The sequence below is a fragment of the Streptomyces sp. NPDC051963 genome (genome assembly GCF_044593495.1).
Lineage (GTDB): Bacteria > Actinomycetota > Actinomycetes > Streptomycetales > Streptomycetaceae > Streptomyces.
On sequence record NZ_JBIUCC010000002.1, the window covers coordinates 179,096 to 294,438 of the forward strand.

At 69.5% G+C, this 115,343-nt stretch carries 98 protein-coding genes and 2 tRNA genes (2 of these 100 running past the window's edge); 69 read left to right on the forward strand and 31 right to left on the reverse strand.

The window, feature by feature from the left end:
- The 5 genes from ACIHFB_RS07325 to ACIHFB_RS07345 all read left to right on the forward strand — a co-directional run.
- A protein-coding gene (locus ACIHFB_RS07325) for a CYTH and CHAD domain-containing protein (protein ID WP_365279190.1) crosses the window boundary here: on the forward strand, positions 1-799 show its 3' portion. 701 nt of this gene lie to the left of the window's left edge; 799 of the gene's 1,500 nt are visible here — the last part of the coding sequence; the start codon falls outside the window, past its left edge; it ends in the stop codon at positions 797-799.
- A gap of 80 nt (positions 800-879) precedes the next feature.
- A complete protein-coding gene (locus tag ACIHFB_RS07330) occupies positions 880-2,850 on the forward strand; it encodes a TIGR03960 family B12-binding radical SAM protein (RefSeq protein ID WP_400125776.1) in 1,971 nt (656 codons plus the stop codon).
- Between the two features lie 641 nt (positions 2,851-3,491).
- Positions 3,492-4,019 (forward strand): hypothetical protein, encoded by a 528-nt coding sequence (locus tag ACIHFB_RS07335; protein ID WP_400125778.1) that lies wholly within the window; start codon positions 3,492-3,494, stop codon positions 4,017-4,019.
- A gap of 151 nt (positions 4,020-4,170) precedes the next feature.
- Positions 4,171-6,021, forward strand: a complete 1,851-nt coding sequence (locus ACIHFB_RS07340) for an NACHT domain-containing protein (protein WP_400125780.1) — start codon at positions 4,171-4,173, stop codon at positions 6,019-6,021.
- A 616-nt stretch (positions 6,022-6,637) separates the two neighbouring features.
- Positions 6,638-7,552 carry a phosphotransferase enzyme family protein gene (locus ACIHFB_RS07345; protein WP_400125782.1) on the forward strand — a complete coding sequence of 305 codons (915 nt, stop codon included), beginning with the start codon at positions 6,638-6,640 and terminating at the stop codon, positions 7,550-7,552.
- 3 nt (positions 7,553-7,555) lie between these two features.
- Here the strand turns inward: ACIHFB_RS07345 and ACIHFB_RS07350 are convergent, their stop codons facing one another.
- Positions 7,556-8,929 carry a sporulation protein gene (locus tag ACIHFB_RS07350; RefSeq protein ID WP_400125783.1) on the reverse strand — a complete coding sequence of 458 codons (1,374 nt, stop codon included), beginning with the start codon at positions 8,927-8,929 and terminating at the stop codon, positions 7,556-7,558.
- A 207-nt stretch (positions 8,930-9,136) separates the two neighbouring features.
- Here ACIHFB_RS07350 and ACIHFB_RS07355 point away from each other — a divergent pair, with 207 nt between their 5' ends.
- Both ACIHFB_RS07355 and ACIHFB_RS07360 read left to right on the forward strand, forming a co-directional pair.
- The gene (locus ACIHFB_RS07355) at positions 9,137-9,691 is read left to right on the forward strand and encodes an ATP-binding protein (RefSeq protein ID WP_400125785.1); all 555 of its coding nucleotides are present in this window, start codon (positions 9,137-9,139) and stop codon (positions 9,689-9,691) included.
- A gap of 330 nt (positions 9,692-10,021) precedes the next feature.
- The gene (locus tag ACIHFB_RS07360; protein WP_400125787.1) at positions 10,022-10,318 is read left to right on the forward strand and encodes a hypothetical protein; all 297 of its coding nucleotides are present in this window, start codon (positions 10,022-10,024) and stop codon (positions 10,316-10,318) included.
- Positions 10,319-10,725: 407 nt separating this feature from the next.
- On the opposite strand, the gene ACIHFB_RS07365 is transcribed toward ACIHFB_RS07360, so the two are convergent.
- Positions 10,726-11,505 carry a GntR family transcriptional regulator gene (locus ACIHFB_RS07365; RefSeq protein ID WP_400125788.1) on the reverse strand — a complete coding sequence of 260 codons (780 nt, stop codon included), beginning with the start codon at positions 11,503-11,505 and terminating at the stop codon, positions 10,726-10,728.
- Positions 11,506-11,669: 164 nt separating this feature from the next.
- Between ACIHFB_RS07365 and ACIHFB_RS07370 the strand changes: the two genes are divergently transcribed.
- The 4 genes from ACIHFB_RS07370 to ACIHFB_RS07385 all read left to right on the forward strand — a co-directional run bounded on the left by ACIHFB_RS07370 (position 11,670) and on the right by ACIHFB_RS07385 (position 15,171).
- The gene (locus ACIHFB_RS07370; protein ID WP_400125790.1) at positions 11,670-12,017 is read left to right on the forward strand and encodes a hypothetical protein; all 348 of its coding nucleotides are present in this window, start codon (positions 11,670-11,672) and stop codon (positions 12,015-12,017) included.
- On the forward strand, positions 12,017-13,321 hold the full coding sequence (locus tag ACIHFB_RS07375; protein WP_400125792.1) for an FtsK/SpoIIIE domain-containing protein: 1,305 nt from the start codon (positions 12,017-12,019) through the stop codon (positions 13,319-13,321). The genes ACIHFB_RS07370 and ACIHFB_RS07375 overlap by 1 nt, the downstream gene beginning before the upstream one ends.
- A complete protein-coding gene (locus ACIHFB_RS07380) occupies positions 13,318-13,515 on the forward strand; it encodes a hypothetical protein (RefSeq protein ID WP_143638908.1) in 198 nt (65 codons plus the stop codon). The genes ACIHFB_RS07375 and ACIHFB_RS07380 overlap by 4 nt, the downstream gene beginning before the upstream one ends.
- Positions 13,516-13,755: 240 nt before the next feature.
- A complete protein-coding gene (locus ACIHFB_RS07385; RefSeq protein WP_400126740.1) occupies positions 13,756-15,171 on the forward strand; it encodes a replication initiator in 1,416 nt (471 codons plus the stop codon).
- 312 nt (positions 15,172-15,483) lie between these two features.
- Here ACIHFB_RS07385 and ACIHFB_RS07390 read toward each other — a convergent pair whose 3' ends face one another.
- Entirely contained in the window at positions 15,484-16,176 is a 693-nt protein-coding gene (locus ACIHFB_RS07390) for a hypothetical protein (protein ID WP_400125794.1), read from the reverse strand.
- A 224-nt stretch (positions 16,177-16,400) separates the two neighbouring features.
- On the reverse strand, positions 16,401-18,014 hold the full coding sequence (locus tag ACIHFB_RS07395; RefSeq protein WP_400125796.1) for a recombinase family protein: 1,614 nt from the start codon (positions 18,012-18,014) through the stop codon (positions 16,401-16,403).
- A 176-nt stretch (positions 18,015-18,190) separates the two neighbouring features.
- Between ACIHFB_RS07395 and ACIHFB_RS07400 the strand changes: the two genes are divergently transcribed.
- From ACIHFB_RS07400 to ACIHFB_RS07450, 11 genes are all read left to right on the forward strand, one after another.
- Positions 18,191-19,252, forward strand: a complete 1,062-nt coding sequence (locus tag ACIHFB_RS07400; protein WP_365279184.1) for a hypothetical protein — start codon at positions 18,191-18,193, stop codon at positions 19,250-19,252.
- Between the two features lie 48 nt (positions 19,253-19,300).
- Entirely contained in the window at positions 19,301-20,065 is a 765-nt protein-coding gene (locus tag ACIHFB_RS07405) for a TIGR03936 family radical SAM-associated protein (RefSeq protein WP_400125797.1), read from the forward strand.
- Between the two features lie 263 nt (positions 20,066-20,328).
- Positions 20,329-24,153 carry a ribonuclease E/G gene (locus ACIHFB_RS07410; protein WP_400125798.1) on the forward strand — a complete coding sequence of 1,275 codons (3,825 nt, stop codon included), beginning with the start codon at positions 20,329-20,331 and terminating at the stop codon, positions 24,151-24,153.
- A 227-nt stretch (positions 24,154-24,380) separates the two neighbouring features.
- Entirely contained in the window at positions 24,381-24,701 is a 321-nt protein-coding gene (gene rplU, locus ACIHFB_RS07415; protein WP_030601628.1) for a 50S ribosomal protein L21, read from the forward strand.
- A 14-nt stretch (positions 24,702-24,715) separates the two neighbouring features.
- On the forward strand, positions 24,716-24,970 hold the full coding sequence (gene rpmA / locus ACIHFB_RS07420) for a 50S ribosomal protein L27 (protein WP_030051735.1): 255 nt from the start codon (positions 24,716-24,718) through the stop codon (positions 24,968-24,970).
- Between the two features lie 106 nt (positions 24,971-25,076).
- Positions 25,077-26,513 carry a GTPase ObgE gene (gene obgE, locus ACIHFB_RS07425; protein WP_365279174.1) on the forward strand — a complete coding sequence of 479 codons (1,437 nt, stop codon included), beginning with the start codon at positions 25,077-25,079 and terminating at the stop codon, positions 26,511-26,513.
- 441 nt (positions 26,514-26,954) lie between these two features.
- Complete coding sequence (locus ACIHFB_RS07430; RefSeq protein WP_400125801.1) at positions 26,955-28,505, forward strand: alkaline phosphatase D family protein; 1,551 nt, start codon at positions 26,955-26,957, stop codon at positions 28,503-28,505.
- Positions 28,506-28,625: 120 nt separating this feature from the next.
- A complete protein-coding gene (locus ACIHFB_RS07435; RefSeq protein ID WP_400125803.1) occupies positions 28,626-29,825 on the forward strand; it encodes a hypothetical protein in 1,200 nt (399 codons plus the stop codon).
- Between the two features lie 214 nt (positions 29,826-30,039).
- A complete protein-coding gene (locus tag ACIHFB_RS07440; protein WP_365279165.1) occupies positions 30,040-31,536 on the forward strand; it encodes a bifunctional cytidylyltransferase/SDR family oxidoreductase in 1,497 nt (498 codons plus the stop codon).
- 125 nt (positions 31,537-31,661) lie between these two features.
- Positions 31,662-33,689, forward strand: coding sequence for a hypothetical protein (locus ACIHFB_RS07445; RefSeq protein ID WP_400125805.1), 2,028 nt, complete (start codon positions 31,662-31,664; stop codon positions 33,687-33,689).
- 202 nt (positions 33,690-33,891) lie between these two features.
- On the forward strand, positions 33,892-35,100 hold the full coding sequence (locus ACIHFB_RS07450) for a glycosyltransferase family 2 protein (protein WP_400125807.1): 1,209 nt from the start codon (positions 33,892-33,894) through the stop codon (positions 35,098-35,100).
- Between the two features lie 63 nt (positions 35,101-35,163).
- Here ACIHFB_RS07450 and ACIHFB_RS07455 read toward each other — a convergent pair whose 3' ends face one another.
- The gene (locus ACIHFB_RS07455) at positions 35,164-36,570 is read right to left on the reverse strand and encodes a polysaccharide pyruvyl transferase family protein (RefSeq protein ID WP_400125809.1); all 1,407 of its coding nucleotides are present in this window, start codon (positions 36,568-36,570) and stop codon (positions 35,164-35,166) included.
- Positions 36,571-36,775: 205 nt separating this feature from the next.
- Between ACIHFB_RS07455 and proB the strand changes: the two genes are divergently transcribed.
- From proB to ACIHFB_RS07480, 5 genes are all read left to right on the forward strand, one after another.
- A complete protein-coding gene (gene proB, locus ACIHFB_RS07460) occupies positions 36,776-37,882 on the forward strand; it encodes a glutamate 5-kinase (protein ID WP_365279580.1) in 1,107 nt (368 codons plus the stop codon).
- A gap of 138 nt (positions 37,883-38,020) precedes the next feature.
- Positions 38,021-38,473 carry a hypothetical protein gene (locus ACIHFB_RS07465; RefSeq protein WP_210590103.1) on the forward strand — a complete coding sequence of 151 codons (453 nt, stop codon included), beginning with the start codon at positions 38,021-38,023 and terminating at the stop codon, positions 38,471-38,473.
- 86 nt (positions 38,474-38,559) lie between these two features.
- Positions 38,560-39,846, forward strand: a complete 1,287-nt coding sequence (locus ACIHFB_RS07470) for a glutamate-5-semialdehyde dehydrogenase (RefSeq protein WP_365279156.1) — start codon at positions 38,560-38,562, stop codon at positions 39,844-39,846.
- A 117-nt stretch (positions 39,847-39,963) separates the two neighbouring features.
- The gene (locus ACIHFB_RS07475; protein WP_400125811.1) at positions 39,964-40,566 is read left to right on the forward strand and encodes a hypothetical protein; all 603 of its coding nucleotides are present in this window, start codon (positions 39,964-39,966) and stop codon (positions 40,564-40,566) included.
- A gap of 102 nt (positions 40,567-40,668) precedes the next feature.
- On the forward strand, positions 40,669-41,739 hold the full coding sequence (locus tag ACIHFB_RS07480; protein WP_365279150.1) for a hypothetical protein: 1,071 nt from the start codon (positions 40,669-40,671) through the stop codon (positions 41,737-41,739).
- Between the two features lie 18 nt (positions 41,740-41,757).
- Here ACIHFB_RS07480 and ACIHFB_RS07485 read toward each other — a convergent pair whose 3' ends face one another.
- The gene (locus ACIHFB_RS07485) at positions 41,758-42,897 is read right to left on the reverse strand and encodes a M48 family metallopeptidase (RefSeq protein ID WP_400125813.1); all 1,140 of its coding nucleotides are present in this window, start codon (positions 42,895-42,897) and stop codon (positions 41,758-41,760) included.
- 113 nt (positions 42,898-43,010) lie between these two features.
- On the opposite strand from ACIHFB_RS07485, the gene ACIHFB_RS07490 reads away from it, so the two are divergent.
- The 10 genes from ACIHFB_RS07490 (at position 43,011) to ACIHFB_RS07535 (ending at position 48,205) form a co-directional block, all read left to right on the forward strand.
- Positions 43,011-43,172 (forward strand): hypothetical protein, encoded by a 162-nt coding sequence (locus ACIHFB_RS07490; RefSeq protein ID WP_365279147.1) that lies wholly within the window; start codon positions 43,011-43,013, stop codon positions 43,170-43,172.
- Between the two features lie 168 nt (positions 43,173-43,340).
- The gene (locus ACIHFB_RS07495) at positions 43,341-43,505 is read left to right on the forward strand and encodes a hypothetical protein (RefSeq protein ID WP_210590039.1); all 165 of its coding nucleotides are present in this window, start codon (positions 43,341-43,343) and stop codon (positions 43,503-43,505) included.
- A gap of 46 nt (positions 43,506-43,551) precedes the next feature.
- On the forward strand, positions 43,552-44,178 hold the full coding sequence (gene nadD, locus ACIHFB_RS07500) for a nicotinate-nucleotide adenylyltransferase (protein ID WP_365279144.1): 627 nt from the start codon (positions 43,552-43,554) through the stop codon (positions 44,176-44,178).
- A gap of 16 nt (positions 44,179-44,194) precedes the next feature.
- Entirely contained in the window at positions 44,195-45,985 is a 1,791-nt protein-coding gene (locus tag ACIHFB_RS07505; protein WP_365279141.1) for an LCP family protein, read from the forward strand.
- Positions 45,986-46,097: 112 nt separating this feature from the next.
- Positions 46,098-46,541: a ribosome silencing factor gene (gene rsfS, locus ACIHFB_RS07510; RefSeq protein WP_365279138.1), complete on the forward strand. Its 444-nt coding sequence runs from the start codon at positions 46,098-46,100 to the stop codon at positions 46,539-46,541.
- Complete coding sequence (locus ACIHFB_RS07515) at positions 46,538-47,200, forward strand: histidine phosphatase family protein (RefSeq protein ID WP_365279135.1); 663 nt, start codon at positions 46,538-46,540, stop codon at positions 47,198-47,200. Before rsfS ends, ACIHFB_RS07515 begins: the two co-directional genes overlap by 4 nt.
- 93 nt (positions 47,201-47,293) lie before the next feature.
- A tRNA-Ala gene (locus tag ACIHFB_RS07520) sits at positions 47,294-47,366 on the forward strand.
- Positions 47,367-47,614: 248 nt separating this feature from the next.
- Positions 47,615-47,788: a hypothetical protein gene (locus ACIHFB_RS07525; RefSeq protein ID WP_365279132.1), complete on the forward strand. Its 174-nt coding sequence runs from the start codon at positions 47,615-47,617 to the stop codon at positions 47,786-47,788.
- Between the two features lie 3 nt (positions 47,789-47,791).
- The gene (locus ACIHFB_RS07530; protein WP_003976229.1) at positions 47,792-48,025 is read left to right on the forward strand and encodes a hypothetical protein; all 234 of its coding nucleotides are present in this window, start codon (positions 47,792-47,794) and stop codon (positions 48,023-48,025) included.
- Positions 48,026-48,132: 107 nt separating this feature from the next.
- Positions 48,133-48,205 (forward strand) — tRNA-Ala (locus ACIHFB_RS07535).
- Positions 48,206-48,271: 66 nt separating this feature from the next.
- Here ACIHFB_RS07535 and ACIHFB_RS07540 read toward each other — a convergent pair.
- Positions 48,272-49,885 carry an NADH-ubiquinone oxidoreductase-F iron-sulfur binding region domain-containing protein gene (locus ACIHFB_RS07540; protein ID WP_365279129.1) on the reverse strand — a complete coding sequence of 538 codons (1,614 nt, stop codon included), beginning with the start codon at positions 49,883-49,885 and terminating at the stop codon, positions 48,272-48,274.
- Positions 49,882-51,165 carry a cytochrome b/b6 domain-containing protein gene (locus ACIHFB_RS07545; RefSeq protein ID WP_365279126.1) on the reverse strand — a complete coding sequence of 428 codons (1,284 nt, stop codon included), beginning with the start codon at positions 51,163-51,165 and terminating at the stop codon, positions 49,882-49,884. The genes ACIHFB_RS07540 and ACIHFB_RS07545 overlap by 4 nt, the downstream gene beginning before the upstream one ends.
- A gap of 424 nt (positions 51,166-51,589) precedes the next feature.
- On the opposite strand from ACIHFB_RS07545, the gene leuS reads away from it, so the two are divergent.
- The 9 genes from leuS (at position 51,590) to ACIHFB_RS07590 (ending at position 63,006) form a co-directional block, all read left to right on the forward strand.
- Complete coding sequence (gene leuS / locus ACIHFB_RS07550; RefSeq protein WP_400125818.1) at positions 51,590-54,460, forward strand: leucine--tRNA ligase; 2,871 nt, start codon at positions 51,590-51,592, stop codon at positions 54,458-54,460.
- A gap of 146 nt (positions 54,461-54,606) precedes the next feature.
- Positions 54,607-55,335 (forward strand): hypothetical protein, encoded by a 729-nt coding sequence (locus ACIHFB_RS07555; RefSeq protein WP_400125820.1) that lies wholly within the window; start codon positions 54,607-54,609, stop codon positions 55,333-55,335.
- A gap of 72 nt (positions 55,336-55,407) precedes the next feature.
- The gene (locus ACIHFB_RS07560; protein ID WP_365279117.1) at positions 55,408-56,253 is read left to right on the forward strand and encodes a DegV family protein; all 846 of its coding nucleotides are present in this window, start codon (positions 55,408-55,410) and stop codon (positions 56,251-56,253) included.
- A 110-nt stretch (positions 56,254-56,363) separates the two neighbouring features.
- Positions 56,364-57,476, forward strand: a complete 1,113-nt coding sequence (locus ACIHFB_RS07565; protein ID WP_400125822.1) for a helix-hairpin-helix domain-containing protein — start codon at positions 56,364-56,366, stop codon at positions 57,474-57,476.
- A gap of 113 nt (positions 57,477-57,589) precedes the next feature.
- Positions 57,590-60,052, forward strand: coding sequence for a ComEC/Rec2 family competence protein (locus ACIHFB_RS07570; RefSeq protein WP_400126743.1), 2,463 nt, complete (start codon positions 57,590-57,592; stop codon positions 60,050-60,052).
- 4 nt (positions 60,053-60,056) lie between these two features.
- A complete protein-coding gene (locus tag ACIHFB_RS07575; protein WP_400125824.1) occupies positions 60,057-60,890 on the forward strand; it encodes an arylamine N-acetyltransferase in 834 nt (277 codons plus the stop codon).
- A 96-nt stretch (positions 60,891-60,986) separates the two neighbouring features.
- Positions 60,987-61,232 carry a hypothetical protein gene (locus ACIHFB_RS07580; protein WP_400125826.1) on the forward strand — a complete coding sequence of 82 codons (246 nt, stop codon included), beginning with the start codon at positions 60,987-60,989 and terminating at the stop codon, positions 61,230-61,232.
- Positions 61,233-61,553: 321 nt separating this feature from the next.
- Positions 61,554-62,543: a DNA polymerase III subunit delta gene (gene holA / locus ACIHFB_RS07585; RefSeq protein WP_400125827.1), complete on the forward strand. Its 990-nt coding sequence runs from the start codon at positions 61,554-61,556 to the stop codon at positions 62,541-62,543.
- A 67-nt stretch (positions 62,544-62,610) separates the two neighbouring features.
- Positions 62,611-63,006, forward strand: a complete 396-nt coding sequence (locus ACIHFB_RS07590) for a nuclear transport factor 2 family protein (protein ID WP_365279102.1) — start codon at positions 62,611-62,613, stop codon at positions 63,004-63,006.
- Positions 63,007-63,202: 196 nt separating this feature from the next.
- Here ACIHFB_RS07590 and rpsT read toward each other — a convergent pair whose 3' ends face one another.
- Positions 63,203-63,469 carry a 30S ribosomal protein S20 gene (gene rpsT / locus ACIHFB_RS07595; protein ID WP_365279099.1) on the reverse strand — a complete coding sequence of 89 codons (267 nt, stop codon included), beginning with the start codon at positions 63,467-63,469 and terminating at the stop codon, positions 63,203-63,205.
- A 221-nt stretch (positions 63,470-63,690) separates the two neighbouring features.
- On the opposite strand from rpsT, the gene lepA reads away from it, so the two are divergent.
- Together lepA and ACIHFB_RS07605 are read left to right on the forward strand one after the other, a co-directional pair.
- Positions 63,691-65,559, forward strand: a complete 1,869-nt coding sequence (lepA, locus tag ACIHFB_RS07600) for a translation elongation factor 4 (RefSeq protein WP_365279096.1) — start codon at positions 63,691-63,693, stop codon at positions 65,557-65,559.
- 244 nt (positions 65,560-65,803) lie between these two features.
- Positions 65,804-67,678, forward strand: coding sequence for an AMP-dependent synthetase/ligase (locus tag ACIHFB_RS07605; RefSeq protein ID WP_365279093.1), 1,875 nt, complete (start codon positions 65,804-65,806; stop codon positions 67,676-67,678).
- 107 nt (positions 67,679-67,785) lie between these two features.
- On the opposite strand, the gene ACIHFB_RS07610 is transcribed toward ACIHFB_RS07605, so the two are convergent.
- Both ACIHFB_RS07610 and ACIHFB_RS07615 read right to left on the reverse strand, forming a co-directional pair.
- Positions 67,786-68,340 (reverse strand): response regulator, encoded by a 555-nt coding sequence (locus tag ACIHFB_RS07610; RefSeq protein ID WP_365279090.1) that lies wholly within the window; start codon positions 68,338-68,340, stop codon positions 67,786-67,788.
- Positions 68,341-68,352: 12 nt separating this feature from the next.
- Positions 68,353-72,423, reverse strand: coding sequence for a HAMP domain-containing protein (locus ACIHFB_RS07615; RefSeq protein WP_365279087.1), 4,071 nt, complete (start codon positions 72,421-72,423; stop codon positions 68,353-68,355).
- 180 nt (positions 72,424-72,603) lie between these two features.
- On the opposite strand from ACIHFB_RS07615, the gene ACIHFB_RS07620 reads away from it, so the two are divergent.
- Both ACIHFB_RS07620 and hemW read left to right on the forward strand, forming a co-directional pair.
- On the forward strand, positions 72,604-74,490 hold the full coding sequence (locus ACIHFB_RS07620; RefSeq protein WP_400125831.1) for a SpoIIE family protein phosphatase: 1,887 nt from the start codon (positions 72,604-72,606) through the stop codon (positions 74,488-74,490).
- A 27-nt stretch (positions 74,491-74,517) separates the two neighbouring features.
- A complete protein-coding gene (gene hemW, locus ACIHFB_RS07625) occupies positions 74,518-75,750 on the forward strand; it encodes a radical SAM family heme chaperone HemW (RefSeq protein WP_400125832.1) in 1,233 nt (410 codons plus the stop codon).
- A gap of 38 nt (positions 75,751-75,788) precedes the next feature.
- Here the strand turns inward: hemW and ACIHFB_RS07630 are convergent, their stop codons facing one another.
- Together ACIHFB_RS07630 and ACIHFB_RS07635 are read right to left on the reverse strand one after the other, a co-directional pair.
- Positions 75,789-76,595, reverse strand: coding sequence for a DUF3097 domain-containing protein (locus ACIHFB_RS07630; protein ID WP_365279078.1), 807 nt, complete (start codon positions 76,593-76,595; stop codon positions 75,789-75,791).
- Between the two features lie 34 nt (positions 76,596-76,629).
- Positions 76,630-77,355 (reverse strand): MBL fold metallo-hydrolase, encoded by a 726-nt coding sequence (locus tag ACIHFB_RS07635; protein WP_400125835.1) that lies wholly within the window; start codon positions 77,353-77,355, stop codon positions 76,630-76,632.
- Between the two features lie 162 nt (positions 77,356-77,517).
- Here ACIHFB_RS07635 and hrcA point away from each other — a divergent pair, with 162 nt between their 5' ends.
- From hrcA to ACIHFB_RS07685, 10 genes are all read left to right on the forward strand, one after another.
- Positions 77,518-78,534 (forward strand): heat-inducible transcriptional repressor HrcA, encoded by a 1,017-nt coding sequence (hrcA, locus tag ACIHFB_RS07640; RefSeq protein ID WP_365279072.1) that lies wholly within the window; start codon positions 77,518-77,520, stop codon positions 78,532-78,534.
- Complete coding sequence (gene dnaJ / locus ACIHFB_RS07645; protein WP_365279070.1) at positions 78,535-79,674, forward strand: molecular chaperone DnaJ; 1,140 nt, start codon at positions 78,535-78,537, stop codon at positions 79,672-79,674.
- Positions 79,675-79,921: 247 nt separating this feature from the next.
- A complete protein-coding gene (locus ACIHFB_RS07650) occupies positions 79,922-81,010 on the forward strand; it encodes a nitronate monooxygenase (protein WP_365279067.1) in 1,089 nt (362 codons plus the stop codon).
- A complete protein-coding gene (locus ACIHFB_RS07655) occupies positions 81,007-81,744 on the forward strand; it encodes a 16S rRNA (uracil(1498)-N(3))-methyltransferase (RefSeq protein ID WP_400125838.1) in 738 nt (245 codons plus the stop codon). Before ACIHFB_RS07650 ends, ACIHFB_RS07655 begins: the two co-directional genes overlap by 4 nt.
- Before the next feature lie 17 nt (positions 81,745-81,761).
- On the forward strand, positions 81,762-82,154 hold the full coding sequence (locus ACIHFB_RS07660; protein ID WP_365279061.1) for a VOC family protein: 393 nt from the start codon (positions 81,762-81,764) through the stop codon (positions 82,152-82,154).
- A 125-nt stretch (positions 82,155-82,279) separates the two neighbouring features.
- A complete protein-coding gene (locus tag ACIHFB_RS07665; protein WP_365279058.1) occupies positions 82,280-82,789 on the forward strand; it encodes a hypothetical protein in 510 nt (169 codons plus the stop codon).
- Positions 82,790-82,967: 178 nt separating this feature from the next.
- Positions 82,968-86,180, forward strand: a complete 3,213-nt coding sequence (locus ACIHFB_RS07670) for a S41 family peptidase (RefSeq protein ID WP_400125840.1) — start codon at positions 82,968-82,970, stop codon at positions 86,178-86,180.
- Between the two features lie 82 nt (positions 86,181-86,262).
- Complete coding sequence (locus ACIHFB_RS07675) at positions 86,263-86,616, forward strand: histidine triad nucleotide-binding protein (RefSeq protein WP_365279052.1); 354 nt, start codon at positions 86,263-86,265, stop codon at positions 86,614-86,616.
- Between the two features lie 6 nt (positions 86,617-86,622).
- Positions 86,623-87,528, forward strand: coding sequence for a ribonuclease Z (locus tag ACIHFB_RS07680; RefSeq protein WP_365279049.1), 906 nt, complete (start codon positions 86,623-86,625; stop codon positions 87,526-87,528).
- A gap of 20 nt (positions 87,529-87,548) precedes the next feature.
- Entirely contained in the window at positions 87,549-88,541 is a 993-nt protein-coding gene (locus tag ACIHFB_RS07685) for an adenosine deaminase (RefSeq protein ID WP_365279046.1), read from the forward strand.
- Here the strand turns inward: ACIHFB_RS07685 and ACIHFB_RS07690 are convergent.
- Both ACIHFB_RS07690 and ACIHFB_RS07695 read right to left on the reverse strand, forming a co-directional pair.
- Complete coding sequence (locus tag ACIHFB_RS07690) at positions 88,470-89,843, reverse strand: MFS transporter (RefSeq protein ID WP_400125843.1); 1,374 nt, start codon at positions 89,841-89,843, stop codon at positions 88,470-88,472. The genes ACIHFB_RS07685 and ACIHFB_RS07690 overlap by 72 nt on opposite strands.
- Before the next feature lie 234 nt (positions 89,844-90,077).
- Positions 90,078-90,860, reverse strand: coding sequence for an IclR family transcriptional regulator (locus ACIHFB_RS07695; protein WP_365279040.1), 783 nt, complete (start codon positions 90,858-90,860; stop codon positions 90,078-90,080).
- Between the two features lie 104 nt (positions 90,861-90,964).
- On the opposite strand from ACIHFB_RS07695, the gene ACIHFB_RS07700 reads away from it, so the two are divergent.
- From ACIHFB_RS07700 to ACIHFB_RS07710, 3 genes are all read left to right on the forward strand, one after another.
- On the forward strand, positions 90,965-91,912 hold the full coding sequence (locus tag ACIHFB_RS07700; protein ID WP_400125845.1) for a 5-dehydro-4-deoxyglucarate dehydratase: 948 nt from the start codon (positions 90,965-90,967) through the stop codon (positions 91,910-91,912).
- Positions 91,909-93,198: a glucarate dehydratase family protein gene (locus ACIHFB_RS07705; protein ID WP_400125847.1), complete on the forward strand. Its 1,290-nt coding sequence runs from the start codon at positions 91,909-91,911 to the stop codon at positions 93,196-93,198. The genes ACIHFB_RS07700 and ACIHFB_RS07705 overlap by 4 nt, the downstream gene beginning before the upstream one ends.
- Before the next feature lie 63 nt (positions 93,199-93,261).
- Positions 93,262-94,374, forward strand: a complete 1,113-nt coding sequence (locus tag ACIHFB_RS07710; RefSeq protein WP_365279031.1) for a PfkB family carbohydrate kinase — start codon at positions 93,262-93,264, stop codon at positions 94,372-94,374.
- A 371-nt stretch (positions 94,375-94,745) separates the two neighbouring features.
- Here ACIHFB_RS07710 and era read toward each other — a convergent pair whose 3' ends face one another.
- Positions 94,746-95,696, reverse strand: coding sequence for a GTPase Era (era, locus tag ACIHFB_RS07715; protein ID WP_400125849.1), 951 nt, complete (start codon positions 95,694-95,696; stop codon positions 94,746-94,748).
- A 159-nt stretch (positions 95,697-95,855) separates the two neighbouring features.
- On the opposite strand from era, the gene ACIHFB_RS07720 reads away from it, so the two are divergent.
- Complete coding sequence (locus tag ACIHFB_RS07720) at positions 95,856-96,194, forward strand: P-II family nitrogen regulator (RefSeq protein WP_400125851.1); 339 nt, start codon at positions 95,856-95,858, stop codon at positions 96,192-96,194.
- Here ACIHFB_RS07720 and ACIHFB_RS07725 read toward each other — a convergent pair.
- The 5 genes from ACIHFB_RS07725 to ACIHFB_RS07745 form a co-directional block, all read right to left on the reverse strand.
- On the reverse strand, positions 96,088-97,098 hold the full coding sequence (locus tag ACIHFB_RS07725; protein WP_365279022.1) for a WxL protein peptidoglycan domain-containing protein: 1,011 nt from the start codon (positions 97,096-97,098) through the stop codon (positions 96,088-96,090). The genes ACIHFB_RS07720 and ACIHFB_RS07725 overlap by 107 nt on opposite strands.
- 55 nt (positions 97,099-97,153) lie before the next feature.
- The gene (locus ACIHFB_RS07730) at positions 97,154-98,473 is read right to left on the reverse strand and encodes a beta-xylosidase (RefSeq protein ID WP_400125854.1); all 1,320 of its coding nucleotides are present in this window, start codon (positions 98,471-98,473) and stop codon (positions 97,154-97,156) included.
- Positions 98,474-98,660: 187 nt separating this feature from the next.
- Positions 98,661-99,131, reverse strand: coding sequence for a hypothetical protein (locus ACIHFB_RS07735; RefSeq protein WP_400125856.1), 471 nt, complete (start codon positions 99,129-99,131; stop codon positions 98,661-98,663).
- A gap of 211 nt (positions 99,132-99,342) precedes the next feature.
- A complete protein-coding gene (locus ACIHFB_RS07740; RefSeq protein ID WP_365279014.1) occupies positions 99,343-99,696 on the reverse strand; it encodes a cytidine deaminase in 354 nt (117 codons plus the stop codon).
- Between the two features lie 28 nt (positions 99,697-99,724).
- On the reverse strand, positions 99,725-100,546 hold the full coding sequence (locus ACIHFB_RS07745) for a helix-turn-helix transcriptional regulator (protein ID WP_365279569.1): 822 nt from the start codon (positions 100,544-100,546) through the stop codon (positions 99,725-99,727).
- Between the two features lie 158 nt (positions 100,547-100,704).
- Here ACIHFB_RS07745 and ACIHFB_RS07750 point away from each other — a divergent pair, with 158 nt between their 5' ends.
- Positions 100,705-102,135: an MFS transporter gene (locus ACIHFB_RS07750; RefSeq protein ID WP_400125858.1), complete on the forward strand. Its 1,431-nt coding sequence runs from the start codon at positions 100,705-100,707 to the stop codon at positions 102,133-102,135.
- Here ACIHFB_RS07750 and ACIHFB_RS07755 read toward each other — a convergent pair.
- The 5 genes from ACIHFB_RS07755 to ACIHFB_RS07775 all read right to left on the reverse strand — a co-directional run bounded on the left by ACIHFB_RS07755 (position 102,097) and on the right by ACIHFB_RS07775 (position 106,145).
- Positions 102,097-102,456 (reverse strand): MmcQ/YjbR family DNA-binding protein, encoded by a 360-nt coding sequence (locus ACIHFB_RS07755; RefSeq protein ID WP_365279008.1) that lies wholly within the window; start codon positions 102,454-102,456, stop codon positions 102,097-102,099. The two genes, ACIHFB_RS07750 and ACIHFB_RS07755, sit on opposite strands and share 39 nt — an antisense overlap.
- Positions 102,453-103,760: a hemolysin family protein gene (locus ACIHFB_RS07760; protein WP_365279005.1), complete on the reverse strand. Its 1,308-nt coding sequence runs from the start codon at positions 103,758-103,760 to the stop codon at positions 102,453-102,455. The genes ACIHFB_RS07755 and ACIHFB_RS07760 overlap by 4 nt, the downstream gene beginning before the upstream one ends.
- Positions 103,757-104,254: an rRNA maturation RNase YbeY gene (ybeY, locus tag ACIHFB_RS07765; RefSeq protein ID WP_365279002.1), complete on the reverse strand. Its 498-nt coding sequence runs from the start codon at positions 104,252-104,254 to the stop codon at positions 103,757-103,759. The genes ACIHFB_RS07760 and ybeY overlap by 4 nt, the downstream gene beginning before the upstream one ends.
- Before the next feature lie 13 nt (positions 104,255-104,267).
- Positions 104,268-105,326 (reverse strand): PhoH family protein, encoded by a 1,059-nt coding sequence (locus tag ACIHFB_RS07770; protein ID WP_365278999.1) that lies wholly within the window; start codon positions 105,324-105,326, stop codon positions 104,268-104,270.
- 69 nt (positions 105,327-105,395) lie between these two features.
- Positions 105,396-106,145 carry an SGNH/GDSL hydrolase family protein gene (locus ACIHFB_RS07775; protein WP_365278996.1) on the reverse strand — a complete coding sequence of 250 codons (750 nt, stop codon included), beginning with the start codon at positions 106,143-106,145 and terminating at the stop codon, positions 105,396-105,398.
- 73 nt (positions 106,146-106,218) lie between these two features.
- On the opposite strand from ACIHFB_RS07775, the gene ACIHFB_RS07780 reads away from it, so the two are divergent.
- A complete protein-coding gene (locus ACIHFB_RS07780) occupies positions 106,219-106,884 on the forward strand; it encodes a TetR/AcrR family transcriptional regulator (protein ID WP_400125862.1) in 666 nt (221 codons plus the stop codon).
- On the opposite strand, the gene ACIHFB_RS07785 is transcribed toward ACIHFB_RS07780, so the two are convergent.
- Positions 106,867-107,715, reverse strand: a complete 849-nt coding sequence (locus ACIHFB_RS07785) for a helix-turn-helix transcriptional regulator (protein WP_365278990.1) — start codon at positions 107,713-107,715, stop codon at positions 106,867-106,869. The two genes, ACIHFB_RS07780 and ACIHFB_RS07785, sit on opposite strands and share 18 nt — an antisense overlap.
- Positions 107,716-107,853: 138 nt before the next feature.
- Between ACIHFB_RS07785 and ACIHFB_RS07790 the strand changes: the two genes are divergently transcribed.
- Positions 107,854-108,708, forward strand: a complete 855-nt coding sequence (locus tag ACIHFB_RS07790) for an NAD-dependent epimerase/dehydratase family protein (protein ID WP_365278987.1) — start codon at positions 107,854-107,856, stop codon at positions 108,706-108,708.
- A gap of 219 nt (positions 108,709-108,927) precedes the next feature.
- Here the strand turns inward: ACIHFB_RS07790 and ACIHFB_RS07795 are convergent, their stop codons facing one another.
- The 4 genes from ACIHFB_RS07795 to ACIHFB_RS07810 form a co-directional block, all read right to left on the reverse strand.
- Entirely contained in the window at positions 108,928-110,166 is a 1,239-nt protein-coding gene (locus ACIHFB_RS07795) for an MFS transporter (RefSeq protein ID WP_400125864.1), read from the reverse strand.
- On the reverse strand, positions 110,163-111,479 hold the full coding sequence (locus tag ACIHFB_RS07800; protein ID WP_400125866.1) for a GH1 family beta-glucosidase: 1,317 nt from the start codon (positions 111,477-111,479) through the stop codon (positions 110,163-110,165). Before ACIHFB_RS07800 ends, ACIHFB_RS07795 begins: the two co-directional genes overlap by 4 nt.
- A 67-nt stretch (positions 111,480-111,546) precedes the next feature.
- Positions 111,547-111,813, reverse strand: a complete 267-nt coding sequence (locus tag ACIHFB_RS07805) for a protealysin inhibitor emfourin (protein ID WP_400125868.1) — start codon at positions 111,811-111,813, stop codon at positions 111,547-111,549.
- Between the two features lie 21 nt (positions 111,814-111,834).
- A complete protein-coding gene (locus tag ACIHFB_RS07810; protein WP_400125870.1) occupies positions 111,835-112,908 on the reverse strand; it encodes a M4 family metallopeptidase in 1,074 nt (357 codons plus the stop codon).
- Positions 112,909-113,219: 311 nt separating this feature from the next.
- On the opposite strand from ACIHFB_RS07810, the gene leuA reads away from it, so the two are divergent.
- Together leuA and ACIHFB_RS07820 are read left to right on the forward strand one after the other, a co-directional pair.
- Positions 113,220-114,941, forward strand: a complete 1,722-nt coding sequence (gene leuA / locus ACIHFB_RS07815) for a 2-isopropylmalate synthase (RefSeq protein WP_400125872.1) — start codon at positions 113,220-113,222, stop codon at positions 114,939-114,941.
- A 274-nt stretch (positions 114,942-115,215) separates the two neighbouring features.
- Positions 115,216-115,343 carry the beginning of a TerB family tellurite resistance protein gene (locus ACIHFB_RS07820; RefSeq protein WP_365278970.1) on the forward strand. Its footprint extends 568 nt past the window's final position, so 128 of the gene's 696 nt are visible here — the first part of the coding sequence; its start codon is at positions 115,216-115,218; its stop codon lies beyond the right edge, outside the window.

The window sequence follows — 115,343 nt, forward strand, 5'->3', positions numbered from 1 at the left end:
CGTACGCCAGGACGCCGAGGACTCCGTGCACAGCATGCGCGTCGCCACCCGCCGCATGCGCAGCACCTTCAAGTCGTACGGCAGGATCCTCGACCGGACGATCACCGACCCCATCGGCGACGAGCTGAAGTGGCTGGCCGGCGAGCTGGGCGTGGACCGGGACCGCGAGGTGCTGAACGAACGCCTGATGGCGGCCCTCGACGAGGTGCCCGAGACGCTGGTCTCCGGCCCGGTAGCCGACCGGATCGGCAAGTGGGCCGGCGACCGGCCCGGCGGGGCGAGCAGCCGGCTGATCGGGGTCCTCGACTCCCGCCGCTACCTGGACCTGCTCGAATCCCTGGACGCCGTGCTCGCCGACCCGCCGCTGCTCAAGGCGGCCGGTAAGGACCCCGGCAAGATGCTCCCCAAGGCCGTGCGGAAGGACTTCGGCAAGGTCTCCGCCCTCGTCGAGCAGGCGCTGGAGCTGGAGCCCGGCACCGACCGGGACGTCGCCATCCACGAGGCCCGCAAGAAGACCAAGCGCACCCGCTACGCGGCGGAGGCCGCCACCCCGGCCCTCGGCAAGCCCGCCAAGGACCTGGCCAAGACGATGAAGTCCCTCCAGACCCTGCTCGGGGAGCACCAGGACAGCGTCATGGCCCGCCTGACCCTGCGCGAGCTGTCCGCCCTCGCGCACGCGGCAGGAGAGAGCGCCTTCACCTACGGGCTGCTGTACGGCCGCGAGGAGCAGCGGGCGGCGACCGTGGAGGCCGAGCTGCCCGACTCCTGGAAGAAGATCACGGGCGGACCGATGGTCTGAACGTACGGGGGCCCTTCTCAACCGCGTTAGTCTAGATGGTCACCCCTGTCATTCCAGTCCCGCTCACGAAGGTTCGCGAGATGCCTGCCGAAGTCGCTGCGGCCGCAGAGTCCGTGTTTCCGCAGCTCGAAGCGCTGCTCCCGCATGTGCAGAAGCCGATCCAGTACGTCGGCGGCGAGCTCAACTCCACGGTCAAGCCGTGGGAGTCGTGCGACGTCCGCTGGTCCCTGATGTACCCGGACGCGTACGAGGTCGGCCTGCCCAACCAGGGCGTCATGATCCTCTACGAGGTCCTGAACGAGCAGCAGGGCGTCCTCGCCGAGCGCACCTACAGCGTCTGGCCGGACCTGGAGGCGCTGATGCGGGAGCACGGCGTCCCGCAGTTCACGGTGGACAGCCACCGCCCGGTCAAGGCCTTCGACGTGTTCGGCCTCAGCTTCTCCACGGAGCTGGGCTACACCAACATGCTGACGGCGCTGGACCTGGCGGGCATCCCGCTGGAGTCCAAGGACCGTACGCTCGACGACCCGATCGTCCTGGCCGGCGGCCACGCCGCCTTCAACCCCGAGCCGATCGCCGCCTTCATCGACGCGGCGATCATCGGCGACGGCGAGCAGGCCGTGCTCGACATGACGCGGATCATCCGCGACTGGAAGGCGGAGGGGCGTCCGGGCGGCCGCGAGGAGGTCCTGTTCCGCCTGGCGAAGACGGGCTCGGTCTACATCCCGGCGTTCTACGACGTCGAGTACCTCCCGGACGGCCGTATCGCCCGCGTGGTCCCCAACAAGTCGGGTGTCCCGTGGCGCGTGTCGAAGCACACCGTCATGGACCTCGACGAGTGGCCGTACCCCAAGCAGCCCCTCGTCCCGCTCGCGGAGACCGTCCATGAGCGGATGTCCGTCGAGATCTTCCGCGGCTGCACCCGCGGCTGCCGCTTCTGCCAGGCGGGCATGATCACCCGCCCGGTCCGTGAACGCTCCATCACGGGCATCGGCGAGATGGTGGAGAAGGGCCTGAAGGCGACGGGTTTCGAGGAGGTCGGCCTCCTCTCCCTCTCCTCCGCGGACCACTCGGAGATCGGCGACATCGCCAAGGGCCTGGCGGACCGCTACGAGGAGGACAAGATCGGCCTGTCCCTCCCGTCGACCCGCGTGGACGCCTTCAACGTGGATCTGGCCAACGAACTGACTCGCAACGGCCGCCGCTCGGGCCTGACGTTCGCCCCTGAGGGCGGCTCGGAACGCATGCGCAAGGTCATCAACAAGATGGTCTCGGAAGAGGACCTGATCCGGACGGTGGCCACGGCGTACGGCAACGGCTGGCGCCAGGTGAAGCTGTACTTCATGTGCGGCCTGCCGACGGAGACCGACGACGACGTCCTCCAGATCGCCGACATGGCGATGAACGTCATCCAGAAGGGCCGCGAGGTCTCGGGCCAGAACGACATCCGCTGCACGGTGTCGATCGGCGGCTTCGTCCCCAAGCCGCACACCCCCTTCCAGTGGGCCCCGCAGCTCTCGGCGGAAGAGACGGACGCGCGCCTGGGGAAGCTGCGTGACAAGATCCGCGGCGACAAGAAGTACGGCCGCTCGATCGGCTTCCGCTACCACGACGGCAAGCCCGGCATCGTCGAAGGCCTGCTCTCCCGCGGCGACCGCCGTATCGGCGCCGTCATCCGCGCGGTCTACGAGGACGGCGGCCGCTTCGACGGCTGGCGCGAGCACTTCTCCTACGACCGCTGGATGCGCTGCGCGGAGAAGACACTGCCCGCCTTCGGCGTCGACGTCGACTGGTACACGACCCGCGAGAAGACCTACGAGGAGGTCCTCCCGTGGGACCACCTCGACTCCGGCCTCGACAAGGACTGGCTCTGGGAGGACTGGCAGGACGCCCTCGACGAGACGGAGGTCGAGGACTGCCGGTGGACGCCTTGCTTCGATTGTGGGGTGTGTCCGCAGATGGACACTTGGCCACAAGTGAGTAACAGCGGGAAGAAGTTGCTGCCGTTGACGGTCAAGAAGGATGCTGCGACCGGCGGACACGGGCACTGATGTGAGCGAGGCGTTGGGGCGCATCGTGGAGGCCCTGGGGGACGGCGGCGACGAAGAGGTTGCCGCCGTCCTGCGGGCGCTTGGTGTACGGAGTGGGCGAGATGGGGTTGGACGGGAGGCTCCTAGAACGCCGCTGCCGCCGCCTGGAGGCTCCATGGCCGTCATCTCCGAGGTGGAGTGGGTCTGAGGGGCTCGCAGTCAGGGAGGCGCCCGTACAGGGCGTATGGCCCAATGGCCACTCGTGCTTAGCAGCCGTGCTCCAGCCAGGGCCCGAGGTCGGGGCCGTTCAGCCGACGAGGCCACCGGCGGCCATCGTTCCCGTAGAAGCTGTGACCGGCGACAGACGACTCGCAAGCGCTGAGCAGATGCAGAAGTCAAGGTCGCTCGCCTACAGCGGCTCCGGCTGCTCCGTTCGGCCACACAAGTGTGCTGCCGACGAAGTATATTCGTTGTATTTCAGCGTACCCACTTCTTCTCAGGGGCCTTTGCACTAGCGTTGGGCTGTGTGCGCCCTAAGACGTGATATCCCGCCAGCGGCCAACCCGAAGCCGCATGAGTATCGCCAGCAACTCCCTAAGATGCGACTATATCTCAGTGACATCTCTGACGTTAATCGGCTATTGGATCGACGTACGCAAAGCGTGACGATACAAGCTGGCGATGCAACCGCAGAAACTATTGATGATCTCCGGGATGCAAACAAGAGAGAGCTGCGAACTGTACGCCTAATTACGAGCGGCCCACAAGCGGTCGTTGTATTCGGCGACTCGCCTGTCGTTCGAACCACAGAACAAGATCAAGTTGCCATTGATCTTGTTGATGATATTGCGAAGATGCTTAGGCCCAGGATGTCTTTCGGTGCTCGGCATCGCCGTCTTATGCAAACAGGTGCACTCATTTTTACCCTCGGTGGGATGGCCATTTCTTTCCTTCTCGTAGGCGTTTATAAGAATGTCTTCCTCATGGTGTTCCCGTACATAGTGTTGCTTGGTGGAGTTGTGTTGATCAACAGGCTAACCGACGGTAGAGCGGATATAATTCCGCTACTTCCTCGGGAAGCGCGAGAAGAGCGCGCAAAACAAAGAAACTTGTTGATCGCAGGAGTCTTCAGCTTCATCGGAGGGTTAGGTGTTGCCGCCTTGACCTTTTATCTGGGCTGGAAGCGCTGAGCCGAGAATAGGGGCTGCGTCTAGTTTAGCCTAATTGCCACCCGGATTGTCGACCGCATTGACGCTACGGCATCTTGAAATCTGACTCTCACGGAGAGCATCTCAGAGGAGTCTCGAAAATGAGGGGTCACTTCCTCGAAATAAGTAGGGGATGGACGTGAAAAGCCGAGTTCTTAAATGGTTTGGTATTGCATACGGTGTTGCCACCGTGCTCGGCGTCTGGTGGTATCTCAGAAACGGCCTAGAGAAGGCCGGCGATCTCGCCGACACGGTTTCCCTAGTTGTTGGTCTGCTTGCTCTCCCTGCGACGCTTCTCGCCGTTTCCAGCTTTCAGCGAGTGCAACCGGATCAATTTTCGTTGAGCGATGTTGCTGATCAGCTCGCACAGGCTGTGAGTCAGCACTGGGAGGCTGAAGCGCAAGTGCGACAACTGAATAACCCGTATCCCTTGCAAGTCTCCTGGAGGGCCGCTGAATGTGCAATTGTGGAGCCCTGGCCAATAATTGAGAGAGTTGCAAAGAGCTGGCCAGGAGGACCTTATAGCGACCAATCTCAGTGGGCGCAGCATCCCACTGACTTGCAAGGTGATGGGGGCGATATCTATCACGTTTTTATGGCCAAGATTCCCACGCGACGCCTTGTGGTTCTTGGTGATCCGGGGTCGGGCAAGACTGTCTTGCTTTTAAGGCTGGCTCTATCGATCTTGGCGCAGCGTGAGCCAGGTAATCCTGTTCCTGTGATTTTCTCGCTTGCTTCCTGGGATCCAAGCGGTGACGGTTTTTATGAATGGCTGACCGAGCAGTTAGTCCGTGACCATCCGGGCCTGTTGGCTTCGACGACTACTGGAAAATCCAATGACCGCCTCAGTGTGGGCCGCGCCCTGCTCGAAGGTCGTTTTATTCTGCCGATATTGGACGGCCTTGATGAGTTGTCGGAAAAATTGCGCCCTGAAGCGTTGGCTGTAATAAATCGGGAGCTCCCGCATAGGCAAGCATTGGTCTTGTCCAGCCGCATCGCCGAGTATAGAGGTGCAGTCTCATCGTCTTCGGGAGCTAGGGTCCATCTGAATGGTGCATCTGGCATTGTAATTTCTCCCCTCGACCTTGGACATGCTGCTGAGTACCTCACGCGTACTGCTAGTGGATCCGAGGTTGCAGAACTGGGAGTATGGGCTGGGGTTTTTGCAGAAATTGACCCCCAAGTCCCGTTGGGGCGAATTCTCAGTACACCGCTTTTTCTGTACTTGGCTCGCACCATTTATACTCCACGTCCGCACGAGTCGAGCAGCGGTTTGCTTACACCTGACGACTTGCTGGATGTGAGTCGCTTCCCTGATCGCCAATCTATTGAATCTCACCTTTTCTCAGGTTATATAGCGGCTGCATATCGGCACCATAAACACTACCCCTCTCCTTGGGATCCCAAAAAGGCGAGGAAAGCTCTCGCTTTCCTTGCCCGTCACCTTCAAGATGACAAGAATGGATCACCGGATCTTGCTTGGTGGGATCTTCATCTTGCGGTTGGCAAGTGGTCCCGCGTGATGTCGCTTCTAGCCACATTTGGCATTCCCTCCATGGTTATGGCGAGTTTATCCGGTGTCATTATTCTGGGGGTTAAGAACGGAATAACCGCCGGCCTAGTTTTTGGATCAGTTGTCGCAATATTTTTGGCTATCTCTAATCACGCATTGACCCCTAGTGTCCGCTGGGGCTGGTCCCCCGGAGCTACAGTTCAGCGAAACGACAAGATAATCATTGGTTCATCCTATGCTGGTCTGATGGTCTGGGGAGTCACTGCCTATAGTGGCTCCCTGGCTCTAGGGGCTTATGCGGGAATTATCTGGGCTTGGTGGTTGTGGGGTCGATGGGTATGCATCCTGTTCACCCGGATTTGCGTAGCGCTGCCGGGTCTCTTAATGTTTTGCGACGAGATCGAAATGCTTTTTGGGTTCTATCGCTATTGTCGGGTACTGCGATCACGCTGGCTTTTTCTGCGAACTTGATTGCAGATCTCGGAATGCGAAGATCTCTGTGGATCTTGGTAGTAGTATTTCCTGTCGCCGTGGTGTCAGTGGGGCCCATGTTTGCTTCTACCTATGCGTGTTGGGGTACGTACATCTCAACAAGGCACCACTTGGCACTGAAAAGACTGACCCCATGGCGCCTTGCTCGTTTCTTGGAAGACGCCCATTTGAGGCGAGGCGTGCTGCGTCAAGTCGGAGCGGTTTATCAATTTCGCCATCTCGAACTGCAGCGTTACCTGGCAGATTCTCGTGACACCCGCTGACGGGCGTGATGTTGCCCCGGGAGTGCCTTTATGCTGGCGGCCAGGCGGCTACTCAACTCGAATGCGTCATTCCGGGCTCCAGTAGCGCCAGAACCGTGTAGATGCGTGTGGGCCTATGCCGCCACGATGGGCGGATGGCGGAGAGTGCGCCAGAGCTGAAAACTTTCGTGGGCCCCCTGTGCCCGTGGCCTACGGCGGGACGCTTCTGAAACTTGTCTGTGCTCCGATCGCCTGGGGATGGGTACGGTCGAGGTCGTGTCTGGTGCACATGGGTTGGTCGCCCGTGAGCGTGCACCGGTTGATCGCGCGCGACTAGGGGAGCTGGTACGGGCATGGCGGTTGACGCTGCTCGATCGGAAGAGGGGTTCACGTCGGCGGGGGCTACGCGGGTGATGAGTGCCGCGTGCCGGGCTGCTGGGCTCGATGACAGAGGCGCGGAGTTGATCCGGCTCGGTGAGAACGCGTTGTTCCGGCTGGCCTCGGCCCCGGTGATTGTGCGTGTGGCCCGTGGTGAGGAGTGGCTGCCGAAGGCACGCGTTGAAGTGGCTGTCTCGCGATGGCTGGCGGAGGAAGGGTTCCCGGCTGTTCGCATCGTTGAGGATCTTGAGCAGCCGCTCGTGATCGATGGGCACCCGGTGACGTTCTGGCATCTGATCGTTGAGGGTGATCGGAAGGCGACCTACGGGGAGTTGGGGCGGGTCCTGCGGGATCTCCACTCTTTGACCGTGCCTGAGGGCCTTAAGCTCCCGTCGTTCGAGCCCTTTGACAAGCAGGAGCTACGGCTCAACCGAGCGGTGATCCCGGAGGATGACAAGGTCTTCCTTCGGAAGCGATGGCGAGAACTGCGAGACAGGTACGCCGAGTTGAGGTTCGAGACGCCCAAGGGGCCGGTGCACGGTGATGCTCACGTGCAGAACCTCATGGTGGACGATCGCGGGCAAGTGATTCTGATCGACTTCGAAGCCTTCTGCTTCGATCACCCTGAGTGGGACCTGATGGTCACGGCTGTGGAGCATCACAGCCTTGGGTGGCAGACCGACGAGCAGTACGCCGATTTCGTGGCCGCCTATGGGCGGGATCTGTACGACTGGCACGGGTACGAGACCCTGCGTGGCTTGCAAGAGTTCGGCATGACGACGTGGCTCATGCAGAACGTTCAGGAGGATGAGGAGACGGCTGCAGAGTACCGACGGCGCATGGTCGGTTTGCGTAATGACGACGCGCCTCGGAACTGGCGGCCCTGGTAGCCGCTACTCGTCGTCGTCCAGGCGGGCGAGTGCGTCGTGCACCTGGTCGTTGAAGGCAGCCACAGTGGGGTTCGTCGCGTGGACGCTGACCTCGTTCTGGAAGTCGGTCACATAGCGCTGGAAGCGGGAGGACTGGAGGGAGTCGCCGCCGTCGACCGCAAGGCTTGCGGTGGTGACGGCTGCTTCCAACTCGCCGTTAAGTAGCTGGCTTTGGGCGAGCACCATGCGGCAGAACCCGAGGGTGCGGGCGTACTTGGGGTCGGTGCTGTCCACGGCGCGTTGGGCGTATGCGACGGCTTCGCGGCGCTGCTTGAGGTCGCGGAGGCAGTGGCAGATCTCGCCTTCGAGTTCCGCGGCGTTCATGTAGCTGAGCCACTCCGGGTCGGTGGCGGTGTCGGCTCGCTCGAAGTAGCGCTCAGCCTCGTTCATGGCTCGGCCGGCACCGATGGCATCTCCGGCGTTGGACAGTGCGCGGGCCTCGTGGGCTGCGAAGAGGGACATGGCGCGGGGTGTCGCTTTGCCCTTGCCTCCTTCCAGGGAGGCGCGTGCCAGTTGGATGGCCTGGGCGTGGTTGCCGAGATAGTTGGCCTGGTGGCTGAGGTTGGTGAGGATGCGGGCGCCGAACATGCGGTCGCCGGTGACCTGTGTCAGACGCAGCGTGGACGTGAGGTAGCGGTGGGCGAGTCGGTGGTTTCCGGTGTCGTACGCGGTCCACGCGAGCAGTTGGGAGACCTCGGCGGCGGCGCCGAATAACGCGGTGCCCACCCTCTCGCTGTAGCTGGCGTCCAGCAGGGGCAGGACTTCGTGGCGGAAGTAGTGGCGCAAGGCCTTGTGGCCGTGGCCTCCGCCGTACTTGAAGTCGAGCTGCATGAACATGCCCGCTGCGTCCCTGATCGCGCGCACGTCGCGCATGCCGATGCGTTGGCTAGCGGGTCTGTCGGTCAGGAGGCCGTCGGGGCGCGCGATCATCCATGACAGAACGGCTGAGCTGAGGTCGGCGTCCGCGATGACCAGTTGTCCGGGCGAAGGGGTTTCGGTGCGTTCGTCGGCGAGGCTCCCCAGCCTGGAGAGGACATCGGGGACGGTGCTCGGGTAGCCAACCGGCTGTGGCGCGGCCGGCCGCGCGTGGTCGAAGAACCCTAGATCGCCTGGGGTGATGCGGCGGCCCAGCTTGGTGCTCAATACGTCCGCCATGATTGCCGCTGTCTGCGGTTGGATGCCCGCGCCGTCCCGCCATCGCTGTACGGAGACGTGGGTTGTTCCGAGGCTGATGCCGCGGTGGGCGGCGGCGTCCTGCATGCGCTTCGCGAGGCCCTTGTTCGAGACCTTCGCTTCGTCCAGGACGGCATTTAACTGCGCGTTCGGCTCTCGGCTCATGCTCCCCTGCCAACCCGAGAATGACGGCGAGTGTTCATCGTGTCACAGCAGTAACGCGCTGGGGGGTTCATTCGCGAACCCCCTTTGCCTTTGCCGGTGTTCACGCGAACCCCCTGGTGAACTCTCCCGGCTGGACGTCCTGCGCCGTTCACTGGTCTGCACAGATCGGCGGGCTACAGAGCCCGTCAGTGTTCGGGAGGGAACGCGGTGAAAGCACAGCAGAGCAAACACGCAGCGAACACCCCGACAGTGCGCGCTTCGAGTCGCTCAATCTACGACCCGGCGAACGGGCACTTCCGTTCCCTGACGGTCTACGCCGAATCGCCGGACTGTGCCAAAGCTGCGCGGGACATGGTCAGTTCCTATCTCCAGACCTGGGGACTGCCGCATGCGGTCGATGCCGCACAGCTCGTGGTGTCGGAACTGGTCGGCAACGTCGTGCATCACGCGGTGCCCGACAACCGTCTGTCGCAGCCGGGCGCCGGACGGCGCATCGACGTGACCTTGATGACGTGGCCTGAGGTGCTGGTTCTCGGTGTCACGGATGAGGACTCGACACCTCCTGACCTTCCGCCTGGCGATTTTGTTTCGCCCGAGCTGGCGGGCGACTTCGTCGAAGCGATGTTGCCGGACAGAGGGCGCGGGCTGTTCATCGCTCAGCGGCTGGCGGAGTCGGTGTGGTGGTCGCCCGGGATCAGAGGTGGCAAGACCGTGTGGTGCCGCTTCGATCTCGATCAGTTGAGGGCCGATTACTTGGCCTGACAGACGCCGGGTCGCCGCGGTGTCGTTGCTCTGCTCCCTCGCGATCGGGAGCGGGCGGCGGCCCGGTAACGGGTCGGAGTTTGACCACTCCGACCGAAGGGGCGCGGCTCCTCGGACGCCCCGGGAGCTCCCCTCCCGAGCGAGGGGGCGCGCTTCACAACCTCATACCGAGACCGGGCCACCCCATCAGCCCTGGAAAGCGAAGGGTGGCCCGGCTGGGAACACGGCGGTTCCCGGTGCCTGATGGTACCGGGGCCGTCGTGCTGCATTTCGGCTCTGGTCACAGGAAGTTGACGATCCGTTACCTAGATCAGAGCAGAGGTGGGCAAGGTGACTGGCGCGGGTGAGGACTGGCTGAGCGATGGTCTCGACGTCACGGGCATGGACTCCGGCCTGTGGGTGTCCGGCGTCGACTACATCGAGGGTTGGCGCGATGCACGGGAGGCTGCTGACCGGTTGAACCGCGCGCTCCTGGCCGCGGGGCTGGAGCTGTCCGCCGTACGGGCCGTGGCCTCGACGAACGAGGAAGGGCGGGGCGTCGTACGGCTGGCGGGCTGGCCGGATGCCGTGGACCGGCTCGCTCAGCTCCTGGAGACGCACGCGGACGGCGACGGCGGTGCAGCATGAGGGGCGTTTTCCCTGGTGGGCGGCGCACGTGGGCACGTCGCCGGCCGCAGAGACTTTGGGCGGTAGCTGCCATGGGGCGAGTGAACAGGGGGCCTTACGCTCGCCAGCGGATCGGGCAGTCCTTGGAGCTGCCCGCAATAGCTCGATCGGCCCCCTGTTCTTCGAGGCTCGCCCCATGGGAGCTGCCTAAAGTCTCGGAGGCCGTCGACCCCCAGCCACCAATGCCCCGGCCTGCGACGGCCGGTCGCTGCCTCGACTCCTTGGGCGTGCTGCGGTGCGGGGCGCTCGCCGACCGGACGGGACCGGCGGCCACGCCGCACGCCCGGCCGGGGCGGCCGGGCGGCCCGGCGCGCCGCAGGCGCGCCCTTGAGGAAGTGAAGGCGGTTTCGACCGATGCGCGTTGGCGCTCAGGCGCGGGTACGTCGGGCGGGCTGCTTGTCGGCGGTGATCCGGTAGGCGAGTTCGGCACGGTCCGCGCCGAAGCGCAGTTCTTCGAGGAACAGCGGGTGATCGTCGGCAGCGTGCGTGACACGAGTGACGTGCAGGATCGGCGTCGCGTCCGGGAGGCGCAGGGCGGTGCGCTCGTCGGGCAGCGGCATGTGCGCGCGTACCGTCTCGGTCCACGTCAGCTTGTGTCCGTCCTGGGTGAGCAGCCGGTAGATCGCGGCCGGGCGCTTGCATGGCTCCTCGGCGAGGAACGGAACGGCTTCGGCGGTCGCGAAGGGGATCAATGTGCGGTGCATGGCACGTGTCCCGGTGCTCGGGTCGATGAGCAGTCGGTCGCAGCCGAACAGGGCTTCTTCCTCGTTGAGTTGGAGGAGGCGGCCGGTGTCCTTCGTGGTGTGGGTGCGGTAGGTGCTCGGTTCCTCGGACTCTTGCCAGATGTCGCCGTTGGGCATCACGAACTTGCCCTCGGCGGTGCGGCTGATGCGGCGTTCGAGGGTGAGGGAGGGCTGTCCGTCGGAGCGGACGAAGCTGCCCTTGCCGTGGCGGACGTCGATCAGCCCTTCCGCGCGCAGGGCCGCGATCGCGTTGCGGACCGTTGGCCGGGACACCTGGTAGCGGGCCATGAGCTGGGCCTCGGACGGCAGCAGGCTGTCGGGTGTGAACTCGCCCGAGAGGATCGCTTCGCGGATGGCGGCGGCCACCTGCTGGTAGAGGGCTCCGGGGCGCTGGATCTCCGACATGGCGGCTTCTCCGGGTTGAGGTCGTAGGCACGTCGCACGCGCGACATCACTCGTCAGCATAAGTACTTGCACCCTCGCCGTACAGAGGCTCATAGTCATAACTCGTTAGGACAAGTGACGTCAGTATCAGGCTGGGGTCCCAACTGGCCAGGGAGGCCAACGAAATGCAGTCCATACCCGTGGACACGGCGCGGCTCGGCGTACTGCGGTGCGCCATCGCGCCCGAACAGAAGATGACCAACCCCGAGACACAGGAGGTGAAGAGGGACCGGGACGGCAACCCGGTCTACACCGTGGCCGTCACCGTGCGGCAGGACCGGCGGCGTATCTCCGTGATCGAGATCGCCGTGAGCGGTGAGCCGAAGGGCATCGAGGAAGGCCAGATCGTCAAGGTCACCGGACTGATGGCGTTCGCCTGGTCGATGGGCGACCGGCACGGCGTCAGCTTCCGCGCCGACGCCATCACGCCCATACACACAACTGCCGTGCAGGGCAAGGGCGGTGGCGCGTGATGACCGGACCGATCGTGTTCGCCTTCGGGCTCGCGCTGCTGGCGTGGGTGCTCGTCGTCGGTGACCTGCTGCGTCGGCACCACCCGGCCTGGCACTGGTGCCTCGCCGGGTACCCGGTGACCGCGTGCCGGGTGCTGTTCACCTGGCGCAAGGTCGCCATGCTCAACGACCTGGCCGTGTCCCGCCGGCCTCCGCGCGGGCTGCTCGGCGACCTCGTGGTCAAGGGCGATCCGCTGCGGCCGGTGGCCCCGCGTATCTCGTTCCCCCGGGCTACCCGCCTGGGCCTGACCGTGGCGGTGCGGCTGCACGCGGGCCAGACCCCGGCGACGTACATGAAGGCGGCCGACGCGCTCGTACACGCGTGGAAGGTGCACGCGGTGCGGGTCACCTCGCCGGAACGCGGCCTGGTGCTCCTGACGGCCACGGCCAGTGATCCGCTTCAGCGGCCTGGCTTAGCCACGGCTCCCGTCGAGCTGCTGTCCGCGCTCATCGGCGCACTGGAGTCCGGCGGGGCCTGGGTGATGAACCTGCGCCTGGTCCCGCACTGGCTGATCGCCGGGGCCACCCGGTCGGGCAAGTCCACCCTGCTGGCCCGGCTGATCACTCAGCTTGCGCCGCAGCCGGTCGCCCTGGTCGGCATCGACTGCAAGGGCGGCATGGAACTCGGCCTGTTCGCCGGGCGGCTGAGCGCGCTGGCCACCTCTCGGCGCGAGGCGGTCGCCATCCTGAGCGCGCTCGTCGTCGACATGCAGGACCGGATGGCCGCGTGCCGCTCGGCCGGTGTCCGCTCGATCTGGGAACTGCCGGACAAGCTGCGGCCGATACCGGTGGTCGTGATCGTCGACGAGATCGCGGAGCTGTACCTCTCGGACGGCAGGCGCGACAGCAAGGCGGAGGCCGAACAGTGCTCCACGCTCCTGCTGCGGCTGGCCCAGCTCGGTGCCGCACTCGGCCTGCATCTGGTTGTCGCCGGACAGCGTGTCGGCTCTGATCTCGGCTCCGGCGTCACCGCGCTGCGCGCTCAGCTCGGCGGCCGGATCTGCCACCGGGTCAACGATCCCGGCACAGCCGAGATGACCTTGGGCGACCTGAACAAGGACGCGGTGGCCGTCGCTCAGTCGATCACGGCGGAGGAACGGGGCGTGGCCGTCTGCACCGGCCCGGACGGCGGCTGGAGCCGTGCCCGATCGCACCTCACGCCGACAGAAGAGGCCGTGTCGGTCACCAGGAAACACGCAGCCATGACACCCGAACTGCCCGCCATAGACCGCGCTCTTGCGGCGCTGGAAGGAGACGACAAGTGATCAGCGAAGGTACAGCGTTCACGTTCGCGGTGATCTTCGGGATCATCACCGTCCTCCTCGTCCGCTCCCGCGATGTGCGCGCCTGGGAAGCAGTCTGCGTCGGCCTGTTCGGCGTCTACCTCGGCCAGACACCCGTGATCTTCACCGTGCATGGGCTCGTCACCTGGGTGATCAGCGGCTTCTCCCACACCTGAGCAGAGAGGCACACCAGCCATGCCTATGCCTCGCGTGAGGTGCCCGAACTGCAAGGGCGACGGGGCCCGCAGGACCTGGACCGGACGGCTGCGCCGCTGCCGCGTCTGCCGGGGCACCGGAACCATCCGCTGAACCACCCACACCACACCTGATCAGCAAGGGAGCGACCACATGACCGACCACGCGCCACCACCCGTCGCCCGTGCCGCTACGGCGGCCCACCCCGGAAGGTCACCACCATCACCCCGGACTCAACCCCGGCCGGCAGGCGCGCCGTCCTCGACCGCGCGGCGCGCCTACGCCAGCTCTCCGAAGCAGACCGCGACGCCATCCGCATCGCCCAAGACCCCAAGTTCCCGTGCTGGCTGGAGCAGATCACCGCCACCGGCGGCTGCTCCCACCCCATCCATCTCTCCGGCTCCACTACCACCCTCGACGGCACAACCGGCGAGATTCTCCACCACTACGACACCCGCGATGAGCCCGGCGAACGCCTCCTCGTCCGCTGCCGCAACAGACGCGCGACCGTCTGCCCGGCCTGCTCCCGGCTCCATGCCGGGGATACCTTCCACCTCGTCCGCGCCGGTCTCCTCGGCGGCAAGAGCGTCCCCGCGACGGTGCGGCATCGGCCTCGGCTCTTCGTCACCCTGACCGCCCCGTCCTTTGGCCCGGTGCACCGTGCCGGGGAGCTGTGTCGCCCCCGCCGTGATCGCGGCGTATGCGAACACGGGCGCCCTCTCGGCTGCGGTGCCGTGCATACCCCGGACGGGTCGATCGTCGGTCAACCGCTCTGTGCCGACTGCTACGACTACAACACCCACGTGCTGTGGCACGCGCACGCCGCCAAGCTGTGGGACCGCTTCGTCATCGACGTCCGGCGGCGCCTCGCCTCCTCGGTCGGACTTGTACAGTCCCGCTTTGCACAGCACGCCCGACTGTCCTTTGCCCGTGTGGCCGAGTACCAGAAGCGGGCGGCTGTTCACGTGCACGCTGTGGTCCGCCTCGACGGTCCGGCCGGACCTGACGACGAACCCCCGGGCTGGGGCACTGCGGAACTTCTCATCGACGCTGCGCGCGCCTCCGCCCGGCGCGTTGTGGTCCACACGCCCTACAGCCCCGCCCTGGGTGAGCTGGCACTGTGCTGGGGCGCCCAGGTCGACGTCCGGCCGCTGTACGCCAACGGGGACGAACCCGAGGATGACGCAGTCGCCGCATACGTGGCCAAGTACGTCACCAAGGGCGCGAGCGAGACAGGCGCTGGCACCGACTACCCGCTTACCACGTGGGCGAACATCGAGTCGGCTCCCGTCAGCGAACACGTCCGCAATCTCATGCGGACTTCGTGGCGCCTCGGCGGCCTGCCCGAGTATGCGCCCCTCCGCCTCCGCACCTGGGCTCACACCCTCGGCTACCGGGGCCACATCCTCACCAAATCCCGCGCCTACTCGACGACATACGCGGCGCTGCGCGCTGAGCGCGCCCACCACGTGGGCCACGCCGACATCTCCGACACGGTCACCGATCGGCACTGGCGCTACGTCGGCTCCGGCCACACACCCGGGGCTGCCCTGATCGCGGCTGGGGTCGCGGAAGATCTCGAACAGTCGCGGCGGCTTCACGTGGAGTTGAGGCAAGAGAGGGAGTGGAGCCGATAGCCGCTGCATCGGACCGTGAAGCCAAACCTCCGTGCAAGGCCCCCTTACCTCGTGCGACGGCTGCTGAGGACGACGACATGATCGAGAGCGAGATCGTGATCGTGGACAGCAACGGTGATGAGCAACCGTTCGATCCCGCGACGTGGTTCACGTGAGGTCATGAGGCAAGTTCTCAACTTGTCTACTACAGGTCATCTCATTTGGCGGATTGGTTCGCCTGCACGCGGGCGGGGATCGTCGTATGGCTGGTGCCGGATGAGTTACTGCGTTCGACCTGTCGGCATCGCCTACGCGGTCTTCGAGAAGTGCTCATCAGCCTGTCGCCCATCGGACGATGGCCAGAATCAGCCCCGCCAATCCGCCGAGAGCGGCCAGGATGGTGGTGGTGATGGTGACTGCCTCGAATTTACTGGTCTTCTCGGAGTCAATTCTCTTGGTCAAATCTTCAAGATTGTTCAGGCGGCTCTCGAACTTGACCGACATCAGCTCTCTGAGGTGTGAAAGTTCCCTCAACAGCTCGGTGTTCTTCTCTGCCTCTTCCTCTATTTTCGATGAATAGGCTTGCTCCTTAGCTGCCCGTTCGTCGAGGGCCTTCAGCAGGTGGTCTCGCATCTCCGGGTCAGTAACTGTGTTGGTGACTTCCCGACGGAAATCCCGTACTTGAGCTGCGGGGCGCAGCGTATTGATACGCTCCAAGATGAACGCTTTCAGTTCCAGGAGGACCGGAAGGATCCCCACCTGAATATGCGCGTTCTGCTGGGTGCTGATCAGTCCAACGATATTGCCGGATTTGGCGGTCATCTCCACGTTGAACACGCCGAAAGACTCGGGGTGCTCAATGGCGTGGTTGATCGTCGTCAGAGACGATTGCAATTCCGTGAGTGACTGGTTCTGCAGTTGGTCCCGGGTGAGACCTAGTTTCTTCAGCCTGGGCTCGTAGAAGTTCTTGTAGATGTCGTCCGTCGGATCTCCGCCGAACGCTGTCACACGATCCGCTATGCCCATGGTCCCCCCCGACGTCGCATCGGTATCGGTATCGGTCTCATGATGGCACTGAGCGCGCGGCGACTTGAGGTCTTACGCGAACTCTCTCGGAGAGGTTCTGCGAGGATGCCGAGCTGTGGCCCATCACGGTCGCGGCCATCCCGTCTCGTCATACGTCATGAACCTTCAGCAGAGCGCAGCGAGTGCCCTGCCCGTACCAGACACGGAGTCCTCCAACCTGCCGATCAGAGCGCATCCGCGAAGTCGTCCTCTCGGATCACAAGCCGCTCGCGCACGTCCTTCGGGATCAGCAACCGGAGATGAACCTTCGGAGCCCGCACCTTCGGCACCTTCGTGCGCGTGACCTCGCACCGGATGCCGACTCGATACAGGTCTGCGGCCATGGCTTCCATGCCGCCTTCCTGCCAGTGCTCGCGGAAGGTCTTCCCGCCGTGGACGTGGACCCATCGGTCCTTCGCCGTCTCGGGGTCGATGGCTTCGAGCTCCGCAATGAGCTTGTCGAGCGTCGACTCTGCTTGCTCCGTCGTGAACCGGGTCTTCGTGTACCGGCCTCCGGGTTCGAGTTCCTTCATGTAGAGGGCGATTGACCCTTGAAGGCGCTTGATCTCCCGCCGTACCTCGGCACCCTCGGCGTACTGACGAACCTGTACGGGGAAGTCCCCGAGAACCTTGAGTACGTCCTCCACGAGGCGCTCGTAGACCAGGTTGGGGTTGGGGGCGCCCAGTCCACCGCTCTTGCAGTTGCGGCACCGTAGGTAGTGGTACGTCCCGAACCCGTTGTTCGTGATCTGCACGGTCAGGTTCGTCTTGCAGTCCGCGCACAAGAGGACGCCGAGGAACTGAGTCGCTCCACCGACACGGCGCGGAGGCTGGTTCTTCTTGCGCTTGTCGAGAGCTGCGCCGAGGGTTTCGAACTCCTCCTCGGTGAAGATTGGCGGGGCCACCATGATGGGCCTGCCGTCCTTGCCGAGGATCGGCTTCGAGCGTCGTTGCCCTCCCTGCTTGTCCTCTTCTACTCGGTAGCCGAGGAGCGCGGGGTTACGGAGCCGGCGGTGGAGAGTGGCCACGGTGAGGCCCTGGCTCATGAGGCCGGACCGCTTCAGGCAGCGCACCATGAACCGGGCGGAGCGTCCTCGAAGTGCCATGCGTCGAGCCCAGTGCAACGCCTTGTGCGCCTCGGGGTCGATGACGAGACCGAACTTCCCCGAGTCGTCCTCGCCCGTGACGTATCCGTACGTCGGCTTGCCGATGATCCAGTCTTCTTGAGTCTTCGCGTAGTCCCACAGGCTCGTGACTCGGGTAGAGGTGTTGGCAGCCTCGATCTCGGCGATGCCGCCGATGATCGTGACCATGATCTTCCCGGCTGTCGTCGTGAGGTCGAGGCTGTCGTTCTTCGAGACCAGGTTCTTCCCGCGCTTCAGGCTCCACTCGATCATCGTCGAGAGGTCGGAGAGGCGGCGTACGAAGCGGTCGAGCTTCCAGAACAGAAGCTCGTCGAACTCGGGGGAACGGTTGTTCAGCCAGTCCCCGAGTTCCTTCCTCTTCCATGGCGGAACCTTCGTCGCTGACACGTTCAGGTCCGAGGCGACGCCGACGACTCGACAGCCGCGCTCCCTCGCCAGGATGCGAAGGTCAAGCTCCTGCCGTACCGGGGACGTTGTTTCGTCCGTCAGTACAGACAGGCGGATGGATAAGAGGGCCCGAGGGGCGTCCTCGGGTAACAAGGCCTCCGCCTGCTTCAGCTCCTTTAGGAGTGCGCGATCCGCGTCAGTCCACTCTGCCTCGACTGAGTACTGCCTCTGGTCGGCTGCTGTGCGCTTGCGTGTATGTGTCCCCATACACACGACCGTAGAGATGGATATAAACCCGTGTCCATATGCCCGCAAATGGACACTTCCATTCAAATCGGACCTACGGGGAAGAAGCTCCTGCCTCTGACGGTGAAGCAGCCGTCCGGGAGCGGGCACGCTCACTGAGCTGCATCCGTATGGGGTGTTGAGGCGTCTACGACGGTATGGATCTCGAGAAGTCGCCCCCGCCGCAGCACAGCAACCCTGAGGGGTGCCTTGTCGTCGCGATTCGGATTCCCGTGCGGATCGTGGTGCTTGTGCTGGTCGTGCCGGTGCGGATGGTGTGGGACGGGCTCGTCGTCGCCGGGCGGTTCCTGAACGACGCGCTGTTCCGGCCGCTCGGGCGGGCGTTGCTGTGGGTGGGGCGGGCGGTCTTCGTGTGGCCGTTCGTGGGGCTGTGGCGGTATGTCGTCGTGCCCCTCGGCAAGGCGCTCGGGTGGATCGGGAAGATGCTCGTCGTCGTCCCGTGCGGGTGGGCGTACCGGTATGTGCTGACTCCCGTCGGGCATGCCGTCGCCTGGGTCGCGCGGGGGATCGGGAGCGGTCTCCGGTGGGTCTACGAGCGTCTGCTCACGCCCCTCGGGGTCGGCGTGTACGGCGTCGTGGCCTGGCTGGTGCGGTATCTGCTCGTGGTGCCCGCTCTCTGGCTGTACGAGTGGGTCCTCGCGCCCGTCGGACGGGCGGTCGCGTGGTGCTGGAACGGGATTCTGTGGGTCCTCGGCATGATCTTCACGGGGGTCGGTGCGGCCCTGTACTGGACCGCGCGGATTCTGCTCGTGCTGCCCGTGCTCGCGCTGTGGCGGTACGTCCTCGTGCCCGTCGGGCGGGTGCTCGGCGTCATCGCGCGGGAGGTCGGGGAGGCGCTCGGGCATGCGTGGCGGGTCGCAGGGCGGATCTCGCTGGCCGTGGGGCGGTTCCTCGGGACCCTCTTCCGGTGGATCTTCGTCGAGCCGGTGCGGTGGGTGTACCGGAGCGTTCTGACTCCGGTGGGACACGTCGTGCGGGACGCCGTGCTGCGGCCCGCCGCCGAGGCCGCGCGCAGTGTGGGGCGAGTCGCCCGGCAGGCGCTGGACGCCGCGCGGGATTCCGTACGGCAGGCCCGGGCCGACTTCCGGCGGATGCTGTTCGGTGAGTCGCGGGAGAGGGAAGCGGTCGCCCGGCGGGAACCTGAGGGCGCCGAGACACGTACTCTTGGTAGTAGTACGACCGCTCTCACGAAGGACTGAACGACACTGGGCAAGCGACAGCCCGAAGGCCCGCCGCCCGCACCCGCGGTGCAGCGCATCCGACTGCGCTACACCAAGCGCGGCCGCCTCCGGTTCACCAGCCACCGTGACTTCCAGCGCGCTTTCGAGCGTGCGTTGCGCCGTGCCGAGGTGCCGATGGCGTACTCGGCGGGGTTCACGCCGCATCCGAAGGTGTCGTACGCCAATGCCGCACCCACCGGCACGGGCAGTGAGGCGGAGTATCTGGAGATCGCGCTCACCGAGGTGCGTGACCCGGAGAAGCTGAGGGTTCTGCTCGATGAGTCGATGCCTCCCGGGCTCGATGTCGTCGAGGCGGTCGAGGCCCGGATCTCGGGGCTCGCCGACCGGCTCACGGCTTCCGTGTGGGAGCTGCGGCTCGACGGAGTGGACCAGGTCGACGCCGAGCGCGCCGCCCGGGCCTTCATCACCGCCGAGTCCGTCGAGGTCCAGCGCAGGACGAAGAACGGCCTACGGACCTTCGACGCCCGCCCCGCGGTCGTAAACCTGGAAACGCACAGTTCGGCTGCTGATAGGCCGACCGACCAGCCCTGTGCGATACTGCGGCTGGTTGTTCGGCACGTGACGCCTGCCGTTCGACCCGACGACGTCCTGTCCGGTCTCCGCGCCGTGGCCGACCTGGCGCCGCCGGTCCCCGTAGCGGTGACCAGGCTGGCGCAGGGGCTGTTCGATGAAGAGACAGGCACGGTGACCGACCCGCTCGCGCCCGACCGCGAGGCAGACAAGGCCCCCAACATGGCCGAACCGTCTGCCGCCGCGAAGGCGTCGGCGTAAGGAAGGTCCCGCGTAGGGACGTACGTCGTAGCGCCGCCCTTGTACTCGGGAGCCACCTGGGTCGGGCAGCGAACCGACCAGAAGACTTTCGCCAGGCCGTACGCAACTCGGTGTACGGAACCGGCGAGACAGGACACAGAGAGCTCCCGTGCGGCGCCCGCGCCCCGGACGGCGGCACCGCGCATCGCGCGAGCCGCGGACGTCACCGGCATCCAAGCCGGACCAGGTGCGGCGCCCGGGAGCCTGACGGGAGAAACGCCCGCATGCTCGAACCGACCGAACCCAATGAGTCCGTGACGGACTCCGAACCGAACACTCCGAGCGACACACTGCCGCCGCGTCGTCGGCGCCGTGCCGCTTCCCGCCCGGCGGGGCCGCCCGCGGGCACCTCCGATGCCACGGCGGAGACCGTCGCGCCGGCCATACCGGCCGCTGTGACCGAGGCGAGCGTCGTGAGTGACGTGACCGAAGACACCGAGGACATCGAAGCGGCTGAAGAGGCCGCTGAGGCCGAGAAGCCTGTTGAGGCCGTGGAGACGGCTGCGCCCGCCGGGCGTACGCGTCGTCGTGCCGTCCGCCGTGCGTCGGCGCCTGTCGGTTCCCCGCTGGCGGCCGAGGCTGCCGAGACCGTGGTGGCGGCCGCCGAGAGCGCGCCCGCCGTCGAGGTGGCGGAGCCGGCCGAGGCCGAGGAAGTCGCCGAGGAGGCCGCTCCGCGTCGTACGCGTCGCCGTGCCACCCGGCGGGTGACCGCGCCTGCCGCCGCCCCCGCGGCCGAGGAAGCCACTGAGACCGCTGCGCCTGCTGCCGACGCCGTCGAGAGTACCGAGGCAGAGCCTGCCGAGGCCGCTGAGGTCGTGGAGGTCGCCGAGGAGGCCGCTCCGCGTCGTTCGCGTCGGCGTGCCACCCGGCGGGTGACCGCCGGTGACGCTGCCGAAGAGGCCGCCGCTCCCGCCGCCGTGTCCGAGCCCGCTGCCGCCGAGGAGCCCGCGGGCGAGTCCCCGGCCGCTGAAGCACCCGCCGAAGGCGCCGCGTCCCGGCGTTCGCGTCGGCGGGCCGTGCGTTCGGCCGCCGTCGGGTTCGCCGAGCCCGCGCAGCCTGCCGGGTCGGAGGCCGCCGAGGGCGAGGAGGAAGACTCGCGTCGGCCCAGGCGGCTCGTCGCGCCGATGTTCCAGGCGCCCGTTTTCACCGAGCCGAGGTTCCAGACTCCCGAGCGTGCTGCTGCCGAGGCGGCTGCCGAGTCCGAGGTCGTGGAGACCGAGGAGTTCCCGGAGGAGCAGGCCGGTGCGCGTCGTCGGCGTCGCCGCCGGGGTGCCGCCTTCGGCGAGGAGACCGAGCCGCAGGCTGCCGCCGAGACCGCCGTGGAGGAAGCGGCGGACGAGGCCGAGGAGCAGGCCGAGGATGCCGTAGAGGGCGACGAGGCGGAGGAGACCGGATCGCGCCGCAGGCGTCGCCGTGGTGGCCGTCGCCGTCGCCGTGGTGAGTCCGCGGAGTCGGGTGGCGAGGACGAGTCGGAGGAGTCCGAGGAGTCCGCGCAGGACGCCGAGGACACCGAGGACACCGCAGAGCAGGCCGAGGAAGACGAGGACGAGGCCGAGGGCCGCGAGGAGCAGGGCGGCGGGTCCGGCGGCTCCAGCAGCAGCCGTCGCCGGCGTCGTCGTCGGCGCCGCGCGGGTGACGGTGGCGACGCCCCCGAGTCGTCCGAGGACGACCCCGAGCGCACCGTCGTCAAGGTCCGCGAGCCCCGCCCGAAGGCCGAGCCGTCCGACGAGGTGCAGTCCATCAAGGGCTCCACGCGTCTGGAGGCCAAGAAGCAGCGCCGCCGGGAAGGCCGTGAGCAGGGACGCCGGCGCGTTCCGATCATCACCGAGGCCGAGTTCCTGGCCCGCCGCGAGGCCGTCGAGCGCGTCATGGTCGTTCGGCAGAGCGGTGAGCGTACGCAGATCGGCGTCCTGGAGGACGGCGTGCTCGTCGAGCACTACGTCAACAAGGAGCAGGCGACCTCGTACGTCGGCAACGTCTACCTCGGCAAGGTGCAGAACGTCCTGCCGTCCATGGAGGCAGCCTTCATCGACATCGGCAAGGGCCGCAACGCGGTGCTCTACGCCGGTGAGGTCAACTTCGAGGCGCTCGGCATGGCCAACGGGCCGCGCCGCATCGAGTCCGCCTTGAAGTCCGGTCAGTCCGTGCTCGTCCAGGTGACGAAGGACCCGATCGGCCACAAGGGCGCCCGGCTCACCAGCCAGGTGTCCCTCCCCGGCCGTTACCTGGTCTACGTGCCCGAGGGCTCGATGACCGGCATCAGCCGCAAGCTGCCCGACACCGAGCGGGCCCGGCTGAAGACCATCCTCAAGAAGATCGTCCCCGAGGACGCGGGCGTCATCGTGCGCACCGCCGCCGAGGGCGCGAGCGAGGACGAGCTGCGCCGGGACGTCGAGCGGCTCCAGGGGCAGTGGGAGGACATCCAGAAGAAGTCGAAGAGCGGCGGCAGCTCGAATGCACCGTCTCTGCTGTACGGCGAGCCGGACATGACCGTCCGCGTCGTGCGCGACATCTTCAACGAGGACTTCTCCAAGGTCATCGTCAGCGGTGACGAGGCCTGGGAGACCGTCCACGGATACGTGTCCCATGTCGCGCCCGACCTCGCGGACCGGCTGCAGAAGTGGACGAGCGAGGTCGACGTCTTCGCGACGTACCGCATCGACGAGCAGCTGATGAAGGCCCTCGACCGCAAGGTCTGGCTGCCCAGCGGCGGTTCGCTGGTCATCGACAAGACCGAAGCGATGATCGTGATCGACGTCAACACCGGCAAGTTCACCGGTCAGGGCGGCAACCTCGAAGAGACCGTGACCAGGAACAACCTGGAGGCGGCCGAGGAGATCGTGCGTCAGCTGCGGCTGCGCGACCTGGGCGGCATCGTCGTCATCGACTTCATCGACATGGTCCTGGAGTCCAACCGGGACCTGGTGCTGCGGCGCCTGCTCGAGTGCCTGGGCCGGGACCGTACGAAGCACCAGGTGGCGGAAGTGACCTCGCTGGGCCTGGTCCAGATGACCCGGAAGCGGGTCGGACAGGGGCTGCTGGAGTCCTTCTCCGAGACCTGCGTCCACTGCAACGGCCGCGGTGTCATCGTGCACATGGAGCAGCCGACCTCCACCGGAGGCGGCGGCAAGCGCAGGAAGCGCGGCCGTGGCGGTGACGGGCATGCGCACGAGCACGAGGCCGCGGCCGTCGTCGAGAGCGCCGAGACCGCCGAGCAGGAGGCGGAGAGCGAGGCCGAGGTGGCCGCCGAGGTCGCCGAGCCGGTCGCGCTGACGGCCCCCGAGTTCGCGGTGGACGAGGAGCTGTACAGCAGCGTCGCCGAGGCGGAGGCCGCGGTCGGGCGGGGCGGCCGTTCGCGGCGCCGGGCCGGCCGTCGGGCATCGGCTCCGGCGGGCTCGCCGAAGGGCGGGGCCCGGTCCGTGCAGGACGAGGTCGAGCGTCCGGTGCAGCCGGAGTCGGCCGCCGAGGCGCAGGCCGAGCCGGTCGCGGTCGAGGACCCGGTCGTCGAGGCGGCTCCGGCTGCCGAAGAGGCCGCGCCCAAGGGCCGTACGCGTCGTCGGGCGACCCGCAAGGTGTCCGCGCCGGCCGGTTCGCCCGCGGGTGCCGAGGCTGCCGTCGTGACGGTCGCCGAGGCCGCGCCGCAGGTCGAAGAGGCTCCCGTCGAGCAGCCCGAGGCGCCCGCCGAGAGCTCGGCCCCGACCCGTCCGCGGCGCCGTGCCGTCCGCAAGGCCACCGCGCCCACCACGTCCGAGGACACGGCCGTCATGGTCGTGCCGTCGGCCGCGGAGGGCGCCGCCGAGGTCGCGGCCGAGGGCGCCGAGGAGGCTGCTCCGGCCAAGAAGACGGCCCGTAAGACGGCCAAGAAGGCCACGGCGAAGAAGGCCGCCACCAAGAAGACGGCGGCCACCAAGACCGCGGCCAAGAAGACGACGGCCAAGAAGGCGGCGAAGACCACCGCCACCAAGAAGGCCGCGAAGTCGACGTCGAAGAAGACGGCGGCGGCGCAGCAGACGCTGCCGTCCGTCACGGCTTCGGCAGACGAGGGCTAGAACCCTTCACCGGTGTGCGGCCGATCACCTCGGCCGTACACCGGACGGGCCCGGTTTGACCCGTTCGGCCGTGGGCCCGTAACCTTGACCGTCGGCGTGTCCCCAGATGGCGCGCCACATCCCCGTAAACCTCTTCCTCCCGGGCACGACGGCCGGGAGAGGCTGCTCGCTCTGCCGGGTGGCTGGACTGCGGGGGTGCCGTTCCCGAGCGAGAGAGTGAGATCCGCGTGTACGCCATCGTGCGCAGCGGTGGTCGCCAGCACAAGGTTGCTGTCGGCGACATCGTTGAGGTTGACAAGATTTCCACTGCCAAGGTTGGCGACACGGTCGAGCTCTCGACCCTGCTCGTTGTCGACGGCGAAGCTGTCACCAGCGACCCGTGGGTGCTGGCCGGCATCAAGGTCCAGGCCGAGGTCGTGGACCACCACAAGGGCGTCAAGATCGACATCCTTCGCTACAAGAACAAGACCGGCTACCGCCGTCGTCAGGGCCACCGCCAGCAGTACACGGCGATCAAGGTCACTGAGATCCCCGCGGCTGCGAAGTAAGGGACTGAGGAGAGATGGCACACAAGAAGGGCGCATCGTCCACCCGTAACGGTCGTGACTCCAACGCTCAGCGCCTCGGCGTGAAGCGCTTCGGCGGTCAGGTCGTCAACGCGGGCGAGATCCTGGTCCGCCAGCGCGGCACCCACTTCCACCCCGGTGCGGGCGTCGGCCGTGGCGGCGACGACACGCTGTTCGCACTGCAGGCCGGTGCGGTGGAGTTCGGCACCAGCCGTGGCCGCAAGGTCGTGAACATCGTTCCGGTCGCCTGATCGGAAGCTTTTCGCGAGGCGGACCTCACTTCCCAGGTGGGAAGGCGGGTCCGCCTTTCGCGTGTTAACACAGGTAATTCCCATGAGTTTCTGGAGGCACTGAACCATGACCACCTTCGTGGACCGCGTCGAACTGCATGTCGCCGCGGGTAGCGGAGGTCACGGCTGTGCCTCCGTCCACCGTGAGAAGTTCAAGCCGCTGGGCGGGCCCGACGGCGGCAACGGCGGGCGCGGCGGCGATGTGACCCTCATCGTCGACCAGTCCGTCACCACGCTGCTCGACTACCACCACTCCCCGCACCGCAAGGCCACCAACGGCAAGCCCGGCGAGGGCGGCAACCGGTCGGGGAAGGACGGGCAGGACCTGGTCCTTCCCGTGCCGGACGGCACCGTCATCCTCGACAAGGCGGGCAATGTGCTCGCCGACCTGGTCGGGCACGGGACGTCGTACGTCGCCGCGCAGGGCGGACGCGGCGGGCTCGGCAACGCCGCGCTCGCCTCCGCCCGCCGCAAGGCGCCCGGCTTCGCGCTGCTCGGTGAGCCGGGGGATCTCCAGGACATCGTCCTGGAGTTGAAGACCGTCGCCGATGTGGCGCTGGTCGGGTACCCGAGCGCGGGCAAGTCCTCGCTGATCTCGGTGCTGAGTGCCGCGAAGCCGAAGATCGCGGACTATCCGTTCACGACCCTGGTGCCGAACCTCGGTGTGGTGACCGCCGGCGCGACCGTCTACACCATCGCCGATGTGCCGGGGCTGATTCCCGGCGCCAGTCAGGGCAAGGGGCTGGGCCTCGAGTTCCTGCGCCATGTCGAGCGGTGCAGTGTGCTGGTGCATGTGCTGGACACGGCGACCCTGGAGTCCGAGCGGGATCCGCTGTCCGACCTCGATGTCATCGAGGCCGAGCTGCGCGAGTACGGCGGGCTCGACAACCGGCCCCGGATGGTCGTCCTCAACAAGATCGACGTACCGGACGGCAAGGACCTCGCCGAGATGGTGCGGCCGGATCTGGAGGCTCGCGGTTACCGGGTCTTCGAGGTCTCCGCGGTGGCGCACATGGGGCTGAAGGAACTGTCGTTCGCGCTCGCGGAGTTGGTGGCTTCGGCGCGTGCCGCCAAGCCGAAGGAGGAGGCGACGCGGATCGTCATCCGGCCCAAGGCCGTGGACGACACGGGCTTCACCGTGACGCTGGAGGAGGACGGCCTGTTCCGGGTGCGGGGCGAGAAGCCCGAACGCTGGGTGCGGCAGACCGACTTCAACAACGACGAGGCCGTGGGTTATCTCGCGGACCGGCTCAACCGCCTTGGTGTGGAGCAGGAGTTGATGAAGGCGGGCGCCCGGTCCGGGGACGGTGTCGCCATCGGGCCCGAGGAGAACGCGGTCGTCTTCGACTGGGAGCCGTCGGTGATGGCCGGTGCGGAGATGCTGGGCCGACGCGGTGAGGACCACCGCCTCGAGGAGCCCAGGCCCGCGGCGCAGCGGCGGCGGGACCGGCAGGCGGAGCGTGACGACGCGGATCGGGAGTTCGACGACTTCGACCCGTTCTAGGCGGTAGCGCTCCGCGGCGGGCGGTTTTCGTCTGCGGGGGCGTGGGTGCGTGGGGGCTGGTTGCGCCTACGCGGCGGAGCCGCTGATCGACGCGGCCCCGCGCCCCTTTGGGGCCTGGCGGCCGATCACGCCGATCGGTCGTTCTTCGTCTGCGGGTGCGTGAGGGCTGGTCGCGCCCACGCGGCGGAGCCGCTGATCGACACGGCCCCGCGCCCCTATAGGGCCTGGCGGCCCATCAGGTCGTAGGGGGCTGGTATGGCCTGACGGCCCATCAAGTCGTTACGGCTTGGCAGCGTCCCTCGTTCTGTAGCCATGTCGCAACGGGTTTCCCCCTGTCTTCCTATTTGTCATGCACGCGAACCGCTCCGTTCAGCCGGCGGACCGCCCGGAAGCGTGAGCTTCCCAGTGTCCAAGAGGCCAGCGAGGCAAGGGAGTTCGCGCATGACCGGAGCCGTATCCCCCGACCGACGCCGTTTTCTGACCGCGGGCGCCGCCGTCCTCGGCGCCGCAGCCTCTGCCCAGCTGTGGCTGCCGTCGGCCGCCCGAGCTGCCGAAACCCCGCTGCCCGACGGCGTGTTCAGCCTCGGAGTCTCCTCCGGCGACCCGCTGTCCGACGGCATCGTGCTGTGGACCCGACTCGCCCCCGACCCGCTGAACGGCGGCGGTATGCCGGCGCGGAACGTGCCGGTGGAGTGGGAGATCGCCGAGGACGAGCGGTTCCGAAAGGGAGTGCGCCGGGGCGTCGCCCAGGCCCGGCCCGAGTACGGGCACAGCGTTCACGTCGATGTACGGGGGCTGCGTGCGGGTCGCGCGTACTGGTACCGCTTCCGCACCTCCGGCCAGGTCTCGCCCGTCGGCCGCACCCGTACCGCTCCCTCCCGCCTCAGCTCAGGCGGTCAGCTGCGGGTCGCGCTCGCGTCCTGCCAGAACTGGCAGAACGGCTACTTCACGCCGTACGCCGACATGCTCGCCCAGGATCCCGACGTGGTGGTGTTCGTCGGTGACTACATCTACGAGTCGACGCCGTCGGCGACGGCCGTGCGCAAGCACGAGGGGACCGGTGAGCCGTACAGCCTCACCCAGTACCGCAACCGGTACGCGCAGTACCGCATGGACCCCGACCTCGCGGCGATGCACGCGAACGCGCCCTTCGTGGTCACCTTCGACGACCACGAGATCGACAACGACTTCGCCGGCGAGATCCCGCAGGACCCGGACAAGCAGACGCACGACGCGTTCGTGGCCCGGCTGACCGCGGGCTACCAGGCGTACTACGAGCACATGCCGGTGCGGGCGACGGCGATCCCCGACGGGCCGCACATCCGGATGTACCGCCGACTGGAGTTCGGCCGTCTCGCCCGGCTCAATGTGCTGGACACCCGGCAGTACCGCAGCGACCAGGTGACCACCCAGGAAGCCGCGAAGAACCCCTCGCTCACCATGCTCGGCGGTGAGCAGAAGGAGTGGCTGCTCGACGGGTTGCACGACTCGCCCGCCCGCTGGAATCTGATCGCCTCGCAGATAATGGTCGCCGAGACGGACCTGCTGATCGGCGAGGGCAAGCAGTGGTTCTACGACGCCTGGGACGGCTACCAGGCCGAACGCAACGCGCTGATGGAGGAGTTCGCCGACGTCCGCAACCCGGTCGTGCTCACCGGTGACCGCCATCTGACGATGATCAGCGACCTGAAGAGGGACTACGCCGATCCGGACTCCGATGTCGTCGGCGCCGAGTTCGTGGGCACGTCCATCTCCAGCAACGGCGACCAGGACCAGGCGGCCTTCCACAGGGAGTGGGACCCGCGGATGCCGGACAACCCGCACTGGAAGCTGCTCGACGCCCACCGCGGCTACCACCTCTTCGACATCCGGCGCGACGGGATCGACGCGCAGGTGCGGGTCGTGGACACCGTGCTGAAGCCGACGGCGGCCGCGAGCACGCTGGCCAAGCTGCGGGTCGAGTCCGACGAGCCGGGTGTGCACCTGGAGTAGCGGCCGGTGAGGGAGAGTCGAGGTGGAGCCTGGGACGCGTCACCCGTCCCAGGCTTCTCAGCAAAACTTCTCGGCTTCTCTCAGCGAAGTCTTAGGGAGCCCTCTTACTCTCCTCTGACTATGGAGACGGACTGTACGAGAGATGAACTCCCGGCCAACGGTGGCGCCGCGGTCATAGCCCCGCTGCCCTCCGGGACCCGGTTGCTGCACATCGGCCCGCACAAGACGGGCACGACCTCGATCCAGGGTGCGCTGTTCGAGGTGAAGGACGCGATGCCGGAGCACGGCGTCGTCTTCCCGGCCTCCACTCGCCACCCCATGGAAGCCGTCCTCGCCGTCTGCGCCCGCCCCGGGATGCTGGGCAACACCAAGCCCACCGAGCGGCACTGGGAGCGGCTGGTCGAGCAGGTGGACGCGAGCGGCAAGAGCACCTCGGTGATCAGCAGCGAGTTCTTCGCCGACGCTCCGGACGACGAGACCATCGCCCGGGTCGTCGAGGAACTCGGCGGCGACCGGGTGCATGTGCTGATCACCCTGCGCCCGCTGGCGAGGATCATGCCCTCGCAGTGGCAGCAGTACGTGCAGAACGGCCTGCGCATGGGCTACGAGGACTGGCTCACGCACATGCTCCGCAAGGCGCCGTACGAGAAGCCCAACCCCAGCTTCTGGCGCCGGCACCGGCACGACCGGCTCGTCGAGCGCTGGGCCCGGGTGGTCGGGCCCGAGCGGGTCACCGTCGTCGTGGTCGACGACCGGGACAAAGGCGGCCTGATGCGCACGTTCGAGGCGCTGCTCGGTCTGCCCGAGAATCTTGTCCAGCCCGTTCCGGACACGGCGAATCGCTCGCTCACCCTCGCCGAGACCGAAATGCTGCGGAATCTTAATGTGGAATTCCGCGGCAATGGACTCCCGGACGAGCTCTATTCTCAGCTTGTCCGATACGGCGCCGTGATGCATATGAAGAATACGTGCGCTCCCGGTCCCGATGAGGTGAAGATCTGTACCCCGCAGTGGGCCCTTGAGGCCGCCGCCGAGATCGGTGCCGAGATGGCCGGGCGGATCGGCGCCATGGGGGTACGGGTCCTGGGGGATCCGGGGCTGCTGTCGGTCGTGCCGAAGCCGGTCGCGCGCACCGCGGCGGAGCCGCTGATCGCCCCCGAGGTGGCCGCACACGCCCTGTATGGCGCGCTGGCGGCGGCCGCCGCGGCTCCCGTCAAGCACTCCGCCCCCACCAAGGCGCGTACCGTTCACCAGACGTCTTCCAAGGAGCTGGTGAAGGTGCTCGGGCACCGGTGTCTGAAGCGGCTGGGGAGACGCTGAGCCGCTCGGGCATCACGCTCCGCAATGCCGATCACCTGTGGAGTTACTCACAGCAATTCCACGAGGTGCCCGCGGAAAGTGGCGCCCATGACCAGGTGTGCAAGGTGAATGACAGGTTGCGCGCACATATGCAACGGAGGTCGCTCACCTTGCACTGCGGTAACCACAAGTGGGACCATTTCGGTGTTCCCAGTCGCCCCGAGGTAGGTCACCTGTGTCACAGCACAATGCCAAGCCCCGTACCACCGCAGTGATCCTGGCCGGTGGTACCGGTCAGCGCGTGGGTCTCTCGATCCCCAAGCAGCTGCTGAAGATCGCCGGCAAGGCAGTCATCGAGCACACTCTGACCACTTTCGAGAAGGCCGACTCGATCGACGACATCATCGTTCTGATGGCGCCGGGCTATGTCGCGGACATCGAGAAGATCGTCGCCAAGGCCGGGTTCAAAAAGGTCTCCCGCATCATCGAGGGCGGCTCCACGCGGAACGAAACCACCGAGCGCGCCATCGCGGCGCTGGGCGAGGGCCTGGCCGAGGGCGAGGACCGCAACGTCCTCTTCCACGACGCCGTGCGCCCCCTGCTGTCGCAGCGCGTGATCGACGACTGCGTGGCCGCGCTGGAGCGCTACCAGGCCGTCGACGTCGCCATCCCGTCCGCCGACACCATCATCGTGACCCGTACGCACGGCGAGGACGGCGAGTTCATCACCGAGATCCCGGACCGCTCCCGGCTGCGCCGCGGCCAGACGCCCCAGGCGTTCAAGCTGTCCACGATCAAGCGGGCCTACGAGGTCGCGGCCGGCGACCCCAACTTCCAGGCCACGGACGACTGCACGGTCGTACTCCGCTATCTGCCGGACGTGCCGATCCACGTCGTCGCGGGCGACGAGTACAACATGAAGGTCACCCAGCCCGTCGACGTGTTCATCGCCGACAAGCTGTTCCAGCTGGCCTCCACCGCCACGCCCGAGCAGTTCGGCGAGGAGGCCTACCGCGAGCTGCTCGACGGCCGGACCGTCGTCGTCTTCGGCGGCTCGTACGGCATCGGCAAGGACATCTGCGAACTCGCCCAGTCCTTCGGCGCCCATGTCTACGCGCTGGGCCGCTCCACCACCGGCACGCACGTGGAGAACCCGGAGGAGGTCGACGACGCGCTGTCCAAGGCGTACGCCGAGACCGGGCGCATCGACTTCGTCGTCAACACCGCGGGCGTGCTGCGGATCGGCAAGCTCGCCGAGACCGACAACGCCACCATCGAGGAAGCGCTGAAGGTCAACTACCTGGCCCCGGTGCAGATCGCGCGCTCCTCGTACAAGTACCTGGCCGAGACCAAGGGCCAGTTGCTGCTGTACACCTCCAGCAGCTACACCCGCGGCCGCGCCGAGTACAGCCTCTACTCCTCGACCAAGGCCGCCATGGTGAACCTCACCCAGGCCCTGTCCGACGAATGGGCCGGCGACGGCATCCGCGTCAACTGCGTCAACCCGGAGCGCACCGCGACCCCGATGCGCACCAAGGCCTTCGGTGAGGAGCCCGCGGGCTCGCTGCTCTCCTCCGAGGCCGTCGCCCGCACCTCGCTCGACGTGCTGCTCTCCGAGCTGACCGGCCATGTCATCGACGTCCGCCAGCAGGACCCGACGGCGGGTGCGGCGAAGGCCTCCGGCTTCGAGGCGGCCCTGGCCTCGGTGCTGGACCGTCAGGACGGCGTGTAATAATCGAAGCCAAATAGCTTTAGGGAATTCAGGCCTCTGTGGATGCTCGTTAACGGGCTATTCACGGGGGCCTGTATCCGTACAGAACAAAACCGGCACTCCCCCCTCCAAGAGCAGGTTTCTTCGTGATTTCCACCGCTATTCGCGTCGCCCGGGTGGGCAGCGCGGCCGAGCTGGCCGCAGCGGTCCTCATGATGCTGGGCTACCCGGCACTCATGCTGGCCGCGCTCGTACCGAGCGTTCCCGCCTTCGCGGCCGCGGCCGCCGTGACGTATCTGGCGGACCACTATCTGCACCGCAAGGGCAGCTATCTGATCAACCGCCTGAGCAAGGTGCGTGCGGGTCTGTCGATCCGCTTCCTGATCCGGCAGCTCCTGCTGGTCCTGCTGCTGGCCCGTCTCTCCTTCGCGGACGACCTGATCTTCTACGGCGCGGTCGCCGGCTTCATCGCCTTCTACGGCCTTCAGGCCCCGCACGGCGCGCTGGTCACGCTGATCCGCAACCGCCGCCGGATGCCGGTCGCCACCCGCAATGTCGACCTGGCCTCCCGTATCCGCATCCCGGACGCCCCGCCGCGTCCGCTGCTGCACCGCTCCGCCGAGAAGATGCTCCACCTCGACCTCGCGGCCGTCGTCGGCGTGCTGGTCTCGGCGGCCATGGGGACGGCCGTCGCGGGCTTCATCGGCATCGGCGTCACCCTGTTCCTGGGCTGCCTGTACGTCCTCGCGCTGATGCCGTACGTCCGGGGCGCGAAGATCCCGCCGAGCGCGGACGCCGTGCTGGCCGCCGTCGACGACTGGCTGGGCGAGTACCGGCCTGGGACGGCGCTGTACTTCTCCGGGTCCAAGGACTCCGCGTACCAGGTCAACATGTGGCTGGAGACCATGGAGCAGTTGGACTCCAAGCCGCTGATCATCCTGCGTGAGCGGTCCATCCTGGAGCGGATGGCGCCCACCACGGTCCCCGTCATCTGCGTGCCCGGAGGGGTGCACCTGATGAACATGGACCTCTCGAACGTGCGCGTGACGCTGTACGCGGCGAACGTCGGCAAGAACATCCACATGCTGCGGGTCCCGACGATGAAGCACGTCTTCATCGGCCACGGCGACAGCGACAAGCTGGCCAGCGTCAACCCGTTCAGCAAGGTGTACGACGAGGTGTGGACCGCCGGACGCGCGGGCCGCGACCGCTACGCCATCGCCGACGTCGGTGTCCGTGACGACGACATCGTGGAGGTCGGCCGTCCGCAGCTGGCGCCGATCCAGACCGGACAGGGCGCGTCCGAGGGCCGCGTCCCGACCGTCCTGTACGCCCCGACCTGGGAGGGCTGGGACGACAACCCCGGCAACACCTCGATCCTGCTCGCCGGCGAGAACATCGTCCGCACGCTGATCAAGGCCGACCCGCCGGTCCGTGTCCTGTACAAGCCGCACCCCTTCACCGGCACGCGCAGCGCCGTGGCCAAGGCCGCCCACCTGCGCATCACCGCGCTGGTCGAGGACGCCGCCGCTGCCCGGCTCACGGCGGACATCGCGGCCCAGTCCGCCGCCAAGGCCGAGCTCGCCCGCATCGAGGCCCGTCTCGCCGAGCTGTCCGGCGGCTCCGAGAAGGGCGACGAGGCCGAGGCCACCCGCGACGGCGTGGTCGATGTCGCCAAGCACGAGGAGATCGCCCGGCTGCGCGCCGAGTGGAACGACGCCTACTGGCGCTCCTTCCCCGCCCACGAGCACCGCGTCATCACGGGCGCCGAGCCGCGTCTGTACGACTGCTTCAACGTCTCCGACGCGATGGTCTCCGACATCTCCAGCGTGGTCTCGGACTTCATCGCCAGCGGCAAGCCGTACGCGGTCACCGACTCCGCGGAGCTGGGCGAGGAGGAGTTCAAGCGGCAGAACACGGCCGTGCGCGCCGCCGTCATCCTCAGCAACAGCGCCGCCGAGCTGGGCAGGCTGCTGGCCGCCGTCCGCGACCCGGCCGCGGACCCGCTGGCCGCGGACCGCAAGGAGCTGAAGCAGTATCTGCTCGGCCCGGACGAGCCGACGTCCATCGAGCAGTTCAACACCGCCGTGGCGAACCTGGCGTTGAAGGCCGAGACCCGCAACCTCGGCCAGGAGTCACGGATCACGACGACGGAGGCGGAGCTGACGGGCTGACCGACCGCCGCGGACGAAGGGCCCCCGAGGAGTGAATCCTCGGGGGCTCTTTCCGTTCCCGATGAACAGACGTCACCTGGAATTCGTATGACGTAGGTCACTAATTCATGAGGTCCAGGCAACCGCTTCCCACATTCATCCGTCTACTGGTTTGCAAATAAGGAGACACGGGGGGAAATGTCCCGTTAGCGAGGGGGAAAACGTGACCGTGGCGCAGCCTGATGTCAGCGTGATCATCGGGGCGTACGAAGCGATGCCGTATCTGGTCGAGTGCCTGGCATCCGTCGAGGCACAGACCATCGACCCGGAGCGCATCGAGGTCATTGCGGTCGACGACGGTTCGACGGACGGCACGGGGGAGTATCTGGAGGAGTTCGCGGCCCGGGTGCCCATGCATGTGACCGTGATCCGGCAGGACAACTCGGGCGGCCCCAGCGGCCCGCGCAACGTCGGCCTGGGCAAAGCGTCCGGGCGGTACGTCTTCTTCCTCGACGCCGACGACCGGCTGGGCGCCGAGGCCCTGGAGCGGATGGTCGCGATGGCCGACCGCAACGGCACGGACGTCGTCCTCGGCAAGGTCGAGGGCATCAACCGCAAGCCGCCCAGGTCGATGTGGGGCAAGACGCTGGAGCGCACCGACGTCTACTCCTCCAACATCAAGTTCACGCTCAGCGCGCAGAAGCTGTTCCGCCGCGCGCTGCTGGACCGGCACGGCATGCGGTTCGACGAGTCGCTGTGGACCGGTGAGGACGCGCTGTTCACGATGGAGGCCTATCTGCGGGCCGACGGCGTCTCGGTGGTCGCGGACCACGTCTGCTACTACCTGGTGGGCCGCGAGGACGGCAAGCATGTGACGAAGAGCGGCAGCTACACCCTGCGCTTCGACTCCGCCCGTGCCCTGATGCGGCTGATCGCCGACCTCGTCCCGGCGGGCCCGCGCCGCGACACGCTGATGGTCCGCCCCTTCCTGATCACCCTGCTGCCGCAGTTCGGCCCCAAGTTCCTCAAGGACAGCGAGCAGATACGACAGCACAAGCTGGAGCTGGCGAAGCCGCTGATGGACGCCTACTGGACCGACGAGGTGGCCCGCCGCCTCAAGGTCGAGGAGCGGCTGCGGCTGCACCTGGTCGCCGGGCAGAAGCCTGAACTCCTCGTCGAGGTACTGGAGTTCCTCAGGGCGAAGAAGCAGGCGGCCGCCCTCCTGGAGAAGAAGGGCCGCCGCGTCTACCTCGCCTACCCCCGCTTCCGCGACCGCACGACCGGCATACCCGACGCCGTCTACCTCGCCGAACCCCGCGAGGCCCGTGCCTTCCACGGCTACCGCGAGGGCGGTGCCGACTCGTTCGCGAGGAAGGTCGTCCGCCGAGTGCGCCGGGTGCTGCCCGCGTCGGGGATGCGGACGGCGGCCTGACGCCGCGGCGCAGTTGCTCTTGACGATGGGAGGGCCTCGCGGGATGCCGCGAGGCCCTTGGGGTTATTGCCGTCCCGACTGGAGTGCTCGGCGGATCGGGCGTCCGACGACCCGTCGGGCCTTGCGGTAGACGGAGGTCGGGGGCGTTGCGGGCTGGTTCGACCGCTTCAGGTCCCGCTTCAGCTTGGCGTTGTCCACGGCCAGTTCGGCGATACGGGTGTGCAGCCAGCCGAACCGGGAGGTGAGCGAGGCGATGTCCGTGTCGTTCCAGGGGCGGATGCCGGCCGGGAAGGCCAGCGCGCGCATGCGCTCGTCGAAGGCCGCGCCGCCGTCGCCGTGCGTGAAGGTGTTCCGCAGGCCGTTGCGGTCCAGGAACGCCGTGAACCGCTCGAAGCGTTCCTGGTGGCCGCCCGTCAGCTCGGTGAGGTCGGCCACCTCGTACAGGCTCGCCGGATCGACCCCGTCGGGCAGCTGGTCGATCCTGCGGTGCGGGATGCCGAAGTAGCGGCACAGCTCCAGCGTGCGGGAGTCGCCGCACAGCACGGTCGCCGGGGTGCCGGCCAGCAGCGCCGCGATGTTGCCGTGGATGCGGGAGCCGAAGGAGAAGTCGAACCCGCGCAGGTCGTCGATCCACGTGATCGGATCGACGTAGACGCGGACCTTGTCCTCCCGGTACATCGGGTGGTCCGGGTGGGTCGGCATGGCGGTGACCTGGCTGTTCGGGTCCGAGAGGTCCCGCCAGTGCAACTGCCGTGCGTCGCTGAGGTTCTGGCCGACGAAGCGGAGGTGCGGATAGCGCTCGTGGGCGTCGCCGATGATCCGGTCCAGGCCCTGTGACCGCACCGCGCTGTGCGAACCGTTGACGGCGATCCGGGAGTCGCCGGTGAGCTCCGGCCGCCGCTTGGACACGGCGAGTTCCTTGCCGTACAGGAACAGCGACGGGCAGCCGATCACCTCGACGTCCCTGAACCCCATGTCCGTCAGGTACTTCTCGGTGAACTCGCCCCGCACGCCGATCGAGGCGCTGCGGTCGAGCACCGCCGAGACGAATTCGCGCACGGCCGGCTCGATGGGCTTCAGCCGCGCCGGGTCGTAGTTCAGCCCGGTCTGCGCGCCCACGCCCATCACGACCACGGGAATCCGCAGCTTGCCGATCAGCCGCGTCAGCCGCTTCAACTGCTGCTCGAACGACGGCCGGAACGCATTGGCCAGCGGTACGACGAAGACGTCGTACTGCTCGTTGATCCGGGCCGCCGCCGCCACGTCCGTACGGATGCCGTTGGAGACGACCTCCGTGTCCGGTGTCTCCAGGATCTTGTGCGCGGCATCGCTGAAGATCAGGTTGCCGGAGTTGGTGGCGAACACATCTCGGTGAAGGGCTTCTTCGACGGGGACCACGTCGTACGGGCTCTTCCCGGAGCGGAGCAGGATGCGCTGTACACGGGCATCCCGATGATCTTTTGTTGGCACATCGTTCACATTAAGTTTGCATGGGCTTTTATTTCCATGCGCGGCCCGTACAACCTTTTTTCCGAGTGCGACCCGTGAGCGCACGGTTACGGGACGCATGTCCAGGGGCTGATATCGATGCGCGGCTCCTGGCCCCCTTCGCGTAGATTGCGGACAGCCGATGTGCGAGGGGACGGAAAGCGAAGTGGCAGGGGCAAGGCAGGCCGTGGGCGAGGCCCGCAGGGTCGTCGTCAAAGTGGGATCCTCGTCGCTGACCACCGCGTCCGGCGGTCTGGACGCCGACCGGGTCGACGCGCTCGTCGACGTCCTCGCCAAGGGGCGCAGCGGGGGAGAGCGGGAGATCGTCCTCGTCTCCTCCGGCGCCATCGCCGCCGGACTCGCCCCGCTGGGCCTGCGCCGCCGCCCCAAGGACCTCGCCCGCCAGCAGGCCGCCGCCAGCGTCGGCCAGGGCCTGCTCGTCGCCCGCTACACCGCCTCCTTCGCCCGCTACGGCGTCCGCGTCGGCCAGGTGCTGCTGACCAGCGACGACATGAGCCGCCGCGCCCACCACCGCAACGCCTCCCGCACCCTCGACAAGCTCCTCGCGATGGGCGCCCTCCCCATCGTCAACGAGAACGACACCGTCGCCACGGACGAGATCCGCTTCGGCGACAACGACCGCCTCGCCGCCCTCGTCGCCCATCTCGTACGGGCGGATCTGCTGGTCCTGCTGTCCGACGTCGACGGCGTGTACGACGGCGACCCCAGCAGGCCCGGCACCTCGCGGATAGCGGAGGTCCACGGCCCTGAGGATCTCGCGGGTGTGGAGATCGGCAGCGCGGGCAAGGCGGGCGTCGGCACCGGCGGCATGGTCACCAAGGTCGAGGCCGCCCGGATCGCCGCCGCCGCCGGTATCCCCGTGGTGCTGACCAGCGCCGTCCACGCGGCCGAGGCGCTGTCCGGCGGCGACACCGGCACCCACTTCCACCCCACCGGCAAGCGGTCCGCCGACCGGCTGCTGTGGCTCCAGCACGCGTCCACCCCGCAGGGGTCGCTGACGCTGGACGACGGCGCGGTGCGGGCGGTCGTCGAACGCCGCAAGTCGCTGCTGCCGGCCGGAATCGCGGCCGTCGAGGGCGAGTTCAGCGCGGGCGACCCCGTCGAGCTGCGCGACACCGAGGGGCGCGCGGTGGCCCGCGGGCTCGTCAACTTCGACGCCAAGGAGATCCCCCAGCTGCTCGGCCGCTCCACCCGGGAACTGGCCCGTGAGCTGGGCGCCGCGTACGAACGGGAAGTCGTACACCGGGACGACCTGGTGATCCTGCACCCGTAAAAGGTGGACGTTGCGCAAAACAGCCCCATGGCGGCTTGCGGCCTGCTCAACTTTGTCTTAGGGACCCATCCCCTGGGGACTCGATCCCCTGGGGGCCATTCCGCATGACCATCGGGTAAGGAGGCCGTCGTGAGACGAGTGCGCCCTGGGGCGGCGGCGTCCCGCGATGGTGTCGCCTCCCGGGCGGGCGGCGAGGAGCGCGCCCTGACCAGCGTCGCGGCCGGCGACCGGTACGAGCAGCCGAAGGACGCGCCCCGGCTGTGGCACGTCACGCTGAGCGTCTCCGGCGCCGAGACCCCGCTGACGGAGGTACGGCGCTGCCTAGAGCAGCTGGCCCACGACCACCCCTTTCTGCTGACCAGCCGCTACGCCAACGACCACGCCGAGATCCGCTACTGGGAAGAGGCCCGCGACCTGCACGACGCGGCCGCCGTCGCCCTGCGCCTGTGGGGCGAGCACCGGCAGTCCGCCGGGCTGCCGCCCTGGGAGATCGTCGGCCTGGAGGTCATCGACCGCGAGACCTACCACCAGCGGATCGCGGAGGGATACGGCCCGCCACCGGCGTCACCGGTGGGCGTACATCCCTATTGAGCGGTCGTTTTGCGGAGTCTGAGCGGCTTGTCTCGGGGTTTGGGATGCAAGCAGGACCGACCCGTTCGGCGCACTACGCTTCCCTCATGACCACGCTTTCGCCGTACGACTCGATGTCCCCGGTCACCCGGGCCGCCTACCGCGCCAAGGCCGCCGCAGCCGACCTCGCGCCGCTGCCGCGGGCCGAGAAGGACGACGCGCTGCTCGCCATCGCGGACGCGCTGGAGGTCCGTACCAGCGAAATCGTCGAGGCCAACGCCAAGGACATCGCCAAGGCGCGCGAGGCCGGCACCAGCGAGGCCATCGTCGACCGGCTGACCCTGACGCCGGAGCGGGTGCGGGCCATCGCCTCCGACGTGCGGGACGTCGTGGCCCTGCCGGACCCGGTGGGCGAGGTTGTCCGCGGCTCGACCCTCCCGAACGGCATCGACCTCCGCCAGGTCCGCGTCCCGCTGGGCGTCGTCGGGATCATCTACGAGGCCCGCCCGAACGTCACCGTCGACGCCGCCGCACTGTGCCTGAAGTCCGGCAACGCGGTGCTGCTGCGCGGCTCCGCCTCCGCCTACGAGTCGAACAGCGCCCTTGTGCGGGTCATCCGGGACGCCGTGGGCGGGGCCGGGCTGCCCGCCGACGCCGTGCAGCTCGTGCCCGGCGAGAGCCGCGAGAGCGTGCGCGAGCTGATGCGGGCGCGCGGTCTGGTCGACGTACTGATCCCGCGCGGCGGCGCCTCCCTGATCCAGACGGTCGTCTCGGAATCCACCGTCCCGGTCATCGAGACCGGCGTCGGCAACTGCCACGTCTACGTCGACGCCCACGCCGACCTCGACATGGCCATCGACATCCTGATCAACTCCAAGGCGCAGCGCGTCAGCGTGTGCAACTCCGCCGAGACCCTCCTGGTCCACCAGGACATCGCGCCGGAGTTCCTGCCCCGCGCCCTGGACGCCCTCGCGGAGGCCGGGGTCACCGTGCACGCCGACGAGCGGGTGCTGGCGTACGCGAAGGACTCGCAGGCCACGGTGGTCGAGGCCACGCCGGAGGACTGGGAGACCGAGTACCTGTCGTACGACATCGCCGCGGCGGTCGTCGACTCCCTCGACAAGGCCGTCGAGCACATCCGGCTGTGGACCTCCGGTCACACCGAGGCCATCGTCACGACCTCCCAGCAGGCCGCCCGCCGCTTCACCCAGCTGGTCGACTCCACGACGGTCGCGGTGAACGCCTCGACCCGCTTCACCGACGGCGGCCAGTTCGGCTTCGGCGCCGAGATCGGCATCTCCACGCAGAAGCTGCACGCCCGCGGTCCGATGGGGCTGCCGGAGCTGACCAGCACGAAGTACATCGTCACCGGGGACGGGCACGTACGGCGCTGAGACGGCGCCCGGGCGCGCGGCCTGGGCATATGCGTGGGACACGCGCCCCCGGCTCGCCCCGATGCCGCACGAGAGGTGTCTCACCAGGCGGATGAATTTCCATACCGTCTGCCCAAATTGACCCCCCAGGTCTACTCTGGATCCGTGCCGGAGGACGTGGGGGGCACGCCGTTCCCTGACGGCTGGGAGCCCGACGACGACCACGACCGCGGGGTGTCGGACGAAGAGTTCGCCTCCGTGGTCTTTGACGAGGCCTTCGTACAGGCGGCCGTGGTGCACGAGCCGACCGCCGTCGAACGCCTCCTTGCCGCCGCCCAGGCCAGAGCGGAGGCCTCCGAGGCGGAGGCCCGCCGGGCCCACGGCAGAGGCGAGCGTTACGAAGAAGGCTTCGGCCCCGACGATCGCGGCGGTTTCGGCCATGATCGGGAGCTCGACGACCTGGACGACCCCGACACCCTCGACAGCCGGTACGGCGCCCCGGGGACGTACGGCAAGCAGGTCCGCTGGCACCGTCCCGTCGCCTGGATCCTCGCGCTCGTGATGGGGATCGGCATGGTCGCGCTGGCTTTCTCCGCGGTCTACCGCGGCGCGTCCTCCGGCAATCGGGACCAGGTCCCGCCGCCCGCCTCCACCGGCCTGGAACAGGGCACTGCGGCGGCACCCTCCGCTTCCGCCGACTATTCCCAGCCGCCGGCCTCCGCGACCCCGCGCACGCCCTGACCACACCGCCCGGGCGCGCCCTGACCGTCCTGGTGAGAACCTGTCAGAACTTGTCGTGTACCAGGGCGTTTACCGGGCCCTTCGGAGACCTACTCTGAAGATATGGGAGGGCTTGGAGACCCACCCGAGGGGACACCTGAGGGCGCCCCCGGAGGTGGCGAGGAAGAGTACCGATCCGTCGTCTTCGACGAGTCGTTCGTCCGTGCTGCCCGCCTCCAGGAGTTCTCCGCCCAGGAGCGCATCGCCGACCACGCGCCCGCCGTACGACGCCGTCCTCCCCTGCGCCGGGGCCTGTCCCGGCAGGCCCTGATCCTGGTCCTTCTGATCGCGGTGGCCTTCGGCACCGCGATCTATATGGGTGTACGGCACCCCTACCAGACCCCGCAGGCGCAGCAGCCCGTCGAGCCACTGCGGATGACCGTCATCCCGCTCGCCCCGCAGGGCAAGGTGCCCGGCGCGGCCGACCCCGAGGACCTGTTCGCGCACAGCCCCGCCGCGCAGTACCGCGTCGGCGCCGAGGGCATACCGCTGCCCGCCACGCGGCGCACCGCGCACTTCTCGGACAGCCAGGTCGTCAGCGCCCTGAACACCGCCAAGGACTACCTCGTACGCTCCTCCCTGTACCCGGAGGTGCTCACCGGCGGACAGGTCCGCCCCGTCCGGGTCCTGGTCGCCCCGGACCAACTCGACCAGTTCGACCAGAGTTTCAAGCAGCCGTCCGCCGACGGCAGGCATACGCCGACCGGATGGCTCGTTCGCCTCGATCCCAACGGTGCCGAGCTGGCCGACGACAAGATCCGTGTCCAGGGCAGCATGCACGCGGCCGAGACCGACTCGTCCACGCTCGAGGTCACCTCGGACCACACCTTCGTGTACGCGCTACGGCCCATCGGCGCCGACGAGAAGGCCGAGTCGTCCCTGTTCACCGTCCGCCGTGAGCTGCACTTCCGCTTCGACCGCGACGACCTGCGCCTCCAGCAGGCCCAGCTGGTCGTCTCCTACGTCCAGGCCGGGCCGGTCTCCTGCGCCGACGACTCCACCAACCATCTGCGCCCGCTGCTGGCCGGCCAGACCGCCAAGGCCGGCGGCCCCGCCGGCACGGACCCCTACGCCACGGGGAGCGCAACGGCGCTGTGCGGGACGCTGGCCCAGAGCGCGCAGCCGAAGGTGTGAATCCGGGCCTCGACGAGGTCAGCTGTTGTTGTTGTCGTCCCGGCCGGTGCTCTCGTCGCCGTCGCGCGGCGGCTGGTCCTTCGGGGTGGATTCCGCGGAGCCGCCCGCTCCCGCGAAGCCGCCGAAGCCTCGGCGCACCCGGCCGCCCAGGTCCCCGGCCCCGCCGGCGATGTCGCTGACCAGCTTCATCAGGGGGTCCTTGGAGGTCTTGACGTGTGTGGCGTAGTGCGACGCCGACTCCCGGAACGAGTCCGTGACCGAGGTGTCCTTGTCCTCGGTGCGCCGCGGGTAGTGGCCGTCCATGATCCGCTGGTAGTCCCGGGACTCGGACCACTTCTTCAGCTCGGCCGCCCGGATGGTGGTGAAGGGGTGGGAGCGCGGCAGCACGTTCAGAATTTTCAGCACGGAGTCGCGCAGGTCGCCTCCGGCCTCGTACTCCTCGGCCTGCTTCAGGAACGCGTCCACGTTCATCTCGTGCAGGTGGTTGCCGCCGGCGAGCTTCATCAGGCCGCGCATCGAGGCCTTGAGGTCCTGGCCGGCCAGGAGGCCCGCGCGGTCCGCGGACAGCTCCGACTTGCGGAACCACTCGCGCAGCGCGGTCACGATCGCCATGATCGCGAGGTTGCCCAGCGGGATCCAGGCGACCCTGAGGGCGAGGTTGGTCAGGAAGAGCAGGATGGTCCGGTAGACGGCGTGGCCGGACAGGGCGTGACCCACCTCATGGCCGACGACCGCCCGCATCTCCTCCTCGTCGAGCAGCTCGACGAGCCCGGTGGTGACGACGATGATCGGCTCGTCCAGGCCGATGCACATCGCGTTCGGCTGCGGGTCCTGGTTGACGTACATCGGGGGGACCTTCTCCAGGTCCAGGATGTAACAGGCGTCGCGCAGCATGTCGTTGAGGTGTGCGAACTGCTGGTCCGACACCCGCACCGAGTCGGACAGGAACAGCAGCCTGAGGCTGCGCTCGGGCAGCAGACCGCTGAGCGCCTTGAAGACCGTGTCGAAGCCGCTCAGCTTGCGCAGCGCCACCAGGGCGGAGCGGTCGGCAGGATGCTCGTACGCACGCGAGGAGATCCCGGGGAAGCGCGTGCGCTGCCTGCTCGGAACGCTCTCGTGCCCGTTGTGCTCGTGGCCGTCGGACATGTCTTCCCCCATGTGCGTGTGTGTGGCCCCTTTGCGGACCCTTGTGCGGTCCTTTGCGCCCCCGAAGCAGAGCCCAGCCTAGGCGGATATACCGTGGACGGGCAGTACAGCGAAGGAGTCATGTCATGGAGCACAATCCCTCGGCCGCCTGGCTCGCCGGGGCCGCGAACGCCGCCGAGCAGCAAGGGGCGGGGAATCTGCTCCGCGTCGTCCTGGTCGTGATGGTGCTGGGCTGTGTCCTGACCGCGTGGTTCCTGCTGCGGGGGTACAGACAGAAGGACGACTGAGACGGTCGCGAAGTTCCGTCGATCCAGGGGGCCGCGTCCCCAACGGCGGAGTCGGCGTGATGGGTGCTCGGCCGCCCGCTTACGATGGGCCGACGTCTTTATCCCGCCCTCCCCCACTCTCGACTTCGCTCGAGCGGGGGGACCCCCATCGGATAGGTCCTGCCGAAGATGAGCTTCCACAGCACCGCAGCCCAGTTGGTCACCCTCGCCGCCGAGGGCGAGGAGCACGGCGGCAACCACGAGAGCCTCAGCCCCTATCTGACGGGCGGCGCAGCGTTCTTCATCCTGATGTTCCTGCTGTGGATCACCACCCGTTTCAACCGCGACCGCTGAAGGCACCGACCGGCGTCCTCAGGACGGGCCGGTAGGGTCTGCACGCATGGGAGAGCAGGACATGCCTACCGGCCCGACGAACCCGGGCAAGCGCCGCCTCGGCGTCATGGGCGGGACGTTTGACCCGATCCACCACGGCCACCTCGTGGCGGCCAGTGAGGTCGCCGCGCAGTTCCACCTGGACCAGGTGGTGTTCGTGCCGACCGGCCAGCCGTGGCAGAAGACCCACCGCAAGGTCTCCCCGGCCGAGGACCGCTATCTGATGACGGTCATCGCGACCGCCGAGAACCCGCAGTTCTCGGTGAGCCGTATCGACCTCGACCGCGGCGGGCCGACGTACACCGTCGACACCCTGCGCGACCTGCGTGCGATCAACCCCGACACGGACCTCTTCTTCATCACGGGCGCCGACGCCCTCGCCCAGCTCCTCACCTGGCGGGACATGGAGGAACTGTTCTCCCTCGCGCACTTCATCGGAGTCACCCGGCCCGGCCATCACCTGACGGACGCCGGTCTCCCCGAGGGCGGCGTTTCGCTCGTGGAGGTTCCCGCGCTGGCCATCTCGTCCACCGATTGCCGTGCGAGAGTCGCAAAGGGAGACCCCATCTGGTACATGGTGCCGGACGGAGTCGTGCGCTACATCGACAAGCGCGAGCTGTACCGCGGCGAGTGAGCCGAGAGGGGCACCGGTGAACGACCGATACGACGCGGGGTACCCCGGCGATCAGGGCGACCAGTACGAGATCGTCGGCTACGACGAGTACGGCCGGCCCGTGTACCGGCAGGTCCCGGCCCAGCAGGTCCCGCAGCAGCAGTCGTACGACCCGTACGCACAGCAGCACGGCGGCGGCCCGCAGGGCTACGGCTACGACCCCTACGCGACGGGTCAGCAGCAACCGGTGCCGCCCTACGACACCGGTACCCACGGGCAGATGCCGTCCTACGACACGGGCATGCAGCAGCAGTCGTACGACCCTTACGACAACGGTCAGCAGGCGCCCGCCGCGTCGTCCTTCGACGCCTTCGGCAACCGCGGCCGAGGCGGCGCCGGAACCGCAACGCCGTACGACCCCTACGGCCAGGCCGCGACCAGTGGCCGGCAGCCGCGAGTCGAGCAGCGCACCGCCGAGCAGACCGCGTACATCCCGCAGCAGGCCGGTCCGGCCGAGCACGAGGACGTCTCCGCCCGGCCCGAACGGGACTACCACACCGAGCAGTTCGCCTTCGTCGAGGAGCCCGACGGCGACTCCGAGGACGTCATCGACTGGCTGGCGTTCACCGAGAACCGCACCGAGCGCCGCGAGGAGGCCAAGCGCCGCGCCCGCAGCCGGGTCGTCGCACTCGGCGTCGTCCTCGCCCTGGTCGCGGTCGGCGGGGTCGGCTACCTCTGGTACGCGGGCAAGCTGCCCGGTCTCTCCTCGTCGTCCGACTCCAAGACCGGCTCGGCGACGGCCGTGGGCGCCCAGAAGCGTGACGTGATCGTCGTCCATCTGCACAACACCAAGGGGGGCGGCACCGCCACGGCGCTGCTCGTCGACAACACCACCACCAAGCAGGGCACCACCGTCCTGCTGCCCAACTCCCTCGCCCTGACCGACGACAACGGCACCACGACCACGCTGGCCAAGTCGGTCGAGGACGACGGTTCCTCCGGGACGCGCGACGCCCTGGACACCGTCCTCGGCACCGAGATCCAGGGCACCTGGCGGCTGGACACCCCCTACCTTCAGAACCTGGTGGACCTGGTCGGCAACATCGACGTCGACACCAACGCCGACGTGCCCGACCCCGACGCCACGAAGAAGGGCGCCTCGCCCCTGGTGACCAAGGGCGAGGCCCAGACCCTCAGCGGCAAGATGGCCGTCGCCTACGCCACCTACCGTGCCTCCGGAGAAGCACAGAACGCCCAGCTGGAGCGGTTCGGGCAGGTCATGCAGGGCGTGCTGCGCAAGCTGTCCTCCGACGCGACCGGGGCCACGACCACCGTGCAGACGCTGGCGCAGATCCTCGACCCGTCGCTGACCGACAAGGACCTGGGCACCTTCCTCGCCAAGCTCGCCGACCTCGCCAAGGGCGGCGACTTCAAGACCGCGCTGCTGCCCGTGCAGACCGACGGCACGATGAGCGCGCAGGCGAGCGGCAGCGTGGTCAAGGACGTCCTCGGCGGCACCGCGAAGAGCCCCGACAAGGACGCGGCCGTCCGTGTCTCCGTCCAGAACGCCAGCGGCGTCAAGGACAACACCGAGAAGGTCCGCGTCGTGCTCCTCAACGGCGGCTTCACCTTCCTGGAGGGCGGCTCGGCATCCGGCGCCCAGGCGACGTCCAAGGTCACCTACACCGATGCCGCCGACAAGGAGAACGCCACCGAGGTCGCCAAGACCCTGGGCCTGCCCACCAGCTCCGTCACCAAGGGCAAGGGGTCCTCGAACGCGGACGTCTCCGTGGTGCTCGGCCAGGACTACGAGCCGGCCTCGTCGTGAGCCTCGTAGGGAGTGATCGGGAGCGATCGGGAGTGATCCCTTAATCACGTGGGGTGCCGTCGGCGGCCGTGAGACCCTTGTTGTCTATTGACCGCCGACCGAAAGCCACGTAGTGACCGCCACTGACCGCTCCATCGAGCTCATCACCGCCGCCGCGCAGGCGGCTGCCGACAAGCTCGCACACGACATCATCGCCTACGACGTCAGCGACGTGCTGTCGATCACGGACGCCTTCCTGCTGGCCTCCGCGCCCAACGACCGCCAGGTCAAGTCGATCGTCGACGAGATCGAGGAGCGCCTCCAGAAGGAGCTCGGCGCCAAGCCGGTGCGCCGGGAGGGCGACCGCGAGGCCCGCTGGGTCCTGCTCGACTACGTCGACATCGTCGTCCACGTCCAGCACAGCGAGGAGCGCGTCTTCTACGCCCTGGAGCGGCTGTGGAAGGACTGCCCCGAGCTGGAGCTGCCCGCCGACGCCAAGGCCACCCGCGGAAAGGGCGCCGAGCACGCCAAGCTGCAGGCCGAGGAGGACGCCGCCGAATTCGGAGGGCTGCGGTGAGCGCCCCCGCCGGCGCGAGGCCGGGCCGGGGCCGCCGCGTCATCCTGTGGCGGCACGGCCAGACCGCTTGGAACGTGGAACGCCGTTTCCAGGGCACCACCGACGTCTCCCTCACCGAGACCGGCGTCGGCCAGGCCCGCCGCGCCGCCCGCCTGCTGGCCTCGTTGCAGCCCGACGCGATCGTCGCGTCGGACCTCCAGCGGGCCGCGAACACGGCCGCCGAGCTCTCCGCGCTCACCGGCCTTGAGGTGACCCACGACGAGGGGCTGCGCGAGACCTACGCGGGCGTCTGGCAGGGGCTGACGCACGAGGAGATCATCGCCCGGCACGGCGAGGAGTACGCCGCGTGGAAGCGCGGTGAGCCGGTCCGTCGCGGCGGCGGCGAACTGGAGACGGAGGTCGCCGACCGCGCCGCCCCCGTCGTGCTCCGGCACGCCGAGAAACTGCCCGACGACGGCACGCTCGTGGTGGTCAGCCACGGGGGCACGATCCGCACCACCATCGGCCGTCTCCTCGGCCTGGAGGCCCACCACTGGGAGAGCCTCGGCGGCCTCTCCAACTGCTGCTGGTCCGTCCTCGGAGAGGGCGCCCGCGGCTGGCGGCTGCTCGAGCACAACGCCGGAACACTGCCGGAGCCGGTGCTCGGCGACGACGACTGAGCCCCGCTTCGGGGCTCGTGGCCCGGATTTCACTTTCCGGCAGGTCACAGGCTAAAGTTCTTCTTGTTCGCCCGCCGAGCGGGGAGAACACAAGGGGCTATAGCTCAGTTGGTAGAGCGCCTGCATGGCATGCAGGAGGTCAGGAGTTCAATTCTCCTTAGCTCCACAGGACGAAGATCCCGTCCCCCTCGGGGGGCGGGATCTTTTTGTTCTCGAACCGGCTTGAGTCACTTGGGGTCTCGGAGGCGTATACCTCCTTGGAGACGCCGCCGGCGTGCGGTTTCGCGCTGGCCGGGGCGGCCGCGGCGGGTGCCGTGTCCGGACTGGTACTGAGGCGTCGCTGACCGTATCGGTCCGGTCGTGGCAGAATCAAACGGCCGGAAGGGAGCGCGGCCCGACGGGAGGGAGTCAGTGATGCCTGCGAGCATCATCGAGGCGGTCGGTGACCACCTCGATGCAGCGCTGACACGGGACACGGTGACCCGGCTGAGCTGTCCTTCCTGCGGTTCCGTCCATGTGGCTCAAGTTCTCGGCGACAACGGCGGAATTTCCTACGTGTGCACGGCCTGCGGCCACAGCTGGAGCTGATCGATGGGTGCACACAGGCGAAAGTGCGACTGGTGCGGCAGCGGGACGCCGATCGTCCGCGACATGGAGCCGGTCAATCCCGACTACCAGTACTGGTGCGAGGAATGCGCGCGGGCGCTGATCATAAAGGGCGACCCGATCGAGACGTACCGTGAGCTGGAGGGCGAGCCGATCTACGGTCGGCTCCTCGAGGAGCACTGCACGCTCAAACGCTTCTATTCGTTCGTCACGGCTTGACCCCATAAACCACCGAATCGGGACAGACCGGAAACGATTTGGTGGTGCCTGGGGTCGACCGTGTAATGTTGGCGTCGCCGCCGGGGGAACCGGGCGGCGCATCGCAAGGGGCTATAGCTCAGTTGGTAGAGCGCCTGCATGGCATGCAGGAGGTCAGGAGTTCAATTCTCCTTAGCTCCACAGGAATTGAGGGCGGGCCATCCGATCGGATGGCCCGCCCTCGTCGTGTTCGGTGCTCCGTTGTCCTCAGCGGCCGATGGCCCGGCGGCCGCGGCCCTGGGAGAGGACCGGCAGGTTGTTGCGGGTGGGCGCCGAGGACTTGGTGTCCTCCTCCAGACGCAGCGCCAGCGCCGGGCAGCGGCGCACCGCGCGTATCGCCTTGGCCTCCGCGTAGCGCGGCACCTGCGCCTGCGCGACCGTCGGGAAGCCGTCGGCGCCGAGTTCGAAGACCTCGGGGAGGATGTCCGCGCACAGTCCGTGGCCGCGGCACAGGGTCCAGTCGACGTAGATCTTCTGGCGGCTGGGACCGTTCTCCTCGGACTCGCCGCCGCCGGGGATGCCCGTCGGGGTCTTGCCGCCCTCGAAGAGCGGCAGAACGCCCTCCACGGGCCTTCCGCAGCCGTTTCCGAGGACGTGCGCGGCGAGGTCGTCGGTGAACGCCTTGACGGTCGACTCGAGGAACATCGCGGAGCCGTCGGGGTGTGAGCACGCGCCGCGCCGCTTCACGTTCTTGGCGACCTGCTTGAGGGCTTCGAGGGCGGCCGGACCGCCGCCGTTGAGGATGTCCTCCATGCCGCGCGCCGCGGCCGGCAGACCGAGGTAGCAGGGACCGCACTGTCCCGCGCTCTCCTCGGCCAGCCACTGGGCCACACGCAGCGACTCGCCCAGCGGGCAGGTCTCCTGGGTGATCGGCAGGATCGCGCCCGCGCCGAGCGCACCGCCCACCGCGTCCAGCGAGTTGCGCGAGACGATCGCCTCGTTGACCGTCGCGGCGTCGATCCACTTGCCGTGGTAGCCGCCGGTCAGCACGCCCTGCGGGACCGGCGGGGCGCCGGCGAGCTGGAGGACGTAGCGCAGCGGCACTCCGGTGGGGACCTCGATCACCATCGGGCGGGCGACCGCGCCGGAGACCGTGAGCATGACGGTGCCGGGTTCGTCGTAGAGACCGGTGTTGCCGTAGCGCTCCGGGCCGATGCGGGCGGCGATGGCGAGTTGGGCGAACGTCTCCGCGTTCGACAGCAGGGTGGGCGCGCCGCCGACGCCGTTCTGGGAGGCGCTGACCTTGCGGCCGGGCGGGATCGCCGGGCCGCCGTCGATGGACCGGATCAGCGACGCTGCCGCTCCGGTGACCATCCGTACGGGATTGCGTTGCACACGCGCGCGTAGTGCCGACCTACGGCCGTTGCTCAGGCCGCGTTCGGCGAGGGCGGCTTCCATGGAGCGCTGGGTTGACTCCCGGGTGACCCCCACCACGAGCGTGCGGGCACCAAGAGCCTCGGCGCACAACAGAGCGCCGTCCAGGATGAGATGCGGGGCACGGTTGATGAGCACCGTGTCCTTGCGGCAGGCCGGTTCGTCCTCGCTGCCGTTGACGACGACGACCGGGCGCACGCCGCGCTTGATCGCGGCCTCGGCGACCGAGCGCAGCTTCTTGTGGAAGGGGAAGCCCGCGCCGCCGCGGCCCTTGAGATTGATGTTCTCGGCGAGCTTGGCGAGTTGCTCGCCGCCCATGGGTTCGAGCGGCCCGTGCACCTTCAGGTGCATGGGCAGATCAAGTCTTTCGACAAGGTCGAAGCCAGACGTGAGCTGCGGAAGGCCGACCACGCGGACTTCTGGTACGTCGGGCAGGGCCTCGTTCACCTATAGCCTCCGGAAGGCATGTTCCAAGGTTCGCCCGGACCCGGTGAGTCGAAGTCGTACGAATCACCGGGCGTTGGTTCATTGGCGGGACCGCTGTTGTACGTGTCATTGGGGTTGTACGTGCCGTAGAGCGGGTTCGACTCACCGGTGTCGTACACGTCACTCTGGCCGTACCCGCCGGTGCCCTGATTGCCATAGGTCGGGATGTTGTATCCCGTGTCGGTGAGCGGGTCGTAGGCCGACGGGGGCGCTTCGCCCACGGGCGGCGGCGACGGGATCGGCCAGCTGCCCGAGGTGCTGCCGCCGCCGTCCACGCGCGGGATGGCCTCCGTGGGCTGTATGTCCAGCGGCAGTTCCATGCGGGCGGTCTGGTCGACCGCGTACGGCTGTTGGGTGGGCGGGGGCGTGACGGCGCGGTAGGCGGCCGCGAAGCCGTTCACCGGCTCGGGGGCGGGCTGCTCGTACAGCGGTGCCGAAGGGGGTGCCATACGCGGCTGCGGGCCCGTTGCGTCGGCCCGTTCGTAGCCGGGCAGGGTGGAGCCCCCCGCGGCGCGGGCACGGCTCTCCTCCAGCTCCTCGCGGCCCGGCCTCTCCTCGGTGCCGAGGATCTCGGCGATCTTGTCGGCGACCTGGCGCTTGACCGGTCGGGGCGCGGCACGCAGCGCGAGGGCGGCCATGACGCCGAGGACGGACAGGCCGTAGAGGATCACGAAGGTCGGCTTGGCCGCGCGGCCCGCGTACAGGCCGTGGACCAGCGCGGCGCACCAGGCCGGGTAGGCCAGCATGTGCATGGCCCGCCAGCGGGCCGCGACCGGTGCGGGGGAGGCGAAGGCGCTGCGCAGTGCGCCGGTGATGCCCACGAAGATCATGAGCAGCGCGGCCACCGAGCCGAGGCCGATCAGCCCGTTGCTCCCGGTGACACCGAGCGAGAACGGGATCAGCGCGGCGATCACCGTGGTGTGGTCCAGCGCGATCTTCGTGGTGATGTGCAACAGCAGGAACGCGATCGAGGCGACAGCGGTCGTCCGGTGCACCGCCTGCCCGATGATCCGCTGGCGCGCGGTGAGGAAGATCCGGTCCTGGGCGACCAGGCCCCAGATCACCGAGCAGCTGAGCGAGACGAGCGACAGGACGCCGGCGCCGAAGTTCAGGAAGTCACGGACCTTGTCACCTCCGACCAGCACGATCACGGGTATGAGGAGCAGAACGACAGCCGATGCCTTCCCGTAGGCCGAGCGGCCTGGGGTGGGCATCGAGCTGGTACTACGACGAGGGTTCATGGGGGCAACTCCGAGCAGTTCGGGAAAGCGGTCCCGCTGCCGCACTCTAAGTCCAGCCAAACCGAGCGGTACGCCGTTTGAGTTATTGCGTTGTTATCTACGGGCCATGCGGGGCTTGTGTTGTCCCTTAGCGACTGTTACGCCAGGTAACAATTGAACGTTGTTCATCTTTTCGCAATCTCCACAAGCGGCTGTGGGGCGTCAGTGTGCCCCATGGAAGCCCGTCGCGGCCTCCTCGGCCGCTGCGGTACCCTGACGCCATGCGTGCCGTACGCCTTCTGCTTAGCGAGCCGCGCTGATCAGTCCCGACCACGGTCAGACCGAGTGGTTTCGGAATCGGCGCGGCGTCCCCTCCTGTGCGAGGGGATTTTTCGTTTCTTGAATGTCGCCGCCGGCAGAGACGATCGATGGAGCTTTGAGGATCATGAGCCAGACGAACCCCGCTGCCGCCGAGGTGGCCGCGCCGCACCGCTACACCGCGACCCTGGCCGCGGAGATCGAGGCACGCTGGCAGGACTTCTGGGACGCCGAGGGCACCTACGCGGCGCCGAACCCCAAGGGTGACCTGGCGGGCGACCCCGAACTGGTCGCCAAGCCCAAGAAATTCATCATGGACATGTTCCCGTACCCCTCCGGTGCGGGCCTGCACGTCGGTCACCCCCTGGGCTACATCGCCACCGATGTATTCGCCCGGTTCCAGCGCATGACCGGCCACAACGTCCTGCACACCCTGGGCTTCGACGCCTTCGGCCTGCCCGCCGAGCAGTACGCCGTGCAGACCGGCACGCACCCGCGCGTGTCCACCGAGGCCAACATCGAGAACATGAAGATCCAGCTGCGCCGGCTGGGCCTGGGCCACGACAAGCGCCGGTCGTTCGCCACGATCGACCCGGACTACTACAAGTGGACCCAGTGGATCTTCGTCCAGATCTTCAACTCCTGGTACGACGACGAGGCCGAGAAGGCCCGCCCCATCGCCGAACTGGTCGCTCAGTTCGAGACCGGTGAGCGTGCCGTACCGGGGCACACGCGCGCGTGGCGCGAGCTGAACGACGGCGAGCGCGCCGACGTCCTGGGCGACTTCCGCCTGGCGTACGCCTCCGACGCGCCCGTCAACTGGTGCCCCGGCCTGGGCACCGTGCTGGCCAACGAGGAGGTCACCGCCGACGGCCGCTCCGAGCGCGGCAACTTCCCCGTCTTCAAGGCCAAGCTGCGCCAGTGGAACATGCGCATCACCGCCTACGCCGACCGGCTGCTGGACGACCTGGACGCGCTGGACTGGCCCGAGGCCATCAAGCTGCAGCAGCGCAACTGGATCGGCCGCTCCGAGGGCGCCCGTGTCGACTTCCCCGTGGACGGCGAGTGCATCACCGTCTTCACCACCCGCCCGGACACCCTGTTCGGCGCGACTTACATGGTGCTGGCCCCCGAGCACCCGCTGGTCGAGAAGTTCACGCCGCAGGAGTGGCCCGAGGGCACGCACCAGGTGTGGACCGGCGGCCACGCGACCCCGGCCGAGGCCGTCGCCGCCTACCGCGCGCAGGCCGCCTCGAAGTCCGACGTCGAGCGGCAGGCCGAGGCCAAGGACAAGACCGGCGTCTTCATCGGCTCCTACGCGACCAACCCGGTCAACGGCGAGCAGGTCCCCGTCTTCATCGCCGACTACGTCCTGATGGGGTACGGCACCGGCGCGATCATGGCCGTTCCGGCGGGCGACCAGCGCGACTTCGAGTTCGCGCGCGCCTTCGAGCTGCCGATCCACTGCATCGTCGAGCCGACCGACGGCCGCGGCACCGACACCTCCACGTGGGAGAACGCCTTCGGGTCGTACGACGCGAAGATCATCAACTCCACCGGAGAGGGCGTCTCCCTGGACGGCCTGGGCGTCGTCGAGGCCAAGGCGCGCATCACCGAGTGGATGGAGCGCAAGGGCATCGGCGAGGGCACGGTCAACTTCCGGCTGCGTGACTGGCTGTTCAGCCGCCAGCGCTACTGGGGCGAGCCCTTCCCGATCGTCTACGACGAGGACGGCATCGCCCACTCCCTGCCCGAGTCGATGCTGCCGCTGGAGCTGCCGGAGGTCGAGGACTACTCGCCGCGCACCTTCGACCCGGACGACGCCGACACCCAGCCCGAGACCCCGCTGTCGCGCAACGAGGACTGGGTCAACGTCACCCTGGACCTGGGCGACGGACCCAAGAAGTACCGGCGTGAGACCAACACCATGCCCAACTGGGCCGGTTCCTGCTGGTACGAGCTGCGCTACCTGGACCCGCACAACGACCAGAAGCTGGTCGACCCGGAGATCGAGCAGTACTGGATGGGCCCGCGCGAGGGCCAGCCGCACGGTGGCGTCGACCTGTATGTCGGCGGCGCCGAACACGCCGTACTGCACCTGCTGTACGCGCGCTTCTGGTCCAAGGTGCTGCACGACCTGGGGCACGTGTCCTCGGCCGAGCCGTTCCACAAGCTGTTCAACCAGGGCATGATCCAGGCCTACGTGTACCGCGACAGCCGTGGCATCGCGGTACCGGCCGCCGAGGTGGAGGAGCGCGACGGCGCGTACTACTACCAGGGCGAGAAGGTCTCCCGGCTGCTGGGCAAGATGGGCAAGTCCCTGAAGAACGCGGTCACTCCGGACGAGATCTGCGCCGAGTACGGCGCCGACACGCTGCGCCTGTACGAGATGGCGATGGGCCCGCTGGACGTCTCCCGGCCGTGGGACACGCGCGCGGTGGTGGGCCAGTTCCGGCTGCTGCAGCGGCTGTGGCGCAACATCGTCGACGAGACGACCGGTGAGGTGACCTTCGTCGACACGGAGCCCGACGAGGAGACGCTGCGCGCCCTGCACAAGGCCATCGACGGCGTACGGCAGGACCTGGAGGGCATGCGGTTCAACACCGCCATCGCCAAGGTCACCGAGCTGAACAACCACCTGACCAAGGCGGGGGGTGCGGTGCCGCGCTCCGTCGCCGAGCCCCTGGTGCTGCTGGTCGCGCCGCTGGCCCCGCACATCGCCGAGGAACTGTGGCGCAAGCTGGGTCACACCGACTCCGTCGTCCACCAGGACTTCCCGGTCGCCGACCCGGCGTACGTCGTGGACGAGACCGTGACCTGCGTGGTCCAGATCAAGGGCAAGGTCAAGGCCCGCCTGGAGGTCTCGCCGGCCATCTCCGAGGAGGAGCTGGAGAAGGTCGCGCTGGCCGACGACAAGGTCGTCGCGGCGCTGGACGGCGCGGGGATCCGCAAGGTGATCGTGCGGGCGCCGAAGCTGGTGAACATCGTTCCGGCGTAGGTGTCGCGGCGGGTTTGTACCTGCGTCTCGGGGTGGTCCCCTACGGGCAGGTTCGGGGTTTTTCTGGAACTCCGGGCCTGCCTGTTGCGTTTACCGTTGAAGAGTGACGCGGCTGCCGTGCCGTGCCCGTCCGGAGGAGGAGCGTCGTGGAAGCAGTCGTCGCAGTGTTCGCTCTGCTCTTCGTGCTCTTCCTGGTACTCGGCGCCTACGCCACGGTGAAGGCGGTCGGCGCGGCCAAGAGAGGCGTGGACCGCACCCTCACCCAGGCGCGCCGCACGGTCGAGGACCACACTCTGCGGGCCAAGTCCTTCGCCCAACTCGGCCCGGCGGGCGAGATCGCCCAGCTCCGGCTGAAGCTGCGCACCTCGATGCGCGCCACCCAGGACGCCCTGCACGCAAGAGTCGCCGAGGACGAGTCCCTCAAGGAGTCCCTCGGCCTCTTCGAGCGCCTCAGCGTGCACGGCCATGAACTGGACGACGACCTCAAGCGCCTGGAGTCCGAGCCCGACCGGGCGACCCTCGCCGAGCGTCTGCCCGCGCTGCGCGAGCGCACCAAGCGCATCACCGACTCGGCGGACTCGCTGCGCTGGGCGGTCCGCGACCGGGCCCACCGCTTCGCGGACGACGACCTGGACTCGCTCAGCACCCAGATCGACCTGGAGACCGGCGCCCTGCGACACTGGACCACCACGGAATCCGCACCGCCCCCGTGGCCCGAAGCGCCCGCCGCCGAGAGCCCCGCGGCCCAGCAGACGTGGCCCGAGACACCCCGGTCGGACACGGCCGAGGAGCCGACTCGGCCCGCGATCACCCCGCCGGGCCCGCGTCCCACCTATCCGTGGCAGAAGAAGCCCCGTCCCGAGAGCACCACTTGATCCTGTTCCGGCCGGTTAGGGTCAGCGGGGCCGGGCTGCCGCGCAGGCGCTACGCCAGGTAACCTCCAGCTCATGTCCCGCCATGTCGCGATCGTCACCGATTCAACGGCCTACCTGCCGCCGCTGACGATGGAGCGCCACGGCATCACAGCGGTGCCCCTGACCGTCGTCCTCGGCGACCGGGCACTGGAAGAGGGCACCGAGATCTCCACTCGTTCCCTTGCCCAGGCGCTCCAGAAGCGCCGCCCCGTCACCACCTCGCGCCCCAGCCCTCAGCTCTTCGCCGAGACCTACCGCAAGGTCGCCGAGGCCGGCGCCACCGCCATCGTCTCGCTGCATCTGTCCGCCGAGCTCTCCGGCACCTACGACGCGGCGCTCGTCGCGGCGCGTGAGGCGCCGGTGCCCGTTCGGGTCGTGGACACCGGGATGGTGGCGATGGCACTCGGGTTCTGCGCGCTCGCGGCGGCCGAGGCGGCGGAGTCCGGCGGCACGGTGGACGAGGCGGTCACGGCCGCGGAGAAGCGGGCCGCGGGCACATCCGCCTACTTCTACGTCGACACCCTCGACTATCTGCGCCGCGGCGGCCGGATCGGTGCCGCGCAGGCCCTGCTCGGCTCCGCCCTGGCGGTGAAGCCGCTGCTCAAGCTGGAGGGCGGCCGCATCGAACTCCTGGAGAAGGTACGGACGGCGTCGAAGGCCATCGCCCGTCTCGAGGAGATCGTGGCCGACCGGGCGGGCGGCGCCCAGGTCGACATCGCCGTCCACCATCTCGCCGCCCATGAGCGGGCTTCGGCACTGGCGGACCGGGTGCGGGCACGGGTGCCCGGGGTGGCCGACCTGCATGTGAGCGAGGTGGGGGCGGTGATCGGGGCGCATACCGGGCCCGGGTTGCTGGGGGTCGTGGTTTCGCCGCGGTGACGGCGGCTGCCTCACACGTGTGGGTGATGGAGTTATCCACAACTGGGCGGTAATCCCCGGGATTTGACCAAGATCATCGCGCGAGGGCCGGGGTGTCCGATCCTCGTCGCATGTCACTTCGATCACGTTCACGCGCAGCGACCGTCAGCAGCGGCCCGGGCCGCGGCCCCGCCTCCGACAGCCGCACCCGCCGTCGCCGCACCCACCCACGGAGCCGGGCCCGGCACCGATACGCATCGGCGGAGGAACTCCGCCGTCGTGCGGAGGTTCTCTTCGCCGAACGGGCTGTTCAGGGTGGGGAGTTGGGGGTGGTGCCGGCCGCGGGTGGGGGTGTCGGTGACCATGCTTCGCCGGGCGGTGAGGGTGTCGGTGACCATGCGCAGGCTGCCGGTGGAGGAGTTGGCGACCATGCCCCGCCCGCCGGTGGAGGAGTCGACGATCATGCTCCGTCCGTCGCCGCGGACGTCGATGCCGGTGCCCGGGCCGGGCAGGGCGCGAGGGCATGGCGGGATCGGGTCGGGCCGGTGGTGCGGGAGCGAATGCCGGTGTGGCTACAGGCGAGGTGCGGGCTGGAGCGACGCAGCGTGGTCGCGCTCGGCGCGCTGTTGGTCGTCGCCGCGGCCTTCGCCGTGCAGCACTTCTGGACCGGCCGGACCCAGTCCGTGCACCCCCCTGAGATCGTGCGGGCGGCGGCTCCGTTCGAGGAAGGGGAAGCCGAGCCGAGCAAGGTTCCGGGCGGCCCCACCGCCGGAGGTACCGCAGGGGCGGAGATCGTGGTGGACGTCAGCGGCAAGGTCCGTGAACCCGGGATCCAGCGCCTTCCCGCGGGTTCGCGGGTTGTCGACGCGCTCCGTGCGGCCGGCGGGGTGCGCCCCGGTACGAACACCGACGGCCTCAACCGCGCCCGCTTCCTTCTGGACGGCGAGCAGGTGATCGTCGGCGGTCCCGGGGCGGGCACGGGCGCGGGTGCGGTCTCGGGCGGTACGGCGGTCGGCGGCTCGGTCGGCTCGGTGACGGGGGCCGCTCCTGCGGCTCCGGTCGCGCTCAGCACGGCCACCGTGGAGCAGCTCGACACCCTGCCGGGTGTGGGACCGGTGCTGGCGCAGCACATCATCGACTACCGCACCCAGCACGGCGGCTTCCGCTCGGTGGACGAGCTGCGCGAGGTGAACGGCATCGGCGACCGCCGCTTCGCCGATCTACGGGATCTCGTACGGCCATGAGTGCGGTCGATGGGCGGCGCGGCAGGCCCGAGCAGACTGCGTGTGCGCTCGCCGCGGGTTCGGCTGCTTCTGTCGCTCCCGACGAGGCCGGTGCTGACGGCCCCCGTGCGTCGGTGCATGCCGCCTCCGGCAAGCGGCTCGGCGTTGCCCACCCCCGGCAGGAAGGACCGACGGACCTACGACTCGTCCCACCCGCGTTCGCGGTCTGGGTGACGGCCGCGCTGACGCTGGACGCCTCGCCGGAGTGGATCACCGGCATCGCGGGAGTGTGCCTGGTCACAGCGGGCGTCCTGTTGGCCATACGGCGACGATGGTCCCGGGTCTCGGTGGCCGCGGTCCTCTGCTGTGTCGCCGCGGGCGCCGCCTCCGCCGGGCTGCACGGGGCCGATCTGCGGCGTGGACCGGTGCCCGGGCTGGCGCGGGAGTACGCGACCGTGACGGCCGAGGTCGAGGTGACCGCCGATCCCCGGCTCACCCGGCCCCGGATCAGAGGCAATCACGCGGCGCCGAGCGCCGTGCTGATCGGCGCGGACGTGCGACGCGTCGAGAAGGCGGACGGGACGGCGGTGGCGACGCGGGCGCCGGTGCTGTTGATCGTCGACGCGGGACCACGCCCCGCCGTCGAGGGACCGGCGGCCTCTCCGTGGCTCCGGCTGCTGCCCTCCACGCGGCTGCGCGTCACCGCACGACTGGCCCCGGCCCTGGTGGGCGGCGACCGGGTCGCCGCCGTGCTGCGGGTGCGGGACCGGGCGGTGCCACGGGTCGTCGAGGAACCGTCGGCGACGCAACGGTTCGCGGGACGGCTGCGGGCAGGGCTGCGGGAAGCCACGGAGGGGCTGCCGGCGGATGCGCGGGCGCTGTTGCCGGGGCTGGTCGTCGGGGACACCGCGCGGATCACTCCGGAGCTGGACGAGGCCTTCAAGGAGACCGACCTCGCGCACACGCTCGCCGTCTCCGGAAGCAACCTGACGATCATCCTCGCCCTGCTCATCGGGCCGCCCGGCCTGGCGCAGCGGATCGAGCGGCGCGGTCTCGCGCCCCGGCTCGGTATCCCGCTGCGGACTACCGCGCTGTTCGGCGGCGTGCTCACGCTCGGGTTCGTCGTCGTGTGCCGACCGGATCCGAGCGTGCTGCGGGCCGCTGCCTGCGGGGTGGTCGTGCTGCTCGCGCTCGCGACCGGACGCCGTAGATCGCTGATCCCTGCGCTGGCGACGGCCGTACTGCTGCTGGTGCTGTACGACCCGTGGCTGGCCAGGAGTTACGGCTTTCTGCTGTCCGTGCTGGCCACCGGCGCCCTGCTCACGATCGCGCCCCGCTGGAGCACCGCGCTGCGAAGGCGCCGGGTGCCGCCGCGGCTCGCCGAGGCGCTGGCCGCCGCTGCCGCAGCGCAGGCGTTGTGCGCGCCGGTCGTCGCGGTGCTGTCGGCGCGGGTGAGCCTGGTGGCGGTGCCGTGCAACCTGCTCGTGGAGTTCGCGGTCGCGCCCGCCACGGTGCTGGGCTTCGCCGCGCTGGCGACGGCGCCGGTGGCGATGCCGGTGGCCAAGGCGCTCGCGTGGTGCGCGAGTTGGCCGGCCGGGTGGATCGCGGACGTGGCGCGAACCGGTGCGGCCCTGCCCGGCGCGGGTGTGGACTGGCCGGGCAGCTGGACCGGGGCGGCGCTGCTGACGCTCGTCACGGTGGTGGTCGTGCTCGTCGGCCGTCGGCTGCTGCGGCATCCGTGGTGGTGCGGGGCCTGTGCGGTGCTGCTCCTGCTGGTGGTCGTGCAGCCGCCGCCGTTGGCCAGGGTGATCACGGGGTGGCCGCCGCCGGGCTGGCGGCTGGCGATGTGCGATGTGGGACAGGGCGACGCCCTGGTGCTCGCGGCGGGTGAGGGTGCGGGTGTGGTCGTGGACGCCGGGCCGGATCCGACGCTGGTCGACCGGTGTCTGCGCACGCTCGGGGTCACCAGGGTTCCGCTGGTGGTGCTGACCCACTTCCACGCCGATCATGTGGCCGGCCTGCCCGGGGTGCTGCGTGGACGGGCGGTCGGTGCGATCGAGACGACAGGGCTCGAAGAGCCGGTGGACCAGGCGGAGTTCGTCCGGAGGGAGGCGGCCGCGCGGCACATTCCGGTGACGAGAGCCGTCGCCGGGGAACAGCGGCGCACCGGGGCGCTCGGCTGGCAGGTCGTCTGGCCGCCCCCGCCTTCGGCACGGGCGCCGGACACGGAGGGGCCGAACGACGCCAGCGTCAGCCTGCTCGTCCGGTCGGCGGGGCTGCGGCTCCTGCTGCTCGGGGACCTCGAACCCCCGGCCCAGCAGGCGCTGCTGAGGTCGCCTGCGGGAGCGCGGCTGGGGCGCGTGGATGTGCTGAAGGTGGCCCACCATGGCTCGGCGTATCAGGATCCTGGGCTCATACGGTGGGTGTCGCCGCGGCTGGCGTTGATCTCCGCAGGTGCGGACAACCCGTACGGGCATCCCGCGCCCGGCACGCTCGCGGCGCTGCGGGCGCGGGGGGCCGTGGTGCTGCGGACGGACGAGGACGGGGCGGTGGCCGTCGCGAGTAAGGGCGGGGAGCTGCTCGTGGGGCGAGACTGAGGGCATGAATTCCGCAGAGGTTGATGCCTATCTCCGTCGGCTGGGAGTCGAGCACCCGGCGGGGCCCACCGTCGACGTCCTGCGCGAGCTGCATCTGCGGCACCTTCAGACCGTCCCGTTCGAGAACCTGTCGATCCATCTCGGCGAGGAGATCGTGCTGGAGGAGAAGCGGCTGCTGGACAAGCTCGTGGGGGCGCGGCGGGGCGGGTTCTGCTACGAACTGAACGGAACGTTCGGGGCGTTGCTCACCACGCTGGGGTACGACGTCACCTTGCTCGCGGGCCGGGTGTACGGCGACGAGGGGCGGCTCGGGATTCCGTACGACCATCTCGCGCTGAAGGTGCGCACGGTGGACGGGGGTGAGTGGCTGGCCGACGTCGGGTTCGGGGCGCACAGCCACTATCCGCTGGCGTTCGAGGCGCGGGCGGACCAGCCGGATCCCGGAGGTGTCTTCCGGATCGTCGAGGCGGGGCCGGATGCGGCCGGGGTGCGGGGTGGTTCGGCCGCGGCGACGGATCTGGAGGTCGAACGGAACGGCGAGCCGCAGTATCGGCTGGAGCTGCGGCCGCGGGTGCTCGGTGACTTCGTGGCCGGGGCGTGGTGGCACAGCACGTCCTCGGCTTCGCACTTCGTGCAGTCGCTGGTGTGCTCGCGGGTCACCGAGGACGGGGGGAGGATCACGCTCAGCGGGCGCAAGTTCACGGTGACGGCGGCGGACGGGGCGCGGGAGGTGGCGGAGCTGGGCTCGGACGCGGAGGTTCTCGCGGTGTATCGGGAGAGGTTCGGGATCGAGCTGGCGGCTGTGCCGGAGGTGCGGGGCCCGAAGCGGGGTGGTTGACCGGGGTGGGGTGGGGTAGGCCGAGGCGACCTGGGGGCTGGCCGGCCGCCCGGGCGGTGGGTCGGGGCGGGTGTGGCGGTGTCGGAAAATGGGGGCGTGAGTGATGTGAGACATGTGCTGGTGCTGCCTGACCGGGATGCCGCTGAAGAGGCCGTGGAGGCGCTGGGGGAGCGGTTCGGGCTGAGTGAGGAGCCGCAGCTGGTGCGGGATGCGCTGGCCGGTGAGGACGATGCGGAGGATGCGCAGTGGCTTGTTGTGCTGCGGGATGAGGAGGGGCGGTTGGATCCGGCGGAGCTGGATTCGTTGGCGGGGGAGTGGGAGGGGTGGCGGGAGGAGCCGTAGCGCTGCGCTGGCTGGGCGGGTTGAGGGTGCGCTGGGTTCAGGGTGAGCTGGGTTCAGGGTGCGCTGAGTTGGTGCCGGCCGGGGGTGGGTCGCGCAGCCCGGCGCTGACGGGATGCCGCCTGCGCCCACCCGTGCCGCCCCAGGCGGCACGCATGCCCGCAGCTGGGCGGGTGCGGCTGCCCGGAGGCTGACGGCGGGCGTCGGCTGCCCGCAGCTGGGCGGGTGCGGCTGTCCGGAGGCTGATGGCGGGCGTCGGCTGCCTGGAGGCTGACCGCTCGGTGGCGTCTCTCGTTGTCAGTGGGGCGTGCCATGCTTGTCGGGATGGCCAGGAAGACCGCACAAGACGACCCTCTCGCCCCTGTCACGCTTGCCGTGGGCCAGGAGGATCTCCTGCTCGACCGTGCCGTGCAGGAGGTGGTGGCCGCTGCCAGGGCTGCCGACGCCGACACGGATGTACGTGACCTGACGCCGGACCAGTTGCAGCCGGGGACGCTGGCCGAGCTCACCAGTCCGTCGCTGTTCGCGGAGCGGAAGGTCGTGGTCGTACGGAATGCGCAGGATCTGTCCGCCGACACGGTCAAGGACGTGAAGGCCTATCTCGGGGCGCCCGCCGAGGAGATCACCCTCGTGCTGCTGCACGCGGGCGGGGCCAAGGGGAAGGGGCTGCTCGACGCCGCGCGGAAGGTCGGGGCGCGGGAGGTCGCGTGTCCCAAGATGACGAAGCCGGCGGATCGGCTGGCCTTCGTCAGAGGTGAGTTCCGGGCAGTCGGGCGCTCGGCCACGCCCGAGGCGTGCCAGACGCTCGTCGACGCCATCGGCAGTGACCTGCGGGAGCTCGCCTCCGCCGTCTCCCAGCTGGTCGCGGATGTCGAGGGGACGATCGACGAGGCCGTTGTCGGGCGGTACTACACCGGGCGGGCCGAGGCGTCGAGTTTCACCGTCGCCGACCGGGCCGTCGAGGGCCGGGCCGCAGAGGCGCTGGAGGCGCTGCGGTGGTCGCTGTCGACCGGCGTGGCTCCGGTGCTGATCACCAGTGCGCTCGCCCAGGGCGTGCGGGCGATCGGGAAGCTGTCCTCGGCGCGCGGTGGCCGGCCGGCCGATCTGGCGCGCGAGTTGGGCATGCCGCCGTGGAAGATCGACCGGGTGCGTCAGCAGATGCGGGGGTGGACGCCGGACGGCGTCGCCATCGCGCTGCGGGCCGTGGCCGAGGCGGACGCGGGAGTGAAGGGCGGCGGGGACGATCCCGGGTACGCCCTGGAGAAGGCGGTCGTCACGATTGCGAGGGCCGCTCGGTCCAGGGGGCGGGCGTAGCGCGAAGAGGGGAGAATCGGGCGTATCAGCCGTAAATCGCCGATGGGACGGAAAGGTGGCGACTGGCATGGCTGAACACCCGCACGCAACTCTCGTCCGCAAGGGCTATGAAGCCTTCACACGCGGTGACATGGACGCCATGCGCGGGCTCATGACATCGGACTGCACTCACCATGTACCGGGCAGCCACCCGCTGTCCGGTGACTACAAGGGGCAGGACGCGGCCATCGACATGTACGGGCGGCTCTTCCAGGAGACGGGCGGCACGATGCAGGTCGAACTGCGCAACATCCTCGTCGACGGCCGGGGCCACGCGGTCGCCGTGCACCACTTCAGCGCGGAGCGTCAGGGCAAGCGCCTCGATGAGGACGGTGCGATCGTCTTCCGGATTGTCGGAGACAAGATCAGCGATCTCGACGAGTGCATCGCAGACATCGACAAGAGCAACGCGTTCTGGTCATAAGCGCCCGGAACGGTGAGTCGGCGCACACCGAAGGCCCCGGTACCCGCCCTGGGGAAGGGCGAGGTGCCGGGGCCTCGGTTCAAGACGGTGAGCCCGTACCCGCGTGGCGAACGCAGGCCGCGTACAGGCTCGGGGTGCCGGATGGGAGCGGATGAGAGAGGGCCCGCTCGATTCCCTCCGGCGGTCAAATCAAGTGTCAGCCCTTGAGGGAAGCGACCTTGGAAGCCAGCGCCGACTTCTTGTTGGCGGCCTGGTTCTTGTGGATGACGCCCTTGGAGACGGCCTTGTCGAGCTGACGCGCGGCAGCGCGCTGGTACTCGGTGGCCTTCTCGGCGTCACCCGCGGCAGCGGCCTCACGGGCCTTGCGGATCGCGGTCTTCAGGGAGGACTTGACCGACTTGTTGCGCAGCCGAGCCTTCTCGTTGGTCTTGATCCGCTTGATCTGGGACTTGATGTTCGCCACGAATGAGCCTTCTCAGGTTCTGGTACGGGGCCACGCGGGACCCGTACCGGTGATTTCTTGAGGGAGTGTCTCCTGCACAGAGGGCACGAGACACAGCCACCCAGAGTACCAGTGGCCCGGCGAGCGGCCCAAATCGGTCTCCGGCCGCCGCCCGTGGGACCATGGAGCCTACGTATCGATCCGACCCGAGGCATAAGGCGCCTCAAGAGACAGGACCCTGCGTGCCCGCGACCCCTAACAATGTGCCCGAGCCGAGCCGTACCGCCCCGGCTCTGATCCGCAATTTCTGCATCATCGCGCACATCGACCACGGCAAGTCCACGCTCGCCGACCGGATGCTCCAGCTGACCGGGGTGGTCGAGCAGCGGCAGATGCGTGCTCAGTACCTCGACCGTATGGACATCGAGCGCGAGCGCGGCATCACGATCAAGTCCCAGGCGGTGCGTCTGCCCTGGGCTCCGACTCATGAGCCCGGCAACACGCACATCCTCAACATGATCGACACCCCGGGGCACGTCGACTTCACCTACGAGGTGTCGCGGTCGCTCGCCGCCTGCGAGGGCACCGTCCTCCTCGTCGACGCAGCCCAGGGCATCGAGGCCCAGACCCTCGCCAACCTCTACCTGGCGATGGAGAACGACCTCAAGATCATCCCCGTACTGAACAAGATCGACCTGCCGGCCGCCCAGCCGGAGAAGTTCTCCGAGGAGCTCGCCAACCTCATCGGCTGCGACCCCGAGGACGTTCTCAAGGTCTCCGCCAAGACCGGGCTCGGCGTCGAGGCGCTGCTCGACAAGGTCGTCGCCGAGGTCCCGGCCCCGGTCGGTGTCGCCGACGCCCCCGCGCGCGCGATGATCTTCGACTCCGTCTACGACTCCTATCGGGGCGTCGTCACCTACGTCCGAGTCATCGACGGCCAGCTCAACAAGCGTGAGCGGATCCGGATGATGTCCACCGGCGCGACCCACGAGCTGCTGGAGATCGGTGTCTCGTCCCCCGAGATGAAGTCGGCCGACGGTCTCGGCGTCGGTGAGGTCGGCTATCTCATCACCGGCGTGAAGGACGTCCGTCAGTCCAAGGTCGGTGACACGATCACCACCCTGAACAAGGGGGCGACCGAAGCGCTCGGCGGGTACAAGGACCCCAAGCCGATGGTGTTCTCGGGCCTGTATCCGCTCGACGGCTCCGACTACCCCGAGCTGCGCGAGGCCCTCGACAAGCTCCAGCTCAACGACGCCGCGCTCGTCTACGAGCCCGAGACGTCCGCCGCTCTCGGCTTCGGCTTCCGGGTCGGCTTCCTGGGGCTGCTGCACCTCGACGTCATCCGTGAGCGGCTGGAGCGCGAGTTCGGCCTCGACCTCATCGCCACCGCTCCGAACGTGGTCTACCGCGTGCTCATGGAGGACGGCACCGAGTACACGGTGACGAACCCGAGCGAGTTCCCCGAGGGCAAGATCAACGAGGTGTACGAGCCCGTCGTACGCGCCACGATCCTCGCCCCGACCGAGTTCATCGGCTCGATCATGGAGCTGTGCCAGACCCGGCGCGGCACCCTCCTCGGCATGGACTACCTCTCCGAGGACCGGGTCGAGATCCGCTACACCCTGCCGCTCGCCGAGATCGTCTTCGACTTCTTCGACCAGCTGAAGTCCAAGACCCGCGGCTACGCCTCGCTGGACTACGAACCCACCGGCGAGCAGACCTCCAGCCTGGTCAAGGTCGACATCCTGCTGCACGGCGACAAGGTGGACGCCTTCTCCGCAATCACGCACAAGGACGCCGCGTACGCGTACGGTGTGCGGCTCGTCGCCAAGCTGCGCGAGCTGATCCCGCGGCAGGCGTTCGAGGTGCCGATCCAGGCCGCCATCGGCTCCCGGGTCATCGCCCGCGAGACCATCCGCGCCATCCGCAAGGACGTCCTCGCCAAGTGCTACGGCGGTGACATCTCCCGTAAGCGGAAGCTGCTGGAGAAGCAGAAGGAGGGCAAGAAGCGGATGAAGATGGTGGGTTCCGTGGAGGTTCCCCAGGAGGCCTTCATCGCCGTCCTGTCCAGCGAAGAGAACGCCGGTTCCGGCAAGGGCAAGAAATAGCCGGCCCTCACCCGCGAGAATTGGGGCCCGTCGCGTCACAGCGCGGCGGGCCCCTGCGCGTCCGTACGGTCGCTCGATCCAGGAAGTGACAGGCCGCAGCCTCTTACGCACCGGCCGGTCGCGCTCTACTCTGATCTCTGCTCGGTAGTTACTCGCGAGTTAAACAACAGCTCGCGAGTGAAGCAGCAGCAGTGAAAACAGCCGCAATGAGCCAGCCGCGCAGTCGCGGGCCCCGGAGGATGTCGTGAGCGACACACAGACCTTGATCGAGAACCGTCCGCCGTCCGTCGCGGGCCTCTTCCTGGAGCGCGTGGCCGCCACGCCGGATGCCGAGGCATACCGCTACCCGGTACCCCCGGCCACCGGGCAGGGCGCCGACGACTGGAAGTCGCTGAGCTGGGCGCAGACCGCCGAGCGGGTCTACGCCATAGCGGCCGGACTGATCGAACTGGGTGTGCAGCCCGAGGAGCGCGTTGCGCTGGCCTCCGCCACCAGGATCGAGTGGATCCTCGCCGACCTCGGCATCATGTGCGCCGGCGCCGCCACGACCACGATCTACCCGCAGACCAACGCCGAGGAGTCGGCGTTCATCCTCTCCGACTCCGGGAGCCGGGTGCTGGTCGCGGAGAACGCCGAGCAGCTGGCCAAGGCGCAGGAGAAGCGCGCCGAGCTGCCCGAGCTCACCCGTGTCGTGGTCATCGACCCCGCCGGTGTCGAGCCCGGTGACTGGGTGCTCACCCTCGCCGAGCTGGAGCGCCGGGGCGCCGCGTACCTGGAGAAGAACCCCGACGTGGTCAAGGAGCGGGTCGGCGCGATCACCAAGGACCAGCTGGCCACCCTCATCTACACCTCGGGCACCACGGGCCGCCCGAAGGGCGTCCGTCTCCCGCACGACAACTGGTCGTACATGGCGAAGGCGATCGCCGCGACCGGTCTGGTCGGCCCCGAGGACGTCCAGTATCTGTGGCTCCCCCTCGCGCACGTCTTCGGCAAGGTGCTCACGTCCGGCCATATCGAGGTCGGACACGTGACCGCCGTCGACGGCCGCGTCGACAAGATCATCGAGAATCTGCCGGTGGTGCAGCCGACGTACATGGCGGCCGTGCCGCGGATCTTCGAGAAGGTCTACAACGGCGTCGTGGCCAAGGCCCGTGCGGGCGGTCCCGCCAAGTACAAGATCTTCCAGTGGGCCGCCGAGGTTTCCCGCGAGTACGCCAAGGTCACTCAGGACAACTTCCGCCGCACCGGCACCCTCTCCGCACCCTTCGGCCTGGCCGCCAAGCACAAGGTCGCCGACGCGCTCGTCTACGCCAAGCTGCGCGAGGCCTTCGGCGGCAACCTGCGGGCCTGTGTCTCCGGCTCGGTCGCCCTGGCACCGGAGATCGGCTACTTCTTCGCCGGCGCCGGCATCCACATCCTCGAGGGCTACGGCCTCACCGAGTCCTCCGCCGCGTCCTTCGTGAACCCCGGCGAGGCCTACCGCACCGGCACGGTCGGCAAGCCGCTGCCCGGCACGGAGGTCCGTATCGCCGACGACGGCGAGATCCTGCTGCGCGGCCCCGGCATCATGGAGGGCTACCACGGGCTGCCCGAGAAGACCGCCGAGGTGCTGGAAGCAGACGGCTGGTTCCACACCGGTGACATCGGCGAGCTGTCGGCCGACGGCTACCTGCGCATCACCGACCGCAAGAAGGACCTGTTCAAGACGTCCGGTGGCAAGTACATCGCGCCGACCGAGGTCGAGGGCAGCTTCAAGGCCGTGTGCCCGTACACCTCGAACATCGTGCTGATCGGCGCCGACCGGAACTTCTGCAGTGCCCTCATCGCCCTCGACGAGCCGTCGATCATGGGCTGGGCCAAGGACAACGGCCTGGAGGGCAAGTCGTACGAGGAGGTCGTCGCCGCGCCCGCCACGGTCGCCCTCATCGAGGGGTATGTGAAGGAGCTCAACGACGGGCTCCAGCGGTGGCAGACCGTCAAGAAGTTCCGGCTGCTGCCGCGGGATCTCGATGTCGAGCACGGTGAGTTGACGCCGAGCCTCAAGCTGAAGCGGCCGGTTGTGGAGCGGGAGTACAAGTACTTGATCGAGGAGATGTACGAGGGCTCTCGCGAGGCGTAGCGCGGGAGCGGAGGGGTGGCGGGGGACTGTCGGCGGCTGCGGGTTCGTTGTGGCTGGTCGCGCCCACGCGGCGGAGCCGCATGTTGACACAGTCCCGCGCCCCTGGGTCAGTTGGCTTGGCCCCTGTTTACCAGTTGGCGAAGCTCCACAACCTGCCTCAGTAGTGTCGCCTTGTCCGGTGGGTTTGCCCCCGTCAGCTGATCCTCCAGTGCGGCCAGGCGTGCGCCCATCTCGTTGCTCAACTTCTCCAGCTGCCGGTTCTTGCGGTGCAGGTCGAGGAAGACGCTCACCTTCGCCCGTAGGACCCAGGGGTCGAAGGGCTTCGTGAGGTAGTCCGCGGCGCCGGTGGCGTAGCCGCGGAAGGCGTAGCCGGAGTCGTCCTCCGCGCCCGTCAGGAAGATGATGGGGACGTCCTTGGTCTGGTCGAGCCGTTTGATGTTCGCGGCGGTCTCGAAGCCGTCCATGCCCGGCATCCGGACGTCGAGCAGGACCAGGGCGAACTGCTGCCGCAGCAGCGCCTTCATCGCCTCCTCGCCCGAACGCGCGCGTACGAGCGGTTCGTTGAGGGACCCCAGGACGGCCTCCAGCGCGATCAGGTTGTCCTCCATGTCGTCGACCAGGAGGATGTTGGCGCGCTCGTTGGTCGTTGCCTCAGCGCTCATGATGACTGTGCCTCACTCAGTAGTCGGCGGAACCGCGGCCTCCCCTGCCGTGTGCGGTTCCGGTCCTGCTGTCTCCGTATCGCCGCCGGGCTGCCGGACGCTCACGCCCTCCGGATCAAGGAGTGCGCAGACGACGGTCAGCAGCTGATCGACGTCGACGGGCTTGGGTACGTAGTCGTTGGCGCCCCCCGCGATGGACTTCTCGCGGTCTCCGGGCATCGCCTTCGCGGTCAGCGCGACGATGGGCAGGCCCGTCCAGCGGGGGGTGCGGCGGATGGCGGAGATGGTTTCGTAGCCGTCCATCTCCGGCATCATGATGTCCATCAGGACGAGTTCGACGTCCGGATTGCGCTCCAGGGTCTCGATGCCCTCGCGGCCGTTCTCCGCGTACAGCACGGGCATTCCGACGCGGCCCAGTACATGGGTGAGGGCGAAGACGTTGCGGATGTCGTCGTCGACGATCAACACCCGCCGCCCGGGCAGCACCTGACCCGCCCGGCCGGACTTCCACTCCTCCAGCTTGGTGGGGGTGGGCCAGCTGTCGACGGGCTCGTGCGTGGTGTACGGCTCGGCCGACAGCTGCTCCGGCAGCGGCAGCGGACGGCTCTCGGGGACCGGTCCGGTCGCCGCGTGGCCGGGGCTGACGACAGGGACGTACAAGGTGAAGGTGGACCCCTGGCCGGGCTCGCTCTCGGCGACGATACGGCCGCCCAGCAGGCCGGCGATCTCCCGGCTGATCGACAGCCCCAGTCCCGTGCCGCCGTACTTGCGGTTGGTGGTGCCGTCGGCCTGCTGGAACGCCTCGAAGATCACCGGGAGTTTCTCCGGCGCGATGCCGATGCCGGTGTCCGAGACACCGAAGGCGATCACCTCGTCGGTGTCGCGGACGTAGTGGTGCTCGGGGTCCTTGACCCGGCTGACGCGCAGTTCGACACGGCCGGTGGCGGTGAACTTGATCGCGTTGGAGAGCAGGTTGCGCAGGATCTGCTGGAGCCGCTGCTCGTCCGAGTACATCTCGTGCGGCACGTCGTCGCCGACCGCCACCTCGAAGGCCAGCCCGCGGTCGAGGGTGAGCGGGCGGAAGGTGGCGTGGACGTAGTCGAGCAGCTTGATCAGCGGCAGCTTCTTCGGGCGTACGTCCATCCGGCCCGCCTCGATCTTCGACAGGTCGAGGATGTCGTTGATCAGTTGCAGCAGGTCCGATCCGGAGCGGTGGATGGTCGTCGCGAACTGGACCTCCTGGTCGGAGAGATGGCCGTCCGGGTTGTCCGACAGCAGCCGGGCGAGGATCAGCAGGGAGTTCAGCGGGGTGCGCAGTTCGTGCGACATGTTCGCCAGGAACTCGGACTTGTACTGGGAGGAGGTGGCCAACAGGGCGGCCTTCTCCTCCAGTTCGGCGTTCGAGCGCTGCAACTCCGCCTGCTGCATCTGGAGTTCGTCCGAGCGCTCCTGGAGCTGCATGGCGAGGCGCTGGGACTCGCCGAGCAGGGACTCGGTGCGGGAGTTGGCGATGATGGTGTTGATGGCGACGCCGATGGTGTTCACGAACTGGTCGAAGAACGCGAGGTGGACGTCGGAGAAGCGGGAGAAGGACGCCAGCTCGATCACGCCGAGGAGCTTGTCCTCGAAGGGGATCGGGATGATGACCACGCTGCTCGGGGCGGCCTCGCCCAGCCCGCTGTTGATCTTGATGTAGTCCGGCGGGGCCTCCTCCACCAGGATCCGCTTCCGCTCGCGGGCCGCCTGGCGGACCAGCCCGTGCACCGGCATGCCGCCCGTGTCGACGGTCGCGCCCTGCGCCGAGCCGTAGCCGGCGATGAACGCGAGTCCCTTCGCGGGAACGGTGGTGCGCAGGGTCGCGCTGTCCTCCTCCGGGTCGGCCAGGAAGAACGCGCCGTACTGGGCGTTCACCAGCGGGGTCAGCTCGCGCAGGATCAGGTCCGCGACCTCCATCAGGTCCCGGTGTCCCTGCATCAGGGCGGCGAGGCGGGCCAGGTTGGACTCCAGCCAGTCCTTTGCGCGGGTCGTCTCACGGAGGTTGGCCACCATCAGGTTGATGTTGTCCTTGAGCTCGGCGACCTCGCCCTGGGTCTCCACGGTGATCGAGCGGGACATGTCGCCCTGCGCCACGGCGGAGGCCACCTCGGCGATGGCGCGGACCTGGGTGGTGAGGTTCGACGCGAGTTCGTTCACGTTCGTCGTCAGGCGCTTCCAGGTGCCGTAGACGCCCTCCACCCGGGCCTGGCCGCCGAGTTGGCCCTCGCTGCCCACCTCGCGGGCCACGCGCGTGACCTCGGAGGAGAAGGAGGACAGGGTGTCGACCATCGTGTTGATGGCGGTCTTCAGCTCCAGGATCTCGCCGCGCGCGTCCACGTCGATCTTCTTGGAGAGGTCGCCGTTGGCGACGGCGGTGGTGACCTGGGCGATGTTCCGCACCTGCGAGGTCAGGTTGTCCGCCATGTAGTTGACGTTGTCCGTCAGGTCCCGCCAGACGCCGGAGACGCCCAGCACCTGGGCGCGTCCGCCGAGCCGGCCGTCGGTGCCGACCTCGCGGGCCACGCGGGTGACCTCGTCGGCGAAGGCGCGCAGCTGCTCCACCATCGTGTTGACGGTGTCCTTCAGTTCGAGGATCTCGCCGCGCGCGTCGACGGTGATCTTCTTGGAGAGGTCGCCGTTGGCGACGGCGGTGGTGACCTGGGCGATGTTCCGCACCTGTGAAGTCAGGTTCAACGCCATGAAGTTGACGTTGTCGGTGAGGTCTTTCCAGACGCCGGAGACGCCGCGGACCTGCGCCTGGCCGCCGAGGTTTCCTTCGGTGCCGACCTCGCGGGCGACGCGGGTGACTTCGTCGGCGAAGGCGGAGAGCTGGTCGACCATCGTGTTGATGGTGGACTTCAGCTCCAGGATCTCGCCCTTCGCCTCGACCGTGATCTTCTTGCCGAGGTCGCCCTGGGCCACGGCCGTGGACACCAGGGCGATGTTCCGCACCTGTGAAGTCAGGTTGTCGGCCATGAAGTTGACGTTGTCGGTGAGGTCCTTCCAGACGCCGGAGACGCCGCGGACCTGGGCCCGCCCGCCGAGGTTTCCTTCGGTGCCGACCTCGCGGGCGACGCGGGTGACTTCGTCGGCGAAGGCGGAGAGCTGGTCGACCATCGTGTTGATGGTCGACTTCAGCTCCAGGATCTCGCCCTGGGCGTCCACCGTGATCTTCTGCGAGAGGTCGCCGTTGGCGACGGCGGTGGTGACCTGGGCGATGTTCCGCACCTGCGAAGTCAGGTTCGAGGCCATGAAGTTGACGTTGTCGGTGAGGTCCTTCCAGACGCCGGACACACCGCGCACCTGCGCCCGCCCGCCCAACTGCCCCTCGGTGCCGACCTCTCGGGCCACGCGGGTCACCTCGTCCGCGAAGGCCGACAACTGGTCGACCATCGTGTTCACGGTGAGCTTCAGCTCCAGCAGCTCGCCGGTCGCCTCGACCGTGACCGTGCGGGTCAGGTCGCCGCGGGCCACCGCCGTGGTCACCAGCGCGATGTCACGCACCTGGGCGGTCAGCCGGGACGCCATCGTGTTGACCGCCTCGGTGACATCCCGCCAACTGCCCGACAGGCCGGTCACCTTGGCCCGTCCGCCGAGCCGTCCCTCGGTGCCGACCTCGCGGGCGACCCGGGTCACCTCGCCGGTGAACAGGGAGAGTTGGTCCACCATCTTGTTCACGGCCCGGCCGAGCCGTCGTAGATCACCGCGCAACTGCCGGTTGCCGTCGTGCAGATCGACCCGCTGGGTGAGGTCGCCGCCGGCCACCGCGTCCAGCACGCGCGTGGCGTTGGCGGCCGGGGCCACCAGGGCGTCCAGCAGCTGGTTCACCTCGTTGACCCGGGACGTCCAGGCGCCCTGGCCCGGGCTGGCCGAGAGGCGTTCGTCGAGCCTGCCGTGCCGGACCAGCTCGCGTCGTACGCGCTGCACTTCCGTGTTGAAGTGATTGCTGCGGTCCATGATCTGGTTGAAGACGGTGGCGAGCTCGGCCACCAGCCCATGGCCGGATTCCGGCACCTTCGAGAGATCCCCGTCCCGGGCCGCTGTCATCGCGGCAAGCAGCGGGCGCAAGTCCGATGCTCGAATCTGTCCGTCTTCGAGCACTCGCGTAGCACTGTTCTCACTCATGGCGGCCCACTTCGGTAACTCGGCGCTTATGGGCGTGGCCAGTCTGTCACTCTGTCCGCATCGATCGAGGTGAATTCGTCCGAACTGCTCGGGGAGCTGGACATGGGGGCCATTCCGATGCAACGGGAGACACATCCCCGTGCCTCTGATGCACCTGGGCCGGGGGGCGCGCACCCGCGCGCGGAGGTGGGCACGACCCTCTGCGGAAGTCCCCTCGCGCCCGGTTCCGCCCGCGCACTGCTGCGTGCCGCACTCGCCGAGTGGACCGAGCTGGGCCTGCCCGGCACCGAACACCTCACCGAGCGGCTCGCCGACGACGCCGTCGTGGTCGTCAGCGAACTCGTCACCAACGCCGTCGTGCACGCCGGCACCGACGTCGGGCTCGGGTGCCGGCTGGAGGCGGCGACCGGTGACCTGGTCGTCGAGGTCTCCGACCACCACCCCTCGCGCGCCCCGCGCGACAGCGACGGCGAACCGTCGTACGAGACACCGGAGTACGGCCGCGGCCTGCGCCTGGTCGCCACGCTCTCGGAGGACTGGGGCGTCACCTACCGCCGGGGCGCCAAGACGGTGTGGGCGCGACTGCCCGCCGAGCCGCCGGGGGCGTACGACGGAGAGTGCAGCCTCCATGTCGCCGACTTCCTGGCCCCCGAACCGCAACAGGCCGAGCGGGACCGGGAGTGGCTCAACCGCGGCGCCCTGTCCTTTCTCGCCGAGGCCTCCGACCTGCTCGCCGGACAGCTCGACGAGGACCTGGTCGCCGCGCTCGCCGGACAGCTGATCGTGCCGCGCCTCGCCGAGTGGTGCGCGGTGTGGCTGGAGGACGAGGTGACGGGGCGCGGCGGCTGGTCCGACGGGGTCTCCGGAACCGGGCCACGGCTCGCCCGGGTCTGGCACAGCAGCGAGAACCGCATCGAGGAGCTGCGCCGGGCCCTGGAGAAGGACCCGCCGCGCGCCCCCGACCCCGTCCGCTCCGGTCCCGTCTCCTACCCCTGGCCCGGCGACGCGCTCGGCCCGCGCGCGGAACACGGCTCGGCGCTGGCGTACCGGCTGATCGCGGGCGGCCGGCCGCTCGGCACGCTCGTCATCGGACGGTCCGGGGCGGTCCGCTTCCCCGACGAGATCACGGGGCTCGTCGAGGACCTCGGCCGCCGGGTGGCGCTCGCGATCGGCGCCGCCCGCCAGTACGCCCGCCAGGCCACCATCAGCGCCGTGCTCCAGCGCGGGCTGCTGCCCGGCGCCGTCGCGGAGATCCCCGGCGTGCACAGCGCGCTCGTCTACGAACCCTGCGACAAGGGCGGACCCAGCGGCGACTTCTACGACCTCTTCCCGGCCGGCGACGGCCGCTGGTGCTTCGCGGTCGGCGATGTGCAGGGCAAGGGCCCCGAGGCCGCCGTGGTGATCGGCCTGGCCCGCCCGTGGCTGCGGCTGCTGGCCCGCGAGGGCTACCGCGTCGCCGATGTCCTCGACCGCCTCAACCAGCTCCTCCTCGACGACGCCACCGAGGCCGCGGACGCGGCGGCCCGCGTGCTGGTGGCGGCGGGCGCCCGGCCGATCGGCCCCGGCGAGGGCCCGCAGACCCGCTTCCTCTCCCTTCTGTACGGCGAACTGGTCCCCTTCGACGGCGGCGTACGCTGCACGCTCGCGTCCGCGGGTCATCCGCTGCCGCTGCTGCTCGGCCCGGACGGTTCCGTCCGTACGGTCGCCCGCCCGCAGACCCTCCTCGGCGTCGTCGAGGACGAGACGTACACGAGCGAGACCTTCGAGCTGGGCCCGGGCGACACCCTGCTCTGTGTGACCGACGGAGTGACGGAGCGGCGCTCCGGCTCACGCCAGTTCGACGACGGCGACGGGCTGGCGGACGCGCTGGCGGGGTGCGTGGGGCTCAGCGCCGAGCTGATCGCGGAGCGGATCCGGAGGCTGGTGCACGAGTTCGGGGGCAGACCGCCGGAGGACGATCTGGCGCTGCTGGTGCTGCAAGCCGAGTAGGGGTGCCGGTGCTGGACAATGGAAGGCATGCCTTCCGCACTTCCCGACGGCGAGCCCGTCCCCGACGACGGCGCGCTGCCCACCCCCGCGCTCGCCGGCGCCGCCGACCGCCCCCTCGGGTTCTATCTGCACGTCCCGTACTGCGCCACCCGCTGCGGCTACTGCGACTTCAACACCTACACGGCGACCGAGCTGCGCGGCACGGGCGGCGTCCTCGCCTCCCGTGACAACTACGCCGACACCCTGATCGACGAGGTCCGGCTGGCGAGGAAGGTGCTGGGCGACGATCCGCGCCCCGTCCGGACGGTCTTCGTCGGAGGCGGTACGCCGACACTGCTGGCCGCCGGCGATCTCGTACGCATGCTGGGCGCGATCCGCGACGAGTTCGGCCTGGCACCCGACGCCGAGATCACGACGGAGGCGAACCCGGAGTCGGTGGACCCCGCCTATCTGGCGACGCTCCGCGAGGGCGGCTTCAACCGGATCTCCTTCGGCATGCAGAGCGCGAAGCAGCACGTCCTGCGCGTGCTGGACCGGACGCACACTCCGGGACGCCCTGAGGCGTGTGTGACGGAGGCCCGGGCGGCGGGTTTCGGCCACGTCAACCTGGATCTGATCTACGGCACCCCGGGCGAGTCGGACGACGACTGGCGGGCCTCTCTGGAGGCGGCGATCGGCGCCGGACCGGACCATGTCTCGGCCTACGCCCTGATCGTCGAGGAGGGCACGCAGCTGGCTCGGCGCATCCGCCGGGGCGAGGTTCCGATGACCGACGACGACGTCCACGCGGACCGGTATCTGATCGCGGAGTCGGTGCTGTCGGAGGCCGGCTTCGAGTGGTACGAGGTGTCGAACTGGGCGACGTCGGATGCGGGGCGCTGCCTGCACAACGAGCTGTACTGGCGCGGCGCCGACTGGTGGGGGGCCGGGCCCGGGGCACACAGCCATGTGGGCGGGGTGCGGTGGTGGAACGTCAAGCATCCGGGCGCTTACGCGGGAGCCCTGGCGGAGGGGCGGTCGCCGGGGGCCGGACGTGAGGTGCTGTCCGAGGAGGACCGGCGGGTGGAGCGGATTCTGCTGGAGCTGAGGCTGCGGGAGGGGGCGCCCCTGTCGCTGCTGCGCCCCGACGGCCTGACCGCCTCGCGGCGGGCTCTGCGGGAGGGGCTGCTTCAGGAAGGGCCGTACGCGGAGGGGCGTGCGGTGTTGACGCTTCGGGGGCGGTTGCTGGCGGACGCGGTGGTCAGGGACTTGGTGGACTGATCACCACGGCGGGTGAACGGTATTTCACCCGTCGTGCGCTATCCCTCGCCCCCCGTGACGAAGTCGATCAGCTCCTCCACCCGCCCCAGCAACTCCGGCTCAAGGTCCCGATAGGACCCCACCCGTCCCAGAATCCGCTGCCAGGCCGCACCGGTGTTTTCCGGCCAACCCAGCGCACGGCACACCCCCGTCTTCCAGTCCTGTCCGTGCGGGATCCGCGGCCATCCCGCGATCCCCAGCGAGGACGGCTTCACGGCCTCCCAGATGTCGATGTAAGGGTGGCCGACGATCAGGGCGTGCCCGCTCGTCACCGACTCCGCGATGCGCCACTCCTTCGTGCCCGGCACGAGGTGGTCCACCAGCACGCCCAGCCGTGCGTCCGGGCCCGGTGCGAACTCGGCCACGATCGAGGGCAGGTCGTCGATGCCCTCCAGGTACTCCACGACGACGCCCTCGATGCGCAGATCGTCGCCCCAGACCTTCTCGACGAGTTCCGCGTCGTGCCGGCCCTCGACGTAGATGCGCCCGGCGCGGGCGACACGCGCGCGTGCGCCGGGGACGGCGACCGAGCCGGAGGCCGTACGGGTGGGACGTACCGGACCGGCGGCGGGCTTCACCAGCGTCACCACTCGGCCCTCCAGCAGGAACCCGCGCGGCTCCAGCGGAAACACCCGGTGCTTGCCGAAGCGGTCCTCCAGCGTCACCGTGCCCGCCTCGCAGCGGATCACCGCGCCGCAGAAACCGCTGCCGGGCTCCTCGACCACCAGGCCGGGATCGGCGGGGACCTCGGGGACGGGCTTGGGCTTCTTCCACGGTGGGGTCAGGTCCCGAGAGTACTGGCGCATTCGGATGACGATAGGAGAAGCCGGCGGGCCGCGGTCACGACACGCCGAATTCCCTCGCCAGGGCGTTCCGTTGCGCTCGTACGAACGCCGCGTCCACCACCGCTCCGTGACCGGGCACGTACAGCGCGTCCTCGCCGCCGAGATCCAGCAGCCGGTCCAGGGCCGCGGGCCAGTGCGTCGGTACGGCGTCCGGGCCCGCCTGCGGCTCGCCGGACTCCTCGACCAGGTCGCCGCAGAAGACCACCTCGGGGTCGCCGGGGACGAGGACGGCGAGGTCGTGCGCGGTGTGGCCGGGGCCGACGTTGGCGAGGAGGACCTGACGGCCGCTGCCCAGGTCGAGGGTCCACTCGCCGGAGACATGGTGGCGGGGCGGCGTGAGGGCCGCCACGGCCTCGTCCGCCGGTCCGGCGTCCAGACCGTGGCGTACGGCGTCCGCGCGCAGCTCCTCGCGGCCGGCGTGCGTGTACACGGTGTCGATGCCCACGGCGGCGTACAGCTCCGCGCCCGCGAACGCCGCCGCCCCGAAGACATGGTCGAAGTGCGGATGCGTGAGCGCGAGGTGGGTCACACGGTGCCCGGCGAGCTCCTCGGCCCCGGCACGCACGCGTGCGCCCTCCGCCAGGCTCGATCCCGCGTCGATGACCAGGGCCGCGCCCGTCCCGACGACCAGCCCCACCGTGCAGTCCCACACCGGCAGCCGACACCGTCCCACCCCGGCCGCCAGCGGCTCCCACCCCAGCTCTTCCCAAGTCACCTTCATAGGGCGACGCTAGCGGGGACCCTGAGTCGCAGCACGACGTCGCAGGACCGGCCTTGCCCGGGGCGTACCCCACGGCCGTACACTGGGCCGGGGAACTCTGGCACTCGTAAGTGAAGAGTGCCAGGCGAGGCGCCGAGAGGACGACTTCTGGAGGTGTGCGCAGTGCTGAGTGAACGCAGGCTTCAGGTGCTGCGCGCGATCGTCCAGGACTATGTCGGCACGGAGGAGCCGGTCGGCTCCAAGGCGCTCACCGAGCGGCACAACCTCGGTGTCTCCCCGGCGACCGTGCGCAATGACATGGCCGCCCTGGAGGACGAGGGGTTCATCGCCCAGCCGCACACCAGCGCCGGGCGGATTCCGACGGACAAGGGCTACCGCCTCTTCGTCGACAAGCTGGCCGGCGTCAAGCCGATGAGCGCGCCCGAGCGGCGTGCCATCCACAACTTCCTCGACGGCGCCGTCGATCTCGACGACGTGGTGGCCCGGACCGTGCGGCTGCTGGCGCAGCTGACGCGGCAGGTCGCCATCGTGCAGTACCCGTCACTCACCCGCTCCACCGTGCGGCACGTGGAACTGCTCTCGCTCGCCCCCGCGCGCGTGATGCTCGTGCTGATCACGGACACCGGGCGGGTCGAGCAGCGCATGGTCGACTGTCCGGCGCCGTTCGGGGAGGCATCTCTCGCCGATCTACGCGCGCGGCTCAACAGCCGGGTCGCCGGACGGCGGTTCGCCGATGTCCCGCTGTTGGTCGAGGACCTGCCCGAGGGCTTCGACGTCGAGGACCGCGGTACGGTCTCGACGGTGCTCTCCACCCTCCTGGAGACCCTCGTCGAGGAGAACGAAGAGCGGCTGATGATCGGCGGCACCGCCAATCTGACCCGCTTCGGGCATGACTTTCCCCTCACGATCCGGCCGGTGCTCGAGGCGCTGGAGGAGCAGGTCGTGCTCCTCAAGTTGCTTGGTGAGGCCGGGGATTCGGGCATGACCGTACGCATCGGTCATGAGAACGCCTATGAGGGACTCAACTCCACGTCCGTCGTGTCGGTCGGCTACGGTTCGGGCGGCGAGGCAGTCGCCAAGCTCGGCGTGGTCGGACCGACCCGCATGGATTACCCGGGAACGATGGGAGCGGTACGCGCAGTGGCACGGTACGTCGGACAGATCCTGGCGGAGTCGTAAGTGGCCACGGACTACTACGCCGTTCTCGGCGTGCGCCGCGACGCGTCGCAGGAAGAGATCAAGAAGGCCTTCCGGCGGCTCGCACGCGAGCTGCACCCGGACGTCAACCCCGATCCGAAGACCCAGGAGCGGTTCAAGGAGATCAACGCCGCTTACGAGGTGCTGTCGGACCCGCAGAAGAAGCAGGTCTACGACCTCGGCGGCGACCCGCTCTCGCAGGCCGGCGGCGCCGGTGGCGCGGGCGGCTTCGGCGCGGGCGGCTTCGGGAACTTCTCGGACATCATGGACGCGTTCTTCGGTACGGCGTCCCAGCGGGGCCCGCGGTCCCGTACGCGGCGCGGCCAGGACGCGATGATCCGGCTGGACATCGAGCTCGACGAGGCGGCCTTCGGTACGACGAAGGACATCCAGGTCGACACGGCGATCGTCTGCTCGACCTGCAACGGCGAGGGCGCGGCGCCGGGGACCAGTGCCCAGACGTGTGACATGTGCCGCGGTCGCGGTGAGGTGTCGCAGGTCACCCGGTCCTTCCTGGGCCAGGTCATGACGTCCCGCCCCTGCCCCCAGTGCCAGGGCTTCGGCACCGTCGTCCCGACCCCGTGCCCGGAGTGCGCGGGTGACGGGCGGGTCCGCTCCCGTCGCACCCTGACGGTCAAGATCCCGGCCGGCGTCGACAACGGCACCCGTATCCAGCTCGCGGGCGAGGGCGAGGTCGGCCCCGGTGGCGGTCCCGCCGGTGACCTGTACGTCGAGATCCACGAGCTGCCGCACTCGACCTTCCAGCGGCGCGGCGACGACCTGCACTGCACGGTCACCATCCCGATGACGGCGGCGTCCCTCGGCACGAAGGTCCCGCTGGAGACCCTGGACGGCATGGAGGAGGTCGACATCCGGCCCGGCACCCAGTCCGGCCAGTCGATCCCGCTGCACGGCCGGGGCGTCACGCATCTGCGGGGCGGCGGCCGCGGCGACCTCATCGTCCACGTCGAGGTCACCACCCCGACCAAGCTGGACCCCGAGCAGGAACGCCTCCTCCGCGAGCTCGCCAAGCTGCGCGGCGAGGAGCGGCCCACGGGGCAGTTCCAGCCGGGGCAGCAGGGCTTGTTCTCGCGGTTGAAGGATGCCTTCAACGGTCGTTGACGGTGCTTGGGGAGGGGGCTGGCCACTTGCTGACGTTGGTGGCCGGAGGCCTGCCGGGGGTCCGGCCCGCCGCGTAGCGGCAATCGGACGCAGCGTCCCCCGGGTAGGCACAGTCAGCCGGGGCAGCAGGGCTTGTTCTCGCGGCTGAAGGATGCCTTCAACGGTCGTTAGTCCGGGGATGCCGTTGGCCTATGCCGAGGGGAAGGCCGGATTCGGACTTGTTCGGAGGACGTGACAACATGCCGTCATGTCCTCCGCACTGACCGATCTCTTCCCTCATCCGATCGTGCAGGCCCCCATGGCGGGCGGAGTCTCCGTCCCGCATCTCGCGGCCGCCGTGTCCGAGGCCGGCGGGCTCGGGTTCCTGGCCGCCGGGTACAAGACCGCCGACGGTCTGTACCAGGAGATCAAGCAGCTGCGCGGGATCACGAGCCGCCCCTTCGGCGTGAACCTGTTCATGCCGCAGCCGGAGTACGCGGACCCGGCCGCCGTCGACGTCTACGCCCACCAGCTGGCCGGCGAGGCCGCCTGGTACGAGACGGAGCTCGGCGACCCGGAGAGTGGCCGCGACGACGGCTACGACGTCAAGCTCGCCGTCCTGCTCGACAACCCGGTGCCGGTGGTCTCCTTCCACTTCGGCGTGCCCAGCCGGGACGTCCTGGACTCCCTGCGCCGCGCCGGCACCTTCACCCTGGTCACCGCGACCACCGCCGAGGAGGCCCTCGCCGTGCAGCGGGCCGGTGCCGACGGGGTGGTCGTGCAGGGCGTCGAGGCCGGCGGCCATCAGGGCACCCACCGGGACGTCCAGGAGACGGACGGCGGTGGCATCGGCCTGCTGTCGCTGATCGCGCAGGTCCGGGAGACCGTGTCGCTGCCGCTGGTCGCCGCCGGCGGCCTGATGCGCGGCAGCCAGATCGCCGCCGTCCTCGCCGCGGGCGCCGCTGCGGCCCAGCTCGGCACGGCGTTCCTCGCCACGCCCGAGTCCGGCGCCAACGCCGTGCACAAGCAGGCGCTGACCAACCCCCTGTTCGTCCGTACGGAGTTGACGCGGGCGTTCTCCGGACGCCCGGCCCGCGGTCTGGTCAACCGCTTCATGCGCGAGCACGGCCCGTACGCGCCCGCCGCGTACCCGGAGATCCACCACCTCACCTCGCCGCTGCGCAAGGCGGCCGCCAAGGCGGGCGACGCGCAGGGCATGGCGCTGTGGGCGGGACAGGGCCACCGGATGGCCCGCGAGCTGCCCGCCGGACAGCTGGTGGAGGTGCTGGCCGCCGAGATCCAGGCCGCGACGACAGCGTTGTCGGCCTTTCCCCCCACCGGCGGCGGTGCACGATGACCGCCCCCGTTTTCGTCGTCGACCAACTCCAGGGAGTCGGGGCCGAGTTCGTGCTCGACGGCCCCGAAGGACGGCACGCCGTCTCCGTGAAGCGGCTGCGTGCCGGGGAGGCCGTCGTCCTCACGGACGGCGCCGGGCGCTGGGCCGAGTGCGAGGTGGTCGCCGCCGAGGGCAAGGACCGGCTCGTCGTCCGCCCGCACGGGGTACGCGAGGAGCCGGAGGCGACCCCCCGCATCACGGTCGTCCAGGCCCTCCCCAAGGGCGACCGCGGTGAACTCGCCGTCGAGACCATGACCGAGGTCGGCGTGGACGCGATCGTCCCGTGGGCGGCCTCCCGCTGCATCACGCAGTGGAAGGGCGAGCGTGGCCTGAAGGCGCTGACCAAGTGGCGGGCGACGGCGCGCGAGGCGGGCAAGCAGTCACGCCGGGTGCGTTTCCCGGAGGTCGCGGACGCGGCGACCTCCAAGCAGGTCGAGGCACTTCTGGCGAAGGCCGACTTCGCCGCCGTACTGCATGAAAGCGGTAGGGAACCGCTGGCCGGTGTCGAACTCCCCGCCGAGGGTGAGATCGTGTTGGTCGTGGGGCCCGAAGGGGGCGTCGCTCCCGAGGAGTTGGCGCTGTTCGAGGAGGCCGGTGCGCGGGCGTACCGGCTCGGGCCCAGTGTGCTGCGTACGTCCACCGCCGGGACCGCGGCGGCGGCCCTGCTCCTCGGCCGAACCGGCCGGTGGTCCTGAACACCCGGGAGTGGGTCATGGAACTCGCCCAAGTACGACTGCTCGTCACCGACTTCGCCACCTGCTACCGCTTCTACGCCGACGTCCTCGGCCTCAAGCCGCAGTCGGGGGCGACCGAGGGCCCGTACGAGAAGTTCAGTCCCGCGACCGGCGCCGCGGGGATCGCGCTCCAGGACCGGGCGATGATGGCCGAGGTCCTCGGTGAGCTGGGTGACACCGCCACGGGCCATCGCTCCCTGGTCGTCCTGCGCGTCGACGACCTGGACACGTACTGCGACCGCATCACCGCCCGCGGCGCCACCCTCCTCCACGGCCCGACCCACACGACGGCCCGCCTGCGGGTCGCCCACCTCAAGGACCCGGAGGGCAACCTCGTCGAGCTTCAGGAGTGGTTGCTGCTGCATACCTGAGGCGGCGTCACTCGACTGTGACTCGACGGTGGCGTGAGTGGCCGTATGCGCCCTTCCGCGTCGGCCGGGACAGTGGGAGGCTGCCGTCCATGGGGGCATTGAGGCGGGTTTGGGATCGCCCGCGTATGCAGCGGACGGCTGCCGTGGCGGGGATCGTCGTGGTCGCCGTCGGCACCGCGGTCGCCTGTGATCCGGCCGGGCTGAGTTCCGCGACGGTGGCGTACACGACCGACCAGACCGTCACCAAGGAACTGGAACGGCAGCACGCGAACGTGAGCTGGCTCAGCTGTACGGCCACGTTCGACGACGGCAACAAGGCCAATACGCCGGGAAGTTCGACCCCGACCGCGAACACCGTCGCCACCGTCGACTGCCAGGGGCGCACCGACCAGGGCCAGGACATCACCGTCACCGGCAAGGTGACCCGCGCGGTCAACGGCAAGTGCGTACGCGGAGACCTCACCGCCAAGATCGACGGCAAGGAGTGGTTCCACGTCGAGGGGCTCGGCGACTGCGACGCGGTGAACACCCCGCCGGTCAACAACCCGCAGCAGCCCGGGGCCACGGTCACGGTCACCGAGACCAAGACCCTGTGGTGCAAGGAGCAGCCGGACTGCTGGCCCGAGGGCAAGTAAGCGGAGCGCTCCGCGGGTGGTGCCGTGATGTGTTGTTTTTCGTCTGCGGGTGCGTCGTGGCTGGTCGCGCAGTTCCCCGCGCCCCTTCGGGGGCGCTGCCGAGCCGCCGGGCCCGTTCACGGTGGGCAAGTGATCCAAAGGTCTGTCCAGTGGCGCCGGCCCTGCATAGGGTGATCGGGTGACAGAGCCTGCATCCGCTGCGTATCTCCGCTTCCCGCACCTGCACGGCGACCTGGTCGCCTTCACCGCCGAGGACGACGTCTGGCTCGCGCCCCTCGACGGCGGCCGGGCCTGGCGGGTCAGCGCCGACAATGTGCCGGTCACCCTGCCGCGTATCTCGCCCGACGGGACGACGGTGGCGTGGACCTCCACCCGCGACGGCGCCCCCGAGGTGCACATCGCTTCCGTCGACGGCGGTCCCGCCAAGCGCCTGACGTACTGGGGCAGTTCGCGCACCCAGGTGCGCGGCTGGACCCCCGACGGCCAGGTCCTCGCCGTCACCACCCATGGCCAGGCCAACCTCCGCCGCAGCTGGGCGCACGCCGTCCCGCTCGACGGCGGACCGTCGACCGTCCTGCCGTACGGCTGGGTCGGCCATGTCGCCTACGGCCCGAACGCCGTGCTGCTCTCCTCGCCCATGGGCCGGGAGGCGGCCTGGTGGAAGCGGTACCGGGGCGGTACGGCGGGGAAGCTGTGGATCGACCGGTCCGCCGAAGGTGACGAAGGTGCCGGCGAGTTCGTCCGGCTGCACTCGGATCTCGACGGCAACATCGAGTTCCCGGTGTGGGCGGGCGAGCGGATCGCGTTCCTCTCCGACCACGAGGGCGTCGGGGCGCTGTACTCCTCCCTCGCCGACGGTTCGGAGCTACGGCGGCACACTCCGGTCGAGGGCTTCTACGCCCGGCACGCCTCCGGTGACGGCACCCGTGTCGTCTACTCCTGCGCCGGTGAACTCTGGGTCCTGGACGACCTCGACGGCGCCGAGCCGCGCAAGCTCGACATCCGGCTGGGCGGGCAGCGCACCGACCGGCAGCCGTACCCGGTGAACGCGGCCCGCTGGTTCGGGTCGGCCTCTCCCGACCACACCGCGCGCGGCAGCGCGGTCGCCGTGCGCGGCGCCGTGCACTGGGTCACCCACCGCTCGGGCCCGGCCCGCGCCCTCGCCGCCGAGCCCGGCGTACGGGCCCGGCTGCCGCGCACCTTCCGCGCGGACGGCGAGGAGTGGGTGGTGTGGGTGACGGACGCCGAGGGCGACGACGCCCTGGAGTTCGCCCCGGCGACCGGACTCGCGCCGGGCGCGACCCCGCGCCGGCTCGCCGCCGGGCAGCTCGGCCGCGTCCTCGCCCTCGCGATGGCGCCCGACGGCAGCCGCGCCGCCGTGGCCTCGCACGACGGACGCGTCCTGCTCGTCGAACGCGAGACGGGCGAGGTGCGCGAGGTCGACCGCAGCGAGGACGGCGACGCCTCCGGCCTGGTCTTCTCACCGGACTCCGCGTGGCTGGCCTGGTCGCACCCCGGCCCGCGCCCGCTGCGCCAGCTCAAGCTCGCCAACACCACCGACCTGTCGGTCACCGAGGCGACCCCGCTGCGCTTCCAGGACTACGCGCCCGCCTTCACCCTCGACGGCAAGCACCTCGCCTTCCTGTCGACGCGCTCCTTCGACCCGGTCTACGACGAGCACGTCTTCGACCTGGCGTTCGTGGTCGGCGCCCGCCCGCACCTGATCACGCTGGCCGCGACGACCCCGTCGCCGTTCGGCCCGCAGCGGCACGGCCGCCCCTTCGACGCGCCGGACAAGGACGAGACCCCGGACAGCGAGGGCGCCCCGACCACCCGCGTCGACCTGGAGGGCCTCGCCGACCGGATCGTGCCGTTCCCGGTCGAGGCCGCCCGCTACTCCGGCCTGCGCGCCGCGAAGGACGGCGTGCTGTGGCTGCGCCACCCGGTGCGCGGGGCGCTGGGCGCCACCCGGGCCAACCCGGACGACCCCGACCCGAAGTCCGAGCTGGAGCGGTACGACCTCGTCCAGCGGCGCGTGGAGCATCTCGCGGACGACGCCGACCACTTCAGGGTCAGCGGCGACGGCAAGCGGGTCCTGCTGTGGACCGACGGCAAGCTGAAGGTCGTCCCCAGCGATCGGCGCGCCGGGAACGACGACGACAGCGACAGCAACATCACCGTCGACCTCGGCCGGGTACGCCAGACCGTCGACCCGGCGGCCGAGTGGCGGCAGATGTACGAGGAGAACGGCCGCATCATGCGGGACAACTTCTGGCGTCCCGACCTCAGCGGCGTCGACTGGACCGGCGTCCTCGACCGCTACCGCCCCCTCCTCGACCGGGTCGCCACCCACGACGACCTGGTCGACCTGCTGTGGGAGGTGCACGGCGAGCTGGGCACCTCGCACGCGTACGTCATGCCGCGCGGCGGCCACGGCGGGGACCGGCAGGGGCTGCTCGGCGCCGACATCTCCCGCGGCCCGGACGGCAGCTGGCGCATCGACCGGATCCTGCCCTCGGAGACGTCCGACCCGCAGGCCCGCGCACCGCTCGCCGCACCCGGCGTGGCGGTGCGGGCAGGAGACGCGATCGTGGCGGTGAACGGCGTCCCGGTCGACCCGGTGACCGGACCCGGCCCCCTCCTCGTCGGTACGGCCGGCAAGCCGGTCGAGCTGACGGTGTCGCCCTCCGGCGGCGGCGAGCCCCGGCACGCCGTGGTCGTCCCGGTCGCCGACGAGGAGCCGCTCCGCTACCACGCCTGGGTCGCCGACCGGCGGGCCTACGTCCACGAACGCTCCGGCGGCCGACTCGGCTACCTCCACGTGCCCGACATGCAGGCGCCGGGCTGGGCCCAGATCCACCGCGACCTCCGGGTGGAGGTCGCCCGGGAGGGGCTGATCGTCGACGTCCGTGAGAACCGGGGCGGCCACACCTCCCAACTGGTCGTCGAGAAGCTCGCCCGGCGCATCGTCGGCTGGGCGTCCCCGCGCGGCATGCGGCCCTACAGCTACCCCGAGGACGCCCCGCGCGGCCCCGTCGTCGCCGTCGCCAACGAGTACTCAGGTTCCGACGGCGACATCGTCAACGCCGCGATCAAGGCGCTCGGCATCGGCCCGGTGGTGGGCACCCGCACCTGGGGCGGCGTCATCGGCATCGACAACCGCTACCGACTGGTCGACGGCACGCTCGTCACCCAGCCCAAGTACGCGTTCTGGCTGGAGAACTACGGCTGGGGCGTGGAGAACCACGGGGTGGATCCGGACGTGGAGGTCGTGCAGCGCCCGCAGGACTACGCGGCGGGCCGGGACGTCCAGCTGGACGAGGCGGTGCGGCTGGCCTTGGCGGCACTGGAGGAACGGCCGGCGAAAACTCCGCCGAGCCTGCCCGCCTAGGGGCGCGACCGGCCACGGACCACCCGCACCCGACGACGATACGATGCACCGTGTAAACCGCCGCCCAACCTCCGGAGGGACCATGGCTGGGGAGCCGCAGGACGACTGCCTGTTCTGCAAGATCGCCGAGGGGCACATCCCGGCGACGATCGTCCGAGAGACGGAGACCACGGTCGCCTTCCGTGACATCAACCCCCAGGCGCCCAGCCATGTCCTGGTGATTCCCAAGGCCCACTACGCGAACGCCGCCGAACTCGCCACCGCCGCACCCGAACTCGCCGCGGACATACTGCGTGAGACCAAGGCGGTGGCCGACGAGGAAAAGCTGGAGAGCTACCGCATCGTCTTCAACACCGGCACCGGCGCCGGCCAGACCGTCTTCCACGCCCACGCCCATGTCCTCGGCGGTCGCGGCATGCAGTGGCCGCCCGGGTAACTCGCCGTGTCCGTACGTGAATTGGTGGTCCTCGGCACGGCCAGCCAGGTCCCGACCCGGCACCGCAACCACAACGGCTATCTGCTCCGCTGGGACAGCGAGGGCATCCTGTTCGACCCCGGCGAGGGCACCCAGCGCCAGATGCTGCGCGCCGGGGTCGCCGCGCACGACCTGAACCGGATCTGTGTCACCCACTTCCACGGGGACCATTCGCTGGGCCTCGCCGGTGTCATCCAGCGCATCAACCTCGACCAGGTTCCGCACGAGATCACCGCCCACTACCCGAAGTCCGGGCAGCGCTTCTTCGACCGGCTGCGGTACGCCACCGCCTACCGGGAGACGGTCCCGCTCACCCAGGCACCCGTGGCCGCCGACGGCGTGCTCGCCGAGGCGCCCGCCTACACGCTGGAAGCCCGCAAGCTCTCCCACCCCGTCGAGTCCTACGGCTACCGCCTCGTCGAACCCGACGGCCGCCGTATGCTCCCCGACCGGCTCGCCGCGCACGGCATCAAGGGCCCGGACGTCGGCCGGATCCAGCGCGAGGGGGCCCTGGGCGGCGTGTCGCTGGAGGACGTCAGCGAGGTCCGGCGCGGACAGCGGTTCGCGTTCGTCATGGACACCCGGCTGTGCGAGGGGGCGTACGCCCTCGCCGAGGGCTGCGACCTGCTCGTCATCGAGTCCACGTTCCTCGACGAGGACGAGCGACTCGCCGTGGACCACGGTCATCTGACGGCCGGTCACGCGGCGCGGGTGGCCAAGGAGAGCGGCGTACGGCATCTCGTGCTCACCCACTTCAGCCAGCGGTACACCGACCCCGAAGAATTCGAGCGGCAGGCGCGGGCGGCCGGGTTCGAGGGGGAGCTGACCGTGGCGCACGATCTACTGCGAGTGCCGGTTCCGAAACGTCGGTAAGACGCCCGTACGATATTTCGATGCCCCTCCCCAAAGCAGAACTGCACCTCCATATCGAAGGCACGCTGGAGCCCGAGCTGGCTTTCGAGCTCGCCGCGCGCAACGGCGTCGAGCTCCGGTACGCCGACACCGAAGAGCTGCGCAAGGCGTACCTCTTCGATGATCTCCAGTCGTTCCTGAACCTGTACTACGAGCTCATGGCCGTCCTGCGGACGGAACAGGACTTCGAGGATCTCGCCGACGCCTATCTCGCCCGCGCCGCCGCGCAGGGTGTGCGGCATGCGGAGATCTTCTTCGACCCGCAGGCCCATATCGCCCGGGGGGTGGCGATGGGGACGGTCGTCGAGGGGCTGTCCCGTGCGCTGGAGCGCAGCGAGGAGACGCACGGGGTCTCCACGCAGCTGATCATGTGCTTCCTGCGCGACCAGCCCGCCGAGTCGGCCATGGCGACCCTTCAGGCGGCCAGGCCGTACCTCGACCGGATCGTCGGCATCGGACTCGACTCCGCCGAGGTCGGGCATCCGCCGGCGAAGTTCCGCGAGGTGTACGAGGCGGCGGCGGGGCTGGGGCTGCGGCGCGTCGCGCACGCGGGGGAGGAGGGGCCGCCGTCGTACATCGTCGAGGCCCTGGATCTGCTGGGAGTCGAGCGGATCGACCACGGGCTGCGCTGCATGGAGGACGAGGCACTCGTCGAGCGGCTGGTGCGAGATCGCGTGCCGCTGACCCTGTGCCCGCTGTCGAACGTCCGGCTGCGCACGGTCGATGTCCTCGGCGACCACCCGCTCCCCGCGATGCTCGACGCCGGGCTGCTGTGCACGGTCAACTCCGACGACCCGGCCTACTTCGGCGGCTATGTGGAAGACAACTTCGACGCGGTGCGCTCGGCGCTGGGCCTTGGCGAGGAACGGCTGCGTGAGCTGGCCCGCAACTCGTTCCTCGCGTCATTCCTGGAGCACGACGAGGAGCGGCGCGCGGGGTATCTCGCGGAGGTCGAGGCGTACGAGTTCGGCTGAGCAGTTTGGTTCCGTGCCGGCCGGTGGGGGCTGGTCGCGCAGTTCCCCGCGCCCCTGACGGGGCGCTGTACCCCACCGGTGTTCACCGGTCCCGCTGCGCTGGGCCGGGACTGCGGGCAGCGTGTCCAGCGGGATCTCGACGATCTCCGGCACCCGCGAGCGCCCGACGTGGAGCGCGACCGCCGTCATCGGCGCGGCGATGACGAGCAGGCCGATGGCGAGCATCGCGCCCATCGCCGGGAACCCCGCCTGCGCCGACAGCACGCTCCCCGCCAGCGGGCCCGCCGCCGTGCCCAGTGAGGACGCGGAGCCGACCAGGACTGCCCAACGGCCGCGTGGGTCGAGGGAGGCGGCGAGACCGATGACGTACGACAGGACGATCGGGTAGAGCGTGTTCCAGGCGATCTCGCCGGTCGCGAAGGTCGTCAGGTCGGTCGCGGACGCGCTGAGCACGATGCAGCCGGCGATGACGGCCGTACCGGCGCCGATCGGCAGGGCGAGCCCGAGACGGGGGCCCAGTGCGCTCGCCCCGACCACCCCGAGCAGTCCCGCGCCCAGCGCCACGGCGAACACCGCGCCGACGGTGACTTCGGAGAGGTGCGCCTGGGTCAGGCCGATGCGGCCGCTGACGCCCCAGAGGGAGTTCTGGGCGAGGGACCAGCACAGCAGGGTGGCGGCGAGGACGAGGCCGGAGCGCCGGTGGGGGAGCGGAGGCTTCTCGGGTCCGGTCGTCGGTTCGGGGCCCGACTCGTTCGGGAGTCGGGTGGTCACGGGCCATACCGCCAGAGCTGTGAGCGCGAGGGCGGCAAGCGGCTGACCGTGCCCGGGACCGAGGTGCGGGACCGTCAGATACACGGCGCCCGCGAGCGCGGAGACGCCGAGCAGCCCGAGCGTGGTGACGCGGTGCGGGTCGGGCCGGCCGGCGATCCCGGTGGCGGCGACGGCGGTGACCGTACCCGACCCGAAACCGCCGACGACCGCGCCCGCGACGACGGCCGGGACTGCGTGCGTGAGCGTGGCCCCGCCGTAGCCGCCGGCGGCGAGGGCGAGGCCGAGACGGGCGAGGGTGCGCGGGCCGATGCGGTCGACGCGGGAGGCGAGCAGGAAGCCCGCCGCCGCCGAACTCAGCAGCAGCGCACTGCCGATGGCGCCCGCCTGGGTGGTGGAGAGGGCGAGTCCCGAGTCGAGCCTGCCGACGGTGGTCGGGAGGAGGTACGGGGCGAGGTACCCGGCCGTGAAAAGGGCGACTAGGGCCTGTGGGCAGGCCCTAGGGGGCCAGGGCGTGGTGGTGCGGGCGAACACGGGCGTTCCCAGGGCATGCGAAAGGAGCGGCTCAACAGGGGGATTGGGCGACGACCGTCGACGGACAGGAACGCGCGGGCAATTTGTATCAAGCACGCGGTTCGGGAAAGAAGCCCGGGGGGTGTGATCTGAGGCACGTTCTGTTTGGTGGTGGGAATGCCGGGTAAACGAGCGCCTCCACGCCGGAAAGCCCAGGTGAACGGGCGGCCCCCGCGGGCACGCCCGGTGCGCCGGCTAACGCCAGTGCACCGCCCCGGCCCCCGACGGCACGACCGTCTCGATCTTCGCCCGGATCTCCCGCATCACCGCGACGATCTGCCCCTCGTGCTCGGGCGTCAGCCGGGCGACAGGCACCGAGCAGCTGATCGCGTCCTGGGCGGGGGAGTCGTACCGCAGCGCGAAGCCGAAACCGACGATGCCCGCGACGCCCTCCTCGCGGTCGATCGAGTAACCGCGGGTGCGGACCTCCGCGAGGTCGGCCGCCAAGGACTCCCGGGCGGTGTGCGTGTTGGGTGTGCGGGCCTCGTACGGCCCTTCCGGCAGCTCGGCGTCCGGCCGTTCGGCCAGCAGCGCCTTGCCGAGCGCGCCCACGTGCGCCGGCAGCCGCCGCCCGACCCGGCTGATCGTCCTCAGGTATTCGTGCGACTCGCGCGTCGCCAGATACGCCACGTCCCGGCCGTCCAGCCGGCCCAGATGGATCGTCTCGCCGAGCGCCTGGGACGCCTCGTCCAGATAGGGGCGTACGACCCTCACGCGCGGGTCGGAGTCGAGGTAGCTGGTGCCGGTGAGCAGGGCGCGGATGCCGATGCCGTAGAGGGAGCCGGTGACGTCCGTGCGCACCCAGCCGCGGGAGATCAGGGTCTGCAGGAGCGCGTACATGGAGCTGCGCGGCACCTCCAGCTCGTCCGCCAGCTCCTGGAGCCGGGCCGGGCGGTCACCGCGCGCGGCCAGCACTTCCAGCAACTCGACCGTTCGCGCCGCGGACTTCACCTCGCGGACGCCCCCTGTCTCTGACATGGGCCGATCGTAATCCGCGGCGGTCGGAACCATTGACGGTCCCTGTTCGCGTATCTAATCTCTGTCTTCATACGTGGATGACATCTACATGGGGAGATGATGTGATGGGCGGCGCACCGGACACGGAGGCCGTGACCAAGCGACTGCGCGACGGTATGACGGGCGGTGTGCTGTCCTTCCCGCTGACCTCCCTCCACGACGACGGCTCCCTCGACCCCGACGGCTTCCGGGCCTATGTCGCCGCCCAGCTGGCCGGCGCTCCCGGTGCCGTCTTCCCCGCCTGCGGCACCGGCGAGTTCTTCTCGCTGGACGAGGACGAGTACCGGACGGTCGTGACCGTCACGGTCGAGGAGGCGGCGGGGCACGTGCCCGTCGTCGCGGGGGTCGGCTACGGCTGGGCGCAGGCCGCTCGCTTCGCGCGGATCGCCGAGGAGGCCGGCGCCGACGCCCTGCTCGTGCTGCCGCACTACCTCGTCGCCGCTCCGCAGGACGGGCTGGTCGCCCAGCTGGAGCAGCTCGCCGCCCGCACCCGGCTGCCGCTGATCGCCTACCAGCGGGGCCAAGTCGCCTTCGGAGTGGACGCGTTGAGGCGGATCACGGAGATCCCCGGCGTCATCGGCCTCAAGGACGGCCACAGCGACCTCGACCGGCTCCAGCGCCTCACGCTCGCCGCGCCCGAGGACTTCCTCTTCTTCAACGGCGCCGCCACCGCCGAGATCCAGGCCCGCGCCTACGCCGCCGTCGGCGTCCCCGCCTACTCCTCCGCCGTCCACGCCTTCGCCCCCGAGATCGCGAACGCCTTCTTCGAGGCCCTGCGGGACGGCGACGACGCCACCGTGGACAAGCTGCTGCGCGACTTCTACGTCCCGCTCGTCGAACTCCGTGACCGTGTCCCCGGGTACGCCGTGTCGCTGGTGAAGGCGGCGGCCCGGCTGCGCGGCCGACCTGTGGGACCCGTCCGCGCTCCGCTCACCGACCCGTCGGCCGCGGACCTGGCCGACCTCAGGACCCTGCTCGTCACCGGACTCGACCTCGTAGGAGCAGCACTGTGAACCTCGCCATCACCGACGTACGGCTGACGCCGATCCTCGTCGCCGACCCGCCCCTGCTGAACACCCAGGGCGTCCACCAGCCGTACACGCCCCGGCTGATCGTGGAGGTCGTGACGGCCGACGGGATCACGGGAGTCGGCGAGACGTACGGCGACACGAAGTACCTGGAGCTGGCCCGGCCCTTCGCCGAGAAGCTGATCGGCCGGCCGGTCTCCGATCTGAACGGCCTGTTCACGGTCGCCGACGAGGTCTCCGTCGATCAGTCACGGGTCTCCGGCCAGGTCGACGTCGGCGGGCTGCGCGGCGTCCAGACCGCCGACAAGCTGCGGCTGTCCGTCGTCTCCGGCTTCGAGGTGGCCTGTCTGGACGCACTAGGAAAGGCGCTCGGGCTGCCCGTGCACGCGCTGCTCGGCGGCAAGGTGCGGGACGCCGTCGAGTACAGCGCGTACCTCTTCTACAAGTGGGCCGGCCATCCCGAGGGCGTCGCGGCCGAGAAGGACGACTGGGGTGCCGCCGTCGACCCGGCCGGGGTCGTCGAGCAGGCGCGGAAGTTCAAGGAGCGGTACGGCTTCACCTCCTTCAAGCTCAAGGGCGGTGTCTTCCCGCCCGACGAGGAGGTCGCCGCCGTACGCGCCCTCGCGGAGGCCTTCCCCGGGCATCCGCTGCGCCTCGACCCCAACGGGGCCTGGTCCGTGGAGACTTCGCTGAAGGTGGCGAAGGAACTCGGGGACGTCCTGGAGTACCTGGAGGACCCCGCGCTCGGCACGCCCGCGATGGCCGAGGTCTCCGCGGGGACCGACGTACCGCTCGCCACCAACATGTGCGTGACGACGTTCGCCGAGATCAAGGAGGCGTTCGCCCGGGATGCCGTGCAGGTCGTCCTCTCCGACCACCACTACTGGGGCGGGCTGCGGAACACCCAGCAACTGGCCGCCATCTGCCGCACGTTCGGTGTCGGGGTGTCCATGCACTCCAACACCCACCTGGGGATCTCGCTGACCGCGATGACCCATGTCGCGTCCACCGTCCCCGACCTTCACCACGCCTGCGACTCCCACTACCCCTGGCAGTCGGAGGACGTGCTCACCGAGCGCCTGGTGTTCGAGGGCGGCAGGCTCGCCGTCTCCGACGCCCCCGGCCTGGGCATCGAACTCGACCACGACCGGCTGGCGTTCCTGCACCGGCGGTGGCTCGACGACGACGGTGCGCTGCGCGAGCGCGACGACGCGGCGGCGATGCGGGTCGTCGAGCCGGAGTGGGTGACTCCGGCGGTGCCTCGCTGGTAGCGCGCGCTCTGTCAGTGGTGTGAGGCAGACTGGCCTGATCCGCACCATGTCAGGGAGCGCACCGTGATCGCGTCCAACGGAGAGGGACACCACTGCCAGGCCCAGATCGACCCCTTGGCCGCTCTGCGCAGGCCCGACGATCCGCCCTGGGACGTGTATCTCACCGGCACGGTCTTCCTCGACATCATCTTCACCGGCCTCGACTCGGCCCCCGTGCGCGGCACCGAGTCCTGGGCGCGGGGGATGGGTTCCAGCCCCGGCGGCGTCGCCAACATGGCGACGGCGCTGGCCCGCCTCGGCCTGAAGACGTCCCTCGCCGCGGCGTTCGGTGACGACCACTACGGCGAGTACTGCTGGGATGCCCTCGCGCACGGCGAGGGCATCGACCTGTCCCCGTCGCGCACGGTGCCCGGCTGGCACTCCTCGGTCACCGTCTCCATGGCGTACGAGGGCGAGCGCACGATGGTCTCCCACGGCCACGAGCCGCCCCCGGAGGAGCCCGCGCCGGACTGCCCGCCCCGCGCGCGTGCCGCCATCGCCTCGCTCACCCCGGGCAAGCCCGACGTCTGGGTCGCCCAGGCCGCGAGCAAGGGCGCCCGTATCTTCGCCGACGTCGGCTGGGACGACACCGGCGCCTGGGACCTGGCGGGCCTGTCCGACCTCAAGTACTGCGAGGCGTTCCTGCCGAACGCGGACGAGGCCATGCGCTACACCGGCGCCACCTGCCCTCGCGAGGCCGCCCACGCCCTCACCGAGCACGTACCGCTCGCCGTCGTCACCCTCGGCAAAGAGGGCGCCTACGCCGTCGACCGGCGCACCGGCGAGACCGCCGAGGTCCCCGCGATCGCCGTGGAGGCCCTCGACCCGACCGGCGCCGGGGACGTCTTCGTGGCCGGCTTCGTCACCGGCACCCTGGCCGGCTGGTCCCTCGCCGACCGCCTCGCCTTCGCCGGTCTCACCGCCGCCCTGTCCGTCCAGGAGTTCGGCGGCTCCCTGTCGGCCCCAGGCTGGACCGAGATCGCCACCTGGTGGCGCGAGGTGCGTTCCCTGGAGGGCCAGGACCAGGCGGCCCTCCAGCGCTACGCGTTCCTTCAGCCCCTGGTCCCCGAGGCCCCGACCCGCCCTTGGCCCCTGGCCCGCGCGGTACCGACGATCGGCTTCCGCGGCCCGGCCTGATGAAGGCGCAAGACACCGAAAATCAGATCCCCGGCTTCCGCAGCCGCCTGGGTCCCGCTGCCAGTCCTTGGCCACCTTTCACGTGCAGGTCGAGGCTGCATCGATGCGCGGCTGCCGCCGTGTGGCCCGGTGTGCCCGGTAGCGCCGTGATTCCGGCGCCTGTCATGGCGCACCCGGCCTACCCGGTCCCCTCGGCTCAGAAGCCCGGCTTCCGCAGCTGCCTGGGGTCCCGCTGCCAGTCCTCAGCCACCTTTCACGTGCAGGTCGAGGCTGCATCGATGCGCGGCTGCCGCCGTGTGGCCAGGCGTGCCCGGTAGCGCCGTGATTCCGGCGCCTGTCATGGCGCACCCGGCCTACCCGGTCCCCTCGGCTCAGAAGCCCAGCTTCCGCAGCTGCCTGGGGTCCCGCTGCCAGTCCTTCGCCACCTTCACGTGCAGGTCCAGGAAGACCGGTGTGCCCAAGAGGGCCTCGATCTGCTTGCGGGACTTGATGCCGACGTCCTTGAGGCGCTTGCCCTTGGGGCCGATGATGATGCCCTTCTGGCTGGGGCGCTCGATGTAGACGAAGGCGTGGATGTCGAGGAGCGGCTTGTCGGCGGGGCGGCCTTCGCGGGGCAGCATCTCCTCGACGACCACGGCGATGGAGTGCGGCAGCTCGTCGCGGACGCCCTCCAGCGCGGCCTCGCGGATCAGCTCGGCGATCATGACCTGCTCCGGTTCATCGGTCAGGTCGCCCTCGGGGTAGAGGGCCGGGCCCTCCGGCAGGAGCGGGACGATCAGGTCGGCCAGCAGGTCCACCTGCTGGTCCGCGACCGCCGACACCGGCACGATCTCCGACCACTCGAAACCGAGTTCCTTGCCGAGCTGGTCGATCGCGATGAGCTGCTCGGCCAGCGTCTTGCTGTCGACGAGGTCCGTCTTCGTGACGATCGCGATCTTCGGCGTCTTCTTGATGGACGCCAGTTCCTTCGCGATGAACCGGTCACCGGGGCCGAGCTTCTCGTTCGCCGGCAGACAGAAGCCGATCACGTCGACCTCGGCCCAGGTGGTGCGGACGATGTCGTTCAGCCGCTCGCCGAGCAACGTGCGCGGCTTGTGCAGCCCCGGGGTGTCCACCAGGATCAGCTGCGCGTCGGGCCGGTGCACGATGCCCCGCACCGTGTGCCGCGTGGTCTGCGGCTGGTTCGCGGTGATCGCCACCTTCTGGCCGACCAGAGCGTTCGTCAGGGTGGACTTGCCCGCGTTGGGGCGGCCCACGAAGCAGGCGAAGCCGGCGCGGTGTGTGGCCTCGGACGGCTCGGATGACTGGGTGCGAACGCTCATGGCGCCCATTCTCCCTGATCCACAGGCCCCCGCCGCACCAGCGCACGCCCCGCTCCCTTACGGTGCGCGCCGAGACGGCATACGATCACGGCGTCCTGGGCCACGGCGCCCCGGTCCGCGCGCCCCCGTCCCCTCCGCCCAGAAGGTCACGAGCCAGGCATGAAGCTGATCACCGCGATCGTCAAGCCGCACCGCCTCGACGAGGTCAAGACCGCGCTCCAGGAACTCGGCGTGCACGGCCTGACCGTCACCGAGGCCAGCGGCTACGGCCGTCAGCGCGGCCACACCGAGGTGTACCGCGGCGCCGAGTACCAGGTCGACCTGGTGCCGAAGGTCCGTATCGAGGTCGTCGTCGAGGACGCCGACTCGGAAGCCGTCATCGACACGATCGTCAAGGCCGCGCAGACGGGGAAGATCGGCGACGGGAAGGTGTGGGCGCTGCCCGTGGAGACGATCGTACGAGTGCGGACGGGCGAGCGCGGCCCCGACGCGCTCTGATCACGAGCACGACCCCGACGACCGCCACGACCAGCAGCACCACGCCCACCAGCCACGGCAGCGCGAAGAACGACGCGCTTGCCGACTCGCGGGCGTCCTGGGCGCTCGCCGTCAACGTCACGTCGCCCCAGTCGAGTTGGGGTGCGCCGGACCAGGGCTCGGTGAGGTGGACGCGTTGGCGGGGAAGCAGTTCCGTGGGGATCCTCGACAGGTCGCGGGCCAGCAGGGTGCGGCCGAAGAGGCCCTTCGCACGCAGCTCCACCTTCGGGTTCAGGGTGACGTTGCCGGTGTTGCGCAGGGTGTAGGAGATCGTCGCCGTGCTGTCGCCGAGGCCCGGGACGAGGGGCTGGTGGTGGGTGATACGGACGTCCTCGACGGTGATCGCGGGGAGGGTGGGACCGCCGACGCGGAGGTAGACGCGGGCGGCGACGGCCCGCTGCACACCGAGGGCGAGTGAGCCGTCGCCCTGGTCGATCTGTTCGTCGAGGGCCACCAACGCGCCCGGGTGGTCGCCGGGTTCGGCGCCCTCGGGCACACGGAGCGTGAAGGGGACGGTGACCTTGCCGTGTGCGGGGACGGTCACCCGGGACCGGGCGGGCCTGGCCCACGCTCCGACGCCGCGCTGCTTCTCCGCGACCGTCCGCACGGCGAACCCGCCGTCGCGCGCGGTGTTGTAGGCATCGGCGGCGTACAGCCGGAAGGTCAGCGGCTCCCCGGTCTTGTTGGCGACGACGACCTTGTCCTCGACGGTCGTCCCGGGGTCGGCGGAGAGGTAGAAGTACGGGCGTGCCGCCATCGCGGAGGCGGCCGGGTAGACCGACCAGCTGCCGTTGTCGGCCCCGTGCGCGGGCGCGGGGAGGACGGCGAGGAACAGCCCCAGGAGGAGGACGTAGAGCTTGCGCATGGGTGCGGACCCCCACGTGGATGAGGAGACCGGGCGGGTGCGGACGCCCGTACGGTCAGCTGAGCGTGAGGGTGAGCACACCGGCGTACGAGCCCGGCGGCGTGAACGCCGGTACGTCCAGCGACAGTCCGGCGTCGACGGTGAACTCACCGCCGGTGAGCGTGCCGTTGGGGGTCGATGCCAGCGTCGCGCCCGCGATGCCGACCGTGCCCGCGGAACCGGCCTGGCAGGTGCTCGGGCTGCCCGCCTCGGTGGCGCAGGCGGGGTTCCACTTCAGTTTCCCGGCGTCGATCCTGGCGCCCGGCCCGGTGAAGTCGGTGACCTTGCCGGTGAGGGACCAGCCGGCGGGCCCGCCCCGGAAGTCCTCGACCGTGACGGTCTGGAGCGCACCGCTCGACGCCCCGCCCTCGCCGAAGTCGACCGCCGACAGCCGCACCGAGTCCCCGGCCTGGGACATGGACAGCGTCCCCGCCTGCACGGTGGTCGTCAGTTTCTGACTGCCGTCCGGTACGGGCGTGGTGTCGTTGACGACGTACGCGGCGGGCCCGGCTCCCTTCTCCGCGTTCCACGCGCTTCCCTCGTACGCCACCACACCGGTCGTGGTCTTGTCGTTGACGACGAGCGAGCCGCTGAAGGAGCCGTCCGGGCCGGCCGTCACCGTGGCCGTGTCCGCGGTCTGGGTGTCCCCGGCCCGCCCGGCCAGGGTGACCGCCGCACCCGGTGTGAAGTCGCTGCCGCTGACGGCGACGCTGTCACCCGGGTCGCCGGAGGCCGAACCCAGCGAGATGGCACGGTTGTTGGTGGGGTTGCCGTCCGTGGCCGTGATCGTCTCGGAGACCGGCGCGGGCGGGGTGATCACCGTGCAGGGTGTGTCCAGTTCGAGGATGTAGCTGGTGTGGATGTTGTAGTCGCCGGGCGAGAGCGTGATCGCTCCGGCCGCGGTGACCCTGAAGGTGCCGGTCATGGAGAACGACGGGAAGGCGCCGTTGCCCGGCACCGGGTCGTTCTTCTTCGGCCCGGCGACGGTCACCGCACCGGTCTGCGCCCCACCGAGGGTGACCTTGCCGGTGGGCGTCATGATGTCGGCCGGCAGGGCGATGGCGGTGGGGTTGTTGGCGGCGGGCTTGACGACGGTGTAGGTCACGGTGACGGTGTCGCCGACCTCCGGACTGGCGTTGTCCACCGAGACGTTGGCCGTCGTGGTGCCGTCGATCGGCGGGATGCCCGCGATGTCGGGCGGGATGCAGTGCGTGGCGAAGTCCACGTTCGTGGGCGCGGCGTCGGCCGGACAGGCCAGCGCGCCACCCCCGGTGACCGCGATGGCGGTCGCCCCGAGCAGCGACGACCAGCGGCGTCTTCGGGCTCTCGTAGCCATGGGTGCCCCCTCCTGAGCAATGGCTGAGGATGCGGGCGCGACGGCTGAACTCCCGCGCCCGCTGGGGGCATTGATGTGGGGAACGCGTGAGAAGTCAATGGAGATGCCGAAAAGAACTGATGGATCGTCAGTTCCTGTGTGCCTCGCAGGAACTGACGATCCTTCGGCTACCGCTCGCTGCCGACTGTCAGTCGAACACGAACGGACCCGGCGACTGCGGCCCGGTCGCCGTACAGGTGATGGTGATGCCGAAGACCGACATCGTCAGCGATCCGCCGAACGCCTCCAGACTGTCGCCCGAGGCCACGGTCCCGGGGAGCGGACCGACCTGGACGTCGTCGCCGGCCGCCATGGCGGGGTTCTCCGTGGCGGTGAAGGTGGTGGTGCCGCCGCTCGCCTTCACGAGGGTGAGGGTGGACTGGATCGAGTCCTCACCCAACGCGATCGGCGCGGTGACGGCGGACGACTTGAGGGTCATGGTCGCCGACGTGTCGCTCTGCGTGGCGGTGAGCGAGGCCTCGCCACCGCCGAAACTGCCGCAGTCGGCGTTGAGCGTCGCCGTCTCCGGCGTGACGGCGAGGGCGGCTGGGGCGAAGGCCAGGCCGGTGACCGCGAGGGCCCCGACTGTCAGTGCCGCACCCGTTGCTATGCGTTTCATGGGGAATCCGGCTCCCTTCCCGTATCTGGGAATGCCATGTGGGGATGGATGTGGGAGAGCCCGACGGGGCCGTCGACGCGCGCGGTGCGGGACGCTCGGTGGGGGGTGGGGGGAGGAATCTGACGGTCCGTCGGAACTACCGGTCCCATTGATGCGTGTGAGACGCGGGTCGGCAAGGACGAATTCCGGACGACTCTGAAAACGACTATTTTCAGCCTGCGGTCACAGTGGTCCGCACCGTGCCGTCAGGACCCGCCACCAACACCGGCGTCCCCGGTCCGCCGAGGTCCGCCACCGCCGCCCGGTCCTCGGCCGGCACCGATTCGGCCTGCGTGACCACGGCCGCCGCCTCCAGCGACTTCGCCCCGGACGCCACCGCCATGGCCACCGCCGTCCGCAACGCGCTCAGCTTCAGGGAGTCGAGGGCGACGGTCCCGGCGACATAGGTACGGCCGGTCTCGTCCCGTACGGCCGCCCCCTCGGGCACGCCGTTGCGGGCCCGCGCGGAACGGGCCAGGGTGACGATCTTGCGGTCCTCGGGGTCGAGCGCGCTGCTGTCGGTCATGACCTGAGCATACGAAGAACCCGCCCGCTCATCCCGCCACGGGGTACATCGCCCCGCGCCGCCCCTCCGGCGAGGCCAGCCACTCCAGCTTGGCCGCGCTGTTCGCCTCGTCCAGCGGAGTGTGCAGCACGACGGTCAGGTCGGGCCGGGCCGGCAGTTTCATCTGTGTCGACTCGACCACCAGCAGCCCCACCACCGGATGGTCCAGCTCCTTGCGGATCTGCCCGGCGTCCTCGATGTCCCGTTGCTCCCACAGCGCCGTGAACTCCGCGCTCGCCGCCTTCACTTCGGCCAGCACGGCTTGAAATCCCTCATCGTCGGGACAGGCCGAGCACGCCGCCCGGAACTGGGCGACGACCGTACGGGCGTTTCGCTCCCAGCTCTTGGACCGCGACCGGTACAGCGGGTCGGTGAAGAAGTCGACGACGCAGTTCTGGGTGATCCCCTGCCGCATGCCGAGCACCGCCGCGGCCGCGTCGTTGTACATCACGCAGTTGTAGTACATGTCCACGATGTGGGCCGGATACGGCTGCCAGGCGTCGATGAGCCGCCGCAGCCCCTCGCACATGTCCCGCTGCTGGGGATCGACCTCGGGCACGGGCGGGTTGAGCCCGGCCAGGATGTACAGATGGCGCCGCTCGGTGTTGCTGAGCCGCAGCACACGGGCGACGGCGTCGATGACCTGCGGCGAGACGGAGATGTCCCGGCCCTGCTCCAGCCACTGGTACCAGGAGGCGCCCACTCCGGCGAGCACGGCGACCTCCTCGCGGCGCAGTCCTGGCGTACGGCGCCGCGCACCGCCGTCGGGCAGGCCCGCCTCGGCGGGGGAGACCCGGGCCCGTCGGCTCATCAGGAACTCGCGCAGTTCGCGCCGTCGATGTGCCCTGCCCGACTCGGTCTCGATCACGTCCGCCACGTACGACCCCCGTTGTGCGCTGCCTGGTGGTGCCACCACCAGGACAACTTCCCGCTCCCCACGGCTATTCCGGTGCCACGAGGCTCCTACCCATGGCGATCGACACCGCATCCACTCCACCGTCCACGACCACCCCCGCCCGGCTCTCACCGCGCGACAGGCTCGTCCTCTTCGTCCTGTGCGCCGCCCAGTTCATGGTCGCCCTCGACTTCTCCGTGCTGAACGTGGCACTGCCCGTTCTCGGCGCCGACCTGGGCATGAGCCAGTCCGCGTTGCAGTGGGCGGTCACGGCGTTCGCGCTGCCGTCCGGCGGGTTCCTGCTCCTCTTCGGCCGGATCGGCGACCTGTACGGGCGGCGCCGGCTGTTCCTGACCGGCCTGGCGCTGTTCGGCGCGGCCTCGCTGCTGGCGACGTTCGCGTGGGATCCGGCGTCGTTCCTGGCGGGCCGGGCGTTGCAGGGCGTCGGCGCGGCGGCGATCGTCCCGACCGGTATGTCCCTGCTGACGACGACCTTCCCGGAGGGTCCGGCCCGCGACCGCGCGGTCGGCATCTCCGGCACGCTGCTCTCCCTCGGCTTCACCGTCGGCATGGTGGCCGGTGGGGTCCTCACGGACGCGTTCGGCTGGCGCTCGACGATGGGCCTGCTCGCGCTGTTCGCGGTGCTCGTGCTGCCGCCGGCGCCCGGCCTGCTGCCGGAGTCCCGCACCCCTGAGCGCCCCCACCCGGACATCCCCGGCGCCATCACCGTCACCGGCGGTCTGCTCTCCCTGATCTACGCCCTGTCGACGGCCGCCGACCACGGCTTCGGCCGGCCGGACGTCATCGGGACGCTCATCGCGGGCGTACTGCTGCTCGCGGCCTTCGGCTACGTCGAGTCCCGCACCGCCGCCCCGCTGGTGTCCCTGCCGATGCTGCGCCGCCGCACGGTTGCGTGGGGCAATCTGGGCGGGCTGGTCACCTTCTCGATGATGTCGACGGTGGTCTTCGTGCTGACCCTCTACCTCCAGGAGACCCTGGACCTGTCCGCCTTCCGGACGGGCCTCGTCTTCGGCGTGCAGGGCGTGCTGTCGGTGGTCGCGGGCGCGTACACCCCGAGGATCGTCGGCCTCATCGGAGCCCGCCGCACGCTGGTCGCCTCGCTCGCCGGACAGGGCGCACTCACGGCCGCCCTGCTGGGCCTCGACACCCACACCTGGTCCGTCTGGCTCGCCACGGCCGCCGTCTCCCTGGCCAGCATGTGCCACCTCGGCGCGATCATCTCTTACGGCCTGACCGTCACCTCCGGTGTCCCGGACGGGGAGCAGGGGCTGGCCACCGGGCTGGTCACCTCGACCCAGCAGGTGGGCCTCACGGTCGGCATCCCGCTGCTCGGCGTCCTGGCCACGACGTCCTCGGACCTGATGTCCGGCGTGCACACGGTCGTGGCGATCGACGCGGCGATCGTGCTGGCCGCGGCCGCACTGGTCGCGCTCGGGCTGCGGGTGTCAGGGGCGGTCGAGGCGAAGCCGGTCGGCGCGCGGTAGACCGGCGACCACCAGGTCGTACGAGTCCTCGACGAGCTCCCGGACCAGCCGGTCCGGGAGCGCTCCGTCGGCGGTGACCGTGTTCCAGTGGCGCTTGTTCATGTGCCAGCCCGGGACGATCAGGCCCGGGTGCTCTTCTCGGAGCCGTACCGCGTCCTCCGGATCGCACTTGAGGTTGACCTTCAGCGGCTTGGCGTCCAGGTAGGACAGGGCGAAGAGCTTGCCCATGACCTTGAAGACCGAGGTCTCCGGACTGAACGGGAAGTCCTCCACAACCGCGTTGAAGGACAGACAGAGGGCGCGCAGCTGCTGAGGGGTCACTCCGGCTCCTTCTCCTCCTCCTGCGGATCCAGTGGCCCCACCGGCTCCACCAGCACGGTCACGATCTTGTTCCGGCGGCCCGCGGCGGCCTCGGCGGTGAGGCGCAGTCTGCGGCCGTCGGGGAGTTCGACCACGGACGACGCCCCGGCGATGGGGACGCGGCCGAGGGCCTTGGCGAGGAGTCCGCCGACGGTTTCCACGTCCTCGTCGTCGTACGACTCCAGGTCGTACAGCTCGCCGAGGTCGCCGATGTCCAGGCGGGCGGTGACGCGGTGGCGGTCGTCGCCGAGCTCCTCGACGGGCGGGAGCTCGCGGTCGTACTCGTCGGTGATCTCGCCGACGATCTCCTCGAGGATGTCCTCGATGGTGACGATGCCGGCCGTGCCGCCGTACTCGTCGATGACGACGGCGACGTGATTGCGGTCCTGCTGCATCTCGCGGAGCAGATCGCCGGCGTTCTTGGTGTCGGGCACGAAGGCGGCGGGCCGCATGGCCGTGGACACCAGCTCGGACTCGGCGTCCCGGCTGATGTGCGTCTTACGGGCCAGGTCCTTCAGGTACACGATCCCGACGATGTCGTCCTCGCTCTCGCCGGTCACCGGGATACGGGAGAAACCGGAGCGCAGGGCGAGGGTGAGGGCCTGGCGGATCGTCTTGTAGCGCTCGATGACCACCAGGTCGGTGCGCGGGACCATGACCTCCCGCACGAGCGTGTCGCCCAGCTCGAAGACGGAGTGCACCATGCGGCGCTCCTCGTCCTCGATGAGGGACTCCTTCTCGGCGAGGTCGACCAGCGCGCGCAGCTCGGCCTCGGAGGCGAAGGGGCCGCGGCGGAAGCCCTTGCCGGGGGTGAGGGCGTTGCCGATGAGGATCAGCAGCGGCGGGATCGGGCCCATCACCCGGGCCAGCGGCAGCAGGACGTACGCCGCCGCCGTCGCGGTGTTCAGCGGGTGCTGGCGGCCGATGGTGCGCGGGGAGACGCCGACGGCGACGTACGACACGAGGACCATGACGCCGATGGCGGCGAGCAGGGCGCGGGTGGTGCCGTCGATCTCGTTCAGACAGGCGTAGGTGACGAGCGCGGCGGCCGCCATCTCGCAGGCGACGCGGACCAGCAGGGCGACATTGAGGTAGCGGGTCGGGTCGGCGGCGACCTGGGCGAGTTTCTCGCTGCCGCGGCGGCCGGAGCGGACGGCCTCCTCGGCGCGGAAGCTGGAGACGCGGGCGAGGCCGGCCTCCGCGCAGGCGGCGAGCCAGGCGACGACGACCAGGGCGACGGCGCCGGAGATCAGCGGGAGGCTCATGACACGGTCGGGGCCGGGGACGGGCCGGTGAGGCCCTTCTCCGCACGCCACCCGTCCACGATGGCGGCCTGGAGACCGAACATCTCGGCCTTCTCGTCCGCTTCCTCGTGGTCGTAGCCGAGCAGGTGCAGCACTCCATGGACGGTCAGGAGCTGGAGCTCCTCGTCCATGGAGTGCTGCGTCTCGGCCTCCTTGCCCTGCTTCTCGGCGACCTCGGGGCACAGCACGATGTCACCGAGCAGGCCCTGCGGCGGCTCGTCGTCGTCCTTCGTCGGCGGACGCAGCTCGTCCATCGGGAAGGACATGACGTCCGTCGCGCCCGGCAGGTCCATCCACTGGATGTGGAGCTGCTCCATGGCGTCGGCGTCCACGACGATCACCGAGAGCTCGGAGAGCGGGTGGATGCGCATCCGCGCGAGCGCGTAGCGGGCGATGTCGAGGACCGCCTGCTCGTCGACCTCGGTTCCGGATTCGTTGTTGACGTCGATCGACATGGTGCTGGCTTGTCTACTTCCGCTTGTTGCGGCCGCCCTTGTGGGTGCCGTTCTCCGTGCCGTGGTGGCTGTCGTACTTCTCGTACGCGTCGACGATACGGCCGACCAGCTTGTGCCGTACGACGTCCTGGGACGACAGACGGGAGAAGTGGACGTCGTCGAGGCCCTCCAGGATGTCCTGGACCTGACGCAGACCGGACTTGGTGCCACTGGGCAGGTCGACCTGTGTCACGTCACCCGTGATCACGATCTTCGATTCGAAGCCGAGGCGGGTGAGGAACATCTTCATCTGTTCGGGGCTGGTGTTCTGGGCCTCGTCCAGGATGATGAACGCGTCGTTGAGCGTACGGCCGCGCATGTACGCCAGGGGCGCGACCTCGATCGTGCCCGCCGCCATCAGCCGCGGGATCGAGTCCGGGTCGAGCATGTCGTGCAGCGCGTCGTACAGCGGGCGCAGATACGGGTCGATCTTCTCGTACAGCGTGCCCGGCAGGAAGCCCAGCCGCTCGCCCGCCTCGACCGCGGGCCGGGTCAGGATGATGCGGTTGACCTGCTTGGACTGAAGGGCCTGCACCGCCTTGGCCATGGCGAGATAGGTCTTGCCGGTACCGGCGGGGCCGATGCCGAAGACGATCGTGTGCTTGTCGATCGCGTCGACGTACCGCTTCTGGTTGAGGGTCTTGGGGCGGATCGTGCGGCCGCGGGAGGAGAGGATGTTCTGAGTGAGCACCTCGGCGGGGGTCTCCTCGCCGTCGCTCTCCCCGTTCTCACTCGCCCTGAGCATGGCGATCGAGCGTTCCACTGCGTCCTCCGTCATCGGCTGTCCGGTGCGGAGCACCAGCATCATCTCGTCGAACAGGCGCTGGATGAGGACGACTTCAGCGGCGTCGCCGACCGCGCTGATCTCATTGCCCCGGACGTGGATGTCGGCCGCCGGGAAGGCCTTCTCGATCACGCGCAGAAGGGAGTCGCCGGACCCCAGGACGGTGACCATGGGGTGCTGGGCGGGGACGGTGAACTGTGCTCGTGCCTGCCCCTGCGCAGGAGTCTGAGCTGTGGGTGTCTGAGTCATGGGCCGGCTCTGTAGGCCTGCACGTCCTCCTCATTACATCTCGCCCGCCACAAGGGCGGCCTGGCGATTTCAAGGGTACGCCGGGAGACTGACATCGCCGTAGGTCTTTTCGTCGGACAAGCTCATCGCTTCCGCCGGTGTCGCCAGACGGGCCGCCAGCACGCGCGCCCACGCGCGGTAGCCGTCCGCCGACGGGTGGAAGCGGTCCGCCGCGAGCCAGGGCCCCTCGAACTCCGGCGGACCGCCGGAGGGGAGATGGAAGACGGCGACTCCCCTCGCGGCCGCCGTCTTCAGCTGGTGGTCGAGGATGCGCAGGTAGAGGCCGAGCGGGAGCTTGATCCGGCGGGGGAGGGCGGCCACGCGGTCGATCGACGGGAGACCCGCGAAGATCACCGGAACGTCCTCGCCCAGTCGCAGCCGCGCGTCACGGACCAGGGCCTGCGCCTCCCGGCGGAACACCCTCGGCCGGCGCAGCCGCAGCGCGTCGTTCGTGCCGGCGACGACGAGGATCAGGTCGGGGCGCCAGTTCGTGGTCGGGTCCGTGAGGCCGGACAGCAGACCCCGGCGTACGGTCGCGAGCGTCGCCCCCGCCTTCGCCGCCACCCGCCATGACACCGCCCTGCCGGTCATCGCCGACAGCGCCTCCGCCACCTGCCCGGCCATCGCCTCCTCGTGGTGCGCCGCGCCCACGCCTGCCGCCACCGAGTCGCCGACGACGACGAGTCGCAGCGCCGGTCCCTTGCCCTCCGTCTTCCCCGAGTCGGCTCCCGCGGCCTCGGGCAGCCGGATCAGCCGTCCTCGCATCCCGTTCGCGAACATACGGACCCCCTGGCAGTCGTCTGGCGACGGCATAACGCTGTTATGGACAAATAACAGCGTTATCCTGCCCCTCGTGTCAACCCCGAACGGTGAACCGCCCACCGCCGCATCCCCCGTCCGCCGCCGCCTCCTCGACGAAGCCGCCCGCGTCCTCGCCGAGGAGGGCCCCGCCGCCCTGAGCGCCCGCCGCCTGGTGAAGGCCGTCGGGGCGTCGACCATGGCCGTCTACACCCACTTCGGCTCGATGCCGGGACTGGTGCGCGAGCTGATGAGGGAAGGGGTCGCCCGGTTCGCGGCCCGGGTGGAGGACGTGGAACCGGCCACCGCCCCGGACGCCGACCCCGTTCGTGAACTCGCCGGACTCTGCCGCGTCTACCAGGAGTTCGCCCGCGCCGAACCCGACGTCTACGCCGTGATGTTCGGCGGCTCCGGCCTCGCCGGCTTCGAACTCACCGATGAGGACCGGCAGATGGGCGTCCGGCTGCTCCGCTACCCGCGCAATGCCATCCGCCGCTGCGTCGCCGCCGGCCGTTTCCGCGCCGACGTCGACGCCGACCTCGCCGTACGCCAGCTCTTCGCCCAGATGCACGGTCTGGCCCGGCTCGCGCACGCCGGCTACATCATGGGGATCTACGGCCCTGACGACGTCCTCGCGGGCATGCTCAGGGACTTCGCGGTGGCGGCCGGTGACGATCCGGAACGGGCGGCGGAGTCGGTGCGGTCAGGGCTTGCCCACTGACATGTCCTGTAGGCCCACCACCCGCAGCAGTTGGAGGCGTTCGTAGGACTCCGTGCCCGGTCGGGCGGTGTGGATGACCAGGAGCTGGTGGTGTGCGTGGCTGAGCATCACCTCGCAGTCGAGATCGAGCAGGCCCACCACCGGGTGCTGGAAGCGTTTGGTCGCCCGGTGCCGCAGCGACACCTCGTGCTCGTCCCACAGGCGGGCGAACTCCTCGCTGGACGAGAGGAGTTCGGCGACCAGCGCGGCCGGCTCCGGGTCGTCGGGGCGGGCGGCGGCCACCGCACGCAGATTGGCGACATGGGTGCGTGCGTGTTCCGCCCGGTCCTCCTCCGGGAACAGCGTGCGCGCCCGAGGGTCCAGGAAGTAGAGGCGCAGGAGGTTGCGCTCGCCCGGGGGGCGGGACATCACATCGTGGGTCAGCGCCCTCGCCATCGTGTTCTGGGCGAGCACCTCGCCGCAGTCGGTCACCACCTGCGCCGGTGTGTCGTGCAGCCGGTCCAGGATCAGCATCAGGCCCGGCGGGACATGCGCCGACGCCGTCTCTCGGCGCGGCGGCTCCTCGCCGACCAGGTGGAACAGATGGTCGCGTTCGTCGGCGGTCAGGCGCAGCGCGCGGGCCAGCGCCGTCAGCATCTGCCGGGACGGGCGCGGACCCCGGGACTGCTCCAGGCGCGTGTAGTAGTCCACCGACATCCCCGCCAACTGCGCCACCTCCTCGCGTCGCAGCCCGGCCGTACGGCGGCGGGCGCCCGGCGTGAGGCCCACGTCCGCCGGGGAGAGACGGGCACGGCCCCGGCGCAGGAAGTCTGCGAGTTCGGCTCGGTTCACCCCTCCAGCCTGCGGCAGCCCGTCCGCCTTAGCCAGGGACTGTCGGTCCCCTGATCAACGGGTCTCTCCCGGCCGGCGCCGCACCGTCCGAGGGTGGTGGCACGAGAGCAGGAGCATCCGGTTCGCGAGGAGCAGATCATGTTGACACTGGTGACAGGGACGACGGGGCAGGTCGGCCGACGGTTCGTACCGAGGCTGCTGGCCCAGGCCCGGCCGGGGGAGGAGGTACGGGTTCTCGTGCGCGAGGCGTCGAAGGGCGAGCCCTTCGCCGAGCTGGGCGCCCAGGTCGTCGTGGGCGATCTGCGGGACCCGGAGGCGCTCGGCAAGGCGGTCGCCGGGGCGGACGCCGTCGTGAACGTCGCGGCCTCCTTCCGCGGGGTGCCCGACGACGAGGCGTGGGCGGTCAACCGGGACGCGGCGGTGGAACTGGGCCGTGCCGCACTGGCCGCCGGTGTGCGGAGGTTCGTACAGGTCAGCACGGGGCTGGTGTACGGCGTCGGACGGGGCCGCCCGGTCACCGAGGACGACGAGAGCCGGCCCGGCGGGGCGATGTGGGGCGCCTACCCCGAGTCCAAGGCCGAGGCCGAGCGGGAGCTGCTCGCACTGGACGGGCTGGACGTGCGCGTCGGCCGGCTGCCGTTCGTCTACGGCGAGGGCGACCCGCACCTCGCCCAGTCAATGATGTGGGCCGGGAACTGGGCCGCGACCCAGCGGCTGCACATGGGCCACCACGCGGACGTCGCCCAGGGACTGCTCCGCATCCTGCACGCACCGGGCATCGCCGGCCGGATCTACAACATCGCCGACGACGCCCCCGTCACGGCGGTCGAACTGCACCAGCTCAACGGCGTCGAGGTCCCCGCCGAGCTGTACACCCGCACCGATCCCGACCCCTGGCTCGTGATCACCTCCACCGACCGCATCCGCCGGGAGCTCGGCTACCGCCCGCTGTACCCCAGCGTCTACGCGGCCCGGGCCGCCGGCGCCCTCTAGGGCCTGTCCGGCGGATCATGCCGCAGACGCGGGGTCTGGCACGCCGATCTGCGGCGTTGTCGTCGGTTGTCGACTCCCCCACTCTCGGCTGCGCTCGAGCGGGGGGACCCCCATCGCGTCGCCGCCCTCCTCCGCCTTGCAGCTCGACGCACCAGACCCCGCTCACCTGCGACAATGAGGCACCGTTGCCTCCCTGCGACCTGATCCGCCGGACAGGCCCTAGTCGACCCCGCGAATACGCCCCACCAGCACCGCCCCCGCCAGCCCGATCACGGCCGCCACCGCGTACAGCACGCGGTATCCGCCGAGGTACGTGACGATCGGGGCGGCGAGGGCGGGGGCGGCGACCTGGGGCAGGGCGTTCGCGACGTTGATGACGCCGAGGTCCTTGCCCCGGTCCCGGGCCTTCGGCAGGACGTCCGTCATCAGGGCGAAGTCGACCGACATGAACACCCCGAGGCCCACGCCCAGCAGCGCCGCCACGACGATCGCGCTCGTCCAGGTCTGCCAGCCGGCCAGCAGGGCCGTGGCCGCCGCCATCAGCACCCCGGACCAGCGCACGAAGGGTTTGCGTCGGCCGGAGCGGTCCGACCGGACGCCGCCCACGACGACCGTGGCGAGCAGCGTCACGCTGTTCACCGCGGTCAGGATGAGGACGCCCTCCTCGGGGTCGTCGTGGTGGAGGCGGTCCCGCAGGTAGTAGAGCAGGTAGAGGATCACCAGGGCGTTGCTGAGGTTGATCAGGAAGCGGGTCAGCCAGGCCCAGCCGAAGTCCGGGAAGCGGCGCGGGCTCAGCCAGAAGCCCCTGAGGAAGGCCTTCGCCGACCACGCGGGCCGGTCCGCGACCGCCAGCCTGAGATCCCCGTACCGCAGCACGTACGGCAGGACGCCCGCCAGCGCGAACACCGCGCAGGCCGCATAGCCCGCAACGATCCCGCCCGCCGCCGTCGCCAGCCCCGTGCCGGCCACGGCCCCCAGGATCTGCGCCGCCCCCAACCACCCGCCCACCGAGCCCCGTTGCAGCCGCGGCACGCGGTCCGGCACCGCCGCGGTGACCGCCGCGAAGGCCGCGTTCAGGGTCAGCTGGACCAGGCACCAGCCCACCGCCATCGTCCACAGCCCGCCCGCACCCGCGAGCAGCAGCAGCGACAGCGCGCCGCCCGCCGCGCCGGCCACGATCCACGGCGTGCGGCGGCCCCAGCGGGCCGTGGTGCGGTCCGACAGCGCGCCGAAGAACGGGTTGGCCGCCAGCGACACCACGGCGCCCACCGCCGTCACCCACGCCAGCAGCGTCTCCTTCGACATGCCCGTGCCGGGCGCGAAGTCCTCCGCCTGCCGGGCCAGCAGGATCTGCAACGGGCCGTACCAGCCCACCCAGATCGCCACGTTGGCCAGCGACAGGGCCGTCGTCCAGCCCTTGCCGACCCGGTCGGCGGGTTCCGCGAACGCCGTCGTCACCTCTGGGCCCGGAGCAGCTCCTGATACCAGCCGTACGACGCCTTGGGCGTCCGTGTCTGCGTCTCGAAGTCCACGTGCACGAGCCCGAACCGGCGTGCGTACCCCTCCGCCCACTCGAAGTTGTCGAGCAACGACCACACGAAGTAGCCGCGCACATCCACGCCCGCCGCCAACGCCCCGTGCAGCGCCCGCACATGGCCGTCCAGGTAGGCGATCCGCTCCTGGTCGTCCACGCCCTCGTACGAGCAGCCGTTCTCGGTGATCACGACGGGCGGGAGCCGGTCGCCGTAGCGTTCGTGGAAGCCGGTGAGCAGCTCGGTCAGGCCCTCCGGGACCACCGGCCAGCCGAAGTCCGTCACCGGGACGCCGTCGATCTCCCGTACGGAGAAGGGGAGTTCGGCCGGGATCGTCAGCCCGCCGAACTCGATGTCGGTGCCCTGCGGGGCGCCCACCCGGGCCGGCGCGTAGTAGTTGACGCCGTAGAAGTCCAGCGGCTCCCCGATGACCTTGAGGTCGGCCGGGACGTCCCCGGGCATCAACTCGCCGATTCCCTCGGGGTATTCACCGAGCAGAACGGGGTCGGCGAAGAGCCGGTTGAGCAGCAGGTCGTAGAAGTCGGCCGCCTCCAGGTCCGGCTGCTCCTGCGAGACCGGCCAGGTCGGGCCGTGCGAGTTGGCGATGCCGATGTCGGTGGCGCCGGACGCGCGCAGCGCCTGTACGGCCAGGCCGTGGGCCAGGAGTTGGTGGTGGGCGGCGGGCAGCGCGTCGAACATCAGCTGCCTGCCCGGTGCGTGGGCGCCCAACGCATGGCCGAACAGGGTGTGTTCGGCGGGTTCGTTGATGGTGATCCACTTGGTGACGCGGTCGCCCAGGCGGTCGGCCACCGTCGACACGTACTCCGCGAAGGACAGAGCGGTGTCCCGCTTCAGCCAGTCCAGGGACACGGGCAGATCCCAGTGGAAGAGGGTCGGGACGGGCCGTACGCCCGCCCGGCACAGCTCGTCGACCAGCCGGTCGTAGAAGTCCAGGCCGTTCGGGGAGTTCACCCGGGGCCAGGAGATCGAGAAGCGGTACGCGTCCACGCCCAGGCCGGCCAGGAGCGCCACGTCCTCGCGGTAGCGGTGGTAGTGGTCGCAGGCCACCGCCGCCGTGGAGCCGTCCTTGACCCGTCCGGGCTCGGCCGTGAAGGCGTCCCAGACGGAGAGTCCGCGCTGGTCGGCCGCTCCCTCGATCTGATGGGCGGACGTCGAGACGCCCCACAGGAAGTCGGACGGGAACTGCGGTATCGGGTCAGTCGCCATGCGCCGGATCATCCGTACCGTCGGTAACGGAAGTCAACGGGCGGGCGTGAACAAGCAGTTACGCGCCGCCCTCGATTCCTTACGCGCCTTCCTTCAACACACGTGAGATCAGGTCCCGCTGCTCCTGAGTGAGCCGCGGATCCGAGCAGTACACCGTCTTCCCGTCCACGGTGATCTGGTAGCTGAAGCCGTCGGGCACCCCGACGGCAGGCACGCCCCGGCCCGCGGAAACCGCCTTCTCGGCCAGGGCGTGCCACTCGTTCGCATCCGGCCGCCCCGAGGTGTCCACCTCGGCGTGCCGCTCGATGCCCGCGAATCCGCCCGTGCGCCTCACCTGAATACGCATGGGGTCCTGTCTAGTACGGAACTAGAGGGTGCGCACCCCGACCTGTTCCCAGGCCTTGACCACGGCCTGGAGCTCCTCGCCGCCGTCGCCGAACCGTGCCTTCGCGGCAGCGACCGTCAGCGTGGCGAAATCGGCGAAGAGGGCCTGCTCCTTCAACTCGCCCCCGGTCAGCACGTCGTACCAGATCTGCCCGGCCCGCTCCCAGGCGTGGCCGCCGAGCGCGGTCGCCGCCAGATAGAAGGCGTGGTTGGGGATGCCGGAGTTGATGTGGACGCCGCCGTTGTCGCGTCCGGTGCGGACGAAGTCGTCCATCGTCCCGGGCTGCGGATCCTTGCCGAGGACGTCGTCGTCGTACGCCGTGCCCGGCTCCTTCATGGAGCGCAGCGCCTTGCCGGTGACGCGCGGGGCGAGGAGGCCGGCGCCGATCAGCCAGTCGGCCTCGGCGGCGGTCTGGCCGAGGGTGTACTGCTTGATGAGCGAGCCGAAGACGTCGGACATCGACTCGTTCAGGGCGCCCGGCTGGCCGAAGTAGGTGAGGTTGGCCGTGTACTGGGTGACGCCGTGGGCGAGTTCATGGCCGATGACGTCGATCGGGATGGTGAAGTCGAGGAAGATCTCGCCGTCGCCGTCGCCGAACACCATCTGCTCGCCGTTCCAGAAGGCGTTGCCGTAGTCCTCGTCGTAGTGCACGGTCGCGTCCAGCGGCAGACCGTTCCCGTCGATCGAGTCGCGCTCGTACGCCTTCAGGAACAGCTCGAAGGTGGCGCCGAGGCCCGCGTGGGCGCGGTTGACCGTGGCGTCCCTGCCGGGCTCGTCGCCCTCGGCGCGGACCTTCCTTCCGGGCAGGTCGGTCCCGTGCCCGGCGTCGTAGATCGTGCGGTGAGGTTTGCCCGCGGCGGCTTCGGCGGGTGCGGCGATGGCCGGGGCACCGAGGACCGTGGTCAGGCGGCGGTGGGTGCGCTGGTAGGCGTCGTGCTCGAGGGTTTTGCGAGCGGGACCGGCGAGTGTGGGGTCCTCGGCCTGGGCGAGCCTGTCGAGGATGTGTGGTGGTACGACGGTGCAGAAGACGGGCGTGAAGCCCCCGTTTGTCGTCATGTCCGGCACGATGGCACTCCGTGATGCCGGTGTCACTAGGTGCAACCATGATTGGTGAAATGTAGTACTTCATGCGCCATGGGTGGTTGCGCTGTGTTAGCGGCCGCGGGCTCGGCGCTTTCAGTCCCGCATATTGATACGGAGGCCCGGGTTAGGGAGTGGCTCCGCTAGCATGCTGCGCATCATGCGTTTTGGGCTGCTTCTCCTTAGCTGCCGCGGCGAGGGCCTGTAGTCGAGGCCGACTCCCTCCCCGCGGTGCTTGGTGTTGCGTCGTCGGCCGTCCTTCCGGACACCCTGAGGAGCCCCGCACCATGGCAAACCGCCAGCAGCCCAGTTCCATGCCGATCCACAAGTACGGCCGGTACGAGCAGGTCGACATCGCCGACCGCACCTGGCCCGGGAAGCGGATCACCACCGCCCCCCGCTGGCTCTCCACCGACCTGCGCGACGGCAACCAAGCTCTGATCGACCCCATGTCGCCCGTGCGCAAGCGCGCGATGTTCGACCTGCTGGTCAGGATGGGCTACAAGGAGATCGAGGTCGGCTTCCCGGCCTCCGGCCAGACCGACTTCGACTTCGTGCGCTCCATCGTCGAGGAAGAGGGCGCGATCCCCGACGATGTCACCATCTCCGTACTGACGCAGGCCCGCGAGGACCTGATCGAGCGCACGGTGGAGTCCCTGAAGGGCGCCAAGCGGGCCAACGTCCATCTCTACAACGCCACCGCACCCGTCTTCCGCCGGGTCGTCTTCCGCGGCTCCAAGGACGACATCAAGCAGATCGCCGTCGACGGCACGCGGCTGGTCATCGAGTACGCGGAGAAGCTGCTCGGCCCGGAGGCGGAGTTCGGCTACCAGTACTCCCCGGAGATCTTCACCGACACCGAGCTGGACTTCGCGCTGGAGGTCTGCGAGGCGGTCATGGACGTCTGGCAGCCCGGTCCGGGCCGCGAGATCATCCTCAACCTGCCCGCCACCGTGGAGCGTTCGACGCCGTCCACGCACGCGGACCGCTTCGAGTGGATGGGCCGCAACCTGACCCGCCGCGAGCACGTCGTCCTGTCGATCCACCCCCACAACGACCGCGGTACGGCCGTGGCGGCCGCCGAGCTGGCGCTGATGGCCGGCGCCGACCGCGTCGAGGGCTGTCTGTTCGGACAGGGCGAGCGCACCGGCAACGTCGACCTGGTCACGCTGGGCATGAACCTCTTCTCCCAGGGCGTCGACCCGCAGATCGACTTCTCCGACATCGACGAGATCCGTCGTACGTGGGAGTACTGCAACCAGATGGAGGTCCACCCGCGCCACCCGTACGTGGGAGACCTGGTCTACACGTCCTTCTCCGGCTCCCACCAGGACGCCATCAAGAAGGGCTTCGACGCGATGGAGGCCGACGCGGCCGCCAAGGGCGTCACCGTCGACGACATCGAGTGGGCGGTGCCGTACCTGCCGATCGACCCGAAGGACGTCGGCCGCTCCTACGAGGCCGTGATCCGCGTCAACTCGCAGTCCGGCAAGGGCGGTATCGCCTACGTCCTGAAGAACGACCACAAGCTGGACCTGCCGCGCCGGATGCAGATCGAGTTCTCGAAGATCATCCAGGCGAAGACGGACGCCGAGGGCGGCGAGATCACGCCGAAGGACATCTGGGCGACCTTCCAGGACGAGTACCTGCCGAACCCCGGTAACGCGTGGGGCCGCATCCAGGTCAAGAACGGCCAGTCCACCACCGACACCGACGGCGTGGACACGCTCACCGTCGAGGCGGCGGTCGACGGCACGGACACCGTCCTGTCCGGTACCGGCAACGGCCCGATCTCGGCCTTCTTCGACGCCCTCCAGTCCATCGGCATCGACGTACGGCTGCTGGACTACCAGGAGCACACGATGAGCGAGGGGGCCTCCGCGCAGGCCGCTTCCTATATCGAGTGCGCGATCGACGGCAAGATTCTTTGGGGTATCGGCATCGATGCGAACACGACACGTGCGTCGCTGAAAGCGGTCGTCTCGGCGGTCAACCGGGCGGCGCGTTGACGGTTCGCTCCGTAGGGGGTGCCAGGGGTCGTTGAGCGGCTGCTGCGCCGTCGTGGCTGGTCGCGCAGTTCCCCGCGCCCCTTACCGGCATCCCTGTGCCCGGGTTTCAAGGTGCCCCGTCTGCCGTATCCCGGTGGGCGGGGCTCCGTCGTTTACCGGCCATTCCTTGTGCAGGTCACGGGTACGTCTCGTCCGGGGTACTGACTCTTCCTCGACAATGTGGCTAACATCACGCCAGCGCGGCGATGTTGCCGTGGGGTTACGGAGGTGCGACGTGCTGCCAGGACGGGGACGAGACGGCCGTGCTGTCAGGCGTGCGCGCATGCTGGGCACCCGTACCGCGTGGAGTGCCGTCGGCGACGGCGAGTTCTTCTGCCCGGGATGCGGAGGAGACCGCAATTA

Bases quoted from the DNA above. Each gene is read 5' to 3' on its own strand.
- ACIHFB_RS07470 (WP_365279156.1), top strand. From the start codon at position 38,560: ATGACCACGCTTTCGCCGTACGACTCGATGTCCCCGGTCACCCGGGCC.
- ACIHFB_RS07700 (WP_400125845.1), top strand. From the start codon at position 90,965: ATGGGCGGCGCACCGGACACGGAGGCCGTGACCAAGCGACTGCGCGAC.
- ACIHFB_RS07560 (WP_365279117.1), top strand. From the start codon at position 55,408: ATGTCCCGCCATGTCGCGATCGTCACCGATTCAACGGCCTACCTGCCG.
- ACIHFB_RS07725 (WP_365279022.1), bottom strand. From the start codon at position 97,098: ATGCGCAAGCTCTACGTCCTCCTCCTGGGGCTGTTCCTCGCCGTCCTC.
- ACIHFB_RS07390 (WP_400125794.1), bottom strand. From the start codon at position 16,176: ATGGGCATAGCGGATCGTGTGACAGCGTTCGGCGGAGATCCGACGGAC.
- ACIHFB_RS07365 (WP_400125788.1), bottom strand. From the start codon at position 11,505: ATGTCGGAGATCCAGCGCCCCGGAGCCCTCTACCAGCAGGTGGCCGCC.
- ACIHFB_RS07660 (WP_365279061.1), top strand. From the start codon at position 81,762: ATGGAACTCGCCCAAGTACGACTGCTCGTCACCGACTTCGCCACCTGC.
- ybeY (WP_365279002.1), bottom strand. From the start codon at position 104,254: ATGTCGATCGACGTCAACAACGAATCCGGAACCGAGGTCGACGAGCAG.
- ACIHFB_RS07340 (WP_400125780.1), top strand. From the start codon at position 4,171: ATGGACGTGAAAAGCCGAGTTCTTAAATGGTTTGGTATTGCATACGGT.
- ACIHFB_RS07675 (WP_365279052.1), top strand. From the start codon at position 86,263: ATGGCTGGGGAGCCGCAGGACGACTGCCTGTTCTGCAAGATCGCCGAG.
- ACIHFB_RS07495 (WP_210590039.1), top strand. From the start codon at position 43,341: ATGAGCTTCCACAGCACCGCAGCCCAGTTGGTCACCCTCGCCGCCGAG.
- ACIHFB_RS07530 (WP_003976229.1), top strand. From the start codon at position 47,792: ATGGGTGCACACAGGCGAAAGTGCGACTGGTGCGGCAGCGGGACGCCG.
- ACIHFB_RS07665 (WP_365279058.1), top strand. From the start codon at position 82,280: ATGCAGCGGACGGCTGCCGTGGCGGGGATCGTCGTGGTCGCCGTCGGC.
- ACIHFB_RS07745 (WP_365279569.1), bottom strand. From the start codon at position 100,546: ATGAGCCGACGGGCCCGGGTCTCCCCCGCCGAGGCGGGCCTGCCCGAC.
- ACIHFB_RS07350 (WP_400125783.1), bottom strand. From the start codon at position 8,929: ATGAGCCGAGAGCCGAACGCGCAGTTAAATGCCGTCCTGGACGAAGCG.
- ACIHFB_RS07655 (WP_400125838.1), top strand. From the start codon at position 81,007: ATGACCGCCCCCGTTTTCGTCGTCGACCAACTCCAGGGAGTCGGGGCC.
- rpmA (WP_030051735.1), top strand. From the start codon at position 24,716: ATGGCACACAAGAAGGGCGCATCGTCCACCCGTAACGGTCGTGACTCC.
- ACIHFB_RS07525 (WP_365279132.1), top strand. From the start codon at position 47,615: ATGCCTGCGAGCATCATCGAGGCGGTCGGTGACCACCTCGATGCAGCG.
- ACIHFB_RS07770 (WP_365278999.1), bottom strand. From the start codon at position 105,326: ATGACTCAGACACCCACAGCTCAGACTCCTGCGCAGGGGCAGGCACGA.
- ACIHFB_RS07695 (WP_365279040.1), bottom strand. From the start codon at position 90,860: ATGTCAGAGACAGGGGGCGTCCGCGAGGTGAAGTCCGCGGCGCGAACG.
- leuA (WP_400125872.1), top strand. From the start codon at position 113,220: ATGGCAAACCGCCAGCAGCCCAGTTCCATGCCGATCCACAAGTACGGC.
- ACIHFB_RS07650 (WP_365279067.1), top strand. From the start codon at position 79,922: ATGTCCTCCGCACTGACCGATCTCTTCCCTCATCCGATCGTGCAGGCC.
- ACIHFB_RS07730 (WP_400125854.1), bottom strand. From the start codon at position 98,473: ATGGCTACGAGAGCCCGAAGACGCCGCTGGTCGTCGCTGCTCGGGGCG.
- ACIHFB_RS07490 (WP_365279147.1), top strand. From the start codon at position 43,011: ATGGAGCACAATCCCTCGGCCGCCTGGCTCGCCGGGGCCGCGAACGCC.
- ACIHFB_RS07345 (WP_400125782.1), top strand. From the start codon at position 6,638: ATGGCGGTTGACGCTGCTCGATCGGAAGAGGGGTTCACGTCGGCGGGG.
- ACIHFB_RS07395 (WP_400125796.1), bottom strand. From the start codon at position 18,014: ATGGGGACACATACACGCAAGCGCACAGCAGCCGACCAGAGGCAGTAC.
- ACIHFB_RS07805 (WP_400125868.1), bottom strand. From the start codon at position 111,813: ATGCGTATTCAGGTGAGGCGCACGGGCGGATTCGCGGGCATCGAGCGG.
- ACIHFB_RS07720 (WP_400125851.1), top strand. From the start codon at position 95,856: ATGAAGCTGATCACCGCGATCGTCAAGCCGCACCGCCTCGACGAGGTC.
- ACIHFB_RS07590 (WP_365279102.1), top strand. From the start codon at position 62,611: ATGGCTGAACACCCGCACGCAACTCTCGTCCGCAAGGGCTATGAAGCC.
- ACIHFB_RS07545 (WP_365279126.1), bottom strand. From the start codon at position 51,165: ATGAACCCTCGTCGTAGTACCAGCTCGATGCCCACCCCAGGCCGCTCG.
- ACIHFB_RS07635 (WP_400125835.1), bottom strand. From the start codon at position 77,355: ATGAAGGTGACTTGGGAAGAGCTGGGGTGGGAGCCGCTGGCGGCCGGG.
- ACIHFB_RS07435 (WP_400125803.1), top strand. From the start codon at position 28,626: ATGGAGACGGACTGTACGAGAGATGAACTCCCGGCCAACGGTGGCGCC.
- ACIHFB_RS07750 (WP_400125858.1), top strand. From the start codon at position 100,705: ATGGCGATCGACACCGCATCCACTCCACCGTCCACGACCACCCCCGCC.
- ACIHFB_RS07800 (WP_400125866.1), bottom strand. From the start codon at position 111,479: ATGATCCGGCGCATGGCGACTGACCCGATACCGCAGTTCCCGTCCGAC.
- ACIHFB_RS07620 (WP_400125831.1), top strand. From the start codon at position 72,604: ATGGGGGCCATTCCGATGCAACGGGAGACACATCCCCGTGCCTCTGAT.
- ACIHFB_RS07485 (WP_400125813.1), bottom strand. From the start codon at position 42,897: ATGGGGGAAGACATGTCCGACGGCCACGAGCACAACGGGCACGAGAGC.
- ACIHFB_RS07375 (WP_400125792.1), top strand. From the start codon at position 12,017: ATGACCGGACCGATCGTGTTCGCCTTCGGGCTCGCGCTGCTGGCGTGG.
- ACIHFB_RS07370 (WP_400125790.1), top strand. From the start codon at position 11,670: ATGCAGTCCATACCCGTGGACACGGCGCGGCTCGGCGTACTGCGGTGC.
- ACIHFB_RS07735 (WP_400125856.1), bottom strand. From the start codon at position 99,131: ATGAAACGCATAGCAACGGGTGCGGCACTGACAGTCGGGGCCCTCGCG.
- ACIHFB_RS07575 (WP_400125824.1), top strand. From the start codon at position 60,057: ATGAATTCCGCAGAGGTTGATGCCTATCTCCGTCGGCTGGGAGTCGAG.
- era (WP_400125849.1), bottom strand. From the start codon at position 95,696: ATGAGCGTTCGCACCCAGTCATCCGAGCCGTCCGAGGCCACACACCGC.
- ACIHFB_RS07400 (WP_365279184.1), top strand. From the start codon at position 18,191: ATGGATCTCGAGAAGTCGCCCCCGCCGCAGCACAGCAACCCTGAGGGG.
- ACIHFB_RS07410 (WP_400125798.1), top strand. From the start codon at position 20,329: ATGCTCGAACCGACCGAACCCAATGAGTCCGTGACGGACTCCGAACCG.
- nadD (WP_365279144.1), top strand. From the start codon at position 43,552: ATGGGAGAGCAGGACATGCCTACCGGCCCGACGAACCCGGGCAAGCGC.
- ACIHFB_RS07775 (WP_365278996.1), bottom strand. From the start codon at position 106,145: ATGTTCGCGAACGGGATGCGAGGACGGCTGATCCGGCTGCCCGAGGCC.
- ACIHFB_RS07810 (WP_400125870.1), bottom strand. From the start codon at position 112,908: ATGACGACAAACGGGGGCTTCACGCCCGTCTTCTGCACCGTCGTACCA.
- hemW (WP_400125832.1), top strand. From the start codon at position 74,518: ATGCCTTCCGCACTTCCCGACGGCGAGCCCGTCCCCGACGACGGCGCG.
- ACIHFB_RS07565 (WP_400125822.1), top strand. From the start codon at position 56,364: ATGTCACTTCGATCACGTTCACGCGCAGCGACCGTCAGCAGCGGCCCG.
- ACIHFB_RS07685 (WP_365279046.1), top strand. From the start codon at position 87,549: ATGCCCCTCCCCAAAGCAGAACTGCACCTCCATATCGAAGGCACGCTG.
- holA (WP_400125827.1), top strand. From the start codon at position 61,554: ATGGCCAGGAAGACCGCACAAGACGACCCTCTCGCCCCTGTCACGCTT.
- ACIHFB_RS07790 (WP_365278987.1), top strand. From the start codon at position 107,854: ATGTTGACACTGGTGACAGGGACGACGGGGCAGGTCGGCCGACGGTTC.
- ACIHFB_RS07480 (WP_365279150.1), top strand. From the start codon at position 40,669: ATGGGAGGGCTTGGAGACCCACCCGAGGGGACACCTGAGGGCGCCCCC.
- obgE (WP_365279174.1), top strand. From the start codon at position 25,077: ATGACCACCTTCGTGGACCGCGTCGAACTGCATGTCGCCGCGGGTAGC.
- ACIHFB_RS07760 (WP_365279005.1), bottom strand. From the start codon at position 103,760: ATGAGCCTCCCGCTGATCTCCGGCGCCGTCGCCCTGGTCGTCGTCGCC.
- ACIHFB_RS07615 (WP_365279087.1), bottom strand. From the start codon at position 72,423: ATGACAGCGGCCCGGGACGGGGATCTCTCGAAGGTGCCGGAATCCGGC.
- ACIHFB_RS07630 (WP_365279078.1), bottom strand. From the start codon at position 76,595: ATGCGCCAGTACTCTCGGGACCTGACCCCACCGTGGAAGAAGCCCAAG.
- leuS (WP_400125818.1), top strand. From the start codon at position 51,590: ATGAGCCAGACGAACCCCGCTGCCGCCGAGGTGGCCGCGCCGCACCGC.
- ACIHFB_RS07610 (WP_365279090.1), bottom strand. From the start codon at position 68,340: ATGAGCGCTGAGGCAACGACCAACGAGCGCGCCAACATCCTCCTGGTC.
- ACIHFB_RS07740 (WP_365279014.1), bottom strand. From the start codon at position 99,696: ATGACCGACAGCAGCGCGCTCGACCCCGAGGACCGCAAGATCGTCACC.
- ACIHFB_RS07430 (WP_400125801.1), top strand. From the start codon at position 26,955: ATGACCGGAGCCGTATCCCCCGACCGACGCCGTTTTCTGACCGCGGGC.
- ACIHFB_RS07330 (WP_400125776.1), top strand. From the start codon at position 880: ATGCCTGCCGAAGTCGCTGCGGCCGCAGAGTCCGTGTTTCCGCAGCTC.